A 115,343-nucleotide genomic window follows, 5' to 3' on the forward strand; every position below is an offset into this window, starting at 1 on the left:
CTGCTGGCGGGCGCGGGCCTGGCCGTCTGGCTGGCCGGCGGCGCGCCGCCGCGGGCCGCGCTGCCGGTTCCGGTGCCGGCGCCGGCGCAGGCCGTACCGGCACCCTTCGATCCCCTGACGGCGCTTGAGCAGGTCGCCAACGGCGCGCAGCCCGACCGTGCCATCATCGTCACCGCGCAACAATCGCAGGTCCGCATCGGCAAGGATCGCTTCCAGTTCGCCGTCCACGCCAGCCGTGACGGCTACCTGTACGTGCAGATGGTGGGCAGCGACCGTAACAATTTCTACCTTCTGTTCCCGAATGCCGTCGACAAGGACAACCGCATCAAGGCCGGCCAAACCGTGACACTGCCGCGCACTGGATGGCGCATGGGTGTGGAAGGACCGGCCGGCGTCGACCAATTCGTTGCCATCGTCTCCGACGCACCGCGCAGTTTCGACAGTGCCGGCCTGGTGCAGGGCGACTTGTTTGCCGAGTTCCCCGTCGCGCGCGCCGGCGCACTGCAGCGCGCCTACCGCGGCGCCACGCCGCTGTTTGCCGGCACACCCACCTGCACGGCGCCCTGTTCCGCGGCTTACGGCGCCAGCCGCTTCGCCATCGAAGAAGTGAACTAGCCGGCTATTGCGACAGGTTCACCAGCGTGACGCGGCGGTTCTCCGGCGCGCTCAGGTCCGATTTATTGAGAACGTCGACGTCGCCCTTGCCGACCGGTTCGAGGCGTGCGCGGTCGATGTGGTGGGCCGCGACCAGGTAGTCGCGCACCGACTCGGCCCGCATCTGCGACAGTTTCAGGTTGCGCGCCGATTGACCGCGCGGGTCGGCATAGCCTTCGATCCCGAAACGGAAACTGGCCAGCTTGTCGGACCCGAGCGCCCCGCCCACCACGTCGAGCGCCCGTTTCGCTTGCGCGGTGAGCTCGGCCGAGTTGGTCTCGAACGTGATCAACAGCGACGCACTGGCGCGCCTGGCCGGCGCCGCTGGCGCGCTATCGCGCAGCACCCGGATCGAGCGCGTGCGCAGCGGCGCCGGGGCCGGCGTCAATGCGTCGATCAGGCTATCCTGGGTCACTTTGCCTTCGGCCAGGAGCGGCGCCTCCTGCGCCAACGCGGGAATGGATGCGGCAACAAAACAGAGGGAAAACAGCGTCTTGATTTTCATAATGACCTCGGCAATCGGATGGAAGAAATAGCAAGCCTTGTTGCTTTAAAAATCGTTGCAGCCATTGCGCTGCCCCAGGATGAAACAGTTGCTCAGGTTGGGGCTGAGGCGCACGCGCGACCATTCCACGCCGAGCGCGTCGTTCACGGCGCCGACGCCGGCCGCCGCCAGTGCACCGGCGCCGACGCACACCCGCATCTCGCCGATATTTTTATCGTACAAATCGCTGCTACTGAACGTCACATCGCGGCCGATGGCAGGCGCCACATAAGACGGCGCAGCTTGCACGACCAGGGCGTTCAGGTTGCCCGGCGCCTGCCTAAACACATAGTTCGCCGCTGCCAGGCCGCTGCCCTCCAGCGGGTAGGTACCGGCACGCGCGACGCGCCCGGTCGGCCCCTTGAACGCGAGCGCACCGGTGGTCGCGCTGGCCAGCGATTCGCCGTATACGAAACCGGTCACGCTGCCGCTGAAGCTGCCCACCGGCGTCCCGACCCAGGCCGTGACCGGATCCGCGCTGTACGTGAGCAGGGCCGGCGCCACCGTCAGCGTGCCGGCCTGGTAGGTGATCGCATAATTGGACGCCGTGGCGCCGCTGCCGGTGATGGCGTGGCTGCCGGCGCGGGCGGCCGCGCCGGTGGGCGCAGCCAGTCGCAGGCCGCTGGCCACGGCGCCGGTGTCGGCCAGTTTCAGTCCGGTGTAGGTCGCGGACAGGCGTGGATCGGCGCCGCCGTACACCTTGTGCTGGTCATCGATGGCGATCAGGAGCGCAGCCGGCGTCACCGTCAGCGCGCCGTCGCGCACCGTGACGGCATAACCCGCCGGTGAGGTAAAACTGCCGGTGACCGCGTAGCGGCCCACGTTCGATGCCGCCGTGGCGGCGCTGCCGAAGGCGCCGGCCAGCACATCGGCCGCGCTGTCGCCGTTGACCAGGCCCGTCACGCCGTAGGTGAACGCGGGGTTGGCGTCGCCGTACACGCGCGCCAGCGTGGCACCGGTGATGGTCACGGCCGGCTGCTGGCGATAGATAAAGCCGTTGCCGGCGCGGGCCGTGCCGCAGGCGGCGCCATAGCCGCAGTGGTAAAAATTGGGCTGGGTTGGCGCCAGCGCGCCGCGCACTTCTTCAGACCAGGTATCGGCGTAGACCTGCCAGCGGCGGCCGGCGCCGACCAGCAAGCTGCCGTTGGCGCGGTTGTCGAACGCGGTGCCGGCCACCAGGGTGATGTCGCCGTCCAGGCTGGCGACGTCCTGCGCCAATATCAGCCGGCCGGCCGAGCGCACCAGCACATTTCCCCCGGCCACGCTGGTGGCCGCATCGATGGTCGTCGCGGCCCCGGTGATCTCGTTGAAGCCGCGGCCCTGCAGGGGACCAAGCACCAGCGCGGTGCTGTCGAGCACGTCGACCTCGCCGTGCATGGTGGTCAGCGCGAGCGTGCCGATACGGTTGCCGGCGTTGGTCAGTTGAAACTGCCCCCCCGGGCCGCTGCCGTGCAACAGCAGGCTGCCTGCGCTCAGCGCGACATCCTGGCTGTCGACCAGGCCGCCAGACGATAGCGTCACCAGGCCGGTGGCGGACAGCGGGGCCGTGAACGTGATGCCGCCACCGCTTTGCAACGTCAGGTTGCCATCGAACAGCGCCGCAGCGTTGTACTGGAGCGTGCCGCGTTGGGCGCTGCTGCCGATCACGACGGTCGACCCGGGCTGGATGCCGAACGCCGCCAAATCCAGCTGAAACGGCAATTGCGCCGTCCCCACGCCGATCGGCACATCCAGGGCGCTGGTCGGTGCGCCAGAGGCATCCACCCCGCCGGGCCGGAAGTGGATGACGCCAGTGGTGCGGATGGCGCTGGGATGGCCGGCGCCAGCGGCCAGCATCGGCTGGACCGGCGTGTCGCTCAACACCACCGCATGGTTCAGCGCGCTGATGGCCACCGTCCCGCGCATCGTCGCGCCGCCGATCTGCACGCCGTCGAGCGCGACGCCGGCCGGCCGGCCGGCCGATTCGCCGGCAATGGTGAGCGCGCCATCCACGCTGCCAAGCTGGACGTCGGCCAGATCCACGCCGCGGCCGCTGGCGGCGCGGCCCAGCAGCGTGAGTGTCCCGGCGCCAATCGTGGACAGCGTGGCGCCATGCATCACCAGCCCCCGCCCGCTGAACCCTTCGGCCACGCCGGTGATGGCGACATTGCCGGCGCCGGCGATACGGCTGCCGTTAACCAGCGCGACACCGGCCGCCGCGCCGGCGCCGCGCAGGGTGATGGCGCCGGCCGGACGCGTATCGCACTGGCAGTTGCGCGCATCGAGCGTGGCGCCGTCGAGCAGGATGCCGTTCTCATGCAAAGCGTTGCTGGTAGCGTAGCCGGGCAGCTTGTCGCTGCCTCCAGACAAGCCAATGCTGCCGCCGCCGCTGGCGATCGAGGCCCCGGGCTCGAGCACGATCGCGCCAGCGTTCAGGTCGACATCGATCCTGGCCCCGCTGCCGGTCGCGGCGATGCGCGCGTTCGGGGCCATGACAATGTTCGCGCCGGCGTCGAGGCGCAACGCGGCCGCGCCAGGCGTCGCCTTCAGGACCGCCGCGTCGACCACGATATCGCCCGCACCCTCGACGCGCGCCTGCACGACGGCGTTGGTCGCGGCATCGAGCGTGCGCCCGATGCTGGCCGCAAGCGGCGCGTCGAGCGCGATGGCCGGCGCCGTCAGGGTCCAGCTGCCGGCCGGCCCGGCGCCGGACGCCGCGCTGACGGAAAAGCCGGATGCATCGACCACGGCGCCGTTCGTCTCGACGGCCCCGCCGCTGCCGCTGAGCGCATCGGCGCGGACCTTGCCGTGCAGGTCGAGCGCGCCGGCAGCGTCGATCAGGACGGTCCCGCCGCCGCTATCGCCGCGCACATCGATGGCGGCAGTCGCGGCCAGGGACAGGGCCTGCCCGCGCACGCTCACGGTGCCGCCATGTGCGCCCGTGGCCGCCAGCGTCCCGGTCAGGTCGACGCGACCGGTGGCGCCGGCATCGAGCACCAGCTTGCCGTTGCGCTCGACCAGTGCATTGGCCTGCAGCGTGCCATGCTGGGCAACCGACGCGGCCAGCGCCTGCATGCTGGCCGCCGTCATGACGACCTGGCCGCCGTCGGCATACACGGCGCCACCATTTGCCACCAGCGCCTGCAGGCGCGCCGGCTGCACCACGATGCGGGTCAGGCCATCGCCGTTGAAGTCGAGCGTGACGCCCTCGCCCGCCGCCAGAGCGACCGTGCCCAGGCGCGCCGTCAGCGTGCCGTTATTGCTTACGCTGGCGCCTAGCAGCGCAATGGTGCCGCGCTCGCCCGCGCGCAGTTGCGCGCCATCGACCCGCAGCGCGGCGCCGCTGGTGCCGGCAAACTGGTAGCGGCCGGCCAGGAAATCTTGGTCGGCGATGTCCATCGTCGAGGCCACCAGGCTGCCGACGTCGACGCGGGCCTGGGCGCCGAACAGGATGCCGTTCGGATTGACCAGGAACACCTTGCCGTTGGCGCTCAGGCTGCCCAGGATGGCACTCGGGTCGCTGCCGGTGACACGGTTCAGCGCCACGCTGTTGGCGTCCGGCTGCTGAAAGCGCACGGTTTCGCCGGCCGCGATTGAAAAATCGCGCCATGCCAAAATGGCCTTGCCGGTGCCCTGCGCAACCAGCGTGGTGGTGCTGTTCGGCTGCGTGATCTGGGCCGAGCCGGCCACCACGCCGGACAAGGTGGGCGCGCCGGCCGCCACGCCGGACAGGCCGCACGCCAGCGCAGCGGCCATGGTGGTGCGGGGCGAGAGGATGCGCATGCGGGTCTCCTTAGAACGTCTTGACGATCTGGGCGTACAGGCGGGCGCCGCTGGCATCGATGGCGGGGCCGCTGTGGCGTGTCGGCCACGCCGCGCTGGCGCGCAGCGCCATGCTCGCTGCAATGCCCTGGTACAGGCCGACGCCGACGCCGCTCAGCGTGAGATGGTTATCGACGCCGGGTGCGGGTGCATGGCTCAGGCGCACACGCCCGAGGTCGTAAAACGCACTGACGGTGGTGCTGGCACTGGCGGCCCAGCGCAGTTCCGCGTTGACGATGGCCGCTTCGTCACCGATGCCGCTGGCCGACGAGTAGGCGCGCACGGCGCGCGGGCCGCCGCCGGCGATCTTGTCGGCACTGTCGAGGTTGCTGTTGGCCCACTGGCCGGCCAGTGCAACATAGCCAGACAAGCCGTGGCCGAGCGCCTGCAGGCGCGCCAGCTGGAAGGTGGCGCGCACGAAGCCGCCCGCCGTGCCGCGTCCCGGTCCCTGGTCGAGCAGGCGATCCGGCTCCGAACGCAGCGCCAGGTGGCCTTTGATGACATCCAGACCGGCACTGACATAGCCGCCGTCCTGCCAGTCGTCGCGCCGCTCGTAGACCAGTCCGAGATCGAGGCTGTCCAGGCGTTTCCTGGACACCTGGTCGAAGGCGTCGAGACGGTCGTCCAGCAACTTGTGTTCAACCGTGGCCTTGCCGAACAGGTTCTCGCGGCGCGAGCGAATCAAGGGGTAGCTGAGGCCCAGCTCGAGCACGTCGGCGCTGCCGTGCGCATCGAGCGCCGCAAAATCCTGTCCCAGCTGGTACTGGATGTGGCCCGCAGCGACAATCCCGCGCAGGCCGCTGCGGCCCAGCGGCAGCTCGTAGGCGATGCGCCCGAACGCCAGGCCCTTGCCAAACGAACTGAGCAGGCGCAGGTCGAGATTGTCGCCGCGCCCGAACGGGCTGTTGATGCGCCCGAGCAGGCCGACGCGGTTTTTGCCCGTACTGGGCGATCCCTGGTTGTCCAGGTCGAGCGAAAAGCTGGTGCGGGGGGCCGCCTTGAGGTCAACCACGAGGTCGAACGCGCCGGGTGCGTCGCCCGCTTCCAGCGCCGCCTGGGTCGCCATGCCGGGTGTATCGGACAGCATCAGCAAGGCACGCTCGAGCTGCTGCTGCGTCATGGGCTGGCCGGGCTGCAGCTGGGCCAGGATGGCGACCACCAGGGGCTCGGGCACCGGCACATCGGTCACGCGCTCGACCCGCACCCGCCCCAGCCGCCCTTCCAGCACCGACAGGGTCACCTTGCCGCCCTCGATTTCCTGCCCTGGCACCACGGTGTCGGTCAGGATGTAGCCGGCGTCGTGGTACAGCGCCGTGACGCGCGCCGCCAGCGCGGTCAGGTCGGCAAAGGTGACGCGCTGGCCGAGTTTGTCGGCGACCTGCGCCTGCAGCGTGGCGTCGGAGAACACGGTGTTCCCGGCAAACGCGATGGCCGTCAGCGAAAAGGTGGGGCTGGCGGGGACCTGGGCAGCGGCGTACGCCGTCAGCACCAGCAACGGCAGCAAGCAGGCCAGCCGTCGCATCATGGGGCGCCCCCGCCCGCCAGCTGCATGCGCCAGTCGCCGACCAGGTTGAACGCGGCCCAGAAATATGGTTCGGCGTAACCGGCCTGCGCCAGCACTGCCAGTTGCGCGCTCTGCATGGCCTGCGCCGACGGCGCGCCGCGCGCCAGTTCGCCGTACAGGGTGGTCATCAGGAGCGCGGTCGAATCGTCTTCCACCGGCCACAGCGACACCAGCAGGCTGGCCACGCCCGCGCTGAGGAAGGCGCGCGTAAAACCGAGCACCTCGTCGCCCCTGGCGATGCGTCCCAGCCCGCTCTCGCAGGCCGACAGGGTGACCAGCGCGACCTGGTCCATCGCCAGGCCATGGATGTCGCGCGCGGCCAGCAAGCCCGGATCGTCGCCCTCGGGCGCGAGCAGGATGCGCGACTGCAGCGGATCGACCAGGTCGACTTCGGCGTGGGCGGCCACGTGCAGGATGCCGGCCGATTGCACGCTGGCGCGAAACTGCGACGGCGTGGCTGCCGCCTGCGTGAACACGGTGGCGCCGGTGAACAGCGCGACGATGCGCTGCACCTCGCGCTCGGCGCCCGGCAGCGCCATGCGCGCGTCCAGGCCCGGGTTGCCGAAGGCCGCCAGCGGGACATGGCGCCCGGCGCTGCGCCGCGCCAGCTCGAGCGCCAGGCCGGCCGATGGCGCAAAGGCCAGTGGATGCAGCTGCACCAGGTAACCGGCGTCGGTGCGCAGGGCCTGGAATGGCAAATAGTGCAGCGCCTCGTGCGGCACAAGAAGCAGGGTTTCGCCGGGCACCAGCGCCAGCGGCGCGAGCAAGGTGGCGTACAGGCGCGCCCCCAGTGCGCGCGCGGCGGGACGGCGCTCGAGGATGGCCTGGCGCAGTGCATCAACGTCCTGCGCCACCTCCTTGCGCGTGCGCGCGATACGGTAGCCATCGATGCCGGACGGGCGCACCACCCAGGCAATGAGTGCGTCATCGAGCGTGTGGAAGGCGACGATGGCTTCGCCCTCGCGCAGCGCCGCGCGCACCTGCGCCGCGCTCAAAGGGGACGTGCGCGCGGCGCCTGCGGGCATGGCGACGCGCTCGCGCACCAGGTCGAGCAGCGCGCGCGCGCGGCTTTGCTCGCTCAGTGCGAAGGCGCCGGCGCTGTCGCCTTCTGCCATCGACAGGGCGATGGCCCGGTCGAACACCTGCTGCACGTCGCCGAACAGGCCCGCTTTGAATTCTTCGCTGCGAAAGCGGCTGCGAATGGTTTCCGAGGTGCGCACGGCATCGCGATAGGCCAGGCGCGCGCCGGCCCGGTCGCCGATACGCGCCAGCACCTCGCCGCGGCCGGCCTGGCCCCACAGGCGGTGGTAGGACAGGTCCGAGCCGGCGGCGCTGTCGACCACCTCGGTGAACAAGGCCAGCGCGCCCGGGTAATCGCCTTCGGCCAGGCGCAAGCGGGCCAGGCCGCGCTTGAACGGCATTGCCATGACGGCATCCGGCGCGCCCAGTCGGGCATACAGGGTGCGCGCCTGCGCCAGCTGGCCGTCCTGCACATAGGCGTTGGCCAGCGCAATGTCGACCAATGGGCGAAATTTTGCGCTGGCGGCGCTTGCCGCCTGCAGGTAGTGGGCAATTGCGTCGGCCGGCCGGCCGCGACGCGCGGCCACGTCGCCCAGGGTTTTCAGGGCCGGGCCTGCAATCGCGGGCGTGCCGACACCGCCGCTGGCCAGGGCGTCGCGCGCGTACTGGTCGGCATGGTCGAGGTCGCCGGCATAACTGTACGAGATGGCCAGGTCGCGCTTGGCCGAGGCGACCAGATTGTCGTTGCCTTCGCGTTGCCCAATGATCAATGCTTTGCTGGCCGCCTGTATGCTCAGGCGAAACTCGCCGCGCTCGGCCAGCGCCACCGCCTGCCCGCAATACTGATAGCCGGCGAGCTTGATGCGGTCGCGCTGATACAGCACGCGCCCCTCGTCGCTCAGGGCTTTGACGGTCTCCGCATCCTGCAGGCGCGCGCGCGCGGCGTCGAACACGGGCGACGCGCCCGCCCCTGCGCCGGCCAGCGACGCGGCCATGCAAAGTGCAAACAGCAATACGCTACGACTGGGGCAAACATGCATGGTGCGTTCCACTGGAGGGAGGGATGCGCCTTCACAATCATCAACAATCGATATTTACAAAACATCATTAGTTTATACGGTATATGTGATGCCGAGAAAACAAAACGTGATGGTTTTTTTGCACGTGTATGTAATTCGCACGCGGCGCTGCGGCAGGCTGCCTGCGTCAGGCGGATGCGGGGCCCTTCGGTCGCTTTGACGCAGATCTGCCGGGTGGAGGGGTGGGGCGTCGAGGGCATCCTGCGGTCCGCCCTGAGAGTGGTGATGGCACCCACCCATTCTGGCGATCGATCAGCTGGATTCTGGCAAAAAAATCAATTAAATCAAAAAACAACAGAAAATTAATCAATTTTATTGATTCTGATGATCGTACTTTATTTATGCGAAGATCCATTGCCCTGCGGAATTACAAAACAAATATGTCACTTTGCAGACAATTAACCAACATTACTAATTCCGCCAAAGGCAAGGAAATGAAAAAATTCAAGGATATTCGCATCGGAACCCGGCTCGCACTGGGCTTCGGCATGATATTGCTGATTTCGGGTCTGAGCACGACCATCGCCATTGGCCGTTTGCAGGACGTGGCCCAATCGACCCGGGAAATGATGCAGCAACCGCTGGCCAAGGAACGCATGGTCACCGAATGGTATGGCGCGGTGATCGCCGCGATCCGCCGCACTACCGCGATCGCGAAAAGCAGCGACCCGTCACTCATCGAATTTTTCGCTGAAGAGTCGCGCAACGTCACCAAAGGCACCAACGCCCTGCAGGAAAAACTGGTGCCGCTGTTGGTCTCCGACGACGAAAAACAACTCTATCAAGCCATCATGGCGCAGCGCAAACTGTTCCAGGCCGCGCGCGCCGATATCATCAAGATGAAAACCAGCGGCCAAGCCGACGAGGCCGCCAAACTGTTCCAGTCCGCCTATCTGCCAGCGTCCGTGGCTTACCAGCAGAAACTGGCCGAACTGGTCACGCTACAACAACACCACATGGATGGCATCGCCACCGCCATCGACGCCACGGCCGCATCGAGCCGGAGCCTGCTCATCGGCCTGGCCGGTCTGGGGCTGCTGCTCGGCGCGCTGTGCGCCTGGGCCCTCACGAACGGCATCACCGGCCCGCTCAAGCGCGCCATCGCGGCCGCACGTCTGGTCGCCGACGGTGATCTGACCGGCCGCATCGTGGTCGATTCGGACGACGAAATCGGCCAGTTGCTGCAAACCTTGCAGGACATGAACGGCAGTCTTTCGAACCTGGTCAGCCAGGTGCGCGGCGGCACCGACTCGATCGCCACCGCGTCAAGCCAGATCGCCGCCGGTAACCACGACCTGTCCGCGCGCACCGAACACCAGGCCAGTTCGCTGGAAGAGACCGCCTCCTCGATGGAAGAGCTGACCGGCACCGTCAAGCAAAACGCCGACAATGCGCGCCAGGCCAACCAGCTGGCGGTGACCGCTTCCGATGTCGCCTCGCGCGGCGGCAACGTGGTCGAGCAAGTGGTGCAGACCATGGGCGAGATCAACCATTCCTCACGCAAGATCGCCGACATCATCACGGTGATTGATGGCATTGCCTTTCAGACCAACATCCTGGCCCTGAATGCCGCCGTGGAAGCGGCCCGCGCCGGCGAACAGGGTCGCGGTTTTGCCGTCGTCGCTTCCGAGGTGCGCAACCTGGCGCAGCGCTCGGCCGCCGCCGCCAAGGAAATCAAGACCCTGATCGACGACTCGGTCGGCAGCGTCGACGCCGGCACCAAGCTGGTCGGCGAGGCCGGCAGCACGATGAAGGAGATCGTCGACAGTATCCGCCGCGTCACCGACATCATGGGCGAGATCAGCTCTGCCAGCCAGGAACAGACCGGCGGCATCGAGCAAGTCAACCAGGCCATCATTGCGATGGACAACGTGACCCAGCAAAACGCCGCGCTGGTGGAGCAAGCGTCGGCCGCCGCGGAATCGCTGCAGCAACAAGCCGCCGGCCTGGCCGAGGTGGTCAGCGTATTCCGGATCGACGGATCGACGCGCGCGCAGCAACCGGCGCGCGCGGCCAAACTGGCCCCGGCGGCGCGTGCCAGGCCCGCCATCGCCTTGCGCAAAGCACCTGCCGCAAGCCCTGCCGCGGCCACCCGCAAGGCGCCGTCCATCGCCACCGACAAGGAGGAGTGGGAGACGTTTTAAGACGCCGTGAAAATCAAGCAGTGCAAGCCCATGGCGCCGTTCCAGGCCTGCCTGGGCGGCAATATCTTCGCACCGACGGTGGCGTGGTGTAACCAGGTCATCGTTTCAAACAAACCATTGAAAGCCCGTGGCTTCATAGCGGCACGCTGATTCACGCAGTTCATCTGGTCCATCACCAGAAACTATCACTCAGGATATTCATCAAATGAAAAAGACCCTCTTCGCGCTGGCCGCCTGCGCCACCCTGACCATGGCTGGCGCGGCCAACGCGCAATCGAACGTGACCTTCTACGGCTTGATCGACGCCTTTTATGAAAACACATCGAACGTCCCCAGTGGCACTGGCGCCACCGCCACCCGCGGCACAGTCAACCGCATCAGCTCGAGCGGCATGAACACGTCGCGCTGGGGCTTGCGCGGCAACGAAGACCTGGGCAATGGCTTGAAAGCCGTGTTTCAGCTGGAATCCGGGTTTTTACTCGACACCGGCACCCAGGATACGCCGATGTTCAAGCGCCAGGCGAACGTCGGCCTGGAAGGCAACTTCGGCCGGGTCGTGATTGGCCGCACCTTCACCACCGTGTATGACTTCGTCGTGTCGTTCGATCCAATGGCCTATGCGCAGTACTACTCGTGGGCCGTGGCGTCGAACGGTTCCTTGTCGAATAAAATGGGCATGGCCACGGCCTTCGACAACACCATCAAATACAGCGGCGGCGTCGGCGCCTTCAAGTACGGCGTTTCCTATGGCGTCGGCGAAGTGGCCGGCAACACGTCCGACGCGGCCAAGCTGTCGAGCGCCGCCACCTATGAGTTCGGCCCGGTGACGCTGCTGGCCACGTTTGAAAAAATCAATGGCACCACCGTGGCCGCCATCCGCAACCGCGACAAGACCACCGCTGTCCACCTGGGCGCGATCTACGCCAACGGCCCGCTGAAAATCCAGGCCGTCGCGCGCGACTACAAACTCGACCCGGCCGCTGCTGGCGCGGCGGACGTGAAAGGCACCCTGTACTGGGCCGGTGTGAACTACCAGACCACGCCCGCCATCACGTTGACCGGCGTGGTGTATCACCTGGACGTGAAAAACGTCGCCGCCAACACCGACGCCGATCCGACCTTGTATGTCGCGCGCCTGAAATACGCGCTGTCGAAACGGACCGACCTGTACTCGGCGGTCTCCTACGCCAAGGCCAGGAACGGCAAGCTGGTCAGCATGTCACGCGACGAAGCCGGCGGCGCCGACAAACAGCGCGGCCTGACCGCCGGTATCCAGCACCGCTTCTAAGCTGAATCTTGCATAGAAAAGGGCAAGCGTGCAGTAAGTGATTGATAAAATGTGCGCGATCCCTCATCTCCCTGGTCGCCGCCGCTGGGTTCCCATTGGTGATGGGCGCCGGCCGGCTGACGGCGCGCCGTATCGTCAGGTGGGCCGCCTGAGCGCCGGGGCGTGGTAATCGACCCACGCCACCAGGAAGAACGCGCCGGCGAGACCCAGGTGCTCGAAGAAACCGTTTTCCAGCGCGATGCGCGCCGCGCCCGCCAGTTCCCAGAAGCGGTTGGCCAGCATGGTCGCCATCAGCGTGAACAAGCCGAGATAGGCGGCACCGAGCCAGCGCTTGATGCCGGCGACCACCAGGATGGACGCGCCAATCTCCCCGGCGATCGTCAGCAGCGCGAACGGCAGCGCCGGCGCGAGGCCGAAGTGCTGCATCTCGGCGACGGCGCCGGGCAAATCGCGCACCTTGTCGATGCCGCCCTGCAGGTAAGCGGAACACAGCAGCAACAGGCACAGTCGCGAAACGAGGCCGGCTGCGGTCGCGCTCGCGGGTCGGGTGGTGGGAATGGTGGGGGTCATGAACGTTCCTGAAAAGTAAGAGGGCTAGTTGACGTCGATGGCGTAGCGCGACAGGTCCATGCCGCATGCGCTCAATTGTCCGCGCACGAACCGTGTCAACGACGGCCGGCGCCGCGCGGCGTGCCAGAATTCGTAGCAGCCACAAAAGGTGGTGCCGTCGACGAACGTAATTTCAAAGCTGAACACCCGATGCGCGGCACTTTGGTGGCCGCGCCCGGCCCAGCGCTCGGGCACACGGTCGGCGGTACGAAACTCGCTGACCACGGCACTCGCGCCGGCCGCCTGCGTCAAGCGTATGCGGCGCACCTCGATCGCTTCGAAGGGGATCTGCTGGGTGGAAGGGTACGTCGTGGAGGGCATCATGCGGTCCGCCTTGGGCATGGTTATGGCACACCCCCATGCTAACGACGTGTCGTCGACCCGTCCCCTGCCATAGGGCCAGTGCGGGCCAGTACGGGCCAGTGCGCGCAGCTTCAGGCGCCGGCGGCCGGCAGCACCAGCGAAAACAGCGCGCCGTGCGGCATGCGCGGACGGTATTCGATGTGGCCGCCGTGCGCTTCGGCAATCGCCCGACTGATCGACAGCCCCACGCCGGTGCCATTCTGCTTGGTGGAGAACAGCGCGCCGAAGATCCGTTCACGGTCGGCCGGCGCCACCCCGGGGCCGTTGTCGGCAACCGAGATTTCGAAGGTGCCCGGTCCCAACCGGCGCGAGGAAAGGATGACCTGGCGCGCCCGCCCTTCCACCGTGGCCAGCGCGTCGACGGCGTTGAACAGCAGGTTGATCACGACCTGCTGCAGCTGCGGGCGGTTGGCATGGATGGCGCAGCCGGACAGCTGCAGTGACAGTTCGGCGCTGACGCCATGTTTGCGCAGCGTGCGGCTGAGCAGGCGCAGCGCCTCGTCGAGCGCTTCATCGACCATGAAGCGGGTGGTGTCGGTGGCATGGCGCTGCGCCAGTCCCTGCACGCTGCGTACAATGTCGCCGGCGCGGCGGCCCGACACGGCAATTTGCTCGAGCGCGTCGAGCGCCTTGTTCAGGTCCGGCGTCGTCCGGCGCAGCCAGCGCCGCGCTGCCGCGGCCTGCATCAGGATGGCGGCCAGCGGCTGGTTCACTTCGTGGGCGATGGCCACGCCCAGTTCGCCGACGGTGCCGGCACGTGCGACGCGGCGCGCTTCGTCCTGCTGCGCAGCGCCCGGCCAGGCCGGCCCGGGCGCGATATCGGCCAGCTTGGCGGCCGGGGCGCCCTCCTGCCAGCCGTGACACAACCGGGCGATCCGCCCGTGCGCACCACAGGCGTGCCAGGACGTCAGCGCGCGGCGGCGATAGGCGGGAATGGCCACGCCGAAGCCGCATTGCTGGCACAGGCTTGCCGCCAGTTCCCACGCCAGCGCCGCCAGCCACGCCTGGCCGTAGCCTTCGCCCAGGCCTGCCGCCGCTTCATAGCCGCGCAGGGCGCCGGCGACGTCCCCGGCGCCGGCGCTGGCCACGGCGCCCGCCAGCGCCGCCATCGCGCCTGCATTGGCGGGACACAGCGCGGCTGCCGCTTCGATTTCCGCCCGGTGCCAGCGCAAGGCATGGGCATGCCGGGGAGCGGCCTCCCACGCCAGCGCCAGCGTCGCGAACAGGTGATAGCCGAGCAGGACGGACGGCGCCGCCAGGGCGTCGGCCAAGGGCGCGGCCGCCAGCGCCGCGCGGCAGGCATCGCTGCGCCGCCCGCCGAACCAGGCCAGCTGCAACTGCAGCACCCAGGCGCCGAACGAGCGCGCCGGTGCCAGGATCGCGTCGCCCTGCTGCGGCAAGACCAGCGCCCGCAACAGCGCCAGCCGCGCGCCGTTTTCCGCGCACGCGGCGGCGTCGCCCGCGCCGTCCATCGACTGCTCCAGGGTGTGCAGCGTTTCGGGCAGCGAAGCGCCGGCGGCACAGCGCAGGCTGGCACGCAGCAAGGCCGCAGGGGCGTCCTCCGCGCCGGCAGGACCGAGCACGTGCAGGCACGCACTGAACGGCTCGTGGCGCGCCATGACCAGGGCGACGTGCAGGCGCCGGACGGCCGCGGCCTCCGCGCCGTCGATCGCGAGCAGGACAGCCGCATCGGCCACGGCGCGGGCGCTGGCGCCGGCGCCGAAGCGCGCACTGGCAACGGCGGCCAGCAGCACCAGCGCGCGGGCGCTGCCAGGTCGCACGCCGTGCGCCAGGACGAACTCGACCTCGGCAGCGATGGCGCCATAGTCAGGGGTCGCTTGCGGCGCGCTGGCCGGCACCCCGTCACCCGGGTACCGGGCCAGGGCCAGCAGGCCATCGGCACCAAGCACGCACACGCGCTGCCACGCGGCGCGGCAAGCGATCTCGGCGCGCGCGCAGGCCTGCACGGCGGCGGCCTGCGCGGCGCCAGTGCCTGCACCCGGGCGCAGCACGATGCCTGGACGCGCGGGCGCGGCCAGCGGCAGCGCCACGCGCCGCCGCAAGGGTGGTTCGGCCTGGCTGGAAGCGGAGAAAACATCGTGCATGGACAGGCTCCTGGCAGCAGTGCGCAACCAGGATGGCGCGCATGCCGCAGTATCGACCGCGAACGGCAAATATCCCTCATGCGAAAGTCGTAGCGGATGTGGTTCCATGGCTGTTTCCCCGTCATCGCTGCGCGGCTGCGGGCCGCACCAGGCTGATCCTGGCCGGGCTATGGACCGAGACGTGCGTCGCCCTGCCCGCCATCCAGGCACTGGAAGACGGCTACGAGGTCTACATCGTGGAAGACTGCTGCGGCGACATCAGCGCACTGGCGCACGAAAACGCCATGCAGCGCATGATCCAGGCGGGCGCGCGCCCCGTGACGGCGCTGTCGGTGATGCTGGAGTGGCAGCGCGACTGGGCGCTGCTCGACACGAGCGACGCTGTGCGCGAGCTGGCGCAGGCGCACAGCAGTGTGCACGGCGGGCTGACGGAAGCCGCCGCCCCGCCACACCGCAAGCCACCGCAGCCGGTCTATCCGGGCTATGTCTTCCAGGCCGCCGAGTAAATCTTCCGACCCTCAGCGCCGGCTCGCCACGCCGTGCTCGGCATGCAGCATGCTGAAAAATGCATCCCTGGGCCGCCAGGCGCCCGCTTCAACCTGCCAGTAGCGCTGCCCTGCGGGTCCGGCCAGGAACTGTGCGCGCCGCGCCAGCCGGCCCGCGCCCAGCACCGACTTGGAGATGATGTAGCGGATCGCGCCATCCGGCCCGATGATCACGGTGCAGCCGCCGTCGACCGGAAAGCTGGCGCCGCCCGGCCCGGCCAACTGGCAGCGCTGCACCACCTCGGCGACCAGGTCGAACACGATCTGGCGCGCCGGGCCGATGCGGCGCGCGCTGCGGATCGACATCACGGTGGGCAGGCCGATCGCGCCGGCTGACAGGCCGGGCATGCCGGCATGCACCAGCCCGAATGCCTCGGCCAGCTGCGGCTGCGCCACGTAGGCCCCCAGCGCGTGCGCCTGGCGCAGCAGCTCCGTGCTGTCGGCCGGGCAGCCCGGGTCACCGGCAAACTGCAGTTTCGCAAAACTGAGCGGAACCAGCGCTTCGTGCGCCTGCTGCGGCGCGCCCCACAACAGCGATTGTTCGGACAGGCTGCGCACCCCGCGCGGCACAATCGCGCGGCGCAGGAACGCGTCGACCAGCGCCTCGCGGTAGCCCCACGGATCGTCCGGCACCAGGTCGATGTCGGCCGTGATCATGGCGCGCAGGAATTCGCCGAAACGGATATCGACCGGCGGGCAGTAATCGATGGCACGGATGATGAGGGCCTGGAACTGGCTCGCCAGTGCGCTGATCTCTTCGGCCAGCATATCGGCCAGGTCGGGCGCCAGTTCTCCGGCACGCAGCACGCCGCTGCCATCGCTGGCCAGGCGCAGGTAGCGCGCCGTCTTGCGCCGGAACACGACCAGGAAGGCATCGAACACGGCTGCCACCAGCACCGCGCCGAGGTCGTGGGCTTCGAGCGTGTCGTCGTACAGGCGCGGCTGGGCCAGGTCGATAGCGGCGCGCAGCGCCTGGTTGTGACCGGACGCGTAGCCGGCCTGGCGGGCCAGGGTGACCAGCAACTGGTTCTGCTCCGGCGCGCCGCGCGTGCCGACAATGGCGCTACGCACCAGCTGGGGGCAGCCGAGGCGCTGGAAGATCGCGATCAGGTCGGCGAACGCCTCGTGGAAGGCCGGCACATCCGCGCTGCTGGGTACATCGAAACTGCTGCGCAAGCCGTCCAGCAGGGCATGGGTCATTTCGTGGGCGATGATGTCGTGTCCCAGGCAGGTGAACACGTATTCGCCCGGGAGCATGCGCACGCCCCGGTCGTTCAGTTCGGGCGCGTGTTCATAGCCAAAGCACAGCCTGCCGGCGCCCTTGTTGTAATACGCGTTGATGCCGCGGAAGGCGTGCGGTTGCAGCCACAGACGGCCGGGATCGATGTCACGCTCGAAGCCCCAGGTCAGCTCGCGTCCCAGCGCCACGCGGAACGCCGCGTACACATTGCTGCAGACGGCGTACAGCATCTGCTTGTGGAAGCGGGCATCGGAGGCGGCCGGATCGTAGCCGCCGCTGAGCAAGGGATACGGGGCATCGAGGTCGGCCGGCAAGGTGTCTTCCCCGCTGACGGGGTCGTGCGGATCGATGTGGAACAGGCGGCTGTCCGGCCCCGGATGCAAGGCCTCGTACGCCACGTTGACGGTGCTGACGCCGCCGTCCCGCGCCGAGACGGTCGGGTCGAGCGTGAAGATGCGCAGCGGCCGGTACAAGGGCAGCCCGCGCTGCGGCGGCAGCGCGCTGGCCACCGTGCGCGTCAGGTTCGGCGCGATGGCGTAGCCTTGCCCGTGTCCCGGCCGCGTGGCCGGTGGCGCGTGTGACATGACCGCTGCGCCGGTGTCGCGGCTCTGCGCCAGCGCGGCCACGGGGGCCGGCGTGGACGCAGTCATTGTGGTGTGGTCGGCCATGCCATCCTCCCGTCAAGCCATGTGCGCGGCAGCCGCGTCGGCGTAGATCGGCTGCGGCGCGCCCAGCGGCTGCAGCAGCGCCAGCGTCTGGCTCGACTCGCTACTGTAAAGCTTGGCGTGCTGGCGCGGTATGCGCCCGAAGGCTTGCGTGACGCGTGCCGCAAAATCCGCGTTGGACAAGCCGGCAGTGCCCTGCTTGAGCACCTGCAAGGCATAGCGCGTGAAATCGCCATGACCCTGGTTTTCCAGCGCAACTTCGCTCGACAGGCACGCCGAAAACACCACTTCGCGCATCGCCACACCGGCAGCGCGCGACACCGACCTGCTGCCCGCGCCAGCCTGCCGTTTGGCCGTGAACGCTTCGATCAGCTTACGGCTGGGCTGGATAAAGCGGGCCCGCGCGCCGGCTGGCCGCGTCGCCGTTCCCTGGCCGTACGCCATCCGGCTGATCGTGCCCGAATAGCAGCAATCGAAAAAGCAGGTCAGGTTGACGCCGTCGGGCAGGCGCGAAAAAATGGCGCCGATGTCGTCGTCGATGAGTAGCTCGCCGCTGTCGCAGTCGACCGGGCACACGGCTTCGTCGGTACCGGGCGTGTCGCCATCGGCTTCATCGCCGTTCAGGTCGGGCACGCTGGTGCCATGGCCGGCATACTGGAACACGATCACGTCGCCCGCGCGGCTGCCGTCCACCAGCGCTTTCAGTTCGCGCATGATCGCCGCCCTGGTCGCGGCGCCGTTGAGGAGCATGCGGTGCTCGAAGCCGAGGTTGACCAGCGCAGTGCCCCAGTCGTTGGCATCGTTGACGCAGCCGCCCAGCGGGCTGGTGGGGTAATCGTCGATGCCGACACACAGGGCGCGGCGGCGCGCGCCGGGCCCGCTCCAGGGCTGCGGCTTGGGCGCGCTGTAGGCGGTGTCCCAGCCGGAAGTGGTCTGCGCCCACGCCGGCTCGCTCACTGGCTGCTGCCAGCCATCGCTGCCAACGTCATCCCATTCATCGACCGGCGCCTGCCACAGGTCGGCGCTGCGGGCGGCACGGCCGTCGCGCGGCAGTTCGATGATCGGGTCGGCATCCTGCTTGCCCAATACCCGCCGCACGATGCTGCCCATGGTGGCGGAATCGTCATCAAAACCGCCATGCGTGCGCGCGCGGCTGGCGCTGCGCCCGCGCTCTTGCTGGTTGTCCGACCAGACCACGTCGGCCACCGGCTTCGCGCCGGCCAGGCCAAACAGGCGTTTCAGATCGGCGTCGCTGCGCAGGCAACGCTCGAGACCGAGAATCGGCGTATCAACCTCGAACTCGAGGCCCTTGTAGATCAGGTACAGGAGCGACTTACGGTACACCAGCGCGCAGTTGTCGTCTTTCTCGAAACTGTCGGCCATGGTGTACACAGTCAGGTTCTCGACGCCCTGGCCGGCGCCGATGTGGGTGAACAGATTGTTGCGGAACAGGTCGGCCCGCACTGCCGGCGCCAGCAGGTGCAGGCTGTCGAAGCGGGGCACGCCGCGCGCCAGCGCACACGGCACGAAGTGGGTGTGGAAAATCGCGCCGGCGCTGTGGCCGGCTGCGTGGACTTCGACCTCCCCCTTGTGCTGGTCGATAAAGGCCGCCAGTTTCTCGGCCACATACAAGGCGCCGCCGTTGGACGCGGACGCGCGCTCGGCGCTGGTTTTCATCGTGTCCCACAGGTTCACGCCCAGGGTGCGGTGCGCAAACGCTTCGATCAGCGGATCGCTGACATGGTCGGAAAAGACATTCCGGCCCGCGCCGCGGCGCTGGCGCCAGCCTTCCAGCATCTGCCCCAGCGTTTCGCCCAGCCCGGTCTCCCAGATGAAGTAAATCGGATAGATATCGTTGCTCTGCCACCAGTCGATGCGCGCGTGCGCCCCAGCCAGCGCGGACGCTTCATCGTTGAGTCCGCCATGCGCGTAAAACATCAGGCGCAACGGCCGCTCGCGGTCCCGTGCCGCTTTCAACGCGGCCGGCAGGTGCTGGTCGAAGATGGCGTCGACGTCGCCCTCCGAGGTGGTCCAGTCGCCGCTGCTGGAAAACTGGCCCTTGCGCAAATTGACGATGTGCGGGCGCATGGCATCGAGCTCGAACGCGCTGAATTTGTTGCCGCGGCTCGACGCCGGTATGCCGCCGCGCGCATTGGCCCGGCCGGCGGCCTCGGCATAGCTGGGCCCATGCGCGCATGGCTCGGCGTCGAACGGGTCGGGCGCGAGGCCGGCGCCTTCCTGCAAACTGGCGATCGCTTCCTTCACCACGCGGTGCAGCTCGACCTGGTCGGCCGGAAACGGGCCGTCGCCACGCGGGACGGCGCGCGCACTGCTCATCAGCTCCTGATGGCGCTGCGACACGTCTTGCAGCACGTCCTGGAAATCGATGCTGGTGCCCGGGCAACTCTTGGTGGACATCATGTTATGGAATTGCAGGGTTCCCGGCGGCAGGCCGAACCGCTGCTGGACGCGGGCGATCACGTCCACCACGGTTTCGCGCTGGGGCCCGCCGAACAGGTCGCGGCCTTCATCGAAGTCGCCGATCATTTCGAACATGAACGGGCCGGCCTGCGCATTGCCGTTATGGCCCGCCGCGCTGGCCGGTGCGCGGTTCCAGTCGCGTCCCAGCCAGATGCTGCCGTCGGGCGCGATGGTGATGTGCTGGGCGATATCCGACCAGCCGTTCGTTTCAGTATGGAAGCGCCACATGCCGACGATGGTGTCATGCCCGCGGTACTGGGCGTGGTTGGGTCGCCAGGTGTGGTGCATGTGCACCGCGTTGATTTTGCGTTTGAAGGGAAACGTCGACAATAACTGGGCGAATTGCTCCCTTGTGATCTGTTTGAACGGCGCAGGCATGGCACTTCCTCCTAAGCATATGTAGTTGAGTCCGTCTTTGACAAATGTCAACTAGATAAGCTTAGGATATGCGGGGTGGGTTGCAAGCGGCGTGGGTAAAAATCGTGTACCGTGACCCCAATCGATGCGTAAATACGACAGCAGCAACCCATGCGCTTCGCTGCGCCAGCTTAAAGTTCCGTGCGCAGCTCGAACAATTCCGGAAACAGCACCACGTCGAGCATCTGGCGTAGATACGCCACGCCCTCGGTGCCGCCAGTGCCTTTTTTAAAACCGATCACGCGCTCGACCGTTGTCACGTGGCGGAAGCGCCACAGCCGGAACGCGGTTTCGAGGTCGACCAGTTTCTCGGCCAGCTCGTATAGCGCCCAGTACTGGCCGGTGTCGCGGTAGACCGTCATCCAGGCCGCTTTCACCGACGGCTCGGAGCGCATCGGCTGGCCCCAGTCCATGGCCAGGCGCGCCGCGTCCACCGGCAGGCCGGCGCGCGCCATTGCCATCACGGCTTCGTCGTAGATCGATGGCGTGCCGAGCGCAGCGGTGAGCGCGCCGAGCGCGTCGGCCTTGTGGCGGTGCACTTGCAGGTGGGTGGCGTTCTTGTTCCCGAGCAGAAATTCAATTTCCCGGTACTGGTGCGACTGGAAGCCGGACGAGGCGCCCAGGTAGGGGCGAATTGCCGTGTATTCGGGCGGTGTCATCGTGGCCAGCACGTCCCAGGCGTGCACCAGCTGGTTCATGATGGCCGCCACGCGCGCCAGCATTTTCATCGCCGGCGGCAAGCTGCCGGCCGCGATGCTGGCGCGCGCGCCATGCAGCTCGTGCAGCATCAGCTTCATCCACAGTTCGCTGGTCTGGTGCTGGACGATGAACAGCAATTCATTGTGGTCGGGCGAGCGCGGATGCTGGGCCGTCAGGATCTGGTCGAGAGACAGGTAGTCGCCATAACTCATGTCGTTCGAAAAATCGAGCTGGGCGCCGTGGTAGCCGGCGGGTGCCGGATCGGCAGAAAAAGGACATTCCATGATGTGTTCCTCAGGTCACGGCGCTGCGTTCGGCGTGCACGTCGTACGCTTGGTTATCGAGGATATCTTTCAATACCATCACCGCTTGCCACACGTCCTGGTAGCTGGTGTAGAGCGGCGTGAAGCCGAAGCGCATGCCGTCCGGCTCGCGGTAGTCGCCGATCACGCCGCGCGCGATGAGTGCCTGCATGACCGCATAGCCGTGCGGATGCATGACCGTGACCTGGCTACCGCGCTCGGCATGCGCACGCGGCGTGATCAGTTCGAGCGGGTGGCGGGCGCAATGCTGCGCCAGCAGCTCGATGAACAGGCTCGATAGCGCCAGCGATTTGGCGCGCAGCGCCGCCATCGACACCTCGCCGAACATGGCCAGGCCGCATTCGACCAGCGCCAGCGACAGCACCGGCTGGGTGCCGCACAGCGCGCGCCGGATGCCGGCGGCCGGGGCATACGCCGGCTGCATTGCGAACGGCTGGCGGTGCGTCCACCAGCCGGTCAAGGGCTGGGAGAATTGCGCGTGGTGGCGCGCCGGCACCCAGATAAAGGCCGGTGCGCCGGGGCCGCCATTGAGGTATTTATAGGTGCAGCCAACCGCGAAGTCGGCATTGGCGCCGTTCAGGTCGACTTCGACCGCGCCGGCCGAGTGGGCCAGGTCCCAGATCGCCAGCGCGCCGGCGGCGTGGATCTGCGCCGTGGTGGTTTGCATGTCGAGCATGCGCCCGGTACGGTAGTTGACGTGGGTGAGCATCACCACCGCCACCTGTGCGCCGCTGTCGCCGGCCAGCAGCGCCGGCAGGTCCGACCACGTATCGAGCAGATGCAGTTGGTAGCCACGCTCGAGCCAGCCCAGCAGGCCCTCGGCCATGTAGATATCGCTTGGAAAATTGTCGCGCTCGGTGACGATCAGGCGCCGCTGCGGCTGCGACTCCTGCATTTTCAGGGCGGCGGCCAGTACCTTGAACAGGTTGACCGAGGTGGAATCGGTGACCGCCACTTCGTCGCCTTCGGCGCCGATGAGCGGCGCCAGCATGCTGCCAAGGCGAATCGGCAGATCGTACCAGCCGGCCGTATTCCAGCTGCGGATCAGGCCATCGCCCCATTCGGCGACGAGGACCTCCTGCGCGCGCTGCAGCGCCGCCTTCGGGCGCGCGCCCAGCGAATTGCCGTCGAGGTAAATCACGCCATCGGGCAGCGCAAACCGGGCGCGCTGCGCGGCCAGCGGATCGGCCGCATCGCGGGCCAGGCAGTCTTGTTCGGTGATCATGAGGGACCGTGGTGAAGTGGGCAGAGCGCTATTTTAGAGCAGTCCACGCCAACCTTTGCTACCATCGCGTCCCACCCTCAACGTGAAACGGCACCAGATGATCGACCAGACACACGAACACACTCTGAAACGCGGCTTGAGCAACCGCCACATCCAGCTGATCGCGCTCGGCGGCGCGGTCGGCACCGGCCTCTTTCTCGGCGTGGCCCAGACCATCAAACTGGCTGGCCCCTCCGTCATCCTCGGCTATGCGATCGCCGGCATCATGGCATTCTTCATCATGCGCCAGCTGAGTGAAATGGTGGTCGACCAGCCGGTGGCAGGTTCCTTCTCCCACTTCGCCAACCGCTACTGGGGTCCGTTCGCCGGCTTCGCGTCGGGCTGGAATTACTGGATTTTATATGTGCTGGTCAGCATGGCCGAACTGACGGCGGTGGGCATCTACATCCAGTACTGGTGGCCGGGCGTGCCGATGTGGGCGTCGGCGCTGGGCTTCTTTTTGCTGATTAACGCGGTCAACCTGCTGCACGTAAAACTGTTCGGCGAGATGGAATTCTGGTTTGCCATCATCAAGGTGGCCGCCATTCTCGGGATGATCGGTTTCGGCGCTTATTTGCTGGTCAGCGGCAGCGGCGGGCCGCAGGCGAGCATCACCAATTTATGGCAGCTGGGCGGCTTTTTCCCGTACGGGATCAAGGGCATGCTGATGGCCATGGCGGTCATCATGTTCTCGTTCGGTGGCCTGGAACTGGTCGGCATCACGGCGGCCGAAGCGAAAGACCCCGCCACCACCATTCCGCAGGCCACCAACCAGGTGGTCTACCGCATCCTGATTTTCTACGTGGGTGCCCTGGCGGTGCTGCTGTCGCTGTATCCGTGGAGCCAGGTGCAGCAAGGGGGCAGCCCGTTCGTGCTGATCTTCCAGGCGCTCGACAATGGCTGGGTCGCCTCGGCACTGAATGCGGTGGTGCTGACGGCCGCGCTGTCGGTGTATAACAGCTGCGTCTACAGCAACAGCCGCATGTTGCTGGGCCTGGCACTGCAGGGCCATGCCCCGAAAGCGCTGGCGCACGTGAACGGGCGCGGCATCCCGGTGCACGCGCTGGGCGTCTCGGCGGCGGCCACCGCGCTGTGCGTGGTGCTGAACTATGTGATGCCGGGCGAAGCGTTCGGCATGCTGATGATGCTGGTGGTGGCGGCGCTGATGATCAACTGGGCCTGCATCACGATCACGCACCTGAAGTTCCGGCAAGCAAAATCGCGCGCCGGTGAGATGACGGCTTTCCGCAGCCTGGGCTACCCGTTCACGAATTACCTGTGCCTGGCGTTCATGGCGGGCATCGTCGTGATCATGTATCTGACGCCGGAAACGCGTATTGCCGTGTGGATGATGCCGGCGTGGGTGGCGGTGCTGGGCGCGTGCTACTGGGTCAAGCGGCGCGCGGCGCGCCAATAAACGTCAATGCCCGTGCCGGTGGTGGATGTCCGGGTAATGGGCATGCACATGGGTCAACGGCTCGTGTTGATGCGGATGCGCGTGCGGCTCCACGCCATCCCAGTCAAAATCGTGGGCATGCTGGTGATGCGCGTCGTGGCGGTGCGAATGACCATGCGCCAGCGCTTCATGGGTGTGTTGATGGCCGTGCGACTCCGTCAGGTGCAGCCAGATGCCCGCCCCCATCAGCGCGGCGGCGATCCAGAACAGCGGCCCCGGCACCTCGCCCAGCAGGACGAGCGACAGCGCGGCCCCAGCAAACGGCGCGGCTGAAAAATAGGCGCCGGTGCGCGCCGTGCCGAGGTGGCGCAGGGCCAGCACGAACAGCACCAGGGACAGGCCATAGCCGCAGAATCCGACCACGCCGGCCAGCAGAACGGTGGGCGCTGCCGGCAGCGTCGCGCCCATCGCCAGGCCGATGCTCAAATTGACCGTGCCTGCCACCAGTCCCTTGGCCGCCGCGATCTGCAAGGGGTCGCTGGCCGACACCTTGCGCGTGAGGTTGTTGTCGATGCCCCAGCACAGGCAGGCGCCGACGATGGCGAGCGCGCCCCACGGCAACCCGGCCAGCGGCGCCTGCTCGAACGCCAGCAGCACGCCGGCCGCAACGATAAGCAGCATGCCGATCACAATGCGCCGATCGACATTCTCCTTGAAGACAAACCACGCCAGCAGCGAGGTCAGCACGCCCTCCATGTTCAGCAGCAGCGACGCCGACGACGCCGACACGCTCAGCAAACCCACCATCAGCAGCAGGGGCCCGGCGATACCGCCGGCCGCCACGGCGCCGGCGAACCACGGCACATCGGCGCGCGTGAGCCGGATCGGCTGGCCTTGCGCCTTGCGCTGGACCAGCGCGCGCGCGCCATAACAAGCCAGCAGGCCGATACCGCTGCCGAGATACAGCACACCGGCCAGCGCCACGGGCGGCATCTGGCCGACCAGGGTTTTGGCAAACGGGGTGCTGGCGCCGAACAACATGGCTGCCAGCAATGCATAAACGACACCTGGATGCATACGAATCTTCAAGGTTAATGTGGCCAACGGCGCCTTTTTTGTAACGAAGCGTGTCTTGTTCAGAAGCGGAAGTCGTGCTGCGCCGCATCTTCCAGGATAGCAACCAGCGCCTGCGCAGGTGCCGACAGCGTCACGCCCTTGCGGGACAGCAATCCCAGCGTACGCTGCACCGACGGGCCCACCAGTGCCAGCGCGGCCAGCGTCGGATAGCGCACCGCCGAATACGCCAGCGCCGGCACCGCCGTCACGCCCACGCCCGCGGCCGCCATCGCCAGCGCCGTCGTCACGTGGTTTACTTCGCAGAATACCGCAGGCCGCTGCTTCAGGTTGGCCAGCGCGTTGTCGAACAGGATGCGGTTGCTGCTGCGCGACGACAGGGAAATGAGCCGCGTCTCCGACAAATCGCTCCACGCCACCTGCTTGCGCCCGGCCAGCGGGTGATCGCGCCGCACGGCCAGCACATATTGCTCTGTGTAGATGGCCTTGAAATCGAGGTCGGCTTCCTGCGCGCCGACGAAGCTGACGCCGAAATCGGCCTGCGCCAGGGTCACCGATTGCACCACCTGCGCGCCGCTTTCGTCGAGCACGCACAGGCGCACATTGGGAAACCGGCGCGCAAACGCCTCCAGTGCACCGGGCAACACGTGGTTCGCCACCGAGGGCACGCAGGCGACCGTGACCACCGCACTGCGCTGGGCGGCGGCGGCCGAGATGCCGCCCAGCGCCATCTCCATCTCGCGGATCGCCGCGCGCGCATGGCCCTGGAACTGGCGCCCGGCCTCGCTGAGCGCCACGCGCCGGCTGGTGCGCTCAAACAGCCGCACCTGCAGCACGCCTTCGAGCTTGTCGACCCGACGGCTGAGGGCCGGCTGGGTAATCTCCAGCGCCGCCGCAGCGGCGCGAAAACTGAGCCGCTCGGAAACTGCCACGAACGCCTGCAACTCGGCAAATCCGACATCGATACGATTCATGCATCAATCCATCCATTCCATGCAATTTACAAATTATCGCATGCGCAGCATTATTAAAGATATATCGCATACTGCGTCAATCTGCCAACCGCCTGCCGGATATCCCATGCTTCTTGCCAAACAACCATGCCGCACCGTGCTGGCCGCCACGACTTTCGGCGCCGCCCTCACCTTGTCTGCCTGCAAACCAGAGCCGAAACCCGTGGTGGCCGCCGCGCCACCCGAAGTGGCCGTGCTGGCCGTCGCGCATGGTCCCGTGCCGCTCAATGTCGAACTGCCGGGTCGCACCGCGCCGTTCCTGCTGGCCGAAGTGCGGGCCCGGGTCGACGGCATCGTCCAGGAACGCCTGTTCACCGACGGTGCCGACGTGCGCCAGGGCCAGGCCCTGTACCTGATCGACCCGGCGCCGGCGCGCGCGGCCGTGGCCAGTGCCGAAGCGGCGCTGCAAAAGGCGCAGGCCAACCTGGCCAGCAGCAGCGCCCAGCTGGACCGCTACAAGATCCTGGTGAAGGCCAGCGCGGTCAGCAAGCAGGAATATGACAACGCGGTCGCGGCCCAACTCCAGGGCGCGGCCGACGTCGCCGCCGCCAGGGCCGCCACGACAACGGCACGCATCAACCTGGGCTACACCAGCGTGAGCGCGCCGATCAGCGGGCGCAGCAGCGTGTCGCTGGTGACCAAGGGCGCCTATGTCCAGAGCGGTTCGGCCACGCTGCTGACGACGGTGCAGCAGATCGATCCGATGTACGTCGACCTGCAGCAGTCGAGCGCCGAGGGGCTGGCCTTGCGGCGCGAACTGGCCGCCGGCAGTTTGAAGGCAGGCGGCGCGGCGCTGGCCAAGGTCAGCTTGACCCTGGAAGACGGCAGCACCTACGCCCACGCCGGCAAGCTGGAACTGTCCAACGTGACCGTCGACCAGGCCACCGGCTCGGTGACGCTGCGTACCCGCTTCCCGAACCCGGACCACCTGCTGCTGCCTGGCATGTTCGTGCGCGCCTCACTCAGCCAGGGCGTGCGCCAGGATGTGATGCTGGTGCCGGCCCCCGCCGTGACGCGCAATGCGCAGGGTGAAGCGAGCGTCATGTTGGTGGGAGCGGACAACAAGACGGTGCAGCGCGCCATCAAGACCGGCAGTCTGGTGGGCGCCCACTGGATGGTCGACAGCGGCCTGAAAGACGGCGAGCGCATCGTGGTGAGCGGCACCCAGAAACTGAAACCGGGGGTGGTCGTCAGGCCGGTCGCCGCCAAGGCCGCGCAGGGAGCGCCAGATGCCTAGATTTTTCATCCAGCGCCCGATCTTCGCGATCGTCATCTCGATCCTGATCATGCTGGTCGGGATCCTGGCCGTCATGAAGCTGCCGGTCGAACAATATCCGCCGGTCTCGCCGCCAGCGGTGCAGGTGGCTGCCACCTTCCCGGGCGCCTCCGCCGAGACCATGCAAAACACCGTGGTGCAAGTGATCGAACAGCAGATGACGGCGATCGACAACCTGCTCTACATGAATTCGACCACCGACGACACCGGCCAGTCGACCACCACCCTCACCTTCGCGCCCGGCACCGATCCGGACATCGCGCAAGTGCAGGTGCAGAACAAGCTGCAGGCCGCCACGCCGCGCCTGCCCGCCGAGGTCCAGCAAGCGGGCCTGCGCGTGACCAAGTCGACCGCCGACTTTTTAATGGTGGCGGCGTTCGTCTCGATTGATAACAGCATGACCAAGTTCGACATTGCCAACTACGTGGCCTCGAACATCCAGGACCCCCTGTCGCGCCTGCCGGGCGTGGGCAGCATGAACCTGTTCGGCACCCAGTACGCCATGCGTATCTGGCTCGACCCGGTCAAGCTGACCAGCTTTGCGCTCACGCCGCTGGACGTGAACGCGGCGATCACCGCCCAAAACGTGCAGATTTCAAGCGGCCAGCTGGGCGGCGCGCCGGCGGTGGCCGGTACCGCCCTGTCGGCCACCATCAGTGAGGCGACGCTGCTGCGCACGCCCGAACAGTTCAGACGCATCCTGCTGAAAGTGCAGCCGGACGGCTCACGCGTGCGGATCGGCGACGTCGCCCGGGTGGCGCTGGGTCCGGAAAATTACAATGTTGACGTGCGCTACAGCGGCAAGTCGGCGTCCGGCCTGGGCATCCAGCTGGCCCCGAACGCGAACGCGCTGGCCACGGCCGACGCCGTGCGCGCACGGCTGGTGCAACTGTCCGCCAACTTCCCGCACGGCCTGCGCGTGGTGTATCCGAACGACGTCACGCCGTTTGTCGAGGTGTCGATTCATGAAGTGGTAAAAACCCTCATCGAAGGCATCGTGCTGGTGTTCCTGGTGATGTACCTGTTCCTGCAGAATATCCGCGCCACCCTGATTCCGTCGATCACGGTGCCGGTGGTGCTGCTCGGGACCTTCGGCATCATGGCAGCACTGGGTTTTACCATCAATACGTTGTCGATGTTCGGCCTGGTGCTGGCCATTGGCCTGCTGGTCGACGACGCCATCGTGGTGGTGGAAAACGTCGAGCGCGTGATGCACGAAGATGGCCTGGGGCCGCGTGAAGCAACCCAAAAAGCCATGGGCCAGATCAGCAGCGCGCTGATCGGTGTGGCGCTGGTGCTGTCCGCCGTGTTCGTGCCGGTGGCGTTTTCGAGCGGCACCGTGGGCGCGATCTACCGCGAATTTTCGCTGACCGTGGTGTCGTCGATGCTGCTGTCGGTATTCGTGGCCCTGACCCTGACGCCGGCCCTGTGCGCGCTGCTGCTCAAGCGCCCGGACCCGGACCATCACGCAAAGAAAGGCTTTTTTGGCTGGTTCAACCGCGGCTTCGACCAGCAGCGCGACTATTACCTGGGCGGCGTAAAAGCCGTCGTGCGCCGGCGCGGCCTGTGGCTGGCGCTGTATGCGGTGCTGATCGGCGTGGTGATCCTGCTGTTCCTGCGCCTGCCCGGCGGCTTCCTGCCCAAGGAAGACCAGGGCTATATGTTCGTGCAGGTGCAGACGCCCGCCGGCAGCACGCTCGAAACCACCGGCCGCGTCCTGGAAGAGATCAACCAGTACCTGCTCAGGGAGGAGGCGGCGGTGGTCGAGTCGACCTTCATGACGAATGGCGCGAGCCAGCCAAACCGCGGCCAGAACCAAGGCCGCCTGTTCGTGCGTTTCAAGAGCTGGGACGAACGCAAGGACGACAAGCTGAGCGTGACCGCCCTGTCCTCGCGCATCGCTGCCAGATACGGCAACTATCAGGGCGCGACCATCACGCCGGTGGAGCCGCCGCCGATCCGCGGCCTCGGTTCGGCCGCCGGCTTTTCGTTCCAGCTGCAAGACCGTGGCAACCTCGGTCACGCCGCACTCGCCAGTGCGCGCGACCAGCTGCTGGAACTGGCCCGCAACGAGCCGGGTCTGACGCGCGTGCGCTTCACCGGCCAGGTCGACAACCCCACCTATAAAATCAATATCGACCGCGAAAAAGCGGCCGCACTGGGCGTGAGCCTGTCCGCCGTCGACCAGACCTTTTCGACTGCCTGGGGTTCGAGATACATCAACAACTTCTTCGACATGGACAACCGCATCAAGCGCGTGTACGTCCAGGCCGACGCCCCCTTCCGCATGACCCCGGACGACATCAAGCTGCTGTACGTGCGCAACGACAAGGGGACGATGGTGCCGTTTTCGACCTTTGCCAGCGCCGAGTGGTCGTGGGGTGCGCCGGCGATGCAGCGTTATAACGGCATCGAGGCGGCCGAGATCCTGGGCCAGCCTGCCGCCGGGCGCAGCAGCGGTGACGCGATGGCCACCATGGAGCGCCTGGCGAAACAGCTGCCGGCCGGCTTCGGCTACGAATGGAGCGGCATTTCGCTGCAGGAGTCGCAGGCCGGTTCGCAAGCGCCGCTCCTGTACGCGCTGTCGATCCTGGTGGTGTTCCTCAGTCTGGCGGCGCTGTACGAAAGCTGGACCGTGCCGGTCTCGGTGATCATGGTGGTCCCGGTCGGCGTGCTGGGCGCGCTGGCGGCGGCGACGGCGTTCGGCATGCAGAACGACGTGTTCTTCCAGGTTGGCCTGCTGACCACCATTGGCCTGTCGGCCAAGAATGCGATCCTGATCGTGGAATTTGCGCGCGAACTGCAGCTGCATCACGGGATGAACGCCTTCGACGCGGCGATGGAATCGGCCAAGCTGCGGCTGCGCCCCATCATCATGACGTCGATGGCCTTCGTGCTGGGCGTGCTGCCGCTGGCGATCGCCAGCGGCGCCGGCGCGGCCAGCCAGAACGCGCTGGGGATCGGCGTCATCGGCGGCATGCTGGCCGCGACCTTCCTGGCGACCTACCTGATCCCGCTGTTTTATGTACTGATCGCCGGGAAAGCCAGGCCGCATACGCAGGATGCAGCACGAGTGCCACATGCGGAGCAGGTGACCGAGAGCGGCCGCTGAGCAGCCAAGGCGCGCCGCATGTGGCGCGCCAGCCGCAAACCCGCCCGCAAGCGGGCGGTGTTTGACGGCAATCAATTGCGTTAAGTCATAGTCGGCATCCAATCGAGTTTTCTTGCCGATTGGAACGATGCCATGTCCCTGTCCGCCCTGTTCTCCAGTTACACCCAATCCACGCGCCTGCTGCGCCTGACCACGCCGCTGGGCGCCCACACCTTGCTGGCCGAAAGCGTGCATGGGGAGGAGGGTCTGGGTAGCGGCTTTCGCTTCACCATCACCGCCTTGTCGCTGGACGCCCACTTGTCGTTGCGCGACTTGATCGGCCAGCCGGCGCTGCTGGAACTGCTGACAAGCGACAACAGCTGCCGCCCCTTCCACGGCCACCTGACGATGGTCGAGCAGTCCGGCGCCAACGCTGGCCTGGCGCGCTACACCCTCACGCTGGAACCCTGGACGGCATTCCTGGCGCGCAACCGCGACAGCCGCGTGTTCCAATATAAAACCGTGCGCGAGATCCTCGACGCCGTGTTCAACGGCTGGCGCGCACAAGGCAAGCTGACACCCAGCTGGCGCTACGACCTGCTCGATGCATATCCGCAGCGCAGCCTGAGCACCCAGTACCAGGAGAGCGACTGGGCCTTCGCCGAGCGCTTGATGAGTGAGGTGGGCCTGTTCTACTGGTTCGAGCACACGCGCGAGCGGCACCGGCTGGTCATCGCCGACCACAACGGCGCCTTCAAGCCGAACCGGCAGCCAACCGTGCGCTTCACGCAGTCCGGAGCCGTCATGCGCGAAGACAGCATCGATCGCTGGCGCTGCACCGCGCGCCTGCTGACCAACGCGGTGCAACTGACCAGCTGGGACTACCGCACGCACAGCAGCCGCGAGGTCGGCGCCAGCCTGTACCCGGCCACACCGGAGATGATCTGCCGCGACGCGCCCGGCCAGTACGCCTACCCTGACCAGGAACAGGGCCAGCGCGCCGCCGAACGCCAGCTCGACGCAATCGGCACGCGCCGCACCACGTTTACGGGCGCCGGCACGGTGCGCCTGTGCGCGCCCGGCACCACTTTTACACTTGACGGTCACCCTGGCATGACGACACCTTCCTCGTCACGCGGGTGGTGCATGCCATGCGCAACAACCTCGATGCCGAGGTCCAGGCGCGGATCGCCGAATGCCTCGGGCCGGTCGATGCGGCGCCCATTTACCGCAACCGCATCGAGGCGATTGCCGCCACGGTGCGCTACCGGGCCGGTGGTTTGCTGCAGCCGCGACCGACGGTACGCGGCCAGCAAACGGCAATCGTGGTCGGCCCGAAGGACGCGGTGGTGCACACCGACCGCGACCACCGCGTGACGGTGCAGATGCACTGGCAACGCGAGATTGGCAACCAGAAGAGCCACAGCCGCCTGCCGCACCCGGTGCAGGATGACCACAGCGGCGCGCCCGCCAACGACAGCGCCGGCACCTGGGTGCGGGTTGCGACATCGCTGGCGCCGATTGCCGGTTCGAACTGGGGCGCGGTTGGCGTACCGCGCGTGGGCCAGGAAGTGCTGCTCGATTTCGTCGAGGGCAATATCGACCGCCCGGTCATCATCGGTGCCTTGTATAACAGTATCGGCAAGCCCGACGCGCCGCACAGTAAGGGCCACTACGGCGCCGGCGCCGCCACCGGCAACGCCCCAGCCTGGTTCCCCGGTGCGCGCGAAGGCAACGCCCACGCGGCCGTGCTGTCCGGTTTTAAGAGTCAGGCCATGGCGACGAGCCAGTGGGGCAGCGGCGCGTACAGCCAGCTTGTGTTTGACGACACGGCCGGCCAGGCCCGCATCTCGCTGCAGCGCCACGCGGTTGCACACCAGGGCACCGATGAACTGAACCTGGGCTATTTACGGCACCAGTGCGACAACCAGCGCCTGCAAACGGTGGGCCTTGGTGCGGAACTGAAGACGGAAAATAGCCTGGCTGTGCGCGCCGGGCGGGGCCTGCTGCTGGCGAGCGAACGTCAGGCGCAGGCGCAGATGGACGCGCGCGCGGCGCATGCGCAGTTGGAGACCAGCCGCCAGTTGCAGGAGACGCTGGCAGGCACGGCGCAGCAGCACAAGGCGGGCATCAAAGACAAGGATGGGGGCGCGGAACCGGCGCCTGCCGAACTGCCCGCGATTGCGCAGATGCAGCACAGCGCCGGGGTGCTCGACGCCGTCGACAACGCCGTGGCGGCGTGGAGCGAGCCGATGCTGCAGTTGTCGAGTCCTGCCGGGATCGTCGCGACGACGCCGGTGAATGCCGTCTTTGCTGCTGGGGCGACAACAAGTTTGAGTGCGGGGCAGACGGTCAACCTGGTGGCGCAGGGCAGCAGCGGGCATGCGGTGAAAGCGGGGATCGGCTTGTTCACCTACGGCAAAGGCGGGGACAGGAATGGCCTCGCCATGCATGCAGCCAGCGGCAAGGTCAGCAGCCAGAGCCAGTCGGGGGCGACGAGACTGACTGCAGACAAGGCGGTGACTGTGGCCAGCATCAACCAGTCGGTGTCGGTTGCGGCCAAGACGCATGTGCTGATGACGGCGCAGGGTGGCGCACTGAAAATCGAAGGCGGGAATATCACGCTGTCCTGCCCGGGGCAGATTGATTTCAAGGCCACGGTGAAGGAATTGGCCGGGCCGCGGACCAGCACCCCGACCTTGCCACACCTGCCCAGCGCGCTCGATCGCAGCAATTTCGTCGAACTGAACTACCGCTGGGATGACCTGCAACCGATGGTCGGCGCGCCCTACAAGGTGCTGTTCGACGACGGCACCAGCATCGAAGGAAAACTTGATGCCAAAGGCTACGCGCGCCTGGACGGCATGCCGGCCAAAGGCGCCGTCGTCACCTATGGCGAGGACGAACGCGACGCCACGCTGCGCCATCCGCGCGAAGCGAATGCGCTGTTCGGCGCCAGGGCGGCCGATGAGGACGAAGCCAGCGCGCTGATCGACGCCTACCTGGCGCAGGAAGATGCGCACGACCAGGACAATTATTTCCCGGATGAGATCGAGGCCATGGCCGATGGAGAATCGGTGCTCGACTACGATTTCCACTACGACGACTACCGCTACGCGAACGAGGAAAGCGCGGGCGACTTTACGGAGGAGAAGTCGTATCGCGCCATCCACGACCAGGACCAGGATCAGGAGCCATCATGACAGCGCTGACGAGTGCGACGCCCGCAGCCAGGGCCCTGCGCCAGGCCGACAGTGGCATCGGCCACTGGCTGTCCGACCTGGTCACCGGCGCCGGATCGTCGCCGTCGCACATCATCATCACCGGCATCCTGGGCGTGGTGCCCGGCGTCGGCCAGGCCATGGATGCACGCGATCTTGTGCTCGGCCTGATCGCGATTGCCAAATCGCCGGCCGCCATTGGCGGATGGGTGGAACTGGCCATCACCCTGATCGGCTGCGTGCCGGCAGTGGGCGATGCGCTCAAGGTGGGCTTCAAGCTCATGAAGCAGGGCCACAACTTTGGGCGGGTGCTGGAAGCCGTGTCCCCTGCCCTGCGCGGCAACGTGGAAAAGTTCATGCGCAAAGTCGACTGGACCATGCTGGCAGCCGAAAGCAAGGGGCTTTTCACGAAGACGGTGATGGCGTTCATCGAGGGTCTTGACAGCTGGGTCATGAAAGCGCTTGCCGGAGGCACGACCGTCAAGCAGCTTGTCGCCGAGCTGAAAGCGCTGCAACGGCGCGGGCCGCAGATGATCGATGCCGCGTTCGCCGAACTCAAGACCATGCACGCGAAGATGATGGGCCACGAACTGCCGGGCACGACCGCCGCCGCGGCCGCGACCAGCAGCAAATCGGCTGCTGCGCTGGCACGGCGCGAGGTGGAGGCAGCGCGCACACAGCGCCGGCTGCCGGCCAGCAAGAGCCGTGACATCAAGGCAAACCGCGTCACGCCGAATGCCACGAAGAACAGCGTCAAGAAGAAAGGCGCGCCCAAAGGGCGGCCGTCGGGCAGCGGCGTGCCGGCAGAACACATCACCGATTACCAGGTCAGGAAGAAGCATGCCAACTTCCGCGAGGCCAACAATGGCGGAAAGCTGATCGAAGAACACAGCCTGCCGCATAACGGCCTCGATCACCTGTGGTCGAACAAAACGCACGTGACCAAGCCATTCGTGGTGGGCGAAACGAAATCGAGCCTTTTCGATTCGTTCAAGCTGCTTGCTGCGCTGCCGAAGGAAATGCAGGAACAGTTCGCGGCGCTGCGGGCGGATGAGGCGGCCAATCCGACCCCCAATAATGGAAAGCCCAATATTTTCGAGAGTGATGGGCGGGATGCGCATGCAAACAAACGGGTTTCGGTTGGTTCGAGTCATTCTCATGATGATGCGGTACGCCGGGGAGTGAACAAGCCCAACGACGAAACGAAACTTGCGACCCAGATGAGCCATGCATGGATTTTAAAATGCATAGATCATGAGCGCAGTTTGACCGAATCGGGTTTATCCATCAAACAGCTAATCAAGGACTACCGGCAGGGCGAAATCCCATGTCCTTATCAACGGTGGATTTCTTTAGTCACCGGCCGCCAACTGCACATACATAAAAAATCCGGAGGTGCCGCGCACGAAGTGCAAATAATATTAAACCTTCCCGACAATATCTTGGATCGCTAAAAATGCTGAAAATCTTAGACCCCACAGAATTTAAAGAATTAAAGCGGGAAAAACTCCTTGATTATGCTTTGTATTCTAATGAGTCAACGGACGTGGCGGCAAGGATTGCCCGTGTTGGCGAAAGAATGACAGATAAAGAATGGATGTCCAAAAAAACTGCAGCTGAAGTCATGCGAATGACGCATGCGCGAGCGGAGTATGCTGCCGATTTTCTAACCCTCAGCTATTCAGCAGGCATTCCGGTAACCGAACTAAAAATTTTCTATCCAGATGTTCTGAACTACTGGGAAGCATATGCAAAGTATGCGAAAGCATTCGACGACAGTCCGGAATACCAAGGTTCTGAAGTAGCACATTTCGGCTTGCTCGGCGGTGATTTCGAAATGGTAAATCGTATCGCTTGCTTTGGCGTCTTACTTGGATGGACTAAATTTTTGCCGCGCCTGGCGTCGTTGCTGGACTATCGCAACCCAAAAATGGATGGCATGCTGGAACGCATGTTTCGGCCGTTTGTAACCGGTCGCCCCACGCCTCCCGACGAATGCACACGGCACCTTCCCTATTTCAAGACGCTGAAGATATTTCGCGCCGACCGAAAAGATCAAGCATCCATGATGGCACGGTACCTTGAAGAATGGTATTACGCCAGTCGTCGCGAACCCTACTACGATAGTCACAAGGGCGGTACCTCATTCAAGGGTTACTGGTCATGGGAAGCCGCAGCCATCACTTTTCTGTTGGACATAGATGACAGCAGCTATCGCGATGCGACTTTCTACCCGGCAGATTTGGTCGAATTCGCTCGCGCGCAGCGAAATAGCAGCTTGTCGAACGGCCTCGCAGCCGATGCGGCGGGAGAACTGCGTGCCAGGTCAGGTGACGCATGCCCGAGGCGAGGTTTGTGGGAATCCTTGACTGATCCAGTGGTGCGCAGAATTTTTGAACAAGGCAATGTAATGAGTAATCTTCACGCGTCATATGGCTTGACTGTCTGGATATACAAAGGCGATGCATAGTTTAAGGTTGCGGACGAGATCGAATCCATGCTCGACTACGATTTTCCTGCGACGACTACCAATACGCGAACACGCAAAGCGCGGGCCTTCGTCGACGGTCTCGACAGCTGGGTCATGCAGGCGCTTGCCGGCGGCACGACAGTCAAGCAGGTTGTCGCCGAGCTGAAAGCGCTGCAACGGCGCGGGCCGCAGATGATCGATGCCGCGTTCGCCGAACTCAAGACCATGCACGCGAAGATGATGGGCCACGAACTGCCGGGCACGACCGCCGCCGCGGCCGCGACCAGCAGCAAATCGGCTGCTGCGCTGGCACGGCGCGAGGTTGAGGCCGCCCGCACGCAGCGGCTGCTGCTGGCCAGCAAGAGCCGTGACATCAAGGCAAACCGCGTCACGCCGAATGCCACGAAGAACAGCGTCAAGAAGAAAGGCGCGCCTAAAGGGCGGCCGTCGGGCAGCGGCGTGCCGGCAGAACACATCACCGATTACCAGGTCAGGAAGAAGCATGCCAACTTCCGCAAGGCCAACAATGGCGGAAAGCTGATCGAAGAACACAGCCTGCCGCATAACGGCATCGATCACCTGTGGTCGAACAAAACGCACGTGACCAAGCCATTCGTGGTGGGCGAAACGAAATCGAGCCTTTTCGATTCGTTCAAGCTGCTTGCTGCGCTGCGGGCGGATGAGGCGGCCAATCCTACCCCCAATAATGGCAAGCCGAATATCTTTCAGAGCGAAGGGAGGGATGTACACGCGAACAGACGAGTTCCTGTTGGATCGACTCCCGCTCACGAAGATGCTGTACGCCGGGGAGTGAACAAGCCCAACGCCGAAACGAAACTTGCAACCCAAATGAGTCATGCCTGGATTGCTCAATGCATAAGGAAAGAAAAAAGTCTTACGGAAGCAGGCAGACTCCTGACGCAGCTGATCAAAGACTTTGAAGACGATCTTATTCCATGCCCATATCATAGATGGATTTCGTTAGTTACCGGCCGTCAGTTGGACAAACATCAAAAATCGAAAGGTGCTGTGCATGAAGTGCAAATAATCTTGTCTATTCCAGATGCCATCTTGGAGAAATGAAATGCTAAAAGCACTAAATCTGTCCGATTTTAAGGAACGTAAGCGTGAGCTGCTCCTTGATTATGCAACCTATGCTGCAGATGCTGCTGACTTGGCAACAAGGATTCTCGGCACGGATCAACGAATGACAGATACAGAATTGATGGCGACAAAAAGCGCCGCAGCAGCCATGAGAATGACCCGCGCACGAGCGCGATACGCCGCCGATCTGCTTACGCTCAGCTATTCCGCCGGCATCGTTACAGCTGATCTGAGGAGCTTCTATCCGGCAGTTCTAGGATACTGGGAAGAATTCGCAAAATACGATCGAGCATTCGACGAAAGCTCCGAATCTCAGGGCGCTGTGGTTGCACACTTTGGGTTACTTGGTGATGACTTCGAAATGGTAAATCGCATGACATGCTTGGGCATCCTGCTTGGTTGGACAGCATTGCTTCCTCGCCTTGCCTCGCTGCTCGACTACCGTAATCCAAGAATGGATGGCATGCTGGAACGCCTGTTCCAGCCGTTCGTCCCCGGTCGAGCAGCTGCACCGGACGAATGCACACGGCATCTTCCTTATTTCAAGACACTCAAAATATTTCGCGCGGACAGGAAAGATCAGGCACCGATGATGGCCCGGTATCTCGAACAGTGGTATCACGCCAGCCGCCGCGAGCCCTTTTACGATAGCCATAAACGCGACGCCGCGTTCATTGGCTATTGGTCTTGGGAAGCCGCCGCCATCACTTTTCTGTTAGACATCAATGACAGCAGCTATCGCGATGCGACGTTCTACCCTTCAGATTTGGTCGAATTCGCTCGCGTGCAGCGAAATCGCAGCTTATCGAACGTCCTCGCTACCGATGCTGTGGGCGAACTGCGTGCCAGGTCAGGTGACGCATGCCCGAGGCGAGGTTTGTGGGAATCCTTGACTGATCCAGTGGTGCGCAGAATTTTTGAACAAGGCAATGTGATGAGTAATCTTCACGCGTCATATGGCTTGACTGTCTGGATATACAAAGGCGAAGCATAGTTTTCGGTTGCGGACGAGATCGAATCCATGCTCAACTACGATTCTCCTGTAGCGACTCGTCGGATCATGTGCTCTTACTATTGCTCCGAAGGCAATGAAATTTTTAAGATTATCAGAAACAGTTCAAGCTTCACACTAACGTCGAATCTATTTCGATTTTTTATTGCAACCTAATGCTACTCAGGTGGTGCGTTTTCCACCTGTTGAAGTATTCGTAAAAATCAGAATGAAGAAAAATCCGCTAACTTTTTAGGGCCACTCCACCCATTGAGGCAAATCTAGGTTGGTATGAAAGAATTTGCTTCAATTCCCCAATTGAAAATAAAGCAAGGACAAATCCAGCCCCCCACAAAGGAAGTGTAAGCAAACAAAAAATTGGCAAAGCATAGCTCCTCTTCCAATAATACAATTTTCCGCTGCCCAGCTTAACTGCAATAATCAGTTTTCCAACTAGATATAAAGTAACTGGTTCGGGGCTGTTCAAGCCTCTTGATATATAGTCACCTAATGCTTGCGCCGTCCTGACTTTTATGAGAACTTCGTTACCAATTTCTATGGAGCTAAAATGAACAAATGATTTCCCCACTTGATTTCCAATGGTCTTGCCAGATCCGAGCATGCTTAAAGTTCCGCTAACCTCTCTCACAACCAACTCCTATAAAAGAAAAAACAATGGAATTCATAGTCTCCTCCCGGAAATGTAATGTCAGTTTCTGCATCTTGGCGGGAAGAGTCTGTTTGATGGTACCGGCGTTGCCCCTACATCAGTTAATCTGCATAATTGATCAACCTTAGCCTAACAGCAACATTATCCAACACATCGTCCAATTTGTGGCGTCAATTTTAAAATTTTTTTGATTACATCAGGGTAAAAAACTCATACTTTTCAAGTCCTTTAGCCTTAATATTGTCGAAGCATCCTTCGATTGCAGGACCCTCGTGCGCCATACATTGACCAGAGTAAGTTGCCTCTCAAATGCCTCAAGTTCAAGCCGTGTATGGTGTTCAGTCAGGTAGAGAGTCCGAGCCGCGTTTATGGTCTTCACCATGTCAGCACCCTTCACAACCAAGTGGATGATCTACTAGCTACCAATTACCCAACTTCAAGATAGGTTATCTGGAAGCAATTACACCGCTGTCGACCGGACCGATGATGGCGATCGCAGATTGGCCCTGCATTGAAATGACAACGCTTTGACATTCAGGAATATGCAGTCGTGCGCTCAGGGGGCGCTGATCAGTGACAGGTTCGCCCAGCGCGGGCAACATCAAACCAAATGATGCTGCCACTGCAACGACAGCGCAGGAAAATAATCGCGTCGGGCAATTAGATCGAAGTCCCGTTCCGGATTTGGCCGGTAGCCGCGCCTACGCCGCTGGCGTCGTCAACGCCGTCAAATCCACCAGCGCCAGCCCCGCCAGGTCGACGCTGCTGTCGCCAACAAACGCGACGCGACTGGCCGACGCCGGCACCAGCCACGTGCGTACTGCCGCCCGTATCTGGTCCAGCGTGCACGTCAGGATGCCAGTGCGGAACTGCTGGCGCACCGCCTCGTCGATGCCGCTGCGCTGCAACTGCCAGGCGCGCACCGCGCTGACGTACGGCGACATGGGCTTGTCCAGCCCCTTGATGACGCTGATGATGGCTTCCTCCAGCTGCTCGGCGCTGAACGCGTCGTTTTCCACAGCGGCCAGCGCGGCGTTGAAATCGGCGTAGGTGCCGGCCAGGCGCGGATCGCGGAAGGAACTCATGGAGAACATGCCGGCGTCGCCACTGTAGCTGGCAAAGCCGCCGTACGCCCCGCCCTGCTCGCGCAGCGCCTGGTGCAGCATGTTGGCGCCCATGAACTCGGCCGCCACGGCCAGCGCCGCGGCATCCGGATGGCCGATGCGCGGCGCGCGCCAGGCGATCACGCAGTGGTTGACCTGGCTGGTGGCGTGCAAGGCCAGGTTCACCGGCGCAGTGCTGCCCATGCTGCTCGCTGCCGGTGGCGCTGCGACCAGTGCGTCGGGCGTTGGTGTCAACATCCGCGCCAGTGCGGCGGCGTCGGCGCCGGCGCCCACGCACAGCCGGATCGGCTCCAGGCCGGTCACCAGCGCGTGCATGGCGACCAGGCGCGCGGCAATCTGCGCCAGGCCGTCGGCCGTCTGCGCCAGGGTTTGCAGGGCGCCATAAAACGGCAGCGATGGCACACCACTGATCGCGTTCTGGAAGTGACGCAGCGGCGACAGCGGCGCGCCAGCGGCCAGCAGCGCGTAATCGCGGCCGGCTTTCGCCAGGCCCGTAAATTTGCTTTGCACCAGGCGCTCGATCAAAAAGGCCAGGCGCGCGGTCTCGTCGAAGCGCGCGCCTTTGATACTGGTGGCCAGCACCTCGGCAATGGCCGCGTGTTCTTCGCGCAGCGCGCTGCTGGAGTACACCAGCTCGAGGCGCAGGCCACCGTCCTGCGTCAGCGACTGGTCCAGGCCGACGCGGAACGACGGCACCAGCGCCTGGCGCCAGGCGTCGGCGGCGGCGTAGTCCAGTTCGCCCACGCCCAAATCCGGCAACAGGTCCGCGTACAGGTCCAGCCACGGCCAGTCTGCCGGCGCGACGTGCGAGACGTCGACCAGCAGGCGCGCGTAGCTGATGCCGTTGGTGGGCACGTCGAAGCTTAGCGCGCCGTCCAGCAGCAAAGGCACGGCGGGCACCGGGCGCGGTTGCGGGCTGACGTCGCCGGGACGAATACGCGGCAGCAGCGTCTTGTCGACCGGCAGGGCCTGGTGGGCGGCCAGCGCCGCGCTGTCGGCTTCGATGCGGGCGCGCTCTGCAGCGGACAACTGCGCTTCCAGATTCGCCAGGCGCAGCTGCTCGGTGGCAGCGCGCGCGGTGAAGTAGTCGGCGTCCGGCATGACGCGGGTGGTCAGGCGGGTTGGATTATCGAGCAGCGCACGCACCAGAGTCTTGAAGAAGGCCGGGTCTTTGATGCGGGTGTCGAGCTGGGCCAGCGCGGCCTCGTTGTCGAAGGCGTGCATGACGTCACCGCCGTACAAGGCCAGCGGCAACGCCTGCAGCATGCGGCGCAGCATGAACGGCGTGCCGCCGCCCTCGGTATTTCTCTGCTGGTAGCGCAGGTCGCGCAGTGCGGCGCGCAAGGTTGCCTCGGGCACGCCCTCAAGGGCGGCGCGTTCGAGCGCGGCCAGGATCAGGTCGTGCGCGGGGCCCACCTGTTCCAGCGTGAGTCCTTCCATGCCGGCGTGGAAGACCATCTGGCGCATATTCGTGTCCTGGCCGTTCAGGCGCGACGGCCGCCCGAAACCGCTCGACTCCATCGCCGCGCGCAGGGGCGCCGCCGAATCGTTCAGCAGGCCCGCCGCCAGCAGGTGCGCCTCGTAGTAACCCATGGTGTCGGTCATCTCGCCCAGCAGCCAGGCCAGCTGCAGGCCGTGCTCGTCGTCTTTCGCCTGCTGCGACGGGATGCGCAGGTCCTGCTCGCGCGGGGCGCTCCAGCTGCCCGCCAGCGCCGGCGTGCGGCGCGGCGCCTGGCCGCTGCGGCGCGCCAGCACCTGGGACGCGATGCGTTCCTGGATGCTGGCCGCGTCGATCCGGCCGGCGCTCATGAATACCGCTTGCGACGGGTGGTAGTGACTGGCGTGGAAGTCGCGCAGCATGGCGTGACTTAATTCGGGGATGGCGAGCGGATCGCCGCCCGATGCCACTTCGTACGTGGTGCCGGCAAACAGGGGCGCGATGATCCCGTGGTGCAGCGCGTACATCGGGTCGGCAATGGCGCCCTTCATTTCATTGAACACGACGCCCTGGTAGGCCAGCTTGCCGCCGTCGAACACGTGGCGCCAGCCCTCCTGCAGGAAGTCAAGGTAGCTCAGCTGCGGGAAAAAGCTGGCGTCCAGGTAGACGTCGAGCAGGTTGAAAAAATCCTGGCGGTCGGTGGTGGCGAACGGGTACGCAGTGCGGTCGGCGTAGGTCATGGCGTTCATGAACGTCGCGGTCGAGCGGCGCAGCATCGAGAAGAACGGCGAGCGCACGGGAAAGCGCTCGGAGCCGGCCAGCGCCAGGTGTTCGAGAATGTGGGCGCGGCCATCGCTGGCGTCGGGCACGGTGGGAAAGGCGACCAGGAAAGCGATTTCGGCGTCGTCGTTGGCCATGTGGATGTGGCGCGCGCCCGATACCGGGTCGACGTACTGTTCGATCGTCGCCTGCAGGACGGGGACGTGGTGGCTGCTGCTTAGTTCAAATGCTTGCATAGGTGTTGGCCTCGGTGATTCAGTGCGCCCAGCGTACAGGAAATCGCCGGGGCGGGTCACGGCCCGGCGCGTTGTTTGGCAAAGTGCTAAGCTCGCGAAACGATTCGGAGGATGCTGCATGCTGCTTGAACGACAATGGGCCGACGCCTGGCACCGCCTCGGCCTGGCGGACAGCGACACGTGGCGCGACCGCCTCCTGGCCAGTTACGCCGAACCCGCCCGCCACTACCACACGCTACAGCACCTGGCCGAATGCCTCGCGCTGTGCGACGAATTCGCGCACCTGGCCGAACGGCCTGGTGAAGTGGCCATCGCCCTGTGGTTCCACGACGCCGTCTACCAGCCGCCGGCAAAAGACAATGAAGCGCGCAGCGCGGCCTGGGCTGGCGCGGCGCTTGGGGAAGCCGGCGCCGCGCGCGCTGTGATCGACCGGGTGCAGGCACTGGTCATGGCCACGGCGCGCCATGACGCACCCGGAGAAATCGACGCGGCGCTGGTGATCGACATCGACCTGGCGATTCTGGGCGCGAACCCGCACCGGTTTGCGCAATACGAAGCGCAGATACGGGCCGAGTATGGCGCGGTGCCGCCGCACCTGTTCCAGGACAAGCGGCGCGCCGTGCTCGCGCACTTCCTGGCCCGTCCCGCCCTCTACACCACCCCGGCCCTGCGGACACGGTTCGAATACCAGGCCCGCAAGAACCTGCAAGGGGCACTCGGCGCCTCACTGGTGACGGACGCTAACAAGCTTCGATGAACGCCAGGATGTCGGCGTTGATGACCTCCGCGTGCGTCGTCGGCATTCCGTGCGGGAAGCCGGCATAGGTCTTCAATACACCGTTGGGCAGCAAGGCCGCGGTCAGCGGGCCGGAGCTCGCATACGGCACGATCTGGTCGTCGTCACCATGCTGGACCAGCACCGGCAGCGTGATTTTTTTGAGGTCGTGCCTGAAATCGGTCTCCGAAAACGCGGCGATGCCGTCGTAGTGGGCGAGCGCCGCCCCCATCATGCCCTGGCGCCACCAGTTCTGGATGATGCCTTCGCTGGGCGTGGCACCGGGCCGGTTGTAGCCGTAGAACGGTCCCGCCGGCACATCGCGATAAAACTGCGCACGGTTGCTGGCGACCTGCTGCCGGAAGCCGTCGAACACGTCCTTCGGCAAGCCGCCCGGATTGTCGGGCGTTTGCAGCATCAGCGGCGGCACCGCGGCGATCAATACCGCTTTCGACGCGCGCGCCTGGCCGTGGCGCGCCAGGTAGCGCACCACTTCGCCGCCACCGGTGGAGTGGCCGACGTGGATGGCGCCGCCCAGGTCGAGGTGTTCGACCACGGCCAGCAGGTCGTCGGCGTAATGGTCCATGTCGTGGCTTGAACCGACCTGACTGGAACGCCCGTGGCCGCGCCGGTCGTGCGCGATGACGCGGTAGCCGCGCTCGAGGAAGTACAGCATCTGGGCGTCCCAGTCGTCGGCGGACAGCGGCCAGCCGTGCGAAAAGACGATCGGCGTGCCGTGCCCCCAATCCTTGTAGAAGATCTCGACGCCGTCACTGGTTTTAACCGTATTCGTAGTCATGAAATTACTCCTGTGGTTGGGTAAGGATGGTCTACGCGGCCTTCGGGCCGGTGCCGCGCAGGTGGGTGATTTTTTGCAGCATGTCGAACCAGAACGGCGAGCCGAACAGGGTCGATGAGGCGGTGATCGCCCAGCCGGCGGCCATCTGGGCAAATTCGCTGAAGTGGTAATTGGAGCCCAGCACGCCGCCCTGATAGGTGAACGGCGGGCGTTCCCAGCCGATCGGCAGGCTGGTGGCGGTCAGGTTATTGAGGGCGCTGTGCGCATCGAGCAGTTGCGTGGTGTCGATCTGGCGCATTAGCGCCGGATGTTCCCACAGCACCTTGAACAGGTGCAGCGCATCGATATTCATCAGCACAGCGAGAGCGAAACCCACAAGGAGTGCGCACCACTGCATGGTGCGCTTGTAGTTCCCGGACAGGCGGTCCATCGCGTTCTCGAACCAGTACGCGACTTCCGTCTCGAAGCGCTGGGCGTCGGCACCCGCGCGCCGGTACATATTGCGCAGGACGTCGCGCAACTGCCCCTCCGGCACGTGTTCGATGGCGGCCAGCAGATCGCCCGGCGTACCGGGATTGCCCGCTGCTGCCTGCAGCACCTCGATCAGCGCCACGGCAAACTGGCGCGGCTCGACATACGAGGGCAAGCCATGCAACTGCTCAAGCGCGGGCGCCCTGCCACTGCCGCCGGGATTGAGGCGGGCGTGGTTGTACAGGTCGAGCACCAGGCCGCTGCCAGTCGGGTCGTTCAGCAAGGTTTTCAGACCGCCCAGCAGATACTTGCCGCGCAATTTGAGGAAGGACGAGATGCCTTCGTTGACCGAGCTGACGATCAGGCTGACCGAGCAAAAACAAAAGGTCAGCCCGAGGGCCACTTCGAGGACGGTGCTGTCGAACATTGGGTAACCCTGTCAAATCATCATGCCGATGATTCTAAGGGCAGTTTACGGCTTCGACACGCGCATTTCAGCTATGCGGGATGCATCCCTATGAGCGCAATATGCGCGCGTCGAAATTACAACAAATGCTCAGTTCGCCGGGTGCAGCAACGAACGCTTGCGCGCATAACCAAAGTACACGGCAAGGCCGATCAGCAGCCAGACCACGAAGGCCACCCAGGTATGCCAGCTGAGGAAGCACATCAGCGTGATGCAAAACACGATGGCCAGGCCCGGAATGACCGGCACGCCCGGGCAGCGGAACGCGCGCGGCAGATCCGGGCGGGTCTTGCGCAGGATGATCACGGCCACCGACACCAGGCTGAACGCGGCCAGCGTGCCGATGTTGACCAGTTCGGCCAGCACGCCCAGCGGCACCAGCGCGGCGATCAGGCCGAACAGGATGCCGACCAGCCAGGTGGCGAAAAACGGCGTGCCGAACTTCGGGTGCACGGTCGACAGGCGGGCTGGCAGCAGGCCGTCGCGCGACATCGCGTACAGGATGCGGGTCTGGCCGTAGGCCATCACCAGGATCACGGTGCTCATGCCCAGAATTGCAGCCAGGTCGACGAAGCCAGCCACCCAGTTTTCGCCCGCGTACTGCAAGGCCAGCGACACCGGGTGGTCCACACCGAGGAAGCTTTTATAGGGCACGATGCCGGTCATGATGGCGGCCACCGCCACGTACAGGACCGTGCAAACCACCAGCGAACCGATGATCCCGATCGGCAGGTCGCGCGCCGGATTCTTGACTTCTTCGGCGGCCGACGTCACGGCATCGAAGCCGATGAAGGCGAAGAACACCAGGGCGGCGGCGCTCATCACGCCCCCCATCCCGTACGGCATGAACGGTTGCCAGTTGACCGGCTGGACGTGCTTGACGCCGACAAAAATAAACAGCAGCACGACGCCGGTTTTGATCAGGACCATGATGTTGGTCCAGCGCGCCGACTCGCGCACGCCCAGCGACAGAAGACCGGTCAACACCAGCATGATCAAAAACGCCGGCAGGTTGAACACACTGGCGACGCCCGGAATGGCGCCCGGCGCTGCGGACAGCGCAGCTGGCAGCGTGACCCCGAGGCCAGACAGCAGCGACTGGAAGTAGCCAGACCAGCCCACTGCCACGGTGGACGTCGCCAGGCCGTATTCGAGCAGCAGATCCCAGCCGATCATCCACGCCACCAGTTCGCCCAGCGTGGCATAGCTGTAGGTGTAGATCGAGCCGGCCACCGGCACGGTGGAGGCGAATTCGGCATAACACAGGGCAGCGAAGGCGCAGGCCAGCGCGGCAATGCAGAACGACAGTGTCAGCGCCGGGCCGGCGGTGACGGCGCCGGTCCCGGTCAGCACGAAAATACCGGTGCCCACGATGGCGCCGATGCCCATCAGGACCAGGTCGAACGGTCCGAGGACTTTTTTGAGGCCGCCAGGGGTACGACTGGCAGACATCATGGCATCAAGGTTTTTGGTTCTGAAAATACTCACGCACACTCCGATCAAAAAGCGCCCAGGGGGCACATGGATGTTAAATTTTGCACAGGGGCAGATGCCACGCCGCTGAACCGTCGTCCTGCATGGCCGCCATTTTATGCGATTCCGCGGCAGTTACATCCTGACAACTGCGCAATGATGCAGAAATCGCGACCAGGATGCAAAATCGTCCTGGCTGTACTGACGCGAATGAGGCCCGGCCGATTGTTCCACTGACGGATAAATGGTATCCATTTAGATGCATTGCAGTAGAAAATGGGAACTGTTAAAGTTGTCTCAGTTAAACGCAACCCACCCAGTGAGCACCCAATGCAACGCTATACCAAGACCGCCATGTCACTGCACTGGCTCAGCGCCCTGCTCATCATCAGTGCCTTCATCATGGGTCTGGTGATGACCAGCATTCCCGGCTTCTCGCCGGCCAAGCTACGCTATTTCTCGTGGCATAAATGGCTCGGGGTAACCGTGTTTGCGCTGGCCGTGCTGCGCGTGCTGTGGCGCATCTTCCACCAGCCACCGCCGCATCCTGCGCACATGCCGGTCTGGCAGAACCATGCTGCCAATGCCACGCACTGGATGCTGTACGTCCTGATTTTTGCGGTGCCCGTGTCGGGCTACCTGTACACGCTGTCGGCCGGCGTGCCGGTGGTCTACCTCGGGGTGTGGCCGATGCCGGTCTTCATGGCGCCCAATCCTGAACTGAAGCCGCTGTTTCGTGCGGTGCATTACTGGCTTGACATGACGATGGCGGCCCTCGTCGTCGCCCATGCCGGCGCCGCGCTGAAGCATCACTTGATCGACCGCGACGACGTCCTGAAACGGATGCTGCCTTTTACTAAATAACAGCGCCGGCACGGCCATCCTGTTTATTCACCCATGGAGTTGATATGAAATTCACGCAACACGCACTGCGCGCCACCTTGTTGGCCTCGACCATCTGCCTGGCGCTGGCCGCCCACGCCGCCGTCCTGAAAATCGATGCCGCCAAGAGCAGCGTGTCGGCCACGTTCAAGCAGATGAACGTGCCGATCGAAGACAAGTTCAAAAAATTCAGCGCCGTCATCGACTACGACGCCGCCAAGCCGGATGTGTCGAAAGCCACCGTGGAAATCGACACGGCCAGCCTCGACCTGGGCGACCCGGAGTATTCGAAAGAAGTCGCCAAAAAAGAGTGGTTCAATTCCGCCCAGTTCCCGAAAGCGACGTTTGTGTCGACCAGCATCAAGGCCGCCGGCGCCGGCAAGCTGGCCGTCACCGGCAATCTCACCATCAAGGGCAAGACCACGCCGGTGGCCTTCCCACTCACCGTCAGCAGCAGCGGCGGCAAGCAGATGTTCGACGGCACCTTGCCGATCAAGCGCCTGACGTACAACATCGGCGAGGGTCAATGGAAGGCCACCGACATGGTCGCCGACGAGGTGTTGATCAAGTTTCACGTGGTCGCCGGCCAATAAGGATCACCCGGCCTCTGCAGCCGGGCCGCCGCTCCGGTATCATGCGCGAATGAATAAGATCCCTTTCGTTCCCTTTATTATTGGTGTGGCCGGCGGCAGCGGCAGTGGCAAGTCAACCGTATCGCAACAAGTGCTCGCTTCGTTCGGCGCGGACATGGTGTCGGTCGTGATGCAGGACGATTACTATCGCGACCAGTCCGAGCTGACGCCGGAAGTGCGGCGCCAGCAGAATTACGACCATCCGCACGCCTTCGACTGGCCGCTACTGGTGCAGCACGTGCAGGCATTGCGCAATGGCGAGACCATCGCCATGCCCGAATACGACTTCACGATCGACAACCGTTCGACCAAGACCATCGCGGTCAAGCCGGCGCCGGTCATCGTGATCGAGGGCCTGTTCGCCTTGTATGACGCCGACCTGCGCGACATGATGTCGCTGAAAATCTTCGTCGATACGGCGTCGGACATCCGTTTTATTCGCCGCATGCAGCGCGATATCACCGAACGCGGCCGCACGCTCGAGAGCATCGTCGACCAGTACCTGGAAACGGTGCGCCCGATGCACAAGCAGTTCATCGAGCCGACCAAGCGCAACGCCGACGTCATCCTGCCGCATGGCGCAAATGGCCCGGCGGTCGACATGATTACCACCAAGGTTGCCAGCGTCATCGGCCAGTTGCAGCGCCAAAGCACAGCGCCAGCGCGCGCATAAGGCGACGGCCCGGATAAAACCATCAACGACCTCGACAGGCTGGAGTCGACCCATCGCGGACGTTGCTACCGCAGTGGTATCCAGATTCGTTATCGAAGTTGTTCCAGGACTATCGGTAACTTCCCTATTTTTTACTCGCGACTAAGATTCGGAACATAATTGGACGCACCAGTGGATGATGCTGCTGAGTGTGCTTAGCGCGCGGGCATCAGTTTTTGCCGTACCAATTGGCCCATCACACGGCGGAGGGCTTCAACGCCACCATCGGCCAGGTCGGCTGCGGTGGTCGGGAGCGTGACATCAGGCTGCAGTCCGACAGCTTGAATGGCAAACGGGCGAGTTCGGCTTGCAGCAAATTTTTCCTGTGCGACGAGGTCGATGAGCGTTGACTCGGGAATTTCATTGACGGACAGATGTGTGCCATTATCAAAGACACTAAAATTCCCACTGTATTTCACGCTGATAGCAGAATGCGGCAGCGTGAAGCCGGTTGATCCAGCGTCCCGGCCGCCACCGGCACCGACTGTTCGTTCACCTACCGTCAATGCGCCAGACGCCCATAGCCAAGTGGCCATGAATTCACCGCTGGAACGCGTGCCCGCATCTGCCCACACAATAAGTGGGCGCGGCGTTGCAATCGTACCGCAAGACGGATCTTCAACCTGTTTGAGCAGTTTCAGTCGGCCTGGCTGGCCGCCGGGAAAAACGTCGTACGTCGTCGGCAGCATTTGATCTGTTAGAGCACGCGCCAGCAGCCGGGCTTCGCGTGCGAAGCCACCCATGTTGCCACGCAAATCGATCAGCAGCACATCTGATCGGGCTGCAACGTCATTAATGCGTGCCAGTCGCTCGCGAACCACTGCGCAATAGCCGGCCAACATGGGACCATCCTCACTGGTGTCTTGCCGGGCTGCCGCCTCCGCCGCATCGTTGAATACGCTATCGTATTGGGGAGCGAATGCCCCAAAACGCACGATCCCAACTCGATAGCCGTGTGCCTGCACAATGTCAGGTAAATCGGACCGTTCCACGGCGTGCGCAAGCGCGGCGCCCGTGTGCGGCGTAATCGGTTTATACGTCAACGTCACTGTCCGCAGCTTGCTGTCTTTGCCAAGTATGCCGAAGCGCACCTCACGGTGCAAATTTAGTGCAGCATGATCAGCCGGCGTGGCAACAGCAAGCTTTAATGCCGCCTCCGCTGAACGTGAGCGACGGTTGCCACCAAACGTTTGATTGGCCGCGTTCTCCAGCCAGCGTTTAACAGGCTGCCCGTCGATATCGATGATCTGTTCACCATCCAGCAAAGCCGTCACCGCCGGATCGATGTGACGCCAGACCACCATCGCCCCGTCGCTGCTTGTTCTGAACAGAATACCAAGGGCTTCTTGTTTGCCGCTTTTAAGATCGACGATCGCAACGTGCTGATCTTGAAGTGGCGCCAAAGCGGTGATGATGTCTGCGTAGGAACCGAGCGCTGGCGGTACCGGAGCCCGCCATAAAGCGTTGTTGCCTTGTACTTCTGCTGGAAAGGCCAGACGATAACGTTCGACCCAGGCAAACGAAGGATAGTGCTGTCGCAACTCCTGCCTAAGCGCCTCGCCGTCGGTCTGGGAAGTTTCCGCAAACGCGATTGTGGAGCAGGACAATAGCGCTGCAGTCAAAAGAAAACTGCGTGGTGCACTGAAGCACGCTGTCCATCCGAGCAAACTACTGCCGGCTGCCGGGAAAAATCCATTTTGCTTCTTGATTTTAATCATCGTCTAGCCGTCGCGTTCTTAAGTCAATATGAGTGAGACAGGGGGAATAGGACGACGTGCCCAACGACCGCTGTTGGCCGAAACCAGCTGTTCGGCGCAGCATAGCAAATTGCCAAGTTAAAAATCCAGTGCTGTCGATACCGCCGGTAGGGCCCCGAACCAGCCGTCCCACACTTCTTGAATGAAGTTTAGTGGTCTTGCGGTAAACGCATTCCAAATCCACCGACCGGATGCGTCTCGAACCGCTCACCGAACCCCGAGATAAGCGGCCGGCCGGCCTGCAGCGCCGCCCTGATGGCTGGCAGGTCAAGCGACGCTTTATGACTCGCTGCGCTTTCCCCTATCTCGGTCACCCACAAGGCGTCGGTATCGGCGGGATCAACAGCAACCACATAGCTCAGGCATCCGGGCATGGACTGCGTCGCCTGCAACAGGATCGATGCCAGCGCGTCGCGTTGACCAGGCTTCGTTTTGATTTTTGCAATCGTGCCATACATCGCTTTTCGCGCCGTCGTGGACGGCGGTGTGGACTGACACGCAGCCAGAGGCGCGAGTGCGATGGCGGTTACCAGCGTGCGGCGCTTTTTTTGCATCGGGATTCCATAGGGCGTGAATCGATGCATCAGGATAACATTTATTAAACGCTATGATTTCGCATTTTATGCGCGAAAGCGGCGACTGCCGCTTTGTGCCTTTTGCTGGCGCCTGTATTGCGCAGGCGATTCGTTGTGCGCCTTTATTCTGCGCCTGCGATCGGCTAAACTGAGCGCTGTCGCAACCGCCCGCCTCAGCAGATGACCTATCCCTTCCACACCCGGGCCCGCGAGCAAACCGACGGCAGCACCAGCGCTGCCTTCCGCCTCACGGCAGCCATCCTTGCCAGCGCCGCGGTGCTGCTGTTCTTCATGGTCGGCACCGACGCCGGCCTCGGCAGCGCAAGCGCATGGATCGTGGCCGCAGCCATTGGCGTCGCTGCGTTCGTGCTGGCCCACGTGCTCATTACGGTGATCATGATCGTGGTCGCGCCGGCCCTGATCATCGCGGTGCTGGTGCGCTTCCTCGCCACATAAGCGGGCGCTGACGGGCCGGCTGCCTTCGATCCAGTTTGACCTGCCCCGATCAAGCCGATCCGGCAGGATCTGTTTGATCGGGCGCCTCTATCGCGCTGGAATATAAGCATACAAGGAATCGGTATTGGCGCGGCCACCTGGGCGCTGCTAATCTTGCCGCCCGTTGGCTGCCAAAGTGCAGCCATGCCCCATTCCAGAAGATAGAGAGAACCATGAGCTGCAAACACCCCCACGCCAACCCTGCCCGCGCCGTGCTCGTCCTCGGCCTGATCGCCACGCTGGCGCCATTGACTGCCCACGCACAGGAAAACGCGCCACAGACTGCGGCCAGCGCAGCCGACCTGCAAACGGTCGTCGTCACCGGCACCCGCTCGCTGAACCGCCGCTCGCTTGACTCCGCGTCGCCGGTCGACGTCATCGGCAGCAAGGACTTGCTCGGCACCGGTTCGGGTGAACTGGCCACGGTGCTCGCGCGCCTGCTGCCGTCGATGAATTTTGCGCGCCCGAGCGGCGCCGATGCCAGCGACGCGGTACGCCCGGCGCAACTGCGCGGCCTGTCGCCCGACCAGACACTGGTGCTGGTCAACGGCAAGCGCCGCCACAGCTCGGCCGTGGTGAATGTCAACGGCACGCTCGGCCGCGGTTCGGCCCCGGTCGACCTGAACGCCATTCCGCTGGCCGCGATCGACCACATCGAAGTGCTGCGCGATGGCGCCGCGGCGCAATACGGCTCGGACGCGATTGCCGGCGTGATCAACATCATCCTGAAAAAAGGCGCCGACGGCGGCGAAGCCGAAGTGGTGTACGGCCAGTACGACAAGGGCGACGGTGCGCAGAGCACCGTGCGCGGCTCGACCGGCTTCAAGCTCGGTGAAGATGGCTGGGTACGCGTGGCGATCGAGGCCGCCAACCGCGATTTCACCAACCGTTCGTTTGCCGACCCGCGTCCGGCGGCCGGGACGCGCCAGGGCACCATCACCCAGCGCTACGGCGACCCGGACAGCCGTCCGCGCACGCTGTTCGTCAACAGCCAGTACCGCATCAACGACGCCATCGACTGGTACGCCTTCGCCAATTACGGCGAGCGCAAGACGTCGTCAGCGGCGAACTTCCGCACCGCTTACACCGACGCCACGCGCACCACGCTGCGCACCAGCCTGTATCCGGAGGGCTTCAGCCCGCTGGAAAACAGCAAATCGGTCGACACCTCGGTGGTGACGGGCTTGCGCGGCGAACTGGCCGGCTGGCGCTGGGACGCCAGCCTGAACTACGGGCGCAACCGCTTCTCGCTGGACGTCGACAATTCCGTCAATTACAGCCTGGGCGCGGCCAGCCCGCGCAGTTTCTACGCCGGCGAGCTGAGTTCGACGCAGGAACTGGCCAACCTGGATGTCGCGCGCGAGATTCCGGTGTCATTCATGAGCGGGCCGCTGACCGTGGCCGTGGGCCTTGAAGCGCGCCACGAAGCCTACGAAATCGGCGCCGGCGAAGCGAATTCGTATGTCGGCAGCGGTGCCCAGGGCTATTCGGGCTTCCGTCCGGAGAACGCCGGCAAGAACAGCCGCAACAACCAGTCGCTGTACCTGAATCTGGAAGGCGACATCACCAAACAGTTGTCGGGTGCACTGGCCGTGCGCCATGAGCATTACAGCGATTTCGGCAATGCCAACTCGGCCAAGGCCTCGGCACGCTATGCCTTCACCCCGAGCTTCGCGCTGCGCGGTACGGCGTCGAACGGGTTCCGCGCGCCGTCGCTGGCTCAGACCTTCTACACCATCACGACCACCAATACCCTGCTGGTGAACGGCACCAGCACGCCGGTCGAAACAGGTACCTTCCCGGTCGGCAGCGCCGCGGCCAGGGCGCTCGGCGCGCAGCCTCTGAAAGCGGAACGGGCGCGCAACCTGTCGGTCGGCGCCCAGTGGCAGCCCACGCGCAACTGGACCACCTCGGTCGACCTGTACCGCATCGACATCGACGACCGCGTCGTGTTCTCGTCGAACCTGCAGCTGGCCAATGCCCCGGCGCTGGCCAGCGCGCTGGCCGTGCAAGGCGTGTATGTCGGCGCCGCGCGCTATTTCACCAACGCCGTCGACACCCGCACCAAGGGTGTGGACATCGTCAGCACCTACCGCCTCAACCTGGAGCAAGGCGCGCGCGCCGACCTGACGCTGGCCTACAACCACAACGACAACGAAGTGCTGCATACGGCGGCCACCCCGGCCGTGCTGGCGGCGCAGAAGTTGCTGCTGGTTGACCGCCAGACGGTCAGCCGACTGACTGTCGGCTCGCCCAAGGACAAGCTGAGCTTGACGGGCGACTACACACAAGGCGCCTGGAACGGCCATGCGGTCGTCACCCGCTACGGCAAGTTCACCGTGCCGCAGAACGATGCCGCGCTCGACCAGACCTACCAGCCGCAGTGGGTGCTCGACCTGGCCGCCAGCGTGCGCATCGCGCGCCAGTGGCGCCTGAGCGCCGGCATCGACAATGTCACCAACCGCTATCCGGGCCAGGTGACGACGCTCGCCAACCTGAACGTTAACGGCACCCAGCCGTACAGCGTGTGGGCGCCGAACGGCTTCAACGGGCGCTTCCTGTATCTGAAAGCCGGTTATACCTGGTAAACAAGATGCAGGTCACGGCAGGACGGTGCGGGTGCACCGTCCGCTGATAAAACTTACATGCCTGGTTTCAGGATGACCTTGGTCCAGCCGTCAGCGCGCTTGTCAAAATTTTCGTAAGCGCGCGGTGCGTCGGCCAGCGCCAGTTCATGCGAAATGATCTGCGACGGCTTGGCTTTGCCGGCCTGGATCAGGCGGGCCAGGTTGCGGTTGTAGTGTTTCACATTGGCCTGCCCGGTGGCGATTTTCTGGCCCTTGAACCAGAACTTGCCGAAGTCGAACGCCAGCTTGCCTTCTTTGGCCAGGTCGTCCTTCGCACCGGGATCCTGCGGCAGGAACACGCCGACCACGCCGATGGAACCGGTGGCCTTGACCGTCTGCACCAGATTGTTCATCGTCAGATGCGGCACTTCGGCGCCGTGCTTGTTGCAGCACTGGTAACCGACGCATTCGCAGCCGCGATCGGCGCCCTTGCCATCGGTCAGATCGAGCACTTTCTGGACGCCGGCGTCACCGGTATCGTCGATCGCGATGGCGCCCAGTTTCTCGGCCAAGGCCAGGCGATCCTTGTGCGTATCGACCACGAACACCTGGCTCGCGCCCTTGATGAACGACGACATCGCGGCCATCAGGCCAACCGGCCCGGCACCGTAAATGACCACCGATTCGCCCGGCAGCACGCCGGCCAGTTCGGTCGCGTGGTAACCGGTCGGCAGTATGTCCGACAGCATGACGTAGTCGTTCTCTTTTTCCTTCGCGTCTTCCGGCAGCACCAGGCAATTGTAGTCGCCGAACGGCACCCGCAGCAGTTCGGCCTGGCCGCCGCTGTACGGGCCCATGCCGGCAAAACCGTAGGCGGCGCCAGCGGTACCTGGATTGGCGGTCAGGCAATAGCCGGACAAGCCGCGCTCGCAATTTTCGCAAAAGCCGCAACCGATATTAAATGGCAGGCACACCATATCCCCCACCTTGACGCGCTCGACCGCCTTGCCGACTTCGATCACTTCCCCCATATTTTCGTGGCCGAAGATGCTGCCGGTTTCGAAACTGGTGCGGCCTTCGTACATATGCAGATCCGAGCCGCAGATATTGGTGGTGGTAACGCGCACCAGCACGTCGGTTGGCTTTTCGATCGTTGCGTCGGGCACGTTCTTGACTTGCACGTCATAGGGACCGTTATAAACAATTGCTTTCATGGCGTATTCCTTTGCATGGTCTGGAGGGAGGACCACGAGTCTGCACGCCACATCGCCCGTACAGTGTGGGCGAGCTAACAGAGCGGGGAAATGATGCAAAATAATTAAGATGCTACATGCGCATCAGCGGCGCTCACGATCTTGAATGCCGGCGCGGCTGGCCGTTGGAGGCGCGCAGTCCGGCGTCGACCGGCAGGTTGACGCCAGTGATGAGGCGGGCATCGTCGCTGGCCAGAAAGGCCATGGCAGCGGCAATGCCGTCCGGGTCCTCGGGCCCGCCCAGCGGCATGCGGTCGTTGAATTGGGCGACCCGTTCGGGATCCTTCAGCATCTCCGTCGTCATCCCGGTTTTGGTCAGGCTGGGGTTGACCGCGTTCACCCGTACGCCATCCTTGGCAGCATCGAGCGCCATCGCGCGCACCATATTGCTGACCGCGCCCTTCGACGTGTTGTACGCGAACATTTCCCAGTCACCGCCCAGGCCCGACACGGACGACGTCATGACGATCGCACCGCGGGTTTTCACCAGCTCGGGCAGCGCGGCTTTCGCCATGTAAAAGTAGCCGGTGACATTGACTGCCATGACGCGGGCGAAGTCTTCTTCGCTGGTGTGCATGATGTCGCCCTGGATGGCAATGCCGGCGTTGTTGATCAGGACATCGATCGCGCCGAAACGCGCGACCGCTGCCTTCACGGCGCTGGCGGCGCTGGCCTTGTCGGCGGTGTCGCCGACCTGAAGCAGCACGCGGTCCTGGGGAAATGCGGCCGCGACTTGCTTGAGGCTCGCTTCGTCGATATCGAGCATGACGACACGCGCGCCTTCATCGAGGAAGCGGCGGGTGGCCGCCAGGCCCATACCGGACGCGGCGCCGGTAATCAAGACAGTTTTTCCTTCGAAACGGTTCATTTTTTCCCTTTGAGTATGGCCGGCATCGTTTGCGAGCATGTGGCAACGACGTTATCACAGCAGTTGCGAAGACGGCCTTACGGTTCCATCAGGAAAAAAGCCTTGTCGGTCAGGAGAAGTTAGTTGAAGCGTCCGTTCACACCGCCGACGCTGAACCGGCCGGCTCCCAGCAAGGCGATGGCCAGCGCAGCGAAGAAGTACATGCCCTGCAGTTCCAGCGCCCAGCCGCCGGTGTCGTTCAGCGTGAAGAACATGCTGGTGTGGGCCAGCAGGACGGCGACGATCATGTTGATGGCGATGACCAGCGCCGCGCCGCGGGTGAACAGGCCGAACAGGATGAACAGCGGCGCGATGACTTCGCCGATGTAGACGCCGTAGCCGAACACCGCCGGCAAGCCCGCCTTGGCCAGCAGGTCGGCCACGAAGCCGATCCCGTGGCTCATTTTGCCGATGCCATGAAACAGCAACATGGCGGCCAGGACGGCGCGCAGGAGCAGTTTGCCTGCGTCGTCAGACGTGCGGAGGGTGGTGGTATCGGTTTGCATCGTGTCGCTTTCTTGATTGTTGTGGTGGACGGACCGGCGCGTCGAGCTGCGCCGCGAACCATTGCGCGAAATTGCCGACCATGGCGCCGGTCAGGCTGTGGTCGCTTTGACATGCATGATACGGCAGCGGCAGGCCGAGGCCGTTCAGTACGTTTTTCGCGTGGCGCGCCGCATGGATGCCCGTCACGGCGTCCTGCACGCCGTGACCAAAACATACCGGCAATGGGGCCAGCATCAGCGCCACGCTGGCGCGCATGATGCGGTTTTCAATGACCGCTCAATGCCTTGAGGCGACCACCGGTGTGTGCCCAGCATCCCCCTGCGTGTCGCGGCGGCGGTAAGCCAGCCGGTACAGCAGCGGCAGCACCAGCAGGGTCAGCGCGGTCGACGAGATGATGCCGCCGATGACCACCGTTGCCAGTGGGCGCTGCACTTCGGCGCCGGTGCCGCTGGCCAGCGCCATCGGCACGAAGCCGAGCGAGGCCACCAGCGCCGTCATCAGGACTGGCCGCAGCCGCGTCAGCGCGCCTTCGGTGATCGCCTGTTCCAGGCCGGCGCCGCCTTCGCGCAGGCTGCGGATGAAGGACAGCATCACCAGGCCATTCAACACCGCCACGCCGGACAGCGCGATAAAGCCCACCGCCGCCGAAATCGACAGCGGAATGTCGCGCAGCCACAGCGCCAGGATGCCGCCGGTGAGTGCCAGCGGAATGCCGGAGAACACGATCAGGCCGTCGCGCAGATTACCGAACATGGCGAACAACAGCACCAGCACCAGCAGCAACGCCCCCGGCACCACGATCTGCAAGCGTTTGAGCGCCGACTGCAGCTGCTCGAACTGGCCACCCCAGGTGATCCAGTACCCTGCCGGCAGCGTCACCGACGCCTTCACCGCCGCCTGCGCCGCGCCGACGAAGGAACCGATGTCGCGCCCGCGCACATTCGCGCTGACCACCACGCGGCGCTTGCCGTTTTCGCGGCTGACCTGGTTCGGACCGGGCGCCAGCGTCAGCGTGGCGATCTCGCCGAGCGGGATGAAGCGCAAGGCGGCGTCGGGGTTGCCGCTGCGCGGCAGCGCGACTGGCAGGCGCTGCATCGCGTCGAGGTCATTTCTGGCCGCCTCTGGCAAGCGCACCACGATGTCGAAGCGGCGGTCGCCTTCGAACAGCGTGCCGGCGCCGCGCCCGCCGATGGCGGTGGCCAGCGTGTCCTGCACCTCGCCCGTGTTCAGGCCGTAGCGCGCGGCTTTGGCGCGGTCGACCTGCACCGTCAGCATGGCCAGACCTGCCGCCTGCTCGACCTTGACGTCGGTCGCGCCCGCCACCTTCTGCAGCAGCGCGGCAATCTGCGTGGCGTTCTTGGTCAGCACCGCCATATCGTCGCCGAACACTTTCACGGCCACGTCGCTGCGCACGCCAGAAATGAGTTCGTTGAAACGCAGCTGAATCGGCTGCGAAAATTCATACGCATTACCGGGCAGCGTGTCCGCGGTCGCCTGGATCGCGGCCAGCAGTTGGTCGCGGGTCTTGGCAGGACGCGGCCACTGCGCCACGGGTTTGAGCATGATGTAGCCGTCCGACATATTCGGCGGCATCGGATCCGACGCCACTTCCGCCGTGCCGGTGCGGGCAAACACGCGCGCGATTTCGGGGTGCTTCGCCATCAGCTCGCGTTCCAGCGTCTGCTCCATCGCAACCGACTGCGACAGGCTGGTGCCGGGAATCCGCAGCGCGTTAAAAGCAAAATCCCCCTCGTTGAGATTGGGCGCGAACTCGCTGCCCAGGCGCGTGGCCAGCAAACCGGACAACACCACCGCCACCGCCGCAAACGTCAGCACCACCGCGCCGTTGGCCATCACGCGGGTGAGCAGCGGCGCGTACAGGCGTTTCGCGCCCAGCATCAAACGGCTCTCCTTTTCGGCCACCGAGTCGCCGATGAACAGGGCGACGGCGGCCGGGATGAAGGTGATCGACAACAGCATCGCGGCCACCAGCGCGATGACCACGGTGATGGCCATCGGATGGAACATGCGCCCTTCCACGCCGGTGAGCGCGAAGATTGGCAGGTACACCACCATGATGATCAGCTGGCCAAAGATCAGCGGACGGCGCGCCTCGCCGGAGGCAATGAACACCTCGTGAAAGCGCTCCTTGCGCGTCAGCGGGCGCCCCAGCTGCTGCTGGGCGTGGGCCAGGCGACGCACGCAGTTTTCCACGATGACCACGGCGCCGTCGATGATGATGCCGAAGTCGAGCGCGCCCAGGCTGAGCAGGTTGGCGCTGACTTTATAGCTGACCATGCCCGTGAAGGTGAACAGCATCGACAGCGGAATGACCATCGCCGTGATCAGCGCCGCGCGGATATTCCCGAGGAACAGGAACAGCACGGCGATGACCAGCAGCGCGCCTTCGAGCAGGTTTTTCTTGACGGTGGCGATGGCCTTATCGACCAGGACCGTGCGGTCGTACACCGTAACGGCGTGCACGCCGGCCGGCAGAGAACGGTTGATGTCGACCATCTTGCGGTCGACCGCCTGCGCCACGGCGCGGCTGTTTTCGCCGATCAGCATGAACACGGTGCCGAGCACCACCTCGCGCCCATTCTCGGTGGCCGCACCGGTGCGCAGTTCGCGCCCGACGCCAACTGCCGCCACGTCGCGGATCCGCACCGGCACGCCGTCCACCGCGCCCATCAGGATGTTGCCGATGTCGGCCGGCGTGCCGACCTGCCCCGGCGTTCGCACCAGCAGTTGTTCGCCCTGCTTCTCGATATAGCCGGCGCCCAGCGTGCCGTTGTTGCGATCGAGTGCGTCGACGACGTTGGTCAAGGTGTAGCCGTAGGCCGCCAGGCGCGCAGGGTCCGGCGCCACCTGGTACTCCTTGGCATAGCCGCCGATGGTGTTGATCTCGGTGACGCCGGGGACGATGCGCAGCTGCGGCTTGATGATCCAGTCCTGGATCTCGCGCAGGTCGGTCGGCGTCCAGGGTGTGCCGTCCGGCTTTTTGGCGCCCTCCTGCGCTTCCACCGTCCACAGGTAGATTTCACCAAGGCCGGTGGAAATCGGCCCCAGCGCGGGCGTCACGCCGGGCGGCAAGCTTGCAGCCGCGGCCTGCAGGCGCTCATTGACCAGCTGGCGCGCAAAATAGATGTCGGTGCCGTCCTTGAACGTCACCGTCACCTGCGACAGACCGTAGCGCGAGACCGAGCGGGTCTGATCCAGGCGCGGCAGGCCGGCCATCGCGGTTTCAATGGGAAAGGTAACGCGCTGCTCGGCTTCGAGCGGCGAAAAGCCCGGCGCGGCGCTGTTTACCTGCACCTGGACGTTGGTGATGTCGGGCACCGCGTCGATGGGCAGCTTCTGGTAGTTGTAGATGCCCAGCGCCGCCAGGCCGAGGACGACCAGCAGTACCAGCGCGCGCTGGGCAATGGCAAAGCGAATGATGGAATCGAACATGTCAGGCGCCTCGCATCAGTGACCGCCTTCGCTGGCTTTACCCAGCTCGGCTTTAATGACAAAACTGTTGGCGGCGGCATACGCGTCGCCGGCCGCCAGGCCCGTGCGCACTTCGACCTGATTCTTGTCGGCGCGCCCCAGCGTGACGGCGCGCGCGGCGAAGCCGCCGGCCACCCGCACGAATACGGCCGGTTTGTCTTCGATGGTCTGGATGGCGCTGGCGGCGACCGCCACCGGCACGGCGCGCTCGCCGGACGACACCTCGAGATCGACGTCGACAAACATCCCCGGCCGCCACGCACCCTGCCCATTGGCCAGCACGATGCGCGCCACCGCGGTGCGGGTCTGGTTGCCCAGCAGCGCGCCGACGTAGGCCACTTTCCCGGCCACGCCTGCTTTCTTCGCGCCCGCCCTGACCGTTACATTCTCGCCCACCCGCACTTGCGCCAGGTCGCCGGCCGGCACGGCCACGTCGGCCCACACGGTGCTCAGATCGGAGACCATGAACAGCACGTTGTCGTTTTTCACCGACTGGCCCAGCGCGATATGTTTTTCGACGATGACGCCATCGAACGGCGCGCGCACGGCGTAGCTGTTCAGGCTACCCGCGCTTGCTCCACCTGCCCCCAGCGCAGCGAGCTTTTGCTGCGCGTTATTGACGCCGATCTCGGCTTCCTGCATGGCCTGGCGCGCCTGCAGGTAATCCTGCTCGGCCGAGATTTTTTCTTCCCACAGCTGTTTTTCGCGCGCGTACGTGGTGCGCGCCAGCGCCAGGCGCCGCTGCGCCATCAGCGCGGCGCTGCGCTGATCGGACAAGTCGACGCTGGCAATCAGCGCCAGCACCTGGCCGCGCCTGACCTGCTGGCCGATGTCGGCCTGCACCGCCTGCACGGTGCCGCCCAGCAGCGGCACCACCTGGGCCGTGCGGTCGGCATTGAAGCGGATTTCACCGGGCAGCGTGATGGCACTGTGGATGGTGGCCGGCGCCGCCGTCAGGATGGCGATGGCCGACGTCTTGATCTGCGCCTCGGTCAGCTTCACGGTGCCGTCGTGGCCTGCTTCCTCTGCGTGGGCGGCGGCGGGCGCCGCTTCGGTGGACTCGCTGGCCGGTTTCAAAAAGACAATGAGCAACGCCAGGATCAGGCCGGCGGCCACGATGGCGCCGATGGCGATTTTTTGTTTGGGGGTTTGTTGAATGTTCATGGTCGGGTCTGCATCAATTGGGGGCGCCGGCCAGGCGCTCGAGATGGGCGGCGGCGCGGTGGGCGTCGGCCAGCGCGACCAGCCAGGCCACTTTCGCGGCGATCAGGGTGCGCTGCGCGTCGAGCACGTCGACATAGGCGAATTTGCCGAAATCAAAACCTTTGACGGCGGCTTCCCAGGCGCTTTGCGCGCCCGGCAGGATCTCGCCAGACAAGGCCTGCGCCTCGGCGCGCGCGGTCTGCAGCGCCTGCCAGGCCTGCGCCAGTTGCTTGTGGGTGTCGGTGCTGGTGGCCAGCAAGCCATCCTCAGCCTGGTCGGTGCGGCGCAGCGCTTCCAGCACGTTGCCGGCATTCCGGTCGAACAGCGGCAACGGCACCGAGACGCCGAATACGGCCTGGTTACGACCCAGTTCGGCCGAGCGCTTCATGCCGACGGTAAACGTGACGTCAGGCAGCCGGCGGCTTTGCTCGAGGCGCAGCAGCGCCTGGCGCCGGTCGATTTCGGCGCGCGCACGCACCAAAGCGGGTGACTGCGCCAGCTTCGCTACCAGCGTATCCCAGTCGGGCAAGGCGGGCAGCACCTCGAGGCTGCCAGCGGCGGCGTCGAACCGGGGCCGGGTCTCGCCCCAAAATGCGGCCAGGGTCTGGCGCGCTGCGGCCAGTTCGGCGTTCGCCTTGAGCGTATCGAGCCGCACATTCGCTTCGGCCACGCGCGCGCGGGTTTCTTCCACCGGCGACACCTTGCCGGCCTGGACGCGCCGGGCGACAGTCGTGCTCACGCGCGCGGCCACGTCCTGCGCCTCTTTCGCCAGCTGCACGCGCGCCTGCGCGGCCAGTAGCTCGGTAAAGGCGATGGTGACGCCGGCCGTGATCTCGGCGTGGCGCGCCTGCAGGTCGGCGCTGGCCGCATCCAGGCCGCGTGTGGCGGCGTCGATGCGGCGTTGGCGCTTGCCGCCCAGCTCCAGCGGCGCGCTCAGTGTTAACGTGGTTTCGCGCGTATCGCGCCGGGTGTCCTCGAACCCCATGTCGAGGACGGGATTGGGCCGGGCGCCGGCTTGCAGCACGGCGCCCTCGATGGCTTGGCGCTCGTGGCGCGCGCTCGCCAGTTGCGGATTGGCTTGCGCCGTAAGGGACAGCGCGGCTGCCAGCGTCAGCGGCTCAGGCGCAAGGCTGCTTTGGGCGTGGACAGGCCACGCCAGGGCCAGCAAGGCCCAGGGAATACAGGTTCGAAACATCGAATTCTCCAGTAAAACGGAAAGGAATTCGACGAGACGACGCAGTGCGCCTTCAGTGAAGTACGGTCAGATCAGGTGGACAACGGGTCTCGTCGCGTCAGGCGACGAGCGACCAGTTGGGCCGGGGCGGCCGGTGCGGGATGTGCGAGGTGTAGGTGAGCGCAAGCGACGCGACCTGGGCGCGCGCGGCAGGCACGGCAGGACGGCTAGCGAAGGGCACGAAGGACGCATGCGAGAACAGATGGCAGTACTCGCAATCGGCGTCGGCGCCTTTTACCTTGACCTTGCCGTGACCGTCGGGCTCGCCCGGCTTGGCATCGTGCTGGTGGGCGTGGTGCCCGAAGTGAACCGGCGCATTCTGTTCGTGCTGACAATACACAGCCGCCGCGGACCAGGCGTACTGGACCGGCAGGATCAACATCAGCAGGATAAGGAGGAGGCGTTTCACACGGCGAAGGATAGCACGGAGCCCGCCGGTTCGCTTCGCCCACCTAACTGCCGTTTAATAAGGCGCTGTTCGCGTTAGTTGGGCAGCTTTCGATCAGCCGGACTCTGCAGCAGCAAGCAGCAAGCGCGTTGGCGTACGCAACTGTCCATCATCGAGCACGCGCTGCCAGCCGGAATAATGCACGAGGTATTTGCTGGCCACGCCGCGAAACCGAATCAGCCAGCCCTTGAAGCGGGCATGCCAGCCGTTCACATTCTGGATGTGGATCTCGCCGCGCGAGCGTTCTCCCGCACGCACATTGACGAATGCGTGGCGAATGCCGCTGTCCTGTGCGAAGCGCCGGTAGGCCATCGCGCCATCGCTGATCAGCAACCCTTGGACGGGCAAGACCTTGCCCAGGCAGGCGCCCAATTGCACGGCGCTGACGGGCCCGCGCCCGGTGTGAAAATCGAGGGTTCGGCCGCGACGGTCACGGGCGACCAGCAGGCAGTCGAGTTCGCTACTGATGCCGCGCCGCCGTGCTTTGCCCGCACGCTTCCTCGGCGGCCGCGTCATCTGGCGCGATCCTTTCTGTGATTCAATCAAATAAGTTTCGTCCGCTTCCACGATTGGCCCGAGGGTGGCCGCCCGGCCGCGCGCCGCGCCCGGAACAAACCGGTGGCGCCAGCGAAAACTGGTGGTGCGGTGCACGCCCGTGATGGCGGCGGCGGCGCGCACGCTGCGTGCGTCGAGCACGCACTGCAAATAAGTGAGCCAATGGCCGCGCTTGCGCAGGCGCGCCAGCGGCGTGCGGGTCAGTGCATTGTAGCTGCGCCGGCAAGCGAGGCAGCGAAACCGCTGCAAGCCGCTGGCCCGGCCACAGCGGTGCACCCGTTGACTGCCGCAGTGCGGGCAGGGCCGGCCATGTGCGGCTTGCTCGATGAGCGCCAGGCATTCGGCCGGATCGCGGATGGCGGCCAACCATGCGCGTAGTTGCGCCAGCGCCGCCGGCGCCAGTACGGCCCCTTCCAGTGCCTCGAACAATTGATTGAAAGACAGTGCCTCCATCATCGCCTCCCCATGGCTTACCTCGACCATGGGTGAGACTGCGGCGGGTGGATTTGGTTCGTCTACCTAACGCGAACAGCGCCTTTAATAAAGAACGACAGAGCGGATCGATTCGCCCGACTTCATCAAATCAAAACCTTCGTTGATGCGTTCGAGCGGCAGGCGGTGCGTGATCAGGTCGTCGATGTTCAATTTGCCTTCCATATACCAGTCGACAATTTTCGGCACATCGGTGCGTCCGCGCGCGCCGCCAAACGCCGAACCGCGCCATTCACGCCCGGTGACGAGTTGGAACGGCCGGGTCGAGATTTCTTCCCCAGCGGCGGCCACGCCAATGATGAACGACTTGCCCCAGCCTTTATGGGTGCATTCGAGCGCCTGGCGCATGGTGCTGGTGTTGCCGATGCACTCAAAACTGTAATCGGCGCCGCCGTCGGTGATCTGGACGATCGCATCGACCACGTTCTCGACCTGTTTCGGGTTGACGAAGTGGGTCATGCCGAATTTGCGGGCGATTTCCTGGCGCGCCGGGTTGATGTCGACCCCGATAATCTTGTCGGCGCCCACCATCTTCGCGGCCTGGATCACGTTCAGGCCGATCCCGCCCAGACCGAATACGACCACGTTGGCGCCCGCCTCGACCTTGGCCGAGAACAGCACCGCGCCCACGCCTGTGGTGACGCCGCAACCGATGTAGCAAACTGTATCGAACGGCGCATCTTCGCGGATCTTGGCGAGCGCGATCTCCGGCACCACGATGTAGTTGGAGAAAGTCGAGGTGCCCATGTAGTGGAACAGCGGTTTGCCGTCGATCGAAAAGCGACTGGTGGCGTCCGGCATCAGGCCGCGACCCTGGGTCGAGCGGATCGCCTGGCACAGATTGGTTTTTTGGGACAGGCAGAATTTGCACTGGCGGCATTCCGGGGTGTACAGCGGAATGACGTGGTCATCCTTTTTGAGCGACTTGACGCCGGGACCGACGTCGACCACGATACCGGCGCCCTCGTGCCCCAGGATGGCCGGGAAAATCCCTTCCGGGTCGGCGCCCGACAGGGTGTAGTAATCGGTATGGCAAATGCCGGTCGCTTTCAGTTCGACCAGCACTTCGCCCTCGCGTGGGCCGGCCAGGTCGACTTCTTCGACGGTCAGTGGGGCGCCGGCGCGCCAGGCAATGGCTGCTTTGGTTTTCATCGGATGGTCTTTCTTTGGTTGAAGGGAACCCGACCATTCTGCCGTTCCCTGCGCGCCCGATGGCCGGGCATGGCCATGAATGGCAGGATTTGATGCAATAATGACCGGATCTTCGCTTTCTGCTCCTGAATGACACGCGCCGCACACCTCACCACCATTAGCGCCATCACCGTCGACATCGTGGTCTATCCCGGCTTCAAGGCGATGGAAGCCATCGGCCCCATGTCCGTTTTCGAATACGCCAACCTGCACCGGCAACGGCGTGGCCAGCCTCCCGGCTACGACGTATGCGTGGCCTCGTTCAAAACCGGCCCGGTGCGCTCCGACACCCTGATGTCGCTGGACGCGAGCAAGATCATCAATACCCTGGCCCTGCCGCACACGGTGGTCGTCGTCGGCGCGCGCCATATCCAGGATGCGCTGATCGAGAGCGCCGCCATCATCGACTGGCTTGGCGCCGCCGCGCCGCGCATCCCCCGCCTGACCAGCCTGTGCTCCGGCGCCTTCTTCCTGGCGGCGGCAGGTGTCCTCGACGGCAAGCGCGCCACCACGCACTGGGGCGTGGCCGACCGGCTGCAGGCGGACTTCCCCGCGGTCGACGTCGACGCGGACGCCATTTTTGTCCGCTCGGAGAATGTCTGGACCTCGGCCGGTGTGACGGCCGGGATGGACCTGGCGCTGGCGTTAGTGGAACAGGATTACGGCCGCGAACTGGCGCTGGAAGTGGCCACCGAGATGGTGGTCTACCTGAAACGGCCGGGCGGACAGTCGCAGTTCAGCGCGCACCTGCTGAGCGAACGGACCACCAAGCCGAACATCCGCGACGTGCAAAGCTGGATCCTCGAGAACCTGCACGAGAAACTATCGGTGGCCCAGCTGGCCGCGAAAGCCATGATGAGCGAGCGCCATTTTGCGCGCGTGTTCCAGCAGGAAGCGGGCTTGAGCACCCAAGCGTTTATCGAAGCGAGCCGCCTCGAGCGCGCAACCCAGCTGCTAGCCGAGGTCGCGCTGCCGTTAAAGTCAGTGGCCGCGCGCGCCGGGTTCAGCGACGAAGCACATATGCGGCGGGTGTTTTTGAAGAAGATGGGCATCGCGCCGAAGGTTTACCGCGAGCGGTTTGCGACCACGGGCGCGCTGACCTAAGTAAAAGCAGGTAAAACCTCCCAGACTTTCATGGAAATCTCTTTCACCATCAGGGAGCCGCTGCAATATAATAGCGGAAATTTTTAAACCTTAAAAATTATCGAAGCTGCAACGATTCATTCCCCCGGCACACTGGGCTTTCCCGGGCCGCTCTTCAATATCTAGTACCGAGATCTTTCGATCTGACCAACCAAAACCTTGTTCGCTGTTTACAGTGTCGAACGCTTCATGCCTGGAACACGCTGCGTGTTTTCAGTTTCATTGAAAATAAAAACGCCAGGTGTGGATTTCGCCATTGACGATTTCCTGCATTTCCATTTTCGTTATCTTGCGGAATATTCGCATACTATTCAGATCGACAATGAAGAGACTGCATTCCAGTGGCCAGAATTATCTATTATCCGAACTCCAGACGGAGGAATTCGACCGATTGTTTCCATTTATTGAACCGATATTACTCACACGTGGCGAAATTCTTTATCAGGCCGACGCCGAAATGAACTATGCGTATTTCCCGACCACCGCCATTGTTTCGATGGATTCTACCCTGGCCGATGGCGGCACCGTCGAAATCGCGAGTGTCGGCAATGAAGGTTTACTGGGCATGCCGATTTTTCTCGGCGGTGGCATCTCGCATAACCGCACCATCGTCCGGGTAACCGGGCGGGCCTATCGCATTGCAGCGGCGCCCCTGCTCGAAGAGTTCTACCGCAAGGGCCCCTTGCTCAAATTGCTGCTGCGCTATGCGCAGTCGATGATGTCCCATCTGGGTCAGCGCGTGCTGTGCAACGGGCACCACTCTGCGGAGCAGCGCCTGTGTACCTTCATCCTGCAAATGATGGATCGGACGTTCGCGCTGGAGTTTGTCATCACCCAGGAAGAAATGGGGCGCCTGCTCGGCGTGCGGCGCGAAACGATTACCGATTCCGCCATCCGTCTGCAGGACCTGGGCCTGATCAAATATCGGCGCGGACATATGACAGTGATCAATCGATGTGGCATTGCCGCGCTCAGTTGCGAATGCTACAAGAGCATCAGCGACGAAACCGCACGACTGCTCCCCAATCGCCGCCCCCTATCACCAAAAATTACCTGAGCCGAGAAACTTTCGGATAAGCGAAAGCGCGCAAGCACACAGATCGTTGCGCCGCCTTGGCGCATGCTTGCTTGTCGAAACATCCAAGCGGGCACCATGCAACCGATCTCCACAAGAATCCGCAGTCTGATTCCCACCAACTGCGGCATCAGGGCAAAACGGCGCCAGGCGGCAACGCCACGGCGCGCCAATCTCGCCGTCGTGTCGACTTTCGCGCGAAAACTGAAGCGCTCACAGCTCGATAACATCGTCATGTCGGCCATGGACGCGATCGTCACGATCGACGAGCAGCACGGCATCATCCTGTTCAATACCGCGGCCGAACGGATGTTCGGCTACGCCGCCACCGAGGTCCTGGGCTCCCCCCTGAGCAAACTGCTGCCCCAGCGTTTTCATGCCGCCCATGGGCAGCAAATCGCCGATTTCAGCGATTCCGGCTCGGTCGCGCGGCGCATGGGCAACCTCGGTGCGGTCCCCGCCTGCCGCGCCGATGGCACGGAATTTTCCGTCGAAGTAGCCATTTCCCATTACAGCGACGGCGCCCGCGTCCATTACACGGCGATCATCCGGGATGTCACCGAGCGTACCCTGATCGTCGCCGAGTTGCGCGCCAGTGAGGAACGCGAACGCCTGCATGCACAGGAAATGAAAAATATCCTGTTCGCGATGCCGGCTGCCGTATGTATCGCGCATGACCAGACGCTGCAGGAAATCACGGAAAACGAATTATATAAAAAATGGTTTCGCGCGAATACGCCAGCGCTGCCGTTGGCGACCAATGGGCATCCGTCGCATATTGCCTTGCGTGAAGCTGCGGCCGGGCGCGAAGTACGCAATTACCAATTCTCCGATTTGAAGCCGGATGGCACGGTACGCCACCTGGTGGGGAATGCCATTACCGTGTGGGACGAGATTGGTCGCCCTCGCGGTGCCATCTGTGCATTCATTGACATTACCAGTCTGAAGATCTCGGAATCGAAACTGGTATCCGTGTCCGCCGGCAGCGCCGCCAAATCGGATTATATTACCCACATGACCCACGAATTACGCACGCCACTTGGTACCATGCTGGGCTATGCACAATTACTTGAATCGAATCGTCCGGCATTGCGGCCGGAACAATTACTCGCAATCCGGCAAATACTGAAAGCAGGCTGGCATCTGCGCGAATTAATCAACGAGGTACAGCAATTATCCACGATCGATGCGCGCGCGACCGCGATGAAACATGAACGGGTGGATCTGGCGCTGCTGCTGGACGATATGCGTGCCATGATTGCACCGCTCTTGCTGGCCAAAGGTATTTCAGCGCAATTCATCAGTCCCGGCAACATCGTTATCAATGGCAGCCTGCAGTATTGCAAACAGGTGATGCTCAATCTTTTATCGAATGCCATTAAATACAACCGCGACGGCGGCGCCATCTTTGTTTCGTGCGAACCGGACCAGGCGCAGATGGTGCGCATCGTCGTGCGCGATACCGGCGATGGCCTCGACCCGGTACAGCTCGCCAGTCTGTTTCAACCCTTTAACCGGCTGGGCCAGGAAACCGGCGTGGAAGTGGGCACGGGGGTTGGGCTGATCGTCACCAAAAGGCTGGTCGAGGCGATGGGCGGCAGCGTGGGTGTGGAAAGCCAGCGCGGCCTTGGCACCTCATTCTGGCTCCGCCTGCCGATGGCGGACGCCAACCAGGTCTAGTTCGCCCCCACCAAGGCGCCGACGCCGGCCGCCGCCGCCATCGACAAGGCGCTCCAGCACACCACGCGGAGCGCGCCGCGCAGCGGCGCAGCGCCGCCGGCGTGGGCCGCCAGCCCGCCCAGCCCAGCCAGGCAGAGCAGCGAGGTTGCCGCAATGGCTGGCTGCATGAACCGTGCTGGCGCCCACAAGATCACCAACAGCGGCAGCGACGCGCCGACCGAAAAACTCAGCGCCGAGGCCAGGGCCGCCTGTACCGGCCGCGCACGCGTCTGAGCATTGATGCCCAACTCGTCGCGCGCATGGGCGTCGAGCGCGTCATGCTGGGTCAGCGCTGCCGCCACCTGGCGGGCCAGGGCGCGATCGAGTCCGCGTGCCGCATAAATCCCCGCCAGCTCCGTCAATTCGTCGGCCGGCGCATCACGCAATTCGGCCCGCTCGGTTGCCAGTGCTGCCTGTTCGGCATCGACCTGTGATTGCACGGAGACGTATTCCCCGGCCGCCATCGACATGGCGCCACCGACCAGGCCGGCAACGCCGGCGATGAGGATGGCGCGGTGGTCCGACTGCGCCGAGGCGACACCGATGACCAGGCTGGCGGTCGAGACGATGCCGTCGTTGGCGCCCAGGACCGCGGCGCGCAGCCAGCCGATGTTGCCGGTCCGGTGTGTTTCAAGATGTTGCCGATGGCGTGCCATGCACACTCCTGTTGTTGTCTTGTCGCGCCACGCTGGCAAGCGACCTCTGTGCGCATGATGCACCAGGCACCGCCCCCCTTCCGTGTGCCTGCGCGCTTTGGGCCTGCGGCGCGGTATGCGCGCAAGCACACAGTCGGAGCAATCGGTGAGCAGTATGGTCGAACCAGGCCACTCCCGTGCCATCGCACCAATCACCGATATCGAGACCATGGATACCACCACCGACCTGTTTCTGCCCGTCCCCTTCGGCGCCTTCACCCTGCGCAACCGCATCGTCATGGCGCCGCTCACCCGCAACCGCGCCGAGGCCGACGGCGTGCCCGGCAAGTTCGCCGCCGAGTACTACCGCCAGCGCGCCACGGCCGGCCTGATCATCGCCGAAGCCGCGCAAATTTCGCCGCAGGGTAAAGGCTACGCCGGCACCCCGGGCATCCACGACCGGGCGCAAGTGAAGGGCTGGGCCTTCATTACCCAGACCGTCCACGCCGCCGGCGGGCGCATCTTCCTGCAGTTGTGGCATGTCGGGCGCATCTCGCACCCTTCGCTGCAACCGTGGGGCGACTTGCCGGTCGCGCCGTCGGCCATCCGGCCGGCTGGCCAGGCCTACACCGAAAGCGGCTTTCAGGACTTCGTCACGCCGCGCGCGCTGACCCTGGACGAGCTGCCCGGCATCGTCGAACAATACCGCAGCGCCGCCCAGCGCGCGCTGGACGCCGGTTTCGACGGCGTCGAAATCCATGCCGCCAATGGCTATCTGCTCGACCAGTTCCTGCGCGACGGCAGCAACCACCGCACCGACGCCTACGGCGGCAGCCTGGAAAACCGCAGCCGCCTGCTGCTGGAAGTGACGGCGGCCGTCGCCCGCGTCTGGGGCGGCGACCGGGTCGGCGTGCGGCTCTCGCCGGTCAGCCCGGTCAACGATATGGCCGACAGCAACCCGCAAGCCCTGTTCACCCATGTCGTCGAACAGCTGGGGCAATTCGGTTTACTTTATCTGCACATGATCGAAGGCGCGACCGGCGGCGCGCGTGTCGTCGAACACGGCTTCGACCTGCAGATCCTGCGCCGCCTGTTCCACGGACTGTATATCGGCAACAATGGCTACGACCTGGCGCTGGCCGAACGCGCGCGCGCAGCCGACGCCATCGACCTGGTGGCGTTTGGCCGCCTGTTCATCGCCAATCCCGACCTGGTGCGGCGCCTGCAGACGGGGGCGCCGCTGGCCAGCTTCGACCCGGCCACGCTGTACGGCGGCGGCAAGCATGGTTACACCGACTATCCGGCATTGGCGCCCGCCGCCAGCGTGGCCTGACGGGGGTCTTGACGCTTTCGGCCCCGTTCACGCCATCCGCGTCACGCTTTTACGAAACAGCAGCAGCGAGACCGCAAACAGCACGACCGCGATGGCGACCAGCGCGGCAAACTGCGGCCATACGACCGACCAGCCGGCGCCGCGGTACAGGATGGCCTGGCCGATGGCGACGAAATGCGTTGTCGGCGCAATTTGCATCAGGTCCTGCACCGCGCGCGGCATGCTCTCCCGCGGCGTCACGCCCCCCGAGAGCAGTTGCAAGGGCAGCAGCACCAGGATCACCAGCATGCCGAACTGCGGCATCGAACGCGCCATGGTGGCCATCAGGATGCCCATCGCGGTGGTGGCGCACAGGTGCAGCATGCAGCCGAACAAAAACAGCGTCACCGAGCCCTGGATCGGCACCTGCAGTGCGCCGCGCACGATGAAGGTCAGCGACAAGGCCGCCGCCACCAGCACCACCAGGCCCATCGCCCACACTTTCGAGAGCATGATCTCGGTCGGCGTGACCGGCATCACCAGCAAATGCTCGATGGTGCCATGTTCACGTTCGCGGATCAGGGCCGCGCCGGTGAGAATGACCGACAGCATGGTGACGTTGTTGATCACTTCCATGACGCTGCCGAACCAGGCTTGCGTGAGCGTGGGATTGAAGCGCGCCCGGCTCACCAGCGCCACCGGCTGCGCCGTGCTGCCGCGGTAGTGCTGGACGAATTCAGTGATTTCGGCAGCGGCTATCTGCTGGATGTAGCCGCTGCCGCTGAAGGCCTGACTCATGCGCGTGGCGTCGACGTTGAGCTGCAGCGCGGTGGCGCGGCCAGCGAGCACGTCGCGTTGAAAATTTGGCGGGATGTCCAGCGCAAAGGTGTAGGCGCCGCTGTCGAGGCCTGCGTCGGCCTCAACAGCGCTGATCAGCACCGGTGCGGTGAACTGCGGCGGAGAATAGGCTGCCACGATGCGCGCCGACAGCGGCGACGCATCTTCGTCGACGATGGCCAGGGCCGCCATGTGCAGCGTTTCGGGCTGCGCGGTGGCCGCGACGTAGACCGAGGCGCTGAAGGTATAGACGATCAGCAGCAGCATCATCGGGTCGCGCAGCAGGCTCCAGAGCTCCTTGATGCCGAGCCGGTAGATGGTGGACAGGCCACTCGAATGGGATGTCATCAACGCTCCTGCTTCTTGAGTAGCAAAACGCTCATGCCCAGGATGACCGGCACGGCCACCAGCAAGGCCAGGTAGTCGCCGCGCAGTTCCTGCCAGCCCAGTGCCTTGTTAAAGACGCCGCGGCTGATCGACAGCATGTGCGTGGCCGGATAAATCCTGCCAATGAACCGCCCGACGCCTTCGAGCGAATTGACCGGGTTAAGCAGCCCGGCAAACTGGATGGTCGGAATCATGGTGCCGATCAGAGTCAGGAAGATGGCGGAGATCTGGCTGCGCGTGAAGGTCGACGCCAACAGGCCAATACCGGTGGCGCACAGCACGTACAGGAACGCGGCGCCGGTCAGGCTGGCAAAGCTACCCTTCACCGGCACGCCGAACACGGTGACCGCGAACAGCGTCATGAGCAGGAAATTGAACATCGCCAGCAGGACGTACGGCGCCTGCTTTCCAATTAAAAATTCCGTGCGCGTGACCGGCGTGACATACAGGTTCAGGATCGAACCCATCTCCTTTTCACGCACCACCGACAACGCCGCCAGCATGGCGGGCAACATCAGCAGCAGCAGCGGAATCACGGCCGGCACCATGGCCGGCAGGCTTTTCACGTCCGGGTTGTAGCGGTAGCGCGTGGCAATGTCGACCGCGGCGGCGGGCACACCACCGAGGCGCGTGCGGGCCTGCTCGGCCAGCCACTGCTGGTGCATGCCCAGCACATAGCCCTGGGCCGTTTCGCCGCGCTGCGGCATCGACCCGTCAACCCAGGCCGCCACGCTGACCGGATCGCCGCGGGCGGCGCGGCGCGCAAAGCCGGGAGGGATTTCCAGCGCCAGGGCCAGCTCGCCGCTGCGCATGCGCTTGTCCAGCTCTGCGTAGTCGGCCAACGGCGGTCGCTCGATGAAGTAACGCGAGCCGGACAGGTTCAGGGCATAGTTGCGCGACAGGCCGGTCTGGTCACGGTCGAGCACAGCAAAGTTGAGGTTTTCCACGTCCAGGCTGATGCCGTAGCCGATCACGAACAGCAGCAACAGCGAGCCACCCAGGGCCAGAGTGGCGCGCACCGGATCGTGGCGCAGTTCGAGCGCCTCGCGCCACATATAGCTCAGGGCACGGTTCAAGCTGAACCAGTGCCGGCGCGGCGCCGCCACAGGCACCACCGGCGCTGGCGGCGCTGGCGGCGCTGCCGTTACCGGGACCGCATCGGCAGTACCGGCGCCCGCCTCCACCAGATAGCTGATGAAGGCCTGCTCCAGCGTGGCCACGCCGCGCGCGGGGGCCAACGCGCCCGGCGGCGCGGTCACCAGCACGCGCCCGGCGTGCATCAGCGAGATACGGTCGCAGCGCGCCGCCTCGTTCATGAAGTGGGTGGAAATGAAAATCGTCACGCCATCGCGCCGGGCCAGCTCGATCATCAGCCGCCAGAAATTGTCGCGCGCGATCGGGTCGACGCCGGAGGTCGGTTCGTCCAGGATCAGCAGTTGCGGGCTGTGCACCACGGCCACGGCCAGCGACAGGCGCTGGCGCACACCGAGCGGCAGAGCCTCGGGCAAGGCGTCCAGCACCCCTGCCAGGTCGAAGCGTGCGGCCAGCGCGGCGATCCTGGCGTCGATACCGGCCGGGTCCATCTGGAACAGGCGCGCATGCAATACCAGGTTCTGGTGCACGGTCAGTTCGGTGTAGAGCGAGAAGGCCTGCGACATGTAGCCGATCTGGCGGCGCGACGCCATGTCGCGCGCATCGACCTGTTTACCGAACAGGAGCGCCACGCCGGCGCTGGCCGGCAACAGGCCGGTGAGCATTTTCATGGTGGTCGATTTGCCGCAGCCGTTCGAGCCGAGAAAGCCGAAGATCTCGCCGCGCCGGATCTGGAAACTGACATTGTCGACCGCCGTAAAATCGCCGAAGCGCTTCGACAGACCGCGCGCTTCGATGGCCAGGCCGGCGCTGCGTTCGGCATCCGTTTCCGGCGCCAGCGGTGTGATCACGACCGGCTGGTGGCCGCGCCGGCTCGCTTCCGGCAACAGCGCGATGAAGGCTTCTTCGAGTGTGGCGCTGGCGCTGGCCGCCTGCAACGCCGCCGGCGCGCCGCTGGCCAGCACGCGACCGGCGTCCATCGCCACCAGCAGGTCGAAGCGCTCGGCTTCGTCCATGTAGGCGGTGGCCACCAGCACGCTCATGCCGGGCCGGCCTGCGCGGATCGATGCGATCAGGTCCCAGAACTGGGCGCGTGCCAGCGGGTCGACGCCGGTGGTCGGCTCGTCGAGAATCAACAGGTCTGGATCGTGGATCAGGGCGCAGCACAGGCCCAGCTTCTGCTTCATGCCGCCCGACAGCTTACCGGCCGGGCGGTCCAGGAACGGCCGCAGGCCGGTGCTGCCGGTGAGCGTATCGATGCGGCGCCGGCGCTCCGCCGTGCCGTGGCCGAACAGGCGCGCAAAGAACTGCAGGTTCTCTTCCACCGACAGCGTCGGGTACAAGTTCTTGCCCAGTCCCTGCGGCATGTAGGCGATGCGCGGGCAGACCGCATCGCGGTGCGCCTTGCTGGCCATGTCGCCGCCAAGCACCGTGACGGTGCCCTGCTGCACCGCGCGCGAGCCGGCCACCAGCGCCATCAGGCTCGATTTGCCGACACCGTCGGGGCCGATCAGGCCGACCATGCAACCGCCCGGCAGGTCCAGATCGATGCCGTCCAGCGCCAGCGCTTTGCCGTAATGCAGGCTGACGCCGGCCAGCCGGATCACCGGCGCGGTGCTCATTGCGGCACCTTCAGCACCAGCTCGGGCGGCCAGGGCTGGGCCGCGTCGAGACGTACCCAGGCCACGCCCGGCAAGCCGGTTTTCACCTGGCGCATGTGCTTCAACAACAGGTCGCGGCCGAGCTGCGCCTTGACCCGGAACATCAGCTTTTGGCGCTCGCTGGCTGTTTCCACGGTCTTCGGCGTGAACTGCGCCGTGCTGGCGACAAACGACACCGTGGCCGGGAATACATAGCCGGGTGCCGCATCGAGCACCAGGTGCACCTCGCTGCCCAGGGCCACCTTGCCGACCGCCGTTTCGGGCAGGAAGAAGGTCAGGTAGACATCGCTGACATCGACCAGGTTGAGCACCTTGCCGCCAGCGGCCAGCACTTCGCCCGGCTCGGCCACGCGGTATTGCACGCGCCCGGCGCTGGGTGCGCGCAAGGCGCTGTCGACCAGGTCGGCTTCGACGCGCGCAGTGGTGGCCAGCGCGGCCTGCACGGCCGAACGGGCGCCGACCACCTGCGCGCGCGCCGCCGCGATGGCCGCGCTGGCAGCGCCCACCTGGGCGCGGGCTGCGGCCAGCGCCGCTTCGGCGCCATGCACTTTGGCCCGGTCGTCGTCCAGTTCCTGCACCGAGGACGCGCCTTCGCGCGCCAGTGTCGCGGTGCGCGCCAGGCGCCGCCGCGCCGCATCGAGGTCGCTCTCGCGCTGGGTGACCACGGCGCCGGCCGCAATCAGATCGCTCTCGCGCATGGCCACCTGCGCCTGCATGCCGGCGACATTGTCGCTGGCCTGCTGCTGGTGCGCGCGCGCCTCGTCGCGCTGGGCCAGCAGCGTATCGTCGCGCATGGTCGCTAGTACCTGGCCGGCCTTGACGAAGTCGCCCTCGCGAACGACGATCGATTCTACCCGGCCCGGCAGTTTGGTGGCGACGTCGATCTCGGTTGCTTCGATGCGCCCGTTGCCGCTGGCGAAACCGGGACCCGGGCCGCTTGGGCGCAGCACATACCAGGTGCCGAGGCCGATGGCGAGCGCCAGCAGCACCAGTGCGGCGATGATGATTTTGGACTTCCAGCGCACCCAGAACGATGGTGGTGCGGGTGCGGGTGCGGGTGCAGCTGCAGGTACGGCTGCGGATGCAGGTGCAGGTACGGATGCGGGTGCGGGTGCAGGTACGGCTGCGGGTGCAGGTGCAGGTGCAGGTGCAGGTGCAGGTGCAGGTGCAGAGGCTGGAGCCGTTGCGGGTGCGGGTACTGGCTGCGGTGTCGTTTTAGTGTCGGTCATGGTGTCTGTGGTGAAGCGTTGGAGGTGGTGAGCGGGGTGGCAAAGCTGCCGCCGCCGAGCGCGGCGTAGAGCGCAACCTGGCTTGACAGCAGCAGGCGGCGGGTTTGCACCAGTTGCTGCTCGGCCGCCAGCAGGTCGCGCTGGGCATCGAGGACCTCGAAGTAGGCCGTGGCGCCGTTCTCGTAACGCAGTGTGGCAAGGTAGGCGCGGCGGCGCTGTGCCGCCACGTTTGCCTGCACTGCATCGACCTGGCGCGCCAGCCAGCGGCCCGATGCGAGCGCGTCGCTTACTTCGCGAAACGCGGTCTGCACCGCCCGGTCGTAACTGACCACGGCCAGCTCGCGCCGCACGTCGGCCAGCGCCAGGCTGGCGCGATTGCGCCCGCCGTCGAGCAGCGGCAGCGCCACCGCCGGCGCGAAGGTCCAGGCCCGGCTGCCAGACTTGAATAGTCCCTCGAGGGCCGCGCTGGCCGTGCCAGCGCCGGCCGTCAGGCTGATGCGCGGGTAAAACGCAGCGCGAGCGGCGTCGACATCGGCACGCGCGGCGCGCAGCTGGTGCTCGGCCGCGGCGATGTCCGGACGGGTTGCCAGCAGCGCCGACGGCAAGCCGGCGCCGAGCGGCGCCAGCACCAGGCTGTCGTCATACGGCGCGGCGGCCGCCAGCTGGTTGGCGGACGCGCCGGTCAGCTGCACCAGCGCGTGCGCCTGCAGTGCGCGCGCCTGTTCCAGCTGGGCGGCGAGCGCCTCGGCCTGGGTCAGCAAGGTGCCAACCTGGAGCACGTCGAGCTGGGCGATGGCCCCCACTTCATAGCGGCGCTGGAAAATCCGGTACGAGGCGGCGCGGCTGGCGATGGTGCTGCGCGCCAGCGCCAGACGTTCGTCCAGCTCGCGCAGCTGGAGATAACCGTCAGCCACCTGGGTGATCAGGGCGAGGCTGACGGCGCGCCGTGCGGCGTCGCTGGCCAGCCAGCTTTCCAGCGCGGACGCCTTCAGGCTGCGCACCCGGCCCCACAGGTCGAGTTCCCAGGCATTCATCTGCAGCGCCACCTGGTAGTCGCGCGACACTAGCGGCTGCCCGGTCACGCTCAGGTCGGCGGGGACGCGACTGACCGTGCCTCCGGCGCCCAGCCCGATGGTGGGAAACTGCTGCGCGCTGGTGATACCGAAGGCGGCGCGCGCCTCGTCCACCCGCAGCAAGGCCGTGCGCAGGTCGGTGTTGTGCAGCAGTGCCTGCTGGATCAGCGCGCGCAGGCCGGGGGCGACGTAATAGTCTTGCCAGCCGACGCTGGCGGCAGCCGGCCCGGCGTTTGCCGAGGCGTCGTCCGGCCAGGCGGCCGGCGCTTGGGCGGGCATGCGGGCGCCGCCCTGGTCCAGCGGGGCGCAGCCAGCCAGGAAGGCGGCCAGCGCAAGGATGCGTGCGGCGCGGTGAAGATGAAGCATGGAAGGTCTCTCTGATGCGCCGGGTTCGCAAGGCATCGGTTCTGTTCAGGGACGGTCCAACAATTATTGGAGAGCCGGATCAATCAGGTAATTGATATAAATCAAGTACAAGCCACCCCACCTTAGCAGCGCGGGGCGCCGTTCTATGCGTGGATCCACACAGAAGCGCGCGCCGATGCGGCGCAGGCTGTGTACTTTCCATCCAACCCTCCGGAGACATACGTGAGCTACAAGACCATCCTGGTACACCTGCAATTAGGCCACCCGCATGCGGCATTGCTGCACCTGGCGGCCAGGCTGGCCGACCGCTTCGACGCACGCCTGGTCGGCGCTGCTGCCTGCCAGCCCCTGCAGGCATTGATCGCCGAGGGCTGCGTCAACGGCATCCTGATCGAGGATGAACTGGACGAATTGCGGCGCGAGATGGCCGTGGCCGAACGCGCCTTTCACGCGGCCCTGGGTGAGCGCCCGGCCGGGGTCTCGTGGCAGGCCAGCAGCAATTGCATCTCGATTGCCGATCACGTCGCGCAAGTGGCGCGCGGGGCCGACCTGATCCTCACCGATGCGGCGCCGGGCGGCATGTTCGATACCCAGCGCCACATGCAGATGTCGGAACTGCTGATGCGCGCCGGGCGCCCGGTGCTGATCGCGCCCGCACCGGCCGGCCCGCTGCTGTTTGCGCACGCGCTGGTGGCCTGGGACGACAGCCGCGAATGCCGCCGCGCCGTTACCGATGCGCTGCCCATGCTGCGCGATGCCGAGCGCGTCAGCGTGGTGCAAGTCGCGCAAAGCGACAACCATGCGGGGGTGTTCGCGCAACTGCAGGACGTGGTGGCCTGGCTGCGCTCGCACGGCGTGGGCGCCCAGGCGCTGTTGCTGCCGGCGGCCGGCGGCCCGCCCCTGCTGGGAGAAATCGCGCTCGACCATGCGTGCGACCTGATCGTGGCCGGCGCGTATGGCCACAGCCGCCTGCGCGAATGGGCGCTCGGCGGCGTCACGCGCGCACTGGTCGCGCAGCAGCAGATTGCCGTCATGCTGTCGCACTGAGCCGGCCATGCAAGCGCGCGAACCCATCTACACCTGCCCCATGCATCCGCAGGTGCGCCTGCCCGCCCCCGGCAGCTGTCCCCTGTGCGGCATGGCGCTCGAACCTGTCATGCCGGTTGCGGACGATGCCGCGAACCCGGAACTGGCCGGCTTCGAACGCCGTTTTTACTGGACCTTGCCGTGCACGGTGCTGGTGTTCGCCCTGGCGATGTTCGGCCACGTGCCACACCAGGCCTGGCTCGAAGGGGCCTTGAGCGCACCCGTGGTCTTGTGGGGCGGCTGGCCGCTGCTCACGCGATGGGCGCAGTCGCTGGCCACGCGGCGCCCGAACATGTGGACGCTGACCGGCACCGGCATCCTGGCCGCGTTTGGCTACAGCGTGGCGGCGACCGTCGCGCCACAGTGGTTTCCGGCGGCGTTCCGCCATGACGGCAGTGTCGCCGTCTACTTCGAGTCGGCCGCGATGATCGTGTCGCTGACGCTGATGGGCCAGTTGCTGGAATTGCGCGCCCGGGCGCATACCTCGGGCGCACTGCGCGCCCTGATGGACCTGGCGCCCAAAACCGCGCGCCGGGTAGGCCCCGACGGCAGCGAAGAAGAGATCCCGCTCGCCAGCGTGGCCGTGGGCGACCAGCTGCGCGTGCGGCCCGGCGCCAGCATCCCGGTCGACGGCGTGGTGGCAACGGGCGAAAGCAGCGTCGACGAAGCGATGCTCACCGGGGAAGCCCTGCCAGCGACCAAGCGCCCTGGCGACCGCCTGATCGGCGCCACCATCAATGGCGGCGGTAGTCTGCTGATGCGGGCCGAAAAGATCGGCACCGACACCGTGCTGGCGCAGATCGTGCAGCTGGTCGGCCAGGCGCAGCGCTCGCGCGCGCCAATGCAGCGCCTGGCCGACCGGGTCGCCGCATGGTTCGTGCTGGCGGTGGTAGCGATTGCCCTGTCGACCTTCATCGTGTGGGGGCTGGTGGGCCCCGAGCCGGGCTGGCTGTACGGCTTGCTCAATGGTGTGGCGGTGCTGATCATCGCCTGTCCCTGCGCGCTGGGCCTGGCCACGCCCATGTCGATCATGAGCGCGACCGGGCGCGCGGCAACCCTGGGTGTCCTGTTCCACGACGCGGCCGCCATCGAAGCGCTCGCCAAGGTCGATACACTCATCATCGACAAGACCGGCACGCTCACCAAGGGCAAGCCGGCTTTCCTTGGCCAGACGGCGGCACCCGGTTTCAGCGAGGATGGGGTGCTGCAGCTCGCCGCCAGCATCGACCAGGGCAGCGAGCACCCGTTCGCGCAGGCGATCGTCAGCGAGGCGCGGCGGCGCAAGTTGACCCTGACCGTGCCCGCATCCTTCGAATCGGCCAGTGGCGTCGGCGTGCGCGGCCTGGTCGACGGCAAGCGCATCGCATTCGGCAGCACGGCCCTGATGGAGCGGGATGGCGTCGCGTGGAAAAGCATGAACGGCGCCGCCGACGCCTTGCGCACGCAGGGTGCCAGCGTCATCTACCTGGCCTCGGACGGCAAACTGGCCGGGCTGATCGCCTTGGCCGATCCACTCAAACCGTGCACCGGCGCCGCGCTGGAAGGCCTGCGCAGCGGCGGCCTGGGCATCATCATGGCCACCGGCGACGGGGTCGCCACGGCGCGCGCGGTCGCCGCCAAACTAGGCATCGACAACTACCACGGCGCCTGCACGCCGGCCGACAAACTGGCGCTGGTCGAAGCACTGCAGCACCAGGGCAAGGTGGTGGCCATGGCCGGCGACGGCATCAACGACGCGCCCGCACTGGCCAGGGCCGACGTCGGCATCGCGATGGGCAGCGGCACCGACATCGCGATCGCCAGCGCCCATGTCACGCTGGTCAATGGCGATTTGCGCGGCATCGTGCGCGCGCGCGTGATTGCCGCCGCCACGGTACGCAATATGCGCCAGAACCTGGGTTTCGCCCTGGTCTACAACGCGCTCGGCATTCCCCTGGCCGCAGGCGTGCTGTACCCGTTCACCGGCCAGCTGCTCTCGCCGATGCTGGCGGCGCTGGCGATGAGCCTCAGTTCCGTTTCGGTGATTGCCAACGCACTGCGCCTGCGCCGGGTGCAGGCGCCACTCAAACGGCAAGGGACTGCACGGCCAGGCCGATGAGCGCGCAGGCCGCAATCACGTGCATGACGTTGCGCTTGAAACGAAACAGGGCCACGGCAGCACAGACCGCGATTGCGGCGGCGACCCCGTCGACGGTACCCCCGAAACCCGTCGGCCAGACCAGGTGATAGCCAAAAAACAAGGCCAGGTTGAGGATGACGCCGACCACGGCGGCGGTGATCGCCGCCAGTGGCGCGGTGTACGCCATGTCGCCATGGGTTGCCTCCACCAGCGGCCCGCCCGCAAAGATAAACAGGAACGATGGCAGGAAGGTGAACCAGGTCACCAGCGCGGCGGCTACGGCGCCCGCCAGGAACAGGGAATCGGGCCCGAACACGGCCTTCAGGTAGCCGCCGACAAACCCCACGAAAGCCACCACCATGATCAAAGGGCCAGGCGTGGTTTCGCCCAGCGCCAGGCCGTCCATCATCTGGCCGGCACTGAGCCAGCCGTAGTGCGCCACGGCGCCCTGGTAGACATACGGCAGCACGGCATACGCGCCGCCGAAGGTCAGCATGGCCGCCTTGGTGAAGAACCAGCTCATTTGGCTCAAGGTGTGGTGCCAGCCGAATGCCGCGACCAGTGCGGCCATCGGCAAGGCCCACAGCAGCGCGCCGGCCAGCACCACGCGCGCCAGCCGGGTCCAGCAAAAAGTGGCGTGTGCCGGCGTGGGTGTATCGTCGTCGATCAGCGCCGGGCCGAACGATGCGGTGGCGCCGCGCTGGCCCGCACCGGCCGCGAATTTGTGCGGCGCGACGCGCGCGCCGATCAAGCCGATCGCCGCCGCTGCGGCGACGATGGCGGGAAACGGGACGTGCAGCGCCAGCGTGGCCAGAAATGACGCCACGGCGACGCCCCACAGCCAGTCGTTTTTGAGCGCGCGCGTGCCGATGCGGTGCGCCGCTTGCAGGACGATGGCGGTGACGGCGGGCTTGATGCCGTAAAACAGGCCGGCCACCAGCGCAGTCTGTCCGAACACCAGATACACCCAAGCCAGCGCGACCAGAAGCACCAGCGAGGGCAGCACGAACAGCGCACCGGCGGCGATGCCGCCGCGGGTGCCGTGCATCATCCAGCCGATATACGTCGCCAGTTGTTGCGCCTCGGGGCCAGGCAGCAGCATGCAGTAATTGAGCGCATGCAGGAAGCGCCGCTCCGACAGCCAGCGCCGGTTCTCGACCAGTTCCTGGTGCATGATCGCAATCTGGCCGGCCGGCCCGCCGAAGCTGATGCAACCAAGCTTGAACCAGAAAGCGAATGCCTGCCAAAAACTGACCGGCGCGGGCGGCATTCTCGGGCGTTCGATGGGCATCGGTTCAGCGGGAGGGATGAATGAGCCCGCATTTTACGCCGCCGCCGGCCTGGTTCAGGCGGCGCTGAAATCGAGCACCACGCGCGACGGCACGTCGCCGCTTTTCAGGCGCGCAAACACGCTGTTGATGTCGGCCAGGCGCTGCAACTCGATGTCGGCCTTGACCTTGCCGTCGACGGCGAAGGCCAGCGCTTCGGCCATGTCGAGGCGCCCGCCGACGAACGAGCCGCGGATGGTGATGCAATTGGCGACGACGTCGAACAGCGGCGTCGGAAATTCACCGGCCGGCAAGCCCACCAGCACGCAGGTGCCGAACTTGCGCGTCATGCCCACGCCCTGGCGGAACGCCGGCAGCGACGGCGCCGTGATCAGGACCCCGTGCGCCCCGCCGCCGGTGACCTTGCGCACCAGCTCGACTGCGTTGCCCATGCGCGCGTCGACCGTGGCGTCGGCGCCCAGCCGCGTGGCATGCGCCAGCTTACGCTCGTCGATGTCGACCGCGCAGACATGCAGCCCCATCGCCTTGGCGTACTGCACCGCCAGGTGACCCAGGCCGCCGATGCCGGAAATGACGATCCACTGGCCGGGGCGCGCCCCGGTTTCCTTGATGCCCTTGTAGGAGGTAATGCCGGCGCAGATGAGCGGCGCGGCGGCGCGCGCGTCCAGCGTGGCCGGGATGTGGGCCACGTAGTTCGGATCGGCCAGGATGAAATCGGCAAAGCCGCCATTCCTGGTGAAGCCGCCGAACTGCGCATCGGGACAAACCGGCTCATGCCCGGCGAGGCAGTATTCGCAGTGGCCGCAAGCCGAATACAGCCACGGCACGCCGACCCGGTCGCCCTCCTTCACCGCCGTCACGCCGGCGCCCATGGCGACGACGATGCCGATGCCCTCGTGGCCCGGAATGAACGGCAGCTTGGGCTTTAACGGCCAGTCGCCGCTGGCCGCGTGCAGGTCGGTGTGGCAGACGCCGCACGCTTCGGTTTTTACCAGGATCTGGCCCGGCACCGGCTGGGGCACCGGCACGTCCCGGATCACCAGGGGTTGTCCAAATTGTTCAACAAATGCTGCCTGCATGGTCGGTGTCATGAATTGCTCCTCGTGTGGAACTGGATCCGGCACCGCCTGTGGCGGGCCGGGCTGGATGACACAGTCTGGGCGCAGCCAGGCGCCGCTTGTGCGTGGCTGCGCGCTTAACGCCCGACCTGGTGTCCCTAAGCGCGCAGGCACACAGAGCCAGCGCGGGCGCTGCCGCATGCTGGGCGCCAGGATCAAAAAACCGCCCTACACCGGCATCCACCAAGGATCACCATGCAAGACACCAGCATTCCCGCCCCGGCGGCGCCAGCACCAGCCTCCGCCAGTGCAGCCAAACCGGCCAGTCCACCGATAGGCCTCTTGCCCATGACCTTGCTGGTGGTCGGCGCCATGGTCGGCGGCGGCATTTTCAATTTGCCGCAAAACATGGCGCAACATGCCCAACTGGGCGCCATCCTGCTGGGCTGGCTCATCTCCGGCGTCGGCATCTTCACGCTGGCGCGCACGTTTCAGGCGCTCGCCGACGTGCAGCCAGCCCTAAAATCCGGCATTTATATGTACGCGCGCCAGGGCTTTGGCAAGTACGCCGGCTTCCAGATCGCGTGGGGCTACTGGCTGTCGTCGGCGTTCGGCAATGTCGGCTTTGCGGTGCTGTTGATGGCCACCCTGAACTACTTCTTTCCGCCCTTTTTTATAGGCGGGAACACCCTGCCTGCCATCGTGCTCGGCTCGCTCCTGTGCTGGCTCATGAATGGACTGGTGCTGCGTGGCGTGAAGAGCACGGCCAGCCTGAACGTCATCGGCACCATCGCCAAATTCGTGCCGATCGCTGTCTTCATCGTGGTGGTCGCCTTCTCGGCCCAGGCCGGCCTGTTTACCACCGACTTCTGGGGCCGCCTGAGCGGTAACCTGGCCGGCGGCGTGGCGCTGGGCAGCGTGCTGGCCCAGGTCAAGAGCACCATGCTGGTGACGCTGTGGGTGTTCATCGGTATCGAGGGCGCGGTGGTGATGTCCGACAACGCCGACACGAGGACCGTCAGCCGCGCCACCCTGCTCGGCTTCCTCGTCACCGTGCTGCTGTACGTACTGGTTTCGGTGCTGCCGTTTGGCGTCATGTCGCAGGCGCAGCTGGGCGGTCTCGCGCCGCCGTCGCTGGCGGCCATCCTCGGCAAGCTGGTCGGCAAATGGGGCGAGTACCTGGTCAATGGCGGTGTGCTGATCTCGGTGCTGTCGTCGTGGCTGGTCTGGACCATGCTGCTGGCCCAGCTGCCCTGGGCCGCCGCCAAAGACGGCACCTTTCCCAAGGCCTTCGCCCGCACCAGCAAGACCGGCGCGGCGTCGTTCTCCTTGTGGGTGTCCACCAGCGTGATGCAGGCGATCATGATCATGGTCTACTTTTCGGACAACGCCTGGAACGTGATGCTGTCGATTACCGGCGTGATGATCCTGCCAGCGTATATCGGTTCGACCGGTTTCCTGTGGAAGCTGGTGGCCACCGGCGCCTATCCCGCCGATGCGCAGATCGGCAAGACCGAGGCCCTGGTTTGCAGCGTGCTCGGCACCATCTACGGCCTCTGGCTGGTTTATGCCGCCGGGCTCCAGTACATGGTCGCTGGCGCCATCTTCTTCGCGCTGGGCAATATCGTCTTCATCATTGCGCGCAAGGAGCAGGCGCCCGGCACGACCATCTTCACGCGCACCGAGCTGGGCGTCGCCGTGGTCGTCAGCGCACTCGGCGTCGTGGCGCTCTGGATGCTGTTCACCGACCGCCTGACGCAGGTTTTTTCACTCTGAACTTCCATACCAACTTGAAACAGGGACATCCTCTTATGCCACACCATCCTGTCCTGACTGCCCTCGCCCTGGCGCTGGGCTTGTCCGGCCTGCCCGCCCACGCCCAGAGCGATGCAGAACTACGCACCGAACTGCGCCAGTTGCGCGCCGATCTCCAGCAAATGCACGCCGAACTGGCGGCGCTCAAGGCCGACCGCACGGTCGCGCCAGCGCCGCTGGCCATGCCGCTGGTCGCCCCGGCCGCAGCGCTCTTCACGGCGCAGGACATCGGCGCCCCCGATCCACGCATCAAGCCCCGCTATACGGGAGAGGACGCGGTGCCCGAGAGCGCCATTCCCGGCGGGATGGTGGTGCCTGGCACGCAAACCTCGATCCACCTGTACGGCTACGCCGAAACCGACGCCGTGCACGACTGGCGCCAGTCGAGCAGCCCCGATATCTTTACCGACCTGGCGTATCAGCCCTTGAACGGCGCCGGCGGCCCGCGCGGGCGCACCCAATTTACCTCCGAAACCTCGCGCATCGGCTTTGCCAGTTCCACGCCGACGGCGGCGGGCCCGTTCAGGACCACGGTGGAGGCCGACTTTTATTCCTACGGCGCCGACAACCGCAAGCTGATCCGGCTGCGCCATGCCTACGGCGAATACGGCGGCTGGCTGATCGGGCAAACCTGGTCAACCTTCATGGACGTCGACAACCTGCCCGAAACGATTGACTTTAACGGCCCGGTGGGCGCACCGTTCTCGCGCCGCACCCAAGCCCGCTACGCGTTTGGCGACGCGAAAACCGGCGTGCGCGTGACGCTGGCAGTCGAAGAACCGGCCGACCAGGCCGGCGGCCCCAGCGCCAACGAACGGCTGCCGCAACTGGTCGCGCGCTTCGACCATACCTTCGCGCGCGGCAGCCTCAACCTGCGCCTGCTGACCCACGAAAAACGCTCGCCCGCCGAGACCCGGCGCGGTTATGGCATTGCGCTCGGCGCCAGTTACAAGGCCAGTGCACAAGACCTGTTCACGGCCCAGTTCACCCGCGTCGACGGCGATATCGACCAGCTGTATGGCTCGAACGGCTACGCCATTGCGACTGACACCGGGGCCATCACCTTCGACCGCAACCTGGGCCTGGTGCTCGGCTACGCGCACTTTTTCAACGACAAGCTGCGCGCCAACGCGTCGTTCGGCTACAACCATGGCAAAAGTGCCCAGGCGGCCAACAACCGCGCCTTGCAGGAGACGTTTTTCAACCTGATTTATTCGCCGATCAAGAACATCGACCTCGGTGGCGAGTGGGTGTATGGCGAACGCAAGACCTTCGATGGTCAGACCGGGACACTCTCGCGTCTCGGCCTGATGGCCCGCTACAGCTTTTACTAGCGTACCTAGAACGTCAGTCGGGACCGACCTCGGTCCCGGCCTCGCCGGCAAGCATGGCCTCGATCTGGCCAATCGCCCCGATCACGGCGCGCCGGCCGGTGCGTTCGACGAAGTCGCAGGCGGCCAGCACCTTCGGCCCCATCGAGCCATTGGCGAAGCTGTATTGCGCCAGCTGGCGCGGCGTGGTCTTGCGCAGGGGCCGCTGCTGCGCGCTGCCCCAGTCAAGAAACACCGATGCCACGTCGGTGGCGACGACGAAACAATCGACTTCCAGCGCACGCGCCAGCAGCGCGCTGCAAAAATCCTTGTCGATCACAGCATCGACGCCGAGCAGGCTGTTGGTGGCTTTGTCGCGCGCCACCGGAATGCCGCCACCGCCGGCCGCAATCACCAGCGTGCCATGCGCGAGCAGGTGGCCAATCGCATCGAGACCCAGCACGCGCAATGGCTGCGGCGACGCCACCATGCGCCGCATGCCGGCGCCGTCCGGCCCCATGGCCCAATGATAGGCCGCAGCAATGCGCCCGGCCTCGGCCGCGCTGTACACCGGCCCCACCGGTTTGCTCGGGTGCGTAAAGGCCGGGTCGTCGCGGTCGACCTCGACCCGGGTCAGCAAGGTGGCGATCGTGCGCGTAGCAGGCAGCAGGTTGCCCAGCGCCTGCTCGAGCAGATAGCCAATCATGCCGTCGGTCTGCGCCCCGATCACGTCGAGCGGATACACCGCATGTTCGTCGTAGGCCATCTCCTGCAGCGCCAGCAAGCCCACCTGCGGGCCGTTGCCGTGGGTGACCACCAGCTGGTGGTCGCTTGCCACCTGCGCCAGCTGGGCCGCCGCCACGCCGATATTGGCCAGCTGGTTTTCCAGGCTCAGCGCCTGCCCGCGGCGCAGCAAGGCATTTCCGCCGAGTGCCACGAGCAGCTTCATGCGAGGGTCGCCACCAGCACCGCCTTGATCGTGTGCATGCGGTTCTCCGCCTGGCTGAACACGATCGACGCATCCGACTCGAACACCGCATCGGTCACCTCGACCTCGGTCAGGCCGAACTGTTCGTGAATCTGGCGGCCGATCTCGGTATCGAGGTTGTGGTAGGCCGGCAGGCAATGCATGAAGCGCGCGCGCGGCTTGCCGGTGGCCTGCATCAGCGCCGTCGTTACCTGGTACGGCAGCAGCTGGTCGATGCGCGCCTTCCATACATCCTGCGCTTCGCCCATCGACACCCACACATCGGTGTAGAGGAAATCGGCGCCGGCCACCGCCTTGATCGGGTCGGTTTCCAGCGTGATGCGCGCGCCGGTGGTGCGCGCGATCTCGCGCAGTTGCGCCACCAGTTCGGCCGGCGGCTGCAGCGCGGCGGGCGCCGCGATGCGCACATCCATGCCCATCTTGACGCCCCCGATCAACAGCGAACAGCCCATATTGAAGCGGGCGTCGCCCAGGTAGCAAAAGGCCAGTTCATGCAGGGGGCGCTCGCCGAACTCGCGCATCGTCATCAGGTCGGCCAGGATCTGGGTCGGGTGCGATTCGTCGGTCAGACCATTCCAGACCGGGGTGTGGGAAAAGCTGGCCAGCTCCTCGACCACGCTCTGGTGGTAGCCGCGGTATTCGATGCCGTCGAACAGGCGCCCGAGCACGCGCGCGGTATCCTTGAGCGACTCGGTGCGCCCGATGTGCGAGCTGCCGGCGTCGATATAGGTGACGTGGCCGCCCTGGTCGTGCATCGCCACTTCGAAGGCGCAGCGGGTGCGCGTGGAGGCTTTTTCAAAAATCAGCGCGATATTTTTGCCTTGCAGGCGCGGCTGCTCGGTGCCGGCGTATTTGGCGCGTTTCAGTTCGCTGGCCAGGTCGAGCAGAAAGCTGATGTCGCGCGGTGCGTAGTCCATCAGCGTGAGCAGGCTTCGGTTGTGCAGGTTGTAGCTCATGGGGTCAATTCCTTGGGTGTTAATTAAAGGGGCGCGCGGTCGATCGGGCAGGACATGCAGTGGCTGCCTCCGCGCCCGCGCCCGAGTTCACTGCTGGGCATGGTGATGACTTCCACGCCAGCCTTGCGCAGCTGCGTGTTGGTGTAGACGTTGCGGTCGTAGGCCATCACCACGCCAGGCGCCAGGGACAGCAGGTTGTTGCCGTCGTCCCACTGCTCGCGCTGCGACTCCCAGGCGTCGCCGCCGGTTTCCACCACGCGCAGTGTTTTCTGGCCGAGCGCTTCGGCGACCACTGCCACCAGCGGGCCGGACTCGGCGCGCACGTCGAGTGTCCCTTCGCGCTCGCCAGGCCGCAGCGAAAACACCTGCACCTGGTCGATCACCTCGGAAAAGACCGTGACCAGGTCGACGTCGCAGAAGGTGAACACGGTGTCCATGTGCATGGCGCCGCGCGACTTGGGCAGCTGCACGGCCAGCACGCGGGTGGCGCCGCCCTGCGCAAACAGGACGCGCGCCAGCTGGCTGACCGCTTGCGGCGAGGTGCGCTCACCCATCCCGATCAGGACCACGCCGTTACCAAGCGACATCAGATCGCCGCCCTCGAGCGAGGCCAGGCCGCGATCGGTATCGGGGTCGCCCCACCATTCGCGCACCTTGCCGGCAAACAGCGGGTGAAAGCGATAGACCGCCGTGGTGAGCAGGGTTTCGGCCCGGCGCGCCGGCCAGAACATCGAACACAGCACCACGCCGTCGCCGATCCAGCAGCTGCTGTCGCGCGCAAACAGGGTGTTCGGCAGCGGTGGCAGCAGGAAGTCGGACGGACGGGCGCAGCGCGCCAGCAGGCCGGGAATGTCGAACGGCAGCTCGCTACGCGCCACGCCGCCGATCAGGTACTCGGCCAGGTGCGCCGGCGCCAGGGCTTCGAGCCACGGGCGCAGCAGCGCCGCCGTTTCGGGGTCGACCAGGCCGGGATCGAGTTTACGATCGAGCAGCCAGTTGCGCGCCTTCGGATCGGCCACGGTGTCGGCCAAAAGGTCGTGCAGTTCGAGCACCTCGACCTCGCGCTCGGTCATGGCGCTGGTGAAGGCATCGTGGTCATTGCGCGCCTGCGACACCCACAGGACGTCGTCGAACAGCAGGCCCGCGCAATTGGCCGGCGTCAGGCGCCGTTGCGCCAGACCTGGCCGGCAGACCAGCACGCGCTGCAAGCGCCCGATTTCCGAATTGTTACCGCTAAATGGTGTCATGGCGTTTTCCTTTAAATAGTTGAAGAATCAAATTGCGAGCAAAGCGGCGCTTTGCGCCGAATTGCGCGACCACGGCAGGGTTGCCGCGGACAGTCCCGCCTTGCTGCATACGATCTGGTACAGGCTGATCCAGTCATGCTCGAAGGCATAGCTGCAGCCGGCCAGGTAGACGCGCCAGATCCGGAAGCGCCGGGCGCCACCCAGGCGCTGCATCTCGGCCTGGTTGGTTTCGAAGTTGGCGCTCCACAGCGCGCAAGTACGCGCGTAGTGGCGGCGCAGGTTTTCGACGTCCTGCACTTCCAGCCCGCTTTCCTGCATCACCTTCAGAACATGGCCGATGTGGGCCAGTTCGCCCTGCGGAAAGACATAGCGTTCGATGAACTCGCCGCCGCCATACGGGCTTTCGCCATTCGCGGCGTCGGTCGAGGTAATCCCGTGATTCATGACCACGCCGCCGGGCGCCAGCAACTTGCCGACGATGCTGAAATATTCGCCCAGGTTGCGCAGCCCGACATGTTCGAACATGCCGACACTGGTGATGCGGTCGAACTGGCCCCTCACGTCACGGTAATCCTGCAGGCGGATCTCGACCAGGTGGGCCACGCCGGCGGCGGCCACGCGCTCGGTGGCCAGCGCCGCCTGGTTCTCCGACAGCGTCACGCCGACGCAGCGGGCGCCGTACAACTGGGCCGCGCGGATCGCCAGCGCGCCCCAGCCGCAGCCAATGTCAAGCAGGGTCTGGCCCGGCTGGAGGCGGATTTTCTTGAGAATCAGGTCGATCTTCTTGATCTGGGCCGCGCCCAGGGTTTCGTTGCCGTCTTCGAAGTAGGCGCACGAATACACCATGCCCGCATCGAGGAAGCCGGCATAGAAGGTATTCGAGACGTCGTAGTGGTAGCGGATCGCCTTGGCGTCGCTGCGCTTGTCGTGGGACAGACTGCGCACCATGCGGCCCAGGCGCCCGACGGCACTGAGCTGTGTGCTGGCCAACTGGTTGACGATGGCGATCATGTCGACCGCCTGGCCGCTCACTTCGATGTCGCCTTCGACATAGGCGCCGCCCAGGCTGGAGAGCGATGGCATCAGCAGGTAACGCGCCGTGGCCGCACTGGGCAAGCGCACCGTCACGCGCGGGGCAGCGCTGGACAGGTCGATGCGCTTGCCATTCCACAGTTCGATACGCAGGGGTACGTCGGCAGCACTGCGCAATTTGATTGCCCAGTTGGCCAGTCTGTTCTCCAGGGACAAAGTATTCTCCGTTAATGGTGGCAGTAAAAACGCCGATCTTGCGCGCCAGTGCGCCGCTTCTGTGTGTGGCCGCGCGCTTACGCCTTTTTTTTCGACCCACCCGGCGTAAGCGCGCAGCCACACTGAGCGGCCCTGGCGGGCCGGCGCACTGTGCCTGCTCGATCCATCCACGAAAGACCATCATGAAAAACGATCTTCAACTGAAAAACGACGTGCTCGCCGAACTGCAATGGGATCCATCGATCGAGGCTGCGCACATCGGTGTCGAAGCGCGCGACGGCGTCATCACGCTCGCTGGTCGCATCGCCAGCTTTGCCGAAAAATGGGATGCCGAACGGGCTGCGCAGCGCGTCGACGGGGTCAAGGCCATCGTGGTCGCGCTGGACGTGGTGCTGCCGGGCGAGAGCAAACGCGACGACAGCGATATCGCGCTGGCCGCCAGTCACGCCCTGTCGTGGCAGTTGTTTCTGCCGAAAGACGCCATCAAGATCGTCGTCGACAAAGGTTTTATTACCCTGACCGGCGCCGTGGCCTGGCACTACCAGCGTGAAGCGGCATTCGACGCGGTGCGCAACCTGGTCGGCGTGAACGGTGTGAGCAACCAGGTCACGCTCAAGCCGCTGGTATCGTTCAGTTCGGTGAAAGCGGACATCGTCGCGGCCATCGAACGCCAGGCCAGCGGCGACGCCAGCAAGATCGCGGTCGACATCCACGGATCTGACATTACCCTGTCGGGCGAGGTGCCGAACTGGTTCGAGCGTGCGCTGGCGAAAAAAACCGCGTGGCGCACGCCCGGCGTGCATGCCGTCATCGACAACATGACCTAAGCAAACAGCCGCTTAGTGCAGCACTTAGCGGGCGCCCTTGTGCGGCATTTGCCCGTCATTCTTGTGGCGCCCGGCGACTTCGTTCTGTTCCGCCTTTTCACGCTCTGCAATGGCGTCGGCATGGGTGTCGGCGCCATGTGGCGCAGGGCCTTTGTTCGATGGCGCTGGTGTGGACTTGGCGGGATGGTTGCTCATGGTATTGCTCCTTGTGGGTGGACTTGCAGGGTAAAACGAACAAAAATTCAGGGGTGCAGACGACGCTGGCGCGCCCGCGCCCAGCACTTGCGCAGTTCTTCGGCCCAGAGCACGCAACTGGCCACCGCCAGCAGTGTCAGCAGGTCGGCAGCGGGAATCGGCACCGTGTGGAACAGGCGGCCGAGCGGGGGCCAGTACAGGACCGCCGCGTGCAGGGCCAGGCTGAGTACCAGGCCAGCAGCGAGCCAGGGATTGCGCAGGATGCCGAAGCGCAGCGCCGAGCGCGTCGCCGACTCGCAGTTGATCACGTTGAACCACTGGCACAGCACCAGCACGGTGAAGGTCTCGGTGCGCACCAGGTCGAACGGAATGCCACTGGTGTGACGCCACAGGAACCAGGAGAAGGTCACGGCGACGGCCGCCGGCATCATCACGGCGATGCGCCACAACATGGCGCGGTCGATCAGCGGGTCGTTGCGCGCCACCGGCGGGCGGTGCATTTCATCGCCATCGGCCGGGTCCATCACCAGGTTGACCGTCAGGGTGCTTTCGGTGACGATGTTCACCCACAGGATCTGCACCGCCGCCAGCGGCATCGGCAGGCCGGCCAGCAGGGACAGCAGCAGCAAACAGACTTCGTCGATCGACGTGACGAACAGAAACAAAATCACCTTCTTCAGGTTGGCGTAGACCACCCGCCCCTGCGCCACCGCAGCGATGATGGTGGCGAAATTATCGTCCGTGATGACCACGCGCGCGGCGCGTTTGGCGACGTCGGTGCCGGTGATGCCCATGGCCACGCCAACGTCAGCCCGGGCCAGTGCTGGCGCGTCGTTGACGCCATCACCGGTCATGGCGACCACCGCGCCGCGCTTCTGCAAGGCTTCGACGATGCGCAGCTTCTGGGCCGGTTGCACGCGCGCGAACACGGCGATCTGGTCGAGCCCCTGGGCCAGTTCGTCCGCGCTCAGGCGCGCCAGTTCGGCCCCGTCGATGCCGCGCTCGCCCTCGCGCACGATGCCCAGCTCCCCGGCAATGGCCAGTGCCGTCAGCTTGTGGTCGCCCGTGACCATCACCGGCCGGATGCCGGCCGCGCGGCACGCGGCCACGGCCGCTTTGGCCTCGGGGCGCGCCGGATCGATCTGGCCAACCAGGCCCAGCAGGGTTGCGTGCGTGCCCAGGCTGGCGAAGCCGGCGCCGCGCGCAAGTGCCACGTCGCCCAGGCGCGCCACCGCCAGCACCCGCAGCGCGGCACCGGCCATGGCGTCGGCGGCGGTGCTGGCGGCCTGCTGCGCCTGCGCTCCCGCATCTGCGCACAGGCGCAGCACCGCCTCCGGCGCGCCTTTGATATACACGGCAAAGCTGCCGTCCGGCTGGCGGTGGCGGGTGGCCATCATCTTGGTACCGGCGTCGAACGGCATTTCCGCGGTGCGTGGATAATCCCGCCGCAGCGCCGCCGGATCGATCCCGGCCTTGGAGGCGGCAACGAGCAGCGCGGCCTCGGTCGGGTCGCCTGTCACCGTCCAGTGCGCCGCAGCGGCGCCAGGCGCGACCAGGGCAGCGTCATTGCACAGCACCGCGGCCTGCAGCAGCGCCGTCACGTGTTCATGCGCGCCGTCCATGGCCGCGCCGGTCAGCGCGCCATCCGGACCATAGCCGACGCCGGAGACGGCGACCGTGCCCCCCTGCGCCAGCCACAGCTGGCTGACCGTCATTTCATTGCGCGTCAGCGTGCCGGTCTTGTCGGTGCAGATGACCGTGATCGCGCCCAGCGTTTCCACCGCCGCCAGGCGGCGGATGATAGCGCCGCGGCCAGCCATGCGCCGCATCCCGACCGCCAGCGCGATCGTCATCGCCACCGGCAAGCCCTCGGGCACCAGCGAGACCACCTGGCTGATTGCCACCAGCAGCACGTCGGCAAACGGCAAGCCGCGCGCCAGGCCCAGCGCCAGCACGACGCAAAACAGGGCGGCCGCGGCATACGCGAGGCGCCGCCCGAACTGGCCGATGCGCCCTTCCAGCGGGGTTTGCGGCTCGCGCGCGCCGACCGTCATGCTGGCGATGGCGCCGACCTCGGTCTGGCTGCCGATGGCCGTGACGACGGCGCGCGCGCGGCCTGCGGTGACATAGGTACCGGAAAACACCATGTTGCGCCGGTCCGCCAGCGCGGCGTCCTCGGGCAGCGGCGCCACGTCCTTGGCCACCGGGACCGATTCGCCCGTCAGCGCGGCTTCGGCCACTGCCAGCCCTTCTGCTTCGAGCAGGCGCGCGTCGGCGCCCACCGCGTCGCCCGCCACCAGCACCAGGATATCGCCCGGCACCAGGTCGTGCGCCGCCACCTTCGACACGCGCCCGCCCCGCAGCACCTGCACGTGCAGGGACGCGAGCGCGCGCAAGGCGTCCATTGAACGCTCGGCCCGGCCTTCCTGGAAAGCGCCGATCGCTGCATTGGCCAGCACCACGCCAAGAATCACGGCAGCATCGCCCCAATGACCCAGCAAGGCGGCCAGGGCGGCGGCAATGAACAGGATGTAAATCAACGGGCTTTTGAACTGGCGCAGCAACTGCAAGGCCAACGACGGCCTGGCCACCTGCGGCAGGCGGTTCGGCCCGTATTGCGCGGCCTGGGCGGCGACAGCGGCCGCGCTCAAGCCGCTGGTGCCATCGCTGCCCAGCTCAGCGACGACGGCGGCGGCCGTGGCGTGCCAGGCAGGCCGCGCCTGCGGCGGCGCGTCCACACTCACGCGTGCCGCTCCTGACCCGGACTCATGGCCCCTCCTCCGCTTTGGCCGGGTGCTCGATATCGATGGCGACCGGGTCGCTGGCGGGAAAGCTCTCTTTGAGGGCCTCGTCGAGCGCCTGATCGACCTCTTCGGCGGCACTATCCTGTGCAACTGGCAATTCTTTTTGGGCTGGTGGCGGTTGCATGCTATTCCTCGGTGAAGTCAATCGCGCGGCGCTTTTAGAGCGCCCGTGCTAGATGGTTTTTTGTACGTCCAATAACATCTTCGCCGATACGCAATATCGCCTCTGTGTGTCTTCGCACAGAGCAAATGTGGACTATTTCGTTATCAGAAGCACATCAATGTGTGCTGGCACACCGACTTTTGGTTTTCTTCTGGTCACGGTGGTGTTCTACGCAATTCGCATGGCACGAACCCAAGGAGCTTTCCGCATGTATTCCCCCCTCAATCCCCTCAAGAATCGCTTGCTCGCCGAACTTGATCGCGCGGAGTTTTACCGCTTGTCACCTTTCCTCGAACTGATTTCGCTGGCGCACGGCGACGTCCTCTACCAGGCCGGTGGCAAAATGGTGTATGTGTACTTTCCGGTCACCGCGACCATCTCGATCGACTGCCTGCTGGAAGACGGCGGCACCTCCGAGATCACGCGCATCGGCAACGAGGGCATGCTGGGGGTGACCCTGTTCATGGGCGGCCAGCGCTCGAACGGGCGCGCTGCGGTGCAGGCGGCCGGCTACGCCTACCGGCTCAGCGCGGCCCGCCTGATGGAAGAGTTCTATCACAAGGGCCCGCTGCTGCGCCTATTGCTGCGCTACACCCAGGCGCGCCTGATGCAGGTGTCCCAGCTGGCCGCGTGCAACAGCCACCACACCACCAAACAACGCCTGTGCCGCTACCTGCTGCAAATGCTGGACCGCTCTTCGTCCAACGAAATGACCGTCACGCAGGAAGAAATCGGCGCCATTATCGGCGTGCGCCGCGAAGGTGTCACCGATGCCGCGCGCTGGCTGCAGCAGCTGGGCATCATCAGCTGGCGCCGCGGCCGGGTCACCATCCTCAGCCGCGCCGGCCTGCTCGAGCATGTGTGCGAGTGCTACGCCGTGGTCAACCAGTCCACCGCGCAGCTGCTGCCGGAACTGAACGCGGTGCCGCCGGCGATGCAAAATGCGTGGCGCACCAGCGGCGCCCTGCCGCCCTTTCATTTCAGCGCCGACGAGCGGCGCACGCCACCCCACAACATCTATTCCCGCGATGCCGGCGAGGACCAGGCCGAGCTGGCGTTCAGCTGACCGGGCAGACCGGTATGCGAAAGCGCGCAAACACACAGAGTTATCAAGGCAATGCGCGCAGGCTGTGGTTTCACTCACGAACCGAAAGCCGCACATGAAAACCGATCTGCAACTGCAGCAAGACGTCCTGGCCGAACTGGACTGGAACCCAGCCATCGATGCCGCCAACATCGGCGTCGAGGTCAAGGACGGCATCGTCACCCTCAGCGGCCACGTTAACAGCTTTGCCGAGAAATGGGACGCCGAACGCGCCGCCCGCCAGGTCGGCGGCGTGCAGGCCCTGACGGTGGCGCTCGACGTCGACCTGCCAGGTTCGAGCAAGCGCGAAGACGTCGACATTGCGCGCACCGTGGAAAACGCCCTGCTCTGGACCATCTCGGTACCGAGCAAGGACCTGCAGGTGGTAGTCGAAGCCGGCCACGTCACGCTGTCGGGCGAAGTGAGCTGGGTGTTCCAGCGCGAAGCCGCGGTGCAGGCAGTGCGCTACCTGATGGGCGTGACCGGCGTGACCGACCAGATCGTCATCAAGCAGCATGTCACCACCGACAACGTCAAGAACCAGATCGAAGCCTCGCTCAAGCGCCGTGCGCACCAGGACGCGGGCCAGATCGGCGTGGCCGTGCACGGTGCCGAAGTGACGCTGACCGGCGTCGTGCCTAGCTGGCTTGAACGCAACCTGGCCTGCCACGCGGCCTGGGGCACCGGCGGCGTGCACAACGTCATCGATCGCATGACCTACGCCTGATGCAGGCCGCCAGCCCGGCCAACGCCGGCTCGGTACTGGCGGTGCGCGGCAGCGTGGTCGACGTGGTGTTCGATCACCATGCGCCGGCCATCCACACGCTGCTGCGTGCGGGACCGGACCAGTCCATCGCGATCGAGGTGCTGACGCACACCGATCCGTGGCGGGTGCGCGGCATCGCGCTGACCGCCACCCAGGGCCTGGCGCGCGGCATGCCGGTGATCGACACCGGCATGCCCTTGCGCGCACCGGTCGGCAAAACCATCCGCGCGCGCATGTTCAATGTGTTTGGCGCCGCCATTGATGGTCTGGCACAGCCCGTGGACCTGGCCTGGCGTGGCGTGCACCGCGCGCCGCCGGCGCTGGCCAGCCGCGTCACCCAGTCGGAAGTATTCACCACCGGCATCAAGGTGATCGACGTGCTGGTGCCGCTGGAGCGGGGCGGAAAGGCCGGGCTGTTCGGCGGGGCCGGCGTGGGTAAAACCGTGCTGCTCACCGAGATGATCCACAATATGGTCAGCCACCACGATGGCGTCAGCATTTTTTGCGGCATCGGGGAGCGCTGCCGCGAAGGCGAAGAACTGTACCGTGAGATGCAGGACTCCGGCGTGCTCGACAACATGGTCATGCTGTTCGCGCAAATGAACGAGCCGCCCGGCAGCCGCTTCCGGGTCGGGCAGGCTGCGCTGACGATGGCCGAGTACTTCCGCGACGACGAGCAGCGCGACGTGCTGCTACTGGTCGATAATATTTTCCGTTTCATCCAGGCTGGCGCCGAAGTCTCGGCGCTGATGGGCCAGATGCCGTCGCGGCTGGGCTACCAGCCCACGCTGGGCAGCGAGCTGGCCGCCTTCGAAGAGCGCATCGCCAACACCACCAGCGGCGCCATCACGGCGATCCAGGCAGTGTACGTGCCAGCCGACGATTTTACCGACCCGGCCGCGGTGCATACTTTTTCGCACCTGTCGGCGTCGATCGTCCTGTCGCGCAAACTCACCAGCGAAGGCATGTATCCGGCCATCGATCCGCTGCAATCGAGTTCGCGCATGGCCACGCCCGGCATCGTCGGCGCGCGCCACTATGCACTGGCGCAGGAAATCCGCCGCGTTCTGGCGCAGTACGCGGCCCTGCGCGACATCATCGCCATGCTGGGCCTGGAGCAACTGGCACCAGCCGACCGCACGGTGGTGGGCCGGGCGCGGCGCCTGCAGCGTTTTTTGACGCAACCGTTTTTTACCACCGGCCAGTTTAATGGCCTGGCGGGCAAGCTGGTCAGCCTGGAAGACGCCCTCGACGGGTGCGAACGCATCCTCGCCGGCGAATTCGACGACTGGCCGGAGAGCGCGCTCTACATGATCGGCGCCATCGGCGAAGCGGTCAAACCCACCACACTGGAGCCACACCATGCCTGACACCATGACCTTAAATATCCTGCTGCCGCAGCGCGTGTACGCCACCATCACCGGCGTCGAACGCATCGTCGCCGAAAACGGCGAAGGCGCTTTCGGGCTGCTGCCGCACCGGCTCGACTGCGTCGCCGCGCTCCGGCCCGGCATCCTGGCGTATGTCACCGCGGACGGCGAACACTGGCTGGCCATCGACGAGGGCACGCTGGTGAAAACCGGGCTGAACGTGCGGGTGGCGGCGCGCGCGGTGCAGGCCGGCGCCGACCTGCCCAGTCTGCACGCGGCCATCGCCAACCAGTACCTCGCCATCGACGAGAACGAGCGCGCCGCGCGCGGCGCGATGCGCAAACTGGAAGCGGGCTTCGTGCACGCGCTGGGCGAACACCATGCGTGAACCACGACGGGTGGCGCTGGCCGACCAGGTCGCGGCGCAGGCCGCGCGCAAGCTGCGCGCGCGCCGCACGCGGCCGGCCGGCGCCTGGGCGGGCCTGGCCATGATGGGCATGATCGGCTGGTCGGTCAGCGTGCCGGCCCTGCTCGGGGTGGCGCTGGGGGCCTGGCTGGATCGTCAATATCCCGGTACCCACGCCTGGACGCTGGCCCTGCTGGTGGCCGGACTGATGCTGGGGTGCTTCAGCGCCTGGCGCTGGGTTGACCAGGAACAGCGCACGATGCATGCCGCCAAGGATGGCGATGATGCCTGACTTATCCCTTCTCACCGCCGCCGTGCTGGCCGGCGCCATCCTGGGCGCGCTGTTTTTCGGCGGCCTGTGGTGGACCGTGCAGCGCGCCGCCGTCTCGCCGCGCCCGGCCCTGTGGTTCGGTCCCAGCCTGCTGCTGCGCATCGCCGTGGTGGGGGGCGGCTTTTACCTCGTCAACGACGGCAGCTGGCCGACGCTGGCCGCCTGCCTGGCCGGGTTGTTGCTGGCCCGCGTTGCCGTGCTGCGCGTCACCGCGCGCCGGCCCGGGAGCGTGCATGCATCTTAGTCCCGACCAGGTCATCTTCTGGCAGCTCGGCTTTTTCAAACTGAATGCGACCATCGTCACCACCTGGGCGCTGATGCTGGTGCTCGTCGCCGGCGCCATCCTGGCCACGCGCGGCCTGTCGCACCGCGATCATCGCAGCCGCTGGCAAGACATGCTGGAGATCGTCGTCACCATGCTGGTGCAGCAAATCGGCGAGGCCGGCCTGGCCCGGCCCGAACGCTACCTGGGTTTTCTGGGCACGCTGTTTTTGTTCCTGGCCGTGGCCGCGCTGGCCACCGTGTTGCCGTTCTACGAGCCGCCTACCGGGTCGCTCTCGACCACCACGGCGCTGGCGCTGTGCGTGCTGCTGGCCGTGCCCCTGTACGGCGTATCGGCCCAGGGCTGGCGCGGCTACCTCAGGACTTACCTGGAGCCGACCGTGATCATGCTGCCCTTTAATATCATCGGCGAAGTCTCGCGCACCATGGCGCTGGCCGTGCGCCTGTTCGGCAACATGATGAGCGGCGCCATGATCATCGCCATCCTGCTGGCCATCACACCCTTTCTGTTCCCGGTGGTGATGACCCTGCTCGGCCTGCTCACCGGCCTGGTGCAGGCCTATATTTTCTGCATCCTGGCGGCGGTCTACATCGCCGCTGCCACCGCGTCACAGATCAACACCACAGACTTACCTGAAACTGGAGAGCAACATGGATAGCATGACCCTGATCGCCGTCGCCTCAATCGTTATCGCCGGCATCACCACCAGCTTCGGCACCATGGCGCCGGCCCTGGCCGAGGGCCGCGCCGTGGCCGCCGCACTTGAGGCGCTGGCGCAGCAGCCCGACGCTTCCGCCACCATTACCCGCACGCTGTTCGTCGGCCTGGCGATGATCGAATCGATGGCGATTTACTGTTTTGTCCTTTCCATGATCCTGATCTTCGCCAATCCCTTCTGGACCCACGCCATCGGCGCGGCGGGAAAATAACATGCTGATCGACTGGTTCACCGTTGGCGCGCAACTGCTCAACTTCCTGGTGCTGGTGTGGCTGATGAAGCGCTTCCTGTACCAGCCCGTACTGGCCGCCATCGCCGCACGCGAGCAGCACATTGCCGCCGGCCTGGCCGATGCAGCGGCGCACCTGGCCGCCGCGCATGCACTTGACGCGGCGCTGACCGCCAAAAGCACGGCCTTCGACCAGCAGCGCGCCACCCTGCTGGCCGAGGCGGTGACTGCGGCGCAGGTGCAGAACGTCGCGCTGCTGGCGCAGGGCAAGGCCGCCGATGCAGCGCAGCATGCGCGCGCGGCGGCGGCCATCTCCGCCGACCAGGCGCGCCTGTGCGCGGCGGTCACGCTGCAAGCGCGCGACGAAGTGCTGGCAGTGGTGCGGCGCGCCATGGCCGACCTGGCCGACGCCTCGCTGGAAGCGGCGATGGTGCGCGCCTTCCTGCGCAAACTGGCGGAGCTGGACGCGCCGGCGCGCGCGCGCATGGCCAGCGCCGCGGCGCAGGATCCCGCGCCCGAGGTGCGCAGCGCTTTCGTGATGGACGCCAACCAGCAGGCCGCGCTGACGGTGGCCCTGGCCGCCGCTTGCGGCGTGCAGCCCAAGGCGCTGCAATTTACCTACACGCCTGCGCTGGTGTGCGGCATTGCGCTGCGCCTGGGCGGCTGGTCGCTGGCCTGGAACCTCGACGACTACCTGCAAGGCTTTGCCGCGCGCAGCAGCAGCGCACTGCTGGCCAAGGCATGATCGCGCCACTCGACCTGGCATATGGCCAGGCCTTTGCCGCGCTGGCGCAGGCCCGGGCCGATGTGCCGGCGGCGCTGGCGCCAAGCGAGACCGGCACGGTGGCCAGCGTGGCCATCGGCATCGCCCTCGTCACCGGTCTGCCCGGCGCCGGTTTCGAGGAATTGCTGCGCTTCCCGAACGGCAGCATGGGCATCGCCTTCAATATCGACGAGCACCAGATCGGCGTGGTGCTGCTGGGAGATTACGCGCAGATCAGCGCCGGCGACACGGTGGTGCGCACCGGGCGCGTGATGGACGTCGGCGTCGGCCCCGGGCTGCTCGGGCGCGTGATCGATCCGCTCGGCCGGCCACTGGACGGCGGCCCGGTACCGGTGACGGTGGCGCGCCTGCCGATCGAACGGCCGGCGCCGCCCATCATGGAACGCGCCGCGGTCGAAGCGCCCTTGCAGACCGGCTTGATGGTGATCGACGCGCTGGTGCCAATCGGGCGCGGCCAGCGCGAGCTGCTGCTGGGCGACCGCCAGACCGGCAAGAGCGCGATTGCCCTCGACACCATCCTGAACCAGCGCGGCCAGGACGTGCTGTGCGTGTATTGCGCCATCGGCCAGCGCGCCTCCAGCGTGGCCAAGGCGATCGCGATGCTGCGCGCGCACGGCGCCATGGAATACACGGTGGTGATGGCGACCGAAGGCGACGACCCGGCCGGCCTGGCCTATATCGCCCCCTACGCCGCCACCAGCGTGGCCGAATATTTCATGGAGGCCGGGCGCGACGTGCTGATTGTCTACGACGACCTGACCCAGCATGCGCGCGCCTACCGCGAACTGTCGCTGCTGCTGCGCCGACCGCCCGGCCGCGAAGCCTTCCCCGGCGATATCTTTTATTTGCATGCGCGCCTGCTCGAGCGCTCCACGCGCCTACGCGCGGCGCGCGGCGGCGGCTCGCTGACCGCCCTGCCGATCATCGAAACCGAGGCGCAGGACATGGCGGCCTACATCCCGACCAACCTGATCTCGATCACCGACGGCCAGGTCTATTTGTCGCCGACGCTGTTCGAACTGGGCGTGCTGCCGGCCGTCGACGTGGGCCAGTCGGTCTCGCGGGTGGGAGGCAAAGCGCAATGCGCGGCCTACCGCTCGCTCACTGGCGCACTGAAACTGGCCTATGCCCAGTTCGAGGAACTCGAATCGTTCATCCGCTTCGGCGCCCGGCCCGACGCGGCCAACATGGCCGTCCTGGCGCACGGCGAACGCATCCGCGCCTGCCTGCAGCAACCGGAAGGCGCGCCGCTGCCGGTGATCTCCCAGCTGGCGGTGCTGGTGGCGCTCGGCGACGGTCTGTTCGACAGCGTGGCGCTGGCGCGCATGGGTGCCGCCGAGGCGGCGGTACGCGCCGCCGCGCTGGCCCTGCCGCCCGAGCTGCAGGCGCGCTGCACCGGTGCGCTGGCCATGACAGCGGCCGACCGGGCCGCCATGGCCGGCGCCTGCGTCGCCGCCTTGCAAGCCTTCCAGGATCCGACGTGAGCGACGGCAGCGCCGCGCTGCGCGCCAGGATCGCCGGCGCGGCGGACCTGCAGGCGATGGCGCGTACCATGAAAACCATCGCAGCGTCGAATATCGGCCAGTACGAAGCGGCCGCGCGCGCGCTCGACCAGTACTACGAAGTGGTGCAGGACAGCCTGGCGCTGTGCCTGCGGGATGCGCAACCGGCCGCGCCGCGCGCGGCCCCGGGCAAGGCCGGCGCCATCGTGTTCGGCTCCGACCAGGGCCTGGTGGGCCAGTTCAACGAAGCCATCTGCGCGCGCATGACGGGGTCGGCGCAGACCTATACCGTGCTGTGGCCGGTGGGCGAGCGGGTCACGGCGCTGCTGGCCGGCCGCGACAAGGTGCACGCCTTTCCCCTGCCGGCATCGATCGACGCCATCACCAGCCTGGTGGGACTGCTCGTGATCGCCATTGAAGCGGCCGGACGGCAGGACGGCATCACGCGGGTGGACGTGTATCACCACCGTCCGGACGGCGTCAGCGCTTACGTGGCGGTGTGCCAGCCGCTGCTGCCGCTGGACCGTGAATGGCAAGCCCTGCTACTGGCCCGGCCCTGGCCCACCACGGCGCGGGCGCAGCTGCTCGCGCCCGGCGAGGCAACGCTGCGCGCCTGCATCCGCGAATACCTGTTCGTGTCGCTGTTTCGCGCCTGCGCCGCCTCGCTGGCCAGCGAAAACGCCGCGCGCCTGGCGGCCATGCAGCGCGCCGAAAAGAATATCGCCGAGAACCTGCAAGTGCTGACGCAAACCTTTCACCGCCAGCGCCAGGGCGCCATCGATGCGGAACTGTTCGACCTGGTCGCCGGCTTTGAAGCACAGGGCGCGGGCCAAACCATCTAAGCGCGCAAACACACAGAGACAAGCAGGGTGCGCCGCTACTGTGGCGCATGGATCACCGGGCCGTTGCGAAATGTTCGCGGCGCCGGCAATCCGGGAGACCCGCCATGCCAGCCAGTCCATCCATCCCCGCCAAACGCGGCGAATTCTACCCACTGTTCATCGGCGCCTGGCTACTGTGCGCCGTGTTCTACTTTTTGCAGTACGCGCTGCGCTCGGCGCCCGGCGTCATGGTGCCTGAACTGACCAGCGCCTGGAACCTTTCTGCGCTGGGCTTGAGTTCCCTGCTTGGCCTGTACTACTACACCTATGCCGGCTTTTCCATCATCGCCGGCGCCACGCTGGACCGTTACGGCGCCAGGTATTCGATCCCGGCCGGCATCGCCTGCCTGGCGATCGGCGCCGCGCTGTTCGGGCTGGGCAGCGTGGGCGCGGCCCAGGCCGGGCGCCTGCTGCAAGGCGCCGGCTCGGCTTTCGCGTTTGTCGGCGCGGTGTACCTGGCCGCGCACGGCTTCCCCGCGCGCCTGCTGGCCACGGCCGTGGGCGCCACGCAAATGTTCGGCATGCTGGGCGGCGCCGGCGGCCAATTCATCGTCTCGCCGCTGATCCACGGCACCATCAGCTGGCAGCATTTCTGGCTGGCCGCCGGCGCCATCACGTTGGTGCTGGCCGTGATCACCTTCCTGGCCACACCGCGCGAAGCGGACCGCACCCGCGCCACGCGCGGCACGGTCGGGCAAATGTTCGCACCGTACAAAATCGTCCTGTCGAACCCGCAGTCTTACCTGTGCGGCCTGTGCGCCGGCCTGCTGTTCCTGCCAACCACCATCGGCGACATGATCTGGGGCGTCTCGATGCTGCAGAACGGCTTCGGCGCCGGCCATGCCGACGCCGTCAACCGCGCCGCCATGGTGCCGCTGGGCTGGGTATTCGGGGCGCCGCTGCTGGGCTATGTGGCCGACCGCATGGGACGGCGCAAACCGGTGCTGATCGTCAGCGCCATCGCCATGCTGATCCTGGCCGCTGCCATTTTGTACCTGCCAGCCGGCACGATGCCAGTCTACCTGGGCGGCTTCCTGTTCGGCGTCGTCTCGGGTGCCGCGATGATCCCGTATTCCATCATCAAGGAAGTCAATCCGGACACCGTCAAAGGCAGCGCCACCGGCGCCATGAATTTCCTGGTCTTCACCCTGAGCGCGGTCGCCGCGCCAGTGGCGGGCTGGGTACTGCAGCAGCGCGCCGGCGGTGCCGCGCTGAACCTGCTGGACTTCCAGCAGTGGGGCGGCTGGGGACTGGGCGGCATTGCGGTCGCCATCGTGCTCGCGGTGTTTTTGAAGGAAACCGGCGCGGCGGTGCAAGCGCCGGTCCTCAAGGTCGTGCCGGCCTGAACCTCATTGAAAGCCACCACCATGACCACCCTGTTCCACGACCTCACCCCGCGCCTGGACCCCTTGCGTCACAAGGGCACCGGCCCGCTGCGCACCCAGCGCCCCGCCTACATCCAGCTGCGCGCGCCCTGCAACCAGGCTTGCCCGGCCGGGGAAGACATCCAGGGCTGGCTGGCCCTGGCCCAGGCCGGCGAATTCGAAAACGCCTGGCGCAAGCTGGTTGAAGCGAACCCCATGCCGGCCGTGCACGGGCGCGTCTGCTATCACCCCTGTGAAACCAGCTGCAACCGCAATGAACTCGACAGCGCCGTCAGCATCCACGCCGTCGAGCGCATGCTGGGCGACATGGCGGTCGCCCAGGGCTGGACCATCGCGGTGGCGCGCGACACTGGCAAGCGCGTGCTGGTTATCGGATCCGGGCCGGCCGGACTGGCCGCCGCCTGGCATCTGCGCCGGCTCGGGCACGCGGTCGAAATCCAGGAAGCGGCCAGCGCGCCGGGCGGCATGATGCACTTCGGGATCCCCGCCTACCGCCTGCCGCGCGCCGTGCTGCAACAGGAAATCGACCGCATCGTCGCACTTGGCGTGACGCTGACCCTGAACTGTCCGGTCACCGACCTGGCGGCGGCGCGCGCCGCCGGCAAGTTCGACGCCGTGTTCCTGGCCATCGGCACGCAAATTGGCAGGCGCATCGAGATTCCCGGGCGCGACGCCGGGCACATGCTCACGGCGGTGGGCATGCTGCATGATGCCGCTGCCGGCACACCCGTCAAACTGGGCCGCCGCGTGGCGGTCTACGGCGCCGGCAACACGGCCATGGATGCCGCCCGCACCGCGCGCCGGCTCGGCGCCGAGGAAGCGGTGATCGTCTTCATCAGCGACCGCGCCCACATGGAAGCCCATGCGTTCGAGGCCCAGGAAGCGCAGGACGAAGGGGTCACCGTCAAATGGCTCAGCAGCATCCACGCAGTCGATGCCGGCCAGCTCGAACTGGAAATCATGGCGCTCGACGCCGCCGGCAAGCCACAGCCCACCGGCCAGTTCGAAACCCTGCAAGCAGATTCCGTGGTGCTGGCACTGGGCCAGCAAGCCGACACCCACTTTCTGCGCACGCTGGCCGGGATCGTCATCCAGCCCGACGGCAGCGTGGCAGTGGACGCCAGGCTGATGACGGGCGCCGCGGGCGTGTTCGCCGGCGGCGACCTGGTGCCGGGCGCACGCACGGTCACCTCGGCCACCGGCCACGGTCGCCAGGCAGCCGCCATGATCGACGCATGGCTGGGCGCCAGCGCGCAGCCGGTGGCGCCGGCACCGGCCGTGGTCACCTTCGCCATGCTGAACCTGCCGATCTACGCCGACGCTGCGCGCGCCGCGCAAACCGAACTGGCCGCCAGCGTGCGCGTGGCCGGTTTCGATGAAGTCACGGCCGGGCTGGACGCCGCCAGCGCGCGCCGCGAAGCACAGCGCTGCCTGTCGTGCGGGAATTGCTTCGAGTGCGACAACTGCTACGCCGCCTGTCCCGAAGACGCCATTCAAAAACTGGGGCCTGGGATGGGCTACCGCGTGCTGCTCAATGCCTGCACCGGCTGCACCGTCTGCGTCGACCAATGTCCCTGCCATGCCATGGAAATGGTGGCAGAGCCAGTCAATCTTACCGAGGTTACAGCATGAGCCAGCGCATCACCATCGATGGCAACGGCGCCGTCGCCCACATCGCCTACCGCGTCAATGAAGTCTGCGCGATCTACCCGATCACGCCCTCGTCGACGATGGCCGAACTGGCCGACGAATGGTCGGCCGGCGGCGTCGCCAATATCTGGGGCAACATCCCCGTGGTCCAGGAAATGCAGAGCGAAGGCGGCGCCGCCGGCGCGGTGCACGGCGCACTGCAGGCCGGCGCCCTGACCACCACGTTTACCTCGTCGCAGGGTCTGCTGCTGATGCTGCCGAATATGTTCAAAATTGCCGGTGAATTGACCTCGACCGTGTTCCACGTGGCCGCGCGCGCCGTGGCCACGCAGGCGCTGTCGATCTTCGGCGACCACACCGACGTGATGGCGGTGCGCGGCACCGGCTTTGCCATGTTGTCATCGAGCTCAGTGCAGGAAGCCCACGACAGCGCCCTGATCGCGCAAGCCGCCACCCTCGAGAGCCGCGTGCCCTTCCTGCACTTTTTTGATGGCTTTCGCACCTCGCACGAATTGAACACCATCGATTTCGTGCCGGACGAGGCGATTCGCGCGATGATCGACGACAAGCTGGTACGCGCCCACCGCGCCCGCGCGCTCAGTCCCGAGGCGCCGTTCATCCGCGGCACCGCGCACAATCCGGACACCTTTTTCCAGGCGCGCGAGAGCGTCACGCCGTATTACCAGAAGCTGCCGGAAATCGTGCAGCAGGCCATGGACCGCTTCGCCAAACTGACCGGGCGCCAGTATCACCTGTTCGACTACAGCGGCGCGCCGGATGCGCAGCGCGTCCTGGTGCTGATGGGCTCGGGCGCCGAAACTGCAGCCGCCGTGGCCAGGGTGCTGGCCGCGCGCGGTGAATCGGTCGGCGTGCTGCAGGTACGCCTGTTCCGCCCATTTTCCGCGGCCCACCTGCTGGCCGCCCTGCCCGCCTCCTGCACCCGCGTCACCGTGCTGGAACAGGCCAAGGAGCCGGGTGCGGCGGGCGAACCCTTGTACCTCGATGTGGTCAGCACGCTGGCCCATGCGGTCGGGCGCGGCGAACGCGCAGCAATGCCGCTGGTAACCGGCGGGCGCTATGGCCTGGGCTCGAAAAACTTCAGCCCAGGGATGGCAAAAGCGGTGTTCGATGAACTGGCGGCAGAGCGGCCGAAGAACAGCTACACGATCGGCATCGACGACGATGTCTCGCACAGCAGCCTGGCCTGGGACCCCGATTTCAGCCTCGCCAGCGGCGACCAGGTCGAAGCCGTGTTTTACGGCCTGGGCGCCGACGGCACCGTGGGCGCCAACAAGAACAGCGCCAAGATCCTCGGCGAAGACGCGGGCCGCTTCGCCCAGGCATACTTTGTCTACGATTCGCACAAATCCGGCGCGCAGACGGTGTCGCACCTGCGCTTCGGCACCCTGCCGATCCATGCGCCCTACCTGATCGAGCGCGCCAGCTTCGTCGCCTGCCACCAGTTCCACTTCCTGCTGCGGCAAGACCTGCTGGCCATTGCCGCGCCGGGTGCGATTTTCCTGCTCAATACCGTGTATGGCCCGGACGATGTGTGGGCGCACCTGCCGCTGCCGGTGCAGCAGCAAATCATCGACAAGCATTTGCAGTTGCACGTCATCGACGCGTCGCTGGCCGCGCGTGAGGCCGGCTTGCCGGGCCTGACCAACACGATTTTGCAGACCTGCTTTTTTGCGCTGTGCGGCGTGCTGCCGCGTGAAGAAGCCATCACCCGCATCAAGGAATCGATCCAACACAGCTACGCGCGCAAGGGCGACGCCGTGGTGCAGGCCAATTTTGCCGCCGTCGACGGGGCGCTGGCGCGCCTGCACCCCGTCACGCTGCCGGATACCGTCAGCGGCAACGTCCAGATCCCGCCCATCGTGCCGGCCAGCGCGCCCGTCTTCGTGCGCAAGTTCATTGCGATCGCCATGCAGGGCCGCGGCGACCAGCTGCCGGTCAGCGCCATGCCCGCCGACGGCACCTACCCGAGCGCCACGGCCAGGTTCGAGAAACGCAATATCTCGGACTTCATCCCGGTGTGGGAGCAAGACCTGTGCATCCAGTGCGGCGAATGCAGCGTGGTGTGTCCGCACAGCGTGATCCGCGCGCGCTACTACCATGAAGATTTGCTGGCCGGCGCGCCCGCCGCGTTCCGCTCGGCGCCGGTGAATGCGCGCGGTTATCCGGAAACCCGCTTCACGCTGCAGATCTACGCCGAAGACTGCACCGGCTGCGGCCTGTGCATCGAAGTCTGCCCGGCCCACAGCCCCGTGGTGCCGGACCTGAAAGCGCTCAATCTGCGCGACAAGGCGCCGCTGCTGGCAGGCGAACGGCTGGCCATCGGCTTCTTCGAGGGCCTGCCAGTCAACGACCGCGCGCGCGTCAACTTTTCCAAGGTCAGCGGCGTGCAGTTCCTCGAGCCGACCTTTGAATTCTCCGGCGCCTGCGCCGGTTGCGGCGAAACGCCCTACATCAAGCTGCTGTCGCAGTTGTTCGGCGACCGCGCCATGATCGCCAACGCCACCGGCTGCTCGTCAATCTACGGCGGCAACCTGCCGGTCACGCCATGGTCGACCAACAGCGAGGGGCGCGGTCCGGCCTGGTCGAATTCGCTGTTTGAAGACAATGCCGAATTCGGCCTGGGCTTTCGCCTGGCCGCCGACAAGCACCTGGCGCTGGCGCGCGCGCTGCTGCTCGCGCTGTCAAGCGCGGTCGGCCCCCAGCTGGCGCAGGCCATCCTGGATGCTGACCAGACCGACGAATCGGCGATCCGCGCCCAGAGAACGCGCGTGGCGCTACTCAAAACCGCGCTGCTGGCAATCGACAGCGAAGCGGCGCGCGACCTGCTGTCGGTGATCGACCATCTGGTCCGGCGCAGCATCTGGCTGGTCGGCGGCGACGGCTGGGCCTATGACATCGACTCCGGCGGGCTCGATCACGTGCTGGCCAGCGGGCGCGACGTGAATGTGCTGGTGCTCGACACCGAGGTGTATTCAAACACCGGCGGTCAGGCCTCGAAGGCGACCCCGCTCGGCGCCGTGGCCAAATTCGCCAGCGCCGGCAAGCGCACGGCGCGCAAGGACCTAGCGCTGCAGGCCATGGCATACGGGAATGTGTACGTGGCGCAGGTGGCGATGGGCGCGAATGCGCAGCAGACGCTGCAGGCATTTCGCGAAGCCGAAGCGTATCCGGGCCCGTCGATCATCCTCGCCTACAGCCACTGCATCGCGCACGGCATCGACATGCGCCAGGGCATGCACCAGCAAGACCTGGCCGTGGCCTGCGGTTACTGGCCGCTGCTGCGCTTCAGTCCCACGATGGCCGACGCCGGGCGCAACCCGTTCCGGCTCGATTCGCCGCGCCCGTCGGTGCCGTTCAGCCGCTATGCCGACAATGAAATCCGCTACACCTCGCTGGCGCGCAGCCAGCCCGCTGTCTCTGCCGAACTGATGGCCGCGGCCCAGCTGTCCGTAACAAATAAATACCGCCAGTACGAAGACCTGGCCAGCGACACCGCGCGCTACACCCAACAAGGAGTTTGAAATGGATTTGAGAACCAACTACATGGGCCTGCAGTTGCCTTCGCCTCTGGTGGCGTCGGCGTCGCCCCTGACCGCCGACCTGGCGTCGCTGTTGCTGCTGCAGGATGCCGGCGCCGGTGCAGTGGTGCTGCCCTCGCTGTTCGCCGAGCAGATCGAGGACGAAACGCGCCGCCACATCGCCCTGTCGATGGCCGGCGCCGACAGCTCGCCGGAAGCGCGCAGCTATCTGTCAGCGCCGGATGCGGACGAAACGCAGGCGCATCGTTACCTCGACCTGGTCCGGCGCGCCAGCACCGAACTGACGATTCCCGTCATCGCCAGCCTGAATGGCGCCACGGAAGAGAACTGGACTGACTATGCGCGCCAGCTCGAGGATGCCGGCGCCAGCGCGCTGGAGCTGAACATTTATTTCATCGCCGCCGACCTGACGCTGGACGGGCGCGCCATCGAAGCGCGCTACCTGCACATCGTGCAGGCGGTGCGCCGGCGCGTGCGGATTCCAATCGCCGTCAAGCTCAGCCCCTACTTCAGCGCGCCCGGCAATTTCGCGCTCCAACTGGCGCAGGCCGGCGCCGATTCTCTGGTGCTGTTCAACCGTTTCTACCAGCCGGACATCGATACGGTGCGCCTGAAGCTGCGCAACAACCTGGAACTGTCACGTTCGTCCGAGATGCGCCTGGCGCTGCTGTGGACCGGCATCCTGCACGGGCGCATCAATGCCTCGCTGGCAGCGAGCACCGGCGTGGACACGCCCGACAACGTGGTCCAGTACCTGCTGGCCGGCGCCGACGTCGTGATGACCACCTCGTCCCTGCTGCGCCACGGCGCCGCGCACATGCGCACCCTGGTCGACGGCCTGGCCGCCTGGCTGGGCAACCGTGGCATGACCGACCTGTGCGCCATGCGCGGCATGCTCAGCCAGCGCAACATCGCCGATCCGGAAGAATACCAGCGCGCCAACTACCGCAAGATCCTGGCCGGTTACGGGGCCGCGCCGGCCTACCAGGAAGGGAGCATCCAATGACCATGCTGGTCAACCATCCGTTTTCGGAGATCAAGGCCGGCGACAGCGCCACGCTCACCCGCACGCTGACGCGCCACGACATCGAGATGTTCGCCATCATGTCCGGTGAAGTCCATCCCGCCGACGTCGATGCGGCATGGGCCGCGAGCGACCGCTTCCTGCAAATTGTGGCGCATGGCATGTGGGGCGGCACACTCATTTCCACCGTGCTGGGCACCCAACTGCCCGGCCCCGGCACCGTGCTGCTGCACCAGGCGCTTGACTTCCTGGTGCCGGTGGCGGTCGGCGACCGGGTCGCCGTGTCGGTCAAGGTCGAGGCCATGGACCCGGTGCACGAGAGCGTGCGCCTGACCTGCGCCGTGCTCAACCAGCGCGGCGAAACCGTCATTGCCGGCACCGCAGTGGTGATCGCGCCGCACGAAAAGCAGACCCGCGCCCGCGTGATGCTGCCGGCGCACGAGCCACGCGAAGGCGGCAGCGGCTACCGCAAACTGATTGCCATGACAGCCGGCATGGCGCCTTTGAGGACAGCCGTGGTGCACCCGGTCGATACCACCTCGCTCGGCGCGGCGCTCGAAGCGGCCAGGCTGGCACTGATCGTGCCGGTGCTGGTCGGGCCGGTGCAAAAGATCCATGCGGCAGCGGCGGCCGGTGGTTTCGACCTGACCGGCATCGAGATCGTCGACGTCGAACACAGCGCAGCAGCGGCCGAAGCAGCCGCCATGATGGCCGGCGCCGGCCAGGTCGAAGCGCTGATGAAAGGCGCGCTGCATACCGATGAACTGATGCACGCGGTGCTGGCCGCCCCGGCCCGCCTGCGCACCGGGCGCCGCATGAGCCACGTGTTCGCCATCGATGCGCCAGCCTACCCGCGCGCGCTGTTCATCACCGACGCAGCGCTGAACCTGACGCCCGATCTGACCACCAAGCGCGACATCGTGCAGAACGCCATCGACCTGGTGCGCGCGCTGGGCATCGTGCGCCCGCGCGTGGCGGTGTTGTGCGCCGTCGAGACGGTCAACCCGGCCATGCCGTCGACGCTCGACGCGGCTGCGCTGTGCAAGATGGCCGAACGCGGCCAGATCACCGGTGCGCTGGTCGATGGCCCGCTGGCCTTTGACAATGCCGTCTCGGCGCAGGCGGCCCTGATCAAGGGCATCATCTCGCCGGTGGCCGGCCACGCCGACATTTTGCTGGTGCCGGACGTGGAAGCCGGCAACATGCTGGCCAAGCAGCTCGAATACCTGGGCGGCGCGCAAATGGCCGGCATCGTGCTGGGCGCGCGCGTGCCGATCATCCTCACCAGCCGGGCCGACCCGACGCTGGCGCGCCTGGGTTCCTGCGCCATCGCTCTGCTGCTGGCGCGCCACGTACCAGGCTTGCCATCATGAGGGCGGCGATACTGGTACTCAATGCCGGCTCGTCCAGCCTGAAGTTTTCGCTGTATGCCGCGCGGCCCGAGTTGCTGTTGTGTTGCGGCCAGATCGCGGCAGTGGCAGGCGCCGTGACGCTGCATGCCAGCGATGTTGCCGGCACCGCCAAAGTTGAGCGCACGCTGGACCCCGCCAGCGACCCGGCCGGCTGGCCCACCGTGCTGCTGGACTGGATCGCCAGCGCTTACCCGCAGGTCACCTTGGCGGCGGCCGCGCACCGGGTGGTGCACGGCGGCCCGCGCTACACCGCGCCGGTACTGATCGACGCCGAGGTGCTCAAGGAACTGCGGCGCCTGACGCCGCTCGCGCCGCTGCACCAGCCGCACGCACTGGACGCGATCGCGACCCTGATGGCGGGCCACCCCGCCCTGCCCCAGATTGCCTGCTTCGACACCGCTTTCCACCACACCCTGCCACTGGTGGAAAGCAGCTTTTCCCTGCCGCGCGCGCTGACCCAAGAGGGCCTGCGCCGCTACGGCTTCCACGGCCTGTCGTACGAATACATCGCCGGCCGCCTGCCCGAAGAACTGGGCGCGCGCACTGCCGCTGGCCGCGTCGTGGTCGCCCACCTGGGCGCTGGCGCCAGCATGTGCGCGCTGCTGGACGGGCGCAGCATCGCCACCACCATGAGCCTGACGCCGCTCGACGGCCTGCCGATGGCCACGCGCTGCGGCGCCATCGATCCCGGCGCCGTGCTCTATCTACTGCAGGAAAAAGGCCTCAGCGCCGAACGCTTGGCCGACCTGCTGTACCACGACAGCGGCCTCTTCGGCGTGTCCGGCATCAGCGGCGACATGCAGGTGCTGCTGGCCAGCGACGCGCCCGCCGCGCTTGAAGCGGTGGACCTGTTCGTCTACCGCATCGGGCGCGAACTCGGCTCGCTGGCCGCGGCACTCGGCGGCCTCGATGCGCTGGTGTTCACCGGCGGCATTGGCGAACACGCCGCGCAGATCCGCCAACGCGTCTGCGAAGGCGCGCGCTGGCTCGGCATCGAGGTCGACACGGTCGCCAACGCGGCCCACGGCCCGCGCGTAACCCGTCCTGACAGCCGCGTGTCGGCATGGGTCATTCCCACCGACGAAGACGACATCATCATGCGCCACACCCACACACTGCTGCAACTTCACCCACCAAGGAAAACATCATGAGCAAAATAATCGGTATCGATCTGGGCACCACCAACTCCTGCGTCGCCGTTATGGAAAACGGCCAGCCCAAGGTCATCGACAATGCCGAAGGCACGCGCACCACGCCGTCCATCATCGCCTACCAGCAGGACGGCGAAATCCTGGTTGGCGCGGCGGCCAAGCGCCAGGCCGTGACCAACCCGAAGAACACGCTGTACGCCGTCAAGCGCCTGATCGGCCGCAAGTTCGACGAGAAGGAAGTGCAGAAGGACATCGGCCTGATGCCGTTCTCCATCGTCAAGGCCGACAACGGCGACGCCTGGATCAGCGTGCGCGACAAAAAAATGGCGCCGCCGCAAATCTCGGCCGAAGTGCTGCGCAAGATGAAAAAGACCGCCGAAGACTACCTCGGCGAGCCGGTCACGGAAGCGGTCATCACGGTGCCGGCTTATTTCAATGACGCCCAGCGCCAGGCCACCAAGGACGCCGGCCGCATCGCGGGTCTCGACGTGAAACGCATCATCAACGAGCCAACCGCCGCGGCGCTGGCCTTCGGCATGGACAAGAACCAGCAAGGCGACCGCAAGATCGCCGTGTATGACCTGGGCGGCGGCACCTTCGACGTGTCGATCATCGAAATCGCCGCGCTCGACGGCGAAAAGCAGTTCGAAGTGCTGGCCACCAACGGCGACACCTTCCTCGGCGGCGAAGACTTCGACCAGCGCATCATCGACCACATCATCGACACCTTCAAGACCCAGCACGGCATCGACCTTAAAAAAGACCCGATTGCGCTGCAGCGCATCAAGGCCTCCGCTGAACGGGCCAAGATCGAACTGTCGTCGACCCAGCAGACCGACATCAACGAGCCATACATCGCCATGGCCAATGGCGCGCCTGTGCACCTGTCGATGACGCTCACGCGCGCCAAACTCGAGGCGCTGGTGGAAGACCTGATCGAGGCGACCATCGCACCGTGCCGCACGGCGATCAAGGACGCCGGCGTGACGGTCGACCAGATCGACGACATCATCCTGGTCGGCGGCATGACGCGCATGCCGAAGGTGCAGCAAAAGGTCAAGGAATTCTTCGGCAAGGAGCCGCGCAAGGACGTCAACCCGGACGAAGCGGTGGCCGTGGGCGCCGCGATTCAGGGCTCGGTGCTGTCGGGCGACCGCAAGGACCTGCTGCTGCTGGATGTGACGCCGCTTTCGCTCGGCATTGAAACCATGGGCGGCGTGATGACCAAGATGATCGCCAAGAACACCACCATCCCGACCAAGTTCAGCCAGGTGTTTTCGACTGCCGATGACAACCAGGCAGCCGTCACCATCAAGATCTTCCAGGGCGAGCGCGAGATCGCCGCGGGCAACAAGGCGCTTGGTGAATTCAACCTCGAAGGCATTGCGCCGGCCTCGCGCGGCACGCCGCAGATCGACGTCACCTTCGATATCGACGCCAACGGCATCCTGCACGTGGGCGCAAAAGACAAAGCCACCGGCAAGGAAAACAAGATCACCATCAAAGCCAATTCCGGCCTGACGGAGCAGGAAATCCGCAACATGGTGCTGGACGCCGAACAGAATGCCGAAGCCGACCACGCCACCCGCCTGCTGGCC

The 115,343-nt window shown here is 65.6% G+C and carries 93 protein-coding genes (1 of these 93 running past the window's edge); 49 read left to right on the forward strand and 44 right to left on the reverse strand.

From position 1 onward, the window contains the following. Positions 1-615: DUF4384 domain-containing protein (locus V6M87_RS14445; RefSeq protein ID WP_332877345.1), on the forward strand; the 615-nt coding region annotated here is incomplete at its 5' end. A gap of 4 nt (positions 616-619) precedes the next feature. On the opposite strand, the gene V6M87_RS14450 is transcribed toward V6M87_RS14445, so the two are convergent. Genes V6M87_RS14450 through V6M87_RS14465 form a run of 4 tightly spaced genes read right to left on the reverse strand, consistent with a single transcriptional unit; the run spans position 620 to position 8,578 of the window. Beyond that, on the reverse strand, positions 620-1,159 hold the full coding sequence (locus V6M87_RS14450; protein ID WP_332877346.1) for an OmpA family protein: 540 nt from the start codon (positions 1,157-1,159) through the stop codon (positions 620-622). Between the two features lie 45 nt (positions 1,160-1,204). Beyond that, the gene (locus V6M87_RS14455; protein ID WP_332877347.1) at positions 1,205-4,960 is read right to left on the reverse strand and encodes an MBG domain-containing protein; all 3,756 of its coding nucleotides are present in this window, start codon (positions 4,958-4,960) and stop codon (positions 1,205-1,207) included. Between the two features lie 10 nt (positions 4,961-4,970). Continuing rightward, a complete protein-coding gene (locus V6M87_RS14460) occupies positions 4,971-6,524 on the reverse strand; it encodes a ShlB/FhaC/HecB family hemolysin secretion/activation protein (protein WP_332877348.1) in 1,554 nt (517 codons plus the stop codon). Then, positions 6,521-8,578: a CHAT domain-containing protein gene (locus V6M87_RS14465; RefSeq protein ID WP_332877349.1), complete on the reverse strand. Its 2,058-nt coding sequence runs from the start codon at positions 8,576-8,578 to the stop codon at positions 6,521-6,523. Before V6M87_RS14465 ends, V6M87_RS14460 begins: the two co-directional genes overlap by 4 nt. 39 nt (positions 8,579-8,617) lie before the next feature. Here V6M87_RS14465 and V6M87_RS14470 point away from each other — a divergent pair, with 39 nt between their 5' ends. The 4 genes from V6M87_RS14470 (at position 8,618) to V6M87_RS14485 (ending at position 12,094) form a co-directional block, all read left to right on the forward strand. Then, positions 8,618-8,968 (forward strand): hypothetical protein, encoded by a 351-nt coding sequence (locus V6M87_RS14470; protein WP_332877350.1) that lies wholly within the window; start codon positions 8,618-8,620, stop codon positions 8,966-8,968. A 128-nt stretch (positions 8,969-9,096) separates the two neighbouring features. Then, a complete protein-coding gene (locus V6M87_RS14475; protein ID WP_332877351.1) occupies positions 9,097-10,806 on the forward strand; it encodes a methyl-accepting chemotaxis protein in 1,710 nt (569 codons plus the stop codon). 6 nt (positions 10,807-10,812) lie between these two features. Continuing rightward, positions 10,813-10,956: a hypothetical protein gene (locus tag V6M87_RS14480; protein WP_332877352.1), complete on the forward strand. Its 144-nt coding sequence runs from the start codon at positions 10,813-10,815 to the stop codon at positions 10,954-10,956. 55 nt (positions 10,957-11,011) lie between these two features. Further along, positions 11,012-12,094, forward strand: coding sequence for a porin (locus V6M87_RS14485; RefSeq protein ID WP_332877353.1), 1,083 nt, complete (start codon positions 11,012-11,014; stop codon positions 12,092-12,094). Between the two features lie 135 nt (positions 12,095-12,229). Here V6M87_RS14485 and V6M87_RS14490 read toward each other — a convergent pair whose 3' ends face one another. The 3 genes from V6M87_RS14490 to V6M87_RS14500 all read right to left on the reverse strand — a co-directional run bounded on the left by V6M87_RS14490 (position 12,230) and on the right by V6M87_RS14500 (position 15,171). Beyond that, positions 12,230-12,664, reverse strand: a complete 435-nt coding sequence (locus tag V6M87_RS14490) for a DoxX family protein (RefSeq protein ID WP_332877354.1) — start codon at positions 12,662-12,664, stop codon at positions 12,230-12,232. Between the two features lie 24 nt (positions 12,665-12,688). Next, positions 12,689-13,027 carry a hypothetical protein gene (locus V6M87_RS14495; RefSeq protein ID WP_332877355.1) on the reverse strand — a complete coding sequence of 113 codons (339 nt, stop codon included), beginning with the start codon at positions 13,025-13,027 and terminating at the stop codon, positions 12,689-12,691. Between the two features lie 110 nt (positions 13,028-13,137). Continuing rightward, positions 13,138-15,171 (reverse strand): HAMP domain-containing sensor histidine kinase, encoded by a 2,034-nt coding sequence (locus V6M87_RS14500; protein WP_332877356.1) that lies wholly within the window; start codon positions 15,169-15,171, stop codon positions 13,138-13,140. 98 nt (positions 15,172-15,269) lie between these two features. On the opposite strand from V6M87_RS14500, the gene V6M87_RS14505 reads away from it, so the two are divergent. After that, positions 15,270-15,677: an isochorismatase family protein gene (locus V6M87_RS14505; RefSeq protein WP_332877357.1), complete on the forward strand. Its 408-nt coding sequence runs from the start codon at positions 15,270-15,272 to the stop codon at positions 15,675-15,677. 12 nt (positions 15,678-15,689) lie between these two features. Here V6M87_RS14505 and V6M87_RS14510 read toward each other — a convergent pair whose 3' ends face one another. The 4 genes from V6M87_RS14510 to kynU form a co-directional block, all read right to left on the reverse strand. Further along, on the reverse strand, positions 15,690-17,624 hold the full coding sequence (locus V6M87_RS14510) for a hypothetical protein (protein WP_332877358.1): 1,935 nt from the start codon (positions 17,622-17,624) through the stop codon (positions 15,690-15,692). Between the two features lie 12 nt (positions 17,625-17,636). Then, complete coding sequence (locus V6M87_RS14515; protein WP_332877359.1) at positions 17,637-20,480, reverse strand: caspase family protein; 2,844 nt, start codon at positions 20,478-20,480, stop codon at positions 17,637-17,639. A gap of 170 nt (positions 20,481-20,650) precedes the next feature. Continuing rightward, positions 20,651-21,502 (reverse strand): tryptophan 2,3-dioxygenase, encoded by an 852-nt coding sequence (gene kynA, locus V6M87_RS14520; protein WP_332877360.1) that lies wholly within the window; start codon positions 21,500-21,502, stop codon positions 20,651-20,653. A gap of 10 nt (positions 21,503-21,512) precedes the next feature. Further along, positions 21,513-22,766: a kynureninase gene (kynU, locus tag V6M87_RS14525; protein WP_332877361.1), complete on the reverse strand. Its 1,254-nt coding sequence runs from the start codon at positions 22,764-22,766 to the stop codon at positions 21,513-21,515. 97 nt (positions 22,767-22,863) lie between these two features. On the opposite strand from kynU, the gene V6M87_RS14530 reads away from it, so the two are divergent. Beyond that, entirely contained in the window at positions 22,864-24,222 is a 1,359-nt protein-coding gene (locus V6M87_RS14530) for an amino acid permease (RefSeq protein ID WP_332877362.1), read from the forward strand. 3 nt (positions 24,223-24,225) lie between these two features. Here the strand turns inward: V6M87_RS14530 and V6M87_RS14535 are convergent, their stop codons facing one another. After that, on the reverse strand, positions 24,226-25,278 hold the full coding sequence (locus tag V6M87_RS14535; protein ID WP_332877363.1) for a DMT family transporter: 1,053 nt from the start codon (positions 25,276-25,278) through the stop codon (positions 24,226-24,228). A 59-nt stretch (positions 25,279-25,337) separates the two neighbouring features. Beyond that, complete coding sequence (locus V6M87_RS14540; RefSeq protein WP_332877364.1) at positions 25,338-26,249, reverse strand: LysR family transcriptional regulator; 912 nt, start codon at positions 26,247-26,249, stop codon at positions 25,338-25,340. 106 nt (positions 26,250-26,355) lie between these two features. Here V6M87_RS14540 and V6M87_RS14545 point away from each other — a divergent pair, with 106 nt between their 5' ends. From V6M87_RS14545 to V6M87_RS14580, 8 genes are all read left to right on the forward strand, one after another. Next, positions 26,356-27,525 (forward strand): efflux RND transporter periplasmic adaptor subunit, encoded by a 1,170-nt coding sequence (locus V6M87_RS14545; protein ID WP_332877365.1) that lies wholly within the window; start codon positions 26,356-26,358, stop codon positions 27,523-27,525. After that, the gene (locus tag V6M87_RS14550) at positions 27,518-30,676 is read left to right on the forward strand and encodes an efflux RND transporter permease subunit (RefSeq protein ID WP_332877366.1); all 3,159 of its coding nucleotides are present in this window, start codon (positions 27,518-27,520) and stop codon (positions 30,674-30,676) included. Before V6M87_RS14545 ends, V6M87_RS14550 begins: the two co-directional genes overlap by 8 nt. Before the next feature lie 132 nt (positions 30,677-30,808). Continuing rightward, positions 30,809-32,032, forward strand: a complete 1,224-nt coding sequence (locus V6M87_RS14555; RefSeq protein ID WP_332877367.1) for a type VI secretion system Vgr family protein — start codon at positions 30,809-30,811, stop codon at positions 32,030-32,032. A gap of 8 nt (positions 32,033-32,040) precedes the next feature. Then, on the forward strand, positions 32,041-33,858 hold the full coding sequence (locus V6M87_RS14560; protein WP_332877496.1) for a DUF2345 domain-containing protein: 1,818 nt from the start codon (positions 32,041-32,043) through the stop codon (positions 33,856-33,858). Further along, positions 33,855-35,330, forward strand: a complete 1,476-nt coding sequence (locus tag V6M87_RS14565) for a hypothetical protein (protein WP_332877368.1) — start codon at positions 33,855-33,857, stop codon at positions 35,328-35,330. Before V6M87_RS14560 ends, V6M87_RS14565 begins: the two co-directional genes overlap by 4 nt. 2 nt (positions 35,331-35,332) lie before the next feature. Then, on the forward strand, positions 35,333-36,346 hold the full coding sequence (locus V6M87_RS14570) for a PoNe immunity protein domain-containing protein (protein WP_332877369.1): 1,014 nt from the start codon (positions 35,333-35,335) through the stop codon (positions 36,344-36,346). A 27-nt stretch (positions 36,347-36,373) separates the two neighbouring features. Next, positions 36,374-37,429 (forward strand): hypothetical protein, encoded by a 1,056-nt coding sequence (locus tag V6M87_RS14575; protein WP_332877370.1) that lies wholly within the window; start codon positions 36,374-36,376, stop codon positions 37,427-37,429. 1 nt (position 37,430) lies between these two features. Continuing rightward, entirely contained in the window at positions 37,431-38,444 is a 1,014-nt protein-coding gene (locus tag V6M87_RS14580; RefSeq protein WP_332877371.1) for a PoNe immunity protein domain-containing protein, read from the forward strand. A gap of 241 nt (positions 38,445-38,685) precedes the next feature. Here the strand turns inward: V6M87_RS14580 and V6M87_RS14585 are convergent, their stop codons facing one another. Then, the gene (locus V6M87_RS14585; RefSeq protein ID WP_332877372.1) at positions 38,686-39,090 is read right to left on the reverse strand and encodes a hypothetical protein; all 405 of its coding nucleotides are present in this window, start codon (positions 39,088-39,090) and stop codon (positions 38,686-38,688) included. A gap of 722 nt (positions 39,091-39,812) precedes the next feature. Continuing rightward, the gene (locus V6M87_RS14590) at positions 39,813-42,689 is read right to left on the reverse strand and encodes an insulinase family protein (protein WP_332877373.1); all 2,877 of its coding nucleotides are present in this window, start codon (positions 42,687-42,689) and stop codon (positions 39,813-39,815) included. Positions 42,690-42,807: 118 nt separating this feature from the next. Between V6M87_RS14590 and V6M87_RS14595 the strand changes: the two genes are divergently transcribed. After that, positions 42,808-43,446: an HD domain-containing protein gene (locus tag V6M87_RS14595; protein WP_332877374.1), complete on the forward strand. Its 639-nt coding sequence runs from the start codon at positions 42,808-42,810 to the stop codon at positions 43,444-43,446. Here the strand turns inward: V6M87_RS14595 and V6M87_RS14600 are convergent. From V6M87_RS14600 to V6M87_RS14610, 3 genes are all read right to left on the reverse strand, one after another. Further along, complete coding sequence (locus tag V6M87_RS14600) at positions 43,430-44,263, reverse strand: alpha/beta fold hydrolase (protein ID WP_332877375.1); 834 nt, start codon at positions 44,261-44,263, stop codon at positions 43,430-43,432. The genes V6M87_RS14595 and V6M87_RS14600 overlap by 17 nt on opposite strands. Positions 44,264-44,294: 31 nt before the next feature. Then, a complete protein-coding gene (locus tag V6M87_RS14605; protein ID WP_332877376.1) occupies positions 44,295-45,161 on the reverse strand; it encodes a hypothetical protein in 867 nt (288 codons plus the stop codon). A 129-nt stretch (positions 45,162-45,290) separates the two neighbouring features. Then, positions 45,291-46,688, reverse strand: a complete 1,398-nt coding sequence (locus V6M87_RS14610) for an amino acid permease (protein WP_332877377.1) — start codon at positions 46,686-46,688, stop codon at positions 45,291-45,293. A 315-nt stretch (positions 46,689-47,003) separates the two neighbouring features. On the opposite strand from V6M87_RS14610, the gene V6M87_RS14615 reads away from it, so the two are divergent. Genes V6M87_RS14615 through udk form a run of 3 tightly spaced genes read left to right on the forward strand, consistent with a single transcriptional unit; the run spans position 47,004 to position 48,860 of the window. Then, the gene (locus V6M87_RS14615) at positions 47,004-47,537 is read left to right on the forward strand and encodes a cytochrome b (RefSeq protein ID WP_332877378.1); all 534 of its coding nucleotides are present in this window, start codon (positions 47,004-47,006) and stop codon (positions 47,535-47,537) included. 44 nt (positions 47,538-47,581) lie between these two features. Then, positions 47,582-48,148, forward strand: coding sequence for a YceI family protein (locus V6M87_RS14620; RefSeq protein WP_332877379.1), 567 nt, complete (start codon positions 47,582-47,584; stop codon positions 48,146-48,148). Between the two features lie 49 nt (positions 48,149-48,197). Beyond that, complete coding sequence (gene udk, locus V6M87_RS14625) at positions 48,198-48,860, forward strand: uridine kinase (protein WP_332877380.1); 663 nt, start codon at positions 48,198-48,200, stop codon at positions 48,858-48,860. A 194-nt stretch (positions 48,861-49,054) separates the two neighbouring features. Here the strand turns inward: udk and V6M87_RS14630 are convergent, their stop codons facing one another. Further along, complete coding sequence (locus tag V6M87_RS14630) at positions 49,055-50,617, reverse strand: S41 family peptidase (RefSeq protein WP_332877381.1); 1,563 nt, start codon at positions 50,615-50,617, stop codon at positions 49,055-49,057. Positions 50,618-50,805: 188 nt separating this feature from the next. Continuing rightward, complete coding sequence (locus V6M87_RS14635) at positions 50,806-51,210, reverse strand: putative quinol monooxygenase (protein ID WP_332877382.1); 405 nt, start codon at positions 51,208-51,210, stop codon at positions 50,806-50,808. A gap of 201 nt (positions 51,211-51,411) precedes the next feature. Here V6M87_RS14635 and V6M87_RS14640 point away from each other — a divergent pair, with 201 nt between their 5' ends. Both V6M87_RS14640 and V6M87_RS14645 read left to right on the forward strand, forming a co-directional pair. Continuing rightward, positions 51,412-51,687, forward strand: coding sequence for a hypothetical protein (locus V6M87_RS14640; protein ID WP_332877383.1), 276 nt, complete (start codon positions 51,412-51,414; stop codon positions 51,685-51,687). A gap of 212 nt (positions 51,688-51,899) precedes the next feature. Then, on the forward strand, positions 51,900-54,314 hold the full coding sequence (locus V6M87_RS14645; RefSeq protein WP_332877384.1) for a TonB-dependent receptor plug domain-containing protein: 2,415 nt from the start codon (positions 51,900-51,902) through the stop codon (positions 54,312-54,314). A 53-nt stretch (positions 54,315-54,367) separates the two neighbouring features. Here V6M87_RS14645 and V6M87_RS14650 read toward each other — a convergent pair whose 3' ends face one another. From V6M87_RS14650 to V6M87_RS14695, 10 genes are all read right to left on the reverse strand, one after another. Continuing rightward, complete coding sequence (locus tag V6M87_RS14650) at positions 54,368-55,507, reverse strand: glutathione-independent formaldehyde dehydrogenase (protein WP_332877385.1); 1,140 nt, start codon at positions 55,505-55,507, stop codon at positions 54,368-54,370. A 133-nt stretch (positions 55,508-55,640) separates the two neighbouring features. After that, on the reverse strand, positions 55,641-56,414 hold the full coding sequence (locus tag V6M87_RS14655) for an SDR family NAD(P)-dependent oxidoreductase (RefSeq protein WP_332877386.1): 774 nt from the start codon (positions 56,412-56,414) through the stop codon (positions 55,641-55,643). 119 nt (positions 56,415-56,533) lie between these two features. Beyond that, on the reverse strand, positions 56,534-56,959 hold the full coding sequence (locus V6M87_RS14660; RefSeq protein ID WP_332877387.1) for a DoxX family protein: 426 nt from the start codon (positions 56,957-56,959) through the stop codon (positions 56,534-56,536). Further along, the gene (locus V6M87_RS14665) at positions 56,925-57,215 is read right to left on the reverse strand and encodes a hypothetical protein (RefSeq protein ID WP_332877388.1); all 291 of its coding nucleotides are present in this window, start codon (positions 57,213-57,215) and stop codon (positions 56,925-56,927) included. The genes V6M87_RS14660 and V6M87_RS14665 overlap by 35 nt, the downstream gene beginning before the upstream one ends. 21 nt (positions 57,216-57,236) lie before the next feature. Continuing rightward, positions 57,237-60,413, reverse strand: coding sequence for an efflux RND transporter permease subunit (locus V6M87_RS14670; RefSeq protein ID WP_332877389.1), 3,177 nt, complete (start codon positions 60,411-60,413; stop codon positions 57,237-57,239). Positions 60,414-60,428: 15 nt separating this feature from the next. Further along, complete coding sequence (locus tag V6M87_RS14675) at positions 60,429-61,616, reverse strand: efflux RND transporter periplasmic adaptor subunit (RefSeq protein WP_332877390.1); 1,188 nt, start codon at positions 61,614-61,616, stop codon at positions 60,429-60,431. 13 nt (positions 61,617-61,629) lie between these two features. Next, positions 61,630-62,850 (reverse strand): TolC family protein, encoded by a 1,221-nt coding sequence (locus tag V6M87_RS14680; protein WP_332877391.1) that lies wholly within the window; start codon positions 62,848-62,850, stop codon positions 61,630-61,632. Positions 62,851-62,947: 97 nt separating this feature from the next. Beyond that, a complete protein-coding gene (gene czcI / locus V6M87_RS14685; protein WP_332877392.1) occupies positions 62,948-63,298 on the reverse strand; it encodes a cation efflux protein, CzcI family in 351 nt (116 codons plus the stop codon). A gap of 93 nt (positions 63,299-63,391) precedes the next feature. Next, the gene (locus V6M87_RS14690) at positions 63,392-64,345 is read right to left on the reverse strand and encodes an IS1595 family transposase (protein WP_442920594.1); all 954 of its coding nucleotides are present in this window, start codon (positions 64,343-64,345) and stop codon (positions 63,392-63,394) included. 84 nt (positions 64,346-64,429) lie between these two features. Further along, positions 64,430-65,536 carry an S-(hydroxymethyl)glutathione dehydrogenase/class III alcohol dehydrogenase gene (locus V6M87_RS14695; RefSeq protein ID WP_332877394.1) on the reverse strand — a complete coding sequence of 369 codons (1,107 nt, stop codon included), beginning with the start codon at positions 65,534-65,536 and terminating at the stop codon, positions 64,430-64,432. Positions 65,537-65,665: 129 nt separating this feature from the next. Between V6M87_RS14695 and V6M87_RS14700 the strand changes: the two genes are divergently transcribed. The 3 genes from V6M87_RS14700 (at position 65,666) to V6M87_RS14710 (ending at position 69,473) form a co-directional block, all read left to right on the forward strand. Then, positions 65,666-66,679 carry a GlxA family transcriptional regulator gene (locus V6M87_RS14700; RefSeq protein WP_332877395.1) on the forward strand — a complete coding sequence of 338 codons (1,014 nt, stop codon included), beginning with the start codon at positions 65,666-65,668 and terminating at the stop codon, positions 66,677-66,679. 361 nt (positions 66,680-67,040) lie between these two features. Continuing rightward, positions 67,041-67,775: a Crp/Fnr family transcriptional regulator gene (locus tag V6M87_RS14705; RefSeq protein ID WP_332877396.1), complete on the forward strand. Its 735-nt coding sequence runs from the start codon at positions 67,041-67,043 to the stop codon at positions 67,773-67,775. A gap of 96 nt (positions 67,776-67,871) precedes the next feature. Further along, positions 67,872-69,473, forward strand: coding sequence for a PAS domain-containing sensor histidine kinase (locus V6M87_RS14710; protein WP_332877397.1), 1,602 nt, complete (start codon positions 67,872-67,874; stop codon positions 69,471-69,473). Here V6M87_RS14710 and V6M87_RS14715 read toward each other — a convergent pair. After that, positions 69,470-70,168, reverse strand: coding sequence for a VIT1/CCC1 transporter family protein (locus tag V6M87_RS14715; protein WP_332877398.1), 699 nt, complete (start codon positions 70,166-70,168; stop codon positions 69,470-69,472). The two genes, V6M87_RS14710 and V6M87_RS14715, sit on opposite strands and share 4 nt — an antisense overlap. 208 nt (positions 70,169-70,376) lie before the next feature. Here V6M87_RS14715 and V6M87_RS14720 point away from each other — a divergent pair, with 208 nt between their 5' ends. Continuing rightward, complete coding sequence (locus V6M87_RS14720) at positions 70,377-71,480, forward strand: alkene reductase (protein WP_332877497.1); 1,104 nt, start codon at positions 70,377-70,379, stop codon at positions 71,478-71,480. Positions 71,481-71,507: 27 nt separating this feature from the next. On the opposite strand, the gene V6M87_RS14725 is transcribed toward V6M87_RS14720, so the two are convergent. Genes V6M87_RS14725 through V6M87_RS14735 form a run of 3 tightly spaced genes read right to left on the reverse strand, consistent with a single transcriptional unit; the run spans position 71,508 to position 76,461 of the window. After that, positions 71,508-72,644 (reverse strand): ABC transporter permease, encoded by a 1,137-nt coding sequence (locus tag V6M87_RS14725; RefSeq protein WP_332877399.1) that lies wholly within the window; start codon positions 72,642-72,644, stop codon positions 71,508-71,510. Further along, positions 72,644-75,397, reverse strand: coding sequence for a ribosome-associated ATPase/putative transporter RbbA (gene rbbA, locus V6M87_RS14730; RefSeq protein ID WP_332877400.1), 2,754 nt, complete (start codon positions 75,395-75,397; stop codon positions 72,644-72,646). The genes V6M87_RS14725 and rbbA overlap by 1 nt, the downstream gene beginning before the upstream one ends. Beyond that, positions 75,394-76,461 (reverse strand): HlyD family secretion protein, encoded by a 1,068-nt coding sequence (locus tag V6M87_RS14735; RefSeq protein WP_332877401.1) that lies wholly within the window; start codon positions 76,459-76,461, stop codon positions 75,394-75,396. Before V6M87_RS14735 ends, rbbA begins: the two co-directional genes overlap by 4 nt. Positions 76,462-76,469: 8 nt before the next feature. Here V6M87_RS14735 and V6M87_RS14740 point away from each other — a divergent pair, with 8 nt between their 5' ends. After that, on the forward strand, positions 76,470-76,655 hold the full coding sequence (locus V6M87_RS14740; protein WP_332877402.1) for a hypothetical protein: 186 nt from the start codon (positions 76,470-76,472) through the stop codon (positions 76,653-76,655). 6 nt (positions 76,656-76,661) lie between these two features. Here the strand turns inward: V6M87_RS14740 and V6M87_RS14745 are convergent, their stop codons facing one another. After that, a complete protein-coding gene (locus tag V6M87_RS14745; protein WP_332877403.1) occupies positions 76,662-78,104 on the reverse strand; it encodes an efflux transporter outer membrane subunit in 1,443 nt (480 codons plus the stop codon). A 222-nt stretch (positions 78,105-78,326) separates the two neighbouring features. On the opposite strand from V6M87_RS14745, the gene V6M87_RS14750 reads away from it, so the two are divergent. After that, the gene (locus tag V6M87_RS14750; protein ID WP_332877404.1) at positions 78,327-79,151 is read left to right on the forward strand and encodes a universal stress protein; all 825 of its coding nucleotides are present in this window, start codon (positions 78,327-78,329) and stop codon (positions 79,149-79,151) included. Between the two features lie 7 nt (positions 79,152-79,158). Beyond that, a complete protein-coding gene (locus V6M87_RS14755; RefSeq protein ID WP_332877405.1) occupies positions 79,159-81,288 on the forward strand; it encodes a copper-transporting P-type ATPase in 2,130 nt (709 codons plus the stop codon). Here V6M87_RS14755 and chrA read toward each other — a convergent pair. Continuing rightward, entirely contained in the window at positions 81,254-82,600 is a 1,347-nt protein-coding gene (gene chrA, locus V6M87_RS14760) for a chromate efflux transporter (RefSeq protein ID WP_332877406.1), read from the reverse strand. The two genes, V6M87_RS14755 and chrA, sit on opposite strands and share 35 nt — an antisense overlap. A 54-nt stretch (positions 82,601-82,654) precedes the next feature. Further along, entirely contained in the window at positions 82,655-83,689 is a 1,035-nt protein-coding gene (locus V6M87_RS14765) for a zinc-dependent alcohol dehydrogenase (protein WP_332877407.1), read from the reverse strand. Between the two features lie 222 nt (positions 83,690-83,911). Here V6M87_RS14765 and V6M87_RS14770 point away from each other — a divergent pair, with 222 nt between their 5' ends. After that, a complete protein-coding gene (locus V6M87_RS14770) occupies positions 83,912-85,432 on the forward strand; it encodes a basic amino acid/polyamine antiporter (protein WP_332877408.1) in 1,521 nt (506 codons plus the stop codon). Positions 85,433-85,467: 35 nt separating this feature from the next. After that, positions 85,468-86,805: a DcaP family trimeric outer membrane transporter gene (locus V6M87_RS14775; RefSeq protein ID WP_332877409.1), complete on the forward strand. Its 1,338-nt coding sequence runs from the start codon at positions 85,468-85,470 to the stop codon at positions 86,803-86,805. A gap of 13 nt (positions 86,806-86,818) precedes the next feature. On the opposite strand, the gene V6M87_RS14780 is transcribed toward V6M87_RS14775, so the two are convergent. The 4 genes from V6M87_RS14780 to V6M87_RS14795 are packed head-to-tail and all read right to left on the reverse strand — an operon-like array spanning position 86,819 to position 91,220. Then, positions 86,819-87,730 carry a carbamate kinase gene (locus tag V6M87_RS14780; protein ID WP_332877410.1) on the reverse strand — a complete coding sequence of 304 codons (912 nt, stop codon included), beginning with the start codon at positions 87,728-87,730 and terminating at the stop codon, positions 86,819-86,821. Continuing rightward, positions 87,727-88,725 (reverse strand): ornithine carbamoyltransferase, encoded by a 999-nt coding sequence (gene argF / locus V6M87_RS14785; RefSeq protein WP_332877411.1) that lies wholly within the window; start codon positions 88,723-88,725, stop codon positions 87,727-87,729. The genes V6M87_RS14780 and argF overlap by 4 nt, the downstream gene beginning before the upstream one ends. 23 nt (positions 88,726-88,748) lie before the next feature. Further along, positions 88,749-89,972 carry an arginine deiminase gene (locus V6M87_RS14790; protein ID WP_332877412.1) on the reverse strand — a complete coding sequence of 408 codons (1,224 nt, stop codon included), beginning with the start codon at positions 89,970-89,972 and terminating at the stop codon, positions 88,749-88,751. A 27-nt stretch (positions 89,973-89,999) separates the two neighbouring features. Next, on the reverse strand, positions 90,000-91,220 hold the full coding sequence (locus tag V6M87_RS14795; protein ID WP_332877413.1) for a cyclopropane-fatty-acyl-phospholipid synthase family protein: 1,221 nt from the start codon (positions 91,218-91,220) through the stop codon (positions 90,000-90,002). Between the two features lie 182 nt (positions 91,221-91,402). On the opposite strand from V6M87_RS14795, the gene V6M87_RS14800 reads away from it, so the two are divergent. Further along, positions 91,403-92,047 (forward strand): BON domain-containing protein, encoded by a 645-nt coding sequence (locus V6M87_RS14800; protein WP_332877414.1) that lies wholly within the window; start codon positions 91,403-91,405, stop codon positions 92,045-92,047. 24 nt (positions 92,048-92,071) lie between these two features. Here the strand turns inward: V6M87_RS14800 and V6M87_RS14805 are convergent, their stop codons facing one another. The 3 genes from V6M87_RS14805 to V6M87_RS14815 are packed head-to-tail and all read right to left on the reverse strand — an operon-like array spanning position 92,072 to position 95,170. Further along, positions 92,072-92,242, reverse strand: coding sequence for a hypothetical protein (locus V6M87_RS14805; RefSeq protein WP_332877415.1), 171 nt, complete (start codon positions 92,240-92,242; stop codon positions 92,072-92,074). 47 nt (positions 92,243-92,289) lie between these two features. Further along, positions 92,290-94,986 (reverse strand): cation-translocating P-type ATPase, encoded by a 2,697-nt coding sequence (locus V6M87_RS14810; protein WP_332877416.1) that lies wholly within the window; start codon positions 94,984-94,986, stop codon positions 92,290-92,292. 22 nt (positions 94,987-95,008) lie between these two features. After that, positions 95,009-95,170 carry a hypothetical protein gene (locus V6M87_RS14815; RefSeq protein WP_332877417.1) on the reverse strand — a complete coding sequence of 54 codons (162 nt, stop codon included), beginning with the start codon at positions 95,168-95,170 and terminating at the stop codon, positions 95,009-95,011. A gap of 247 nt (positions 95,171-95,417) precedes the next feature. On the opposite strand from V6M87_RS14815, the gene V6M87_RS14820 reads away from it, so the two are divergent. The 18 genes from V6M87_RS14820 to dnaK all read left to right on the forward strand — a co-directional run. Continuing rightward, a complete protein-coding gene (locus V6M87_RS14820) occupies positions 95,418-96,275 on the forward strand; it encodes a Crp/Fnr family transcriptional regulator (RefSeq protein ID WP_332877418.1) in 858 nt (285 codons plus the stop codon). 94 nt (positions 96,276-96,369) lie between these two features. Continuing rightward, positions 96,370-97,020 carry a BON domain-containing protein gene (locus V6M87_RS14825; RefSeq protein WP_332877419.1) on the forward strand — a complete coding sequence of 217 codons (651 nt, stop codon included), beginning with the start codon at positions 96,370-96,372 and terminating at the stop codon, positions 97,018-97,020. Continuing rightward, positions 97,020-98,429, forward strand: coding sequence for a F0F1 ATP synthase subunit beta (atpD, locus tag V6M87_RS14830; RefSeq protein ID WP_332877420.1), 1,410 nt, complete (start codon positions 97,020-97,022; stop codon positions 98,427-98,429). The genes V6M87_RS14825 and atpD overlap by 1 nt, the downstream gene beginning before the upstream one ends. Next, positions 98,422-98,817, forward strand: a complete 396-nt coding sequence (locus tag V6M87_RS14835; protein ID WP_332877421.1) for a F0F1 ATP synthase subunit epsilon — start codon at positions 98,422-98,424, stop codon at positions 98,815-98,817. Before atpD ends, V6M87_RS14835 begins: the two co-directional genes overlap by 8 nt. Continuing rightward, entirely contained in the window at positions 98,810-99,127 is a 318-nt protein-coding gene (locus V6M87_RS14840) for an AtpZ/AtpI family protein (protein WP_332877422.1), read from the forward strand. The genes V6M87_RS14835 and V6M87_RS14840 overlap by 8 nt, the downstream gene beginning before the upstream one ends. Continuing rightward, entirely contained in the window at positions 99,117-99,410 is a 294-nt protein-coding gene (locus tag V6M87_RS14845) for an ATP synthase subunit I (protein WP_332877423.1), read from the forward strand. Before V6M87_RS14840 ends, V6M87_RS14845 begins: the two co-directional genes overlap by 11 nt. Continuing rightward, the gene (locus V6M87_RS14850; protein WP_332877424.1) at positions 99,400-100,107 is read left to right on the forward strand and encodes a F0F1 ATP synthase subunit A; all 708 of its coding nucleotides are present in this window, start codon (positions 99,400-99,402) and stop codon (positions 100,105-100,107) included. The genes V6M87_RS14845 and V6M87_RS14850 overlap by 11 nt, the downstream gene beginning before the upstream one ends. Continuing rightward, entirely contained in the window at positions 100,100-100,378 is a 279-nt protein-coding gene (locus tag V6M87_RS14855; protein ID WP_332877425.1) for a F0F1 ATP synthase subunit C, read from the forward strand. Before V6M87_RS14850 ends, V6M87_RS14855 begins: the two co-directional genes overlap by 8 nt. Position 100,379: 1 nt before the next feature. After that, the gene (locus V6M87_RS14860; RefSeq protein ID WP_332877426.1) at positions 100,380-101,141 is read left to right on the forward strand and encodes a F0F1 ATP synthase subunit B; all 762 of its coding nucleotides are present in this window, start codon (positions 100,380-100,382) and stop codon (positions 101,139-101,141) included. Beyond that, positions 101,138-102,664 (forward strand): alternate F1F0 ATPase, F1 subunit alpha, encoded by a 1,527-nt coding sequence (locus V6M87_RS14865; protein ID WP_332877427.1) that lies wholly within the window; start codon positions 101,138-101,140, stop codon positions 102,662-102,664. The genes V6M87_RS14860 and V6M87_RS14865 overlap by 4 nt, the downstream gene beginning before the upstream one ends. Then, positions 102,661-103,524, forward strand: a complete 864-nt coding sequence (locus tag V6M87_RS14870) for a F0F1 ATP synthase subunit gamma (RefSeq protein ID WP_332877428.1) — start codon at positions 102,661-102,663, stop codon at positions 103,522-103,524. The genes V6M87_RS14865 and V6M87_RS14870 overlap by 4 nt, the downstream gene beginning before the upstream one ends. Before the next feature lie 104 nt (positions 103,525-103,628). Further along, positions 103,629-104,909 (forward strand): MFS transporter, encoded by a 1,281-nt coding sequence (locus V6M87_RS14875; protein WP_332877429.1) that lies wholly within the window; start codon positions 103,629-103,631, stop codon positions 104,907-104,909. Positions 104,910-104,930: 21 nt separating this feature from the next. Beyond that, a complete protein-coding gene (locus V6M87_RS14880; RefSeq protein ID WP_332877430.1) occupies positions 104,931-106,580 on the forward strand; it encodes an NAD(P)-binding protein in 1,650 nt (549 codons plus the stop codon). After that, positions 106,577-110,140, forward strand: a complete 3,564-nt coding sequence (gene nifJ, locus V6M87_RS14885; protein ID WP_332877431.1) for a pyruvate:ferredoxin (flavodoxin) oxidoreductase — start codon at positions 106,577-106,579, stop codon at positions 110,138-110,140. Before V6M87_RS14880 ends, nifJ begins: the two co-directional genes overlap by 4 nt. A gap of 1 nt (position 110,141) precedes the next feature. After that, positions 110,142-111,164: a dihydroorotate dehydrogenase-like protein gene (locus V6M87_RS14890; RefSeq protein WP_332877432.1), complete on the forward strand. Its 1,023-nt coding sequence runs from the start codon at positions 110,142-110,144 to the stop codon at positions 111,162-111,164. Next, positions 111,161-112,555: a bifunctional enoyl-CoA hydratase/phosphate acetyltransferase gene (locus tag V6M87_RS14895; protein ID WP_332877433.1), complete on the forward strand. Its 1,395-nt coding sequence runs from the start codon at positions 111,161-111,163 to the stop codon at positions 112,553-112,555. The genes V6M87_RS14890 and V6M87_RS14895 overlap by 4 nt, the downstream gene beginning before the upstream one ends. Beyond that, the gene (locus V6M87_RS14900) at positions 112,552-113,745 is read left to right on the forward strand and encodes an acetate/propionate family kinase (protein WP_332877434.1); all 1,194 of its coding nucleotides are present in this window, start codon (positions 112,552-112,554) and stop codon (positions 113,743-113,745) included. The genes V6M87_RS14895 and V6M87_RS14900 overlap by 4 nt, the downstream gene beginning before the upstream one ends. Further along, on the forward strand, positions 113,742-115,343 hold the 5' portion of the coding sequence (dnaK, locus tag V6M87_RS14905) for a molecular chaperone DnaK (RefSeq protein ID WP_332877435.1). The gene runs 288 nt beyond the window's last position; the window shows 1,602 of its 1,890 coding nt (coding positions 1-1,602); its start codon is at positions 113,742-113,744; its stop codon lies off the right edge, out of view. The genes V6M87_RS14900 and dnaK overlap by 4 nt, the downstream gene beginning before the upstream one ends.

It is taken from the genome of Massilia sp. S19_KUP03_FR1, from assembly GCF_036688685.1.
In the GTDB taxonomy this organism is placed as follows: Bacteria; Pseudomonadota; Gammaproteobacteria; order Burkholderiales; family Burkholderiaceae_D; genus JALYUM01.

Coding starts and splice junctions, on each gene's coding strand:
- V6M87_RS14450 (WP_332877346.1), bottom strand. CDS start 1,159: ATGAAAATCAAGACGCTGTTTTCCCTCTGTTTTGTTGCCGCATCCATT.
- V6M87_RS14455 (WP_332877347.1), bottom strand. CDS start 4,960: ATGCGCATCCTCTCGCCCCGCACCACCATGGCCGCTGCGCTGGCGTGC.
- V6M87_RS14460 (WP_332877348.1), bottom strand. CDS start 6,524: ATGATGCGACGGCTGGCCTGCTTGCTGCCGTTGCTGGTGCTGACGGCG.
- V6M87_RS14465 (WP_332877349.1), bottom strand. CDS start 8,578: ATGGCCGCGTCGCTGGCCGGCGCAGGGGCGGGCGCGTCGCCCGTGTTC.
- V6M87_RS14470 (WP_332877350.1), top strand. CDS start 8,618: ATGCATGGTGCGTTCCACTGGAGGGAGGGATGCGCCTTCACAATCATC.
- V6M87_RS14475 (WP_332877351.1), top strand. CDS start 9,097: ATGAAAAAATTCAAGGATATTCGCATCGGAACCCGGCTCGCACTGGGC.
- V6M87_RS14485 (WP_332877353.1), top strand. CDS start 11,012: ATGAAAAAGACCCTCTTCGCGCTGGCCGCCTGCGCCACCCTGACCATG.
- V6M87_RS14490 (WP_332877354.1), bottom strand. CDS start 12,664: ATGACCCCCACCATTCCCACCACCCGACCCGCGAGCGCGACCGCAGCC.
- V6M87_RS14495 (WP_332877355.1), bottom strand. CDS start 13,027: ATGATGCCCTCCACGACGTACCCTTCCACCCAGCAGATCCCCTTCGAA.
- V6M87_RS14500 (WP_332877356.1), bottom strand. CDS start 15,171: ATGCACGATGTTTTCTCCGCTTCCAGCCAGGCCGAACCACCCTTGCGG.
- V6M87_RS14510 (WP_332877358.1), bottom strand. CDS start 17,624: ATGGCCGACCACACCACAATGACTGCGTCCACGCCGGCCCCCGTGGCC.
- V6M87_RS14515 (WP_332877359.1), bottom strand. CDS start 20,480: ATGCCTGCGCCGTTCAAACAGATCACAAGGGAGCAATTCGCCCAGTTA.
- kynA (WP_332877360.1), bottom strand. CDS start 21,502: ATGGAATGTCCTTTTTCTGCCGATCCGGCACCCGCCGGCTACCACGGC.
- kynU (WP_332877361.1), bottom strand. CDS start 22,766: ATGATCACCGAACAAGACTGCCTGGCCCGCGATGCGGCCGATCCGCTG.
- V6M87_RS14530 (WP_332877362.1), top strand. CDS start 22,864: ATGATCGACCAGACACACGAACACACTCTGAAACGCGGCTTGAGCAAC.
- V6M87_RS14535 (WP_332877363.1), bottom strand. CDS start 25,278: ATGCATCCAGGTGTCGTTTATGCATTGCTGGCAGCCATGTTGTTCGGC.
- V6M87_RS14540 (WP_332877364.1), bottom strand. CDS start 26,249: ATGAATCGTATCGATGTCGGATTTGCCGAGTTGCAGGCGTTCGTGGCA.
- V6M87_RS14545 (WP_332877365.1), top strand. CDS start 26,356: ATGCTTCTTGCCAAACAACCATGCCGCACCGTGCTGGCCGCCACGACT.
- V6M87_RS14550 (WP_332877366.1), top strand. CDS start 27,518: ATGCCTAGATTTTTCATCCAGCGCCCGATCTTCGCGATCGTCATCTCG.
- V6M87_RS14555 (WP_332877367.1), top strand. CDS start 30,809: ATGTCCCTGTCCGCCCTGTTCTCCAGTTACACCCAATCCACGCGCCTG.
- V6M87_RS14560 (WP_332877496.1), top strand. CDS start 32,041: ATGCACTGGCAACGCGAGATTGGCAACCAGAAGAGCCACAGCCGCCTG.
- V6M87_RS14565 (WP_332877368.1), top strand. CDS start 33,855: ATGACAGCGCTGACGAGTGCGACGCCCGCAGCCAGGGCCCTGCGCCAG.
- V6M87_RS14570 (WP_332877369.1), top strand. CDS start 35,333: ATGCTGAAAATCTTAGACCCCACAGAATTTAAAGAATTAAAGCGGGAA.
- V6M87_RS14575 (WP_332877370.1), top strand. CDS start 36,374: ATGCTCGACTACGATTTTCCTGCGACGACTACCAATACGCGAACACGC.
- V6M87_RS14580 (WP_332877371.1), top strand. CDS start 37,431: ATGCTAAAAGCACTAAATCTGTCCGATTTTAAGGAACGTAAGCGTGAG.
- V6M87_RS14590 (WP_332877373.1), bottom strand. CDS start 42,689: ATGCAAGCATTTGAACTAAGCAGCAGCCACCACGTCCCCGTCCTGCAG.
- V6M87_RS14595 (WP_332877374.1), top strand. CDS start 42,808: ATGCTGCTTGAACGACAATGGGCCGACGCCTGGCACCGCCTCGGCCTG.
- V6M87_RS14600 (WP_332877375.1), bottom strand. CDS start 44,263: ATGACTACGAATACGGTTAAAACCAGTGACGGCGTCGAGATCTTCTAC.
- V6M87_RS14605 (WP_332877376.1), bottom strand. CDS start 45,161: ATGTTCGACAGCACCGTCCTCGAAGTGGCCCTCGGGCTGACCTTTTGT.
- V6M87_RS14615 (WP_332877378.1), top strand. CDS start 47,004: ATGCAACGCTATACCAAGACCGCCATGTCACTGCACTGGCTCAGCGCC.
- V6M87_RS14620 (WP_332877379.1), top strand. CDS start 47,582: ATGAAATTCACGCAACACGCACTGCGCGCCACCTTGTTGGCCTCGACC.
- udk (WP_332877380.1), top strand. CDS start 48,198: ATGAATAAGATCCCTTTCGTTCCCTTTATTATTGGTGTGGCCGGCGGC.
- V6M87_RS14630 (WP_332877381.1), bottom strand. CDS start 50,617: ATGATTAAAATCAAGAAGCAAAATGGATTTTTCCCGGCAGCCGGCAGT.
- V6M87_RS14635 (WP_332877382.1), bottom strand. CDS start 51,210: ATGCAAAAAAAGCGCCGCACGCTGGTAACCGCCATCGCACTCGCGCCT.
- V6M87_RS14640 (WP_332877383.1), top strand. CDS start 51,412: ATGACCTATCCCTTCCACACCCGGGCCCGCGAGCAAACCGACGGCAGC.
- V6M87_RS14645 (WP_332877384.1), top strand. CDS start 51,900: ATGAGCTGCAAACACCCCCACGCCAACCCTGCCCGCGCCGTGCTCGTC.
- V6M87_RS14650 (WP_332877385.1), bottom strand. CDS start 55,507: ATGAAAGCAATTGTTTATAACGGTCCCTATGACGTGCAAGTCAAGAAC.
- V6M87_RS14655 (WP_332877386.1), bottom strand. CDS start 56,414: ATGAACCGTTTCGAAGGAAAAACTGTCTTGATTACCGGCGCCGCGTCC.
- V6M87_RS14660 (WP_332877387.1), bottom strand. CDS start 56,959: ATGCAAACCGATACCACCACCCTCCGCACGTCTGACGACGCAGGCAAA.
- V6M87_RS14665 (WP_332877388.1), bottom strand. CDS start 57,215: ATGCGCGCCAGCGTGGCGCTGATGCTGGCCCCATTGCCGGTATGTTTT.
- V6M87_RS14670 (WP_332877389.1), bottom strand. CDS start 60,413: ATGTTCGATTCCATCATTCGCTTTGCCATTGCCCAGCGCGCGCTGGTA.
- V6M87_RS14675 (WP_332877390.1), bottom strand. CDS start 61,616: ATGAACATTCAACAAACCCCCAAACAAAAAATCGCCATCGGCGCCATC.
- V6M87_RS14680 (WP_332877391.1), bottom strand. CDS start 62,850: ATGTTTCGAACCTGTATTCCCTGGGCCTTGCTGGCCCTGGCGTGGCCT.
- V6M87_RS14690 (WP_442920594.1), bottom strand. CDS start 64,345: ATGGAGGCACTGTCTTTCAATCAATTGTTCGAGGCACTGGAAGGGGCC.
- V6M87_RS14695 (WP_332877394.1), bottom strand. CDS start 65,536: ATGAAAACCAAAGCAGCCATTGCCTGGCGCGCCGGCGCCCCACTGACC.
- V6M87_RS14700 (WP_332877395.1), top strand. CDS start 65,666: ATGACACGCGCCGCACACCTCACCACCATTAGCGCCATCACCGTCGAC.
- V6M87_RS14705 (WP_332877396.1), top strand. CDS start 67,041: ATGAAGAGACTGCATTCCAGTGGCCAGAATTATCTATTATCCGAACTC.
- V6M87_RS14710 (WP_332877397.1), top strand. CDS start 67,872: ATGCAACCGATCTCCACAAGAATCCGCAGTCTGATTCCCACCAACTGC.
- V6M87_RS14715 (WP_332877398.1), bottom strand. CDS start 70,168: ATGGCACGCCATCGGCAACATCTTGAAACACACCGGACCGGCAACATC.
- V6M87_RS14720 (WP_332877497.1), top strand. CDS start 70,377: ATGGATACCACCACCGACCTGTTTCTGCCCGTCCCCTTCGGCGCCTTC.
- V6M87_RS14725 (WP_332877399.1), bottom strand. CDS start 72,644: ATGACATCCCATTCGAGTGGCCTGTCCACCATCTACCGGCTCGGCATC.
- rbbA (WP_332877400.1), bottom strand. CDS start 75,397: ATGAGCACCGCGCCGGTGATCCGGCTGGCCGGCGTCAGCCTGCATTAC.
- V6M87_RS14740 (WP_332877402.1), top strand. CDS start 76,470: ATGGTGGTGCGGGTGCGGGTGCGGGTGCAGCTGCAGGTACGGCTGCGG.
- V6M87_RS14745 (WP_332877403.1), bottom strand. CDS start 78,104: ATGCTTCATCTTCACCGCGCCGCACGCATCCTTGCGCTGGCCGCCTTC.
- V6M87_RS14755 (WP_332877405.1), top strand. CDS start 79,159: ATGCAAGCGCGCGAACCCATCTACACCTGCCCCATGCATCCGCAGGTG.
- chrA (WP_332877406.1), bottom strand. CDS start 82,600: ATGCCCATCGAACGCCCGAGAATGCCGCCCGCGCCGGTCAGTTTTTGG.
- V6M87_RS14765 (WP_332877407.1), bottom strand. CDS start 83,689: ATGACACCGACCATGCAGGCAGCATTTGTTGAACAATTTGGACAACCC.
- V6M87_RS14770 (WP_332877408.1), top strand. CDS start 83,912: ATGCAAGACACCAGCATTCCCGCCCCGGCGGCGCCAGCACCAGCCTCC.
- V6M87_RS14775 (WP_332877409.1), top strand. CDS start 85,468: ATGCCACACCATCCTGTCCTGACTGCCCTCGCCCTGGCGCTGGGCTTG.
- V6M87_RS14780 (WP_332877410.1), bottom strand. CDS start 87,730: ATGAAGCTGCTCGTGGCACTCGGCGGAAATGCCTTGCTGCGCCGCGGG.
- argF (WP_332877411.1), bottom strand. CDS start 88,725: ATGAGCTACAACCTGCACAACCGAAGCCTGCTCACGCTGATGGACTAC.
- V6M87_RS14790 (WP_332877412.1), bottom strand. CDS start 89,972: ATGACACCATTTAGCGGTAACAATTCGGAAATCGGGCGCTTGCAGCGC.
- V6M87_RS14800 (WP_332877414.1), top strand. CDS start 91,403: ATGAAAAACGATCTTCAACTGAAAAACGACGTGCTCGCCGAACTGCAA.
- V6M87_RS14805 (WP_332877415.1), bottom strand. CDS start 92,242: ATGAGCAACCATCCCGCCAAGTCCACACCAGCGCCATCGAACAAAGGC.
- V6M87_RS14815 (WP_332877417.1), bottom strand. CDS start 95,170: ATGCAACCGCCACCAGCCCAAAAAGAATTGCCAGTTGCACAGGATAGT.
- V6M87_RS14820 (WP_332877418.1), top strand. CDS start 95,418: ATGTATTCCCCCCTCAATCCCCTCAAGAATCGCTTGCTCGCCGAACTT.
- V6M87_RS14825 (WP_332877419.1), top strand. CDS start 96,370: ATGAAAACCGATCTGCAACTGCAGCAAGACGTCCTGGCCGAACTGGAC.
- atpD (WP_332877420.1), top strand. CDS start 97,020: ATGCAGGCCGCCAGCCCGGCCAACGCCGGCTCGGTACTGGCGGTGCGC.
- V6M87_RS14835 (WP_332877421.1), top strand. CDS start 98,422: ATGCCTGACACCATGACCTTAAATATCCTGCTGCCGCAGCGCGTGTAC.
- V6M87_RS14840 (WP_332877422.1), top strand. CDS start 98,810: ATGCGTGAACCACGACGGGTGGCGCTGGCCGACCAGGTCGCGGCGCAG.
- V6M87_RS14845 (WP_332877423.1), top strand. CDS start 99,117: ATGATGCCTGACTTATCCCTTCTCACCGCCGCCGTGCTGGCCGGCGCC.
- V6M87_RS14850 (WP_332877424.1), top strand. CDS start 99,400: ATGCATCTTAGTCCCGACCAGGTCATCTTCTGGCAGCTCGGCTTTTTC.
- V6M87_RS14855 (WP_332877425.1), top strand. CDS start 100,100: ATGGATAGCATGACCCTGATCGCCGTCGCCTCAATCGTTATCGCCGGC.
- V6M87_RS14860 (WP_332877426.1), top strand. CDS start 100,380: ATGCTGATCGACTGGTTCACCGTTGGCGCGCAACTGCTCAACTTCCTG.
- V6M87_RS14865 (WP_332877427.1), top strand. CDS start 101,138: ATGATCGCGCCACTCGACCTGGCATATGGCCAGGCCTTTGCCGCGCTG.
- V6M87_RS14875 (WP_332877429.1), top strand. CDS start 103,629: ATGCCAGCCAGTCCATCCATCCCCGCCAAACGCGGCGAATTCTACCCA.
- V6M87_RS14880 (WP_332877430.1), top strand. CDS start 104,931: ATGACCACCCTGTTCCACGACCTCACCCCGCGCCTGGACCCCTTGCGT.
- nifJ (WP_332877431.1), top strand. CDS start 106,577: ATGAGCCAGCGCATCACCATCGATGGCAACGGCGCCGTCGCCCACATC.
- V6M87_RS14890 (WP_332877432.1), top strand. CDS start 110,142: ATGGATTTGAGAACCAACTACATGGGCCTGCAGTTGCCTTCGCCTCTG.
- V6M87_RS14895 (WP_332877433.1), top strand. CDS start 111,161: ATGACCATGCTGGTCAACCATCCGTTTTCGGAGATCAAGGCCGGCGAC.
- V6M87_RS14900 (WP_332877434.1), top strand. CDS start 112,552: ATGAGGGCGGCGATACTGGTACTCAATGCCGGCTCGTCCAGCCTGAAG.